This is a genomic window from Psychromonas algicola (assembly GCF_004378355.1).
Classification (GTDB): Bacteria; Pseudomonadota; Gammaproteobacteria; order Enterobacterales; family Psychromonadaceae; genus Psychromonas.
Map to the genome: position 1 here is coordinate 57,672 of NZ_SNUB01000005.1, position 93,124 is coordinate 150,795.

General features: G+C 37.8%; 87 protein-coding genes and 1 rRNA gene (1 of these 88 running past the window's edge). 62 read left to right on the plus strand and 26 right to left on the minus strand.

Translation table 11 applies throughout. The annotated features are described in order from the left end of the window. From E2R67_RS16820 to hsdR, 3 genes are all read left to right on the plus strand, one after another. On the plus strand, window positions 1-1,191 hold the 3' portion of the coding sequence (locus tag E2R67_RS16820) for an RNA/DNA-binding domain-containing protein (protein ID WP_243836947.1). It extends 39 nt beyond the left edge of the window; the window shows 1,191 of its 1,230 coding nt (coding positions 40-1,230); its start codon lies beyond the left edge, outside the window; the stop codon is at window positions 1,189-1,191. A gap of 25 nt (window positions 1,192-1,216) precedes the next feature. Next, the gene (locus E2R67_RS16825) at window positions 1,217-1,966 is read left to right on the plus strand and encodes a Fic family protein (protein WP_243836948.1); all 750 of its coding nucleotides are present in this window, start codon (window positions 1,217-1,219) and stop codon (window positions 1,964-1,966) included. Window positions 1,967-2,040: 74 nt separating this feature from the next. Next, on the plus strand, window positions 2,041-4,689 hold the full coding sequence (gene hsdR / locus E2R67_RS03840) for an EcoAI/FtnUII family type I restriction enzme subunit R (protein ID WP_134289621.1): 2,649 nt from the start codon (window positions 2,041-2,043) through the stop codon (window positions 4,687-4,689). 402 nt (window positions 4,690-5,091) lie between these two features. Here hsdR and E2R67_RS03845 read toward each other — a convergent pair whose 3' ends face one another. Both E2R67_RS03845 and E2R67_RS03850 read right to left on the minus strand, forming a co-directional pair. Then, window positions 5,092-5,709, minus strand: a complete 618-nt coding sequence (locus tag E2R67_RS03845) for a helix-turn-helix transcriptional regulator (protein WP_134289622.1) — start codon at window positions 5,707-5,709, stop codon at window positions 5,092-5,094. Beyond that, window positions 5,706-7,079 carry a type II toxin-antitoxin system HipA family toxin gene (locus E2R67_RS03850; RefSeq protein WP_134289623.1) on the minus strand — a complete coding sequence of 458 codons (1,374 nt, stop codon included), beginning with the start codon at window positions 7,077-7,079 and terminating at the stop codon, window positions 5,706-5,708. The genes E2R67_RS03845 and E2R67_RS03850 overlap by 4 nt, the downstream gene beginning before the upstream one ends. Before the next feature lie 272 nt (window positions 7,080-7,351). Between E2R67_RS03850 and msrA the strand changes: the two genes are divergently transcribed. After that, window positions 7,352-7,942, plus strand: a complete 591-nt coding sequence (gene msrA / locus E2R67_RS03855) for a peptide-methionine (S)-S-oxide reductase MsrA (protein ID WP_134289624.1) — start codon at window positions 7,352-7,354, stop codon at window positions 7,940-7,942. A 592-nt stretch (window positions 7,943-8,534) separates the two neighbouring features. Here the strand turns inward: msrA and E2R67_RS03860 are convergent. Further along, on the minus strand, window positions 8,535-10,868 hold the full coding sequence (locus E2R67_RS03860) for a hypothetical protein (RefSeq protein WP_208379457.1): 2,334 nt from the start codon (window positions 10,866-10,868) through the stop codon (window positions 8,535-8,537). A gap of 559 nt (window positions 10,869-11,427) precedes the next feature. Further along, window positions 11,428-11,598 (minus strand): hypothetical protein, encoded by a 171-nt coding sequence (locus E2R67_RS16585; RefSeq protein WP_166739307.1) that lies wholly within the window; start codon window positions 11,596-11,598, stop codon window positions 11,428-11,430. Between the two features lie 125 nt (window positions 11,599-11,723). On the opposite strand from E2R67_RS16585, the gene E2R67_RS03865 reads away from it, so the two are divergent. Further along, complete coding sequence (locus tag E2R67_RS03865) at window positions 11,724-12,605, plus strand: DMT family transporter (protein WP_134289625.1); 882 nt, start codon at window positions 11,724-11,726, stop codon at window positions 12,603-12,605. Between the two features lie 118 nt (window positions 12,606-12,723). Here the strand turns inward: E2R67_RS03865 and E2R67_RS03870 are convergent, their stop codons facing one another. Continuing rightward, window positions 12,724-13,494 carry a fumarylacetoacetate hydrolase family protein gene (locus E2R67_RS03870; protein ID WP_134289626.1) on the minus strand — a complete coding sequence of 257 codons (771 nt, stop codon included), beginning with the start codon at window positions 13,492-13,494 and terminating at the stop codon, window positions 12,724-12,726. 201 nt (window positions 13,495-13,695) lie between these two features. Between E2R67_RS03870 and E2R67_RS03875 the strand changes: the two genes are divergently transcribed. From E2R67_RS03875 to E2R67_RS03900, 6 genes are all read left to right on the plus strand, one after another. Beyond that, window positions 13,696-14,289 carry a hypothetical protein gene (locus E2R67_RS03875; RefSeq protein ID WP_208379458.1) on the plus strand — a complete coding sequence of 198 codons (594 nt, stop codon included), beginning with the start codon at window positions 13,696-13,698 and terminating at the stop codon, window positions 14,287-14,289. Between the two features lie 415 nt (window positions 14,290-14,704). Continuing rightward, window positions 14,705-15,211: a pyridoxamine 5'-phosphate oxidase family protein gene (locus E2R67_RS03880; protein ID WP_134289627.1), complete on the plus strand. Its 507-nt coding sequence runs from the start codon at window positions 14,705-14,707 to the stop codon at window positions 15,209-15,211. Window positions 15,212-15,355: 144 nt separating this feature from the next. Then, on the plus strand, window positions 15,356-16,021 hold the full coding sequence (locus tag E2R67_RS03885; RefSeq protein ID WP_134289628.1) for a TetR/AcrR family transcriptional regulator: 666 nt from the start codon (window positions 15,356-15,358) through the stop codon (window positions 16,019-16,021). Then, window positions 16,005-17,330 (plus strand): efflux RND transporter periplasmic adaptor subunit, encoded by a 1,326-nt coding sequence (locus E2R67_RS03890; protein WP_243836949.1) that lies wholly within the window; start codon window positions 16,005-16,007, stop codon window positions 17,328-17,330. The genes E2R67_RS03885 and E2R67_RS03890 overlap by 17 nt, the downstream gene beginning before the upstream one ends. Next, window positions 17,327-20,446 carry an efflux RND transporter permease subunit gene (locus E2R67_RS03895; protein WP_134289629.1) on the plus strand — a complete coding sequence of 1,040 codons (3,120 nt, stop codon included), beginning with the start codon at window positions 17,327-17,329 and terminating at the stop codon, window positions 20,444-20,446. Before E2R67_RS03890 ends, E2R67_RS03895 begins: the two co-directional genes overlap by 4 nt. Window positions 20,447-20,555: 109 nt before the next feature. Further along, window positions 20,556-21,755, plus strand: a complete 1,200-nt coding sequence (locus E2R67_RS03900) for a class I SAM-dependent methyltransferase (protein WP_134289630.1) — start codon at window positions 20,556-20,558, stop codon at window positions 21,753-21,755. A 60-nt stretch (window positions 21,756-21,815) separates the two neighbouring features. On the opposite strand, the gene E2R67_RS03905 is transcribed toward E2R67_RS03900, so the two are convergent. The 3 genes from E2R67_RS03905 to E2R67_RS03915 are packed head-to-tail and all read right to left on the minus strand — an operon-like array spanning window position 21,816 to window position 24,867. After that, the gene (locus E2R67_RS03905; RefSeq protein ID WP_134289631.1) at window positions 21,816-22,130 is read right to left on the minus strand and encodes an MGMT family protein; all 315 of its coding nucleotides are present in this window, start codon (window positions 22,128-22,130) and stop codon (window positions 21,816-21,818) included. Beyond that, window positions 22,117-22,809 (minus strand): pseudouridine synthase, encoded by a 693-nt coding sequence (locus tag E2R67_RS03910; RefSeq protein WP_134289632.1) that lies wholly within the window; start codon window positions 22,807-22,809, stop codon window positions 22,117-22,119. Before E2R67_RS03910 ends, E2R67_RS03905 begins: the two co-directional genes overlap by 14 nt. A gap of 39 nt (window positions 22,810-22,848) precedes the next feature. Further along, complete coding sequence (locus E2R67_RS03915; protein ID WP_243836950.1) at window positions 22,849-24,867, minus strand: GNAT family N-acetyltransferase; 2,019 nt, start codon at window positions 24,865-24,867, stop codon at window positions 22,849-22,851. Between the two features lie 367 nt (window positions 24,868-25,234). Here E2R67_RS03915 and rpsJ point away from each other — a divergent pair, with 367 nt between their 5' ends. From rpsJ to rplQ, 28 genes are all read left to right on the plus strand, one after another. Next, on the plus strand, window positions 25,235-25,546 hold the full coding sequence (gene rpsJ, locus E2R67_RS03920; protein WP_025563085.1) for a 30S ribosomal protein S10: 312 nt from the start codon (window positions 25,235-25,237) through the stop codon (window positions 25,544-25,546). Between the two features lie 15 nt (window positions 25,547-25,561). Then, window positions 25,562-26,200 carry a 50S ribosomal protein L3 gene (rplC, locus tag E2R67_RS03925; protein ID WP_028869308.1) on the plus strand — a complete coding sequence of 213 codons (639 nt, stop codon included), beginning with the start codon at window positions 25,562-25,564 and terminating at the stop codon, window positions 26,198-26,200. Between the two features lie 14 nt (window positions 26,201-26,214). Continuing rightward, window positions 26,215-26,820, plus strand: coding sequence for a 50S ribosomal protein L4 (gene rplD, locus E2R67_RS03930; RefSeq protein WP_025563083.1), 606 nt, complete (start codon window positions 26,215-26,217; stop codon window positions 26,818-26,820). Beyond that, the gene (gene rplW / locus E2R67_RS03935) at window positions 26,817-27,116 is read left to right on the plus strand and encodes a 50S ribosomal protein L23 (protein ID WP_134277535.1); all 300 of its coding nucleotides are present in this window, start codon (window positions 26,817-26,819) and stop codon (window positions 27,114-27,116) included. Before rplD ends, rplW begins: the two co-directional genes overlap by 4 nt. 11 nt (window positions 27,117-27,127) lie before the next feature. Further along, window positions 27,128-27,955 carry a 50S ribosomal protein L2 gene (gene rplB, locus E2R67_RS03940; protein WP_134277536.1) on the plus strand — a complete coding sequence of 276 codons (828 nt, stop codon included), beginning with the start codon at window positions 27,128-27,130 and terminating at the stop codon, window positions 27,953-27,955. A 14-nt stretch (window positions 27,956-27,969) separates the two neighbouring features. Continuing rightward, a complete protein-coding gene (gene rpsS / locus E2R67_RS03945; RefSeq protein ID WP_025563080.1) occupies window positions 27,970-28,245 on the plus strand; it encodes a 30S ribosomal protein S19 in 276 nt (91 codons plus the stop codon). Between the two features lie 8 nt (window positions 28,246-28,253). After that, window positions 28,254-28,589 (plus strand): 50S ribosomal protein L22, encoded by a 336-nt coding sequence (rplV, locus tag E2R67_RS03950; protein ID WP_025563079.1) that lies wholly within the window; start codon window positions 28,254-28,256, stop codon window positions 28,587-28,589. A gap of 3 nt (window positions 28,590-28,592) precedes the next feature. Further along, on the plus strand, window positions 28,593-29,282 hold the full coding sequence (gene rpsC / locus E2R67_RS03955; protein WP_134289634.1) for a 30S ribosomal protein S3: 690 nt from the start codon (window positions 28,593-28,595) through the stop codon (window positions 29,280-29,282). A gap of 12 nt (window positions 29,283-29,294) precedes the next feature. Next, window positions 29,295-29,705, plus strand: a complete 411-nt coding sequence (rplP, locus tag E2R67_RS03960) for a 50S ribosomal protein L16 (protein WP_134289635.1) — start codon at window positions 29,295-29,297, stop codon at window positions 29,703-29,705. Next, complete coding sequence (gene rpmC, locus E2R67_RS03965) at window positions 29,705-29,896, plus strand: 50S ribosomal protein L29 (protein WP_028869303.1); 192 nt, start codon at window positions 29,705-29,707, stop codon at window positions 29,894-29,896. The genes rplP and rpmC overlap by 1 nt, the downstream gene beginning before the upstream one ends. Beyond that, window positions 29,896-30,147 (plus strand): 30S ribosomal protein S17, encoded by a 252-nt coding sequence (rpsQ, locus tag E2R67_RS03970; RefSeq protein WP_134289636.1) that lies wholly within the window; start codon window positions 29,896-29,898, stop codon window positions 30,145-30,147. The genes rpmC and rpsQ overlap by 1 nt, the downstream gene beginning before the upstream one ends. Window positions 30,148-30,320: 173 nt before the next feature. Next, complete coding sequence (rplN, locus tag E2R67_RS03975; RefSeq protein ID WP_025563074.1) at window positions 30,321-30,689, plus strand: 50S ribosomal protein L14; 369 nt, start codon at window positions 30,321-30,323, stop codon at window positions 30,687-30,689. Between the two features lie 10 nt (window positions 30,690-30,699). Further along, window positions 30,700-31,014: a 50S ribosomal protein L24 gene (rplX, locus tag E2R67_RS03980; protein WP_134289637.1), complete on the plus strand. Its 315-nt coding sequence runs from the start codon at window positions 30,700-30,702 to the stop codon at window positions 31,012-31,014. Window positions 31,015-31,026: 12 nt separating this feature from the next. Further along, on the plus strand, window positions 31,027-31,566 hold the full coding sequence (rplE, locus tag E2R67_RS03985) for a 50S ribosomal protein L5 (protein WP_134289638.1): 540 nt from the start codon (window positions 31,027-31,029) through the stop codon (window positions 31,564-31,566). A gap of 11 nt (window positions 31,567-31,577) precedes the next feature. Continuing rightward, window positions 31,578-31,883: a 30S ribosomal protein S14 gene (gene rpsN, locus E2R67_RS03990; protein WP_134289639.1), complete on the plus strand. Its 306-nt coding sequence runs from the start codon at window positions 31,578-31,580 to the stop codon at window positions 31,881-31,883. 25 nt (window positions 31,884-31,908) lie between these two features. Continuing rightward, complete coding sequence (rpsH, locus tag E2R67_RS03995) at window positions 31,909-32,301, plus strand: 30S ribosomal protein S8 (protein WP_134289640.1); 393 nt, start codon at window positions 31,909-31,911, stop codon at window positions 32,299-32,301. Between the two features lie 10 nt (window positions 32,302-32,311). Then, the gene (rplF, locus tag E2R67_RS04000; RefSeq protein ID WP_134289641.1) at window positions 32,312-32,845 is read left to right on the plus strand and encodes a 50S ribosomal protein L6; all 534 of its coding nucleotides are present in this window, start codon (window positions 32,312-32,314) and stop codon (window positions 32,843-32,845) included. 11 nt (window positions 32,846-32,856) lie between these two features. Then, complete coding sequence (rplR, locus tag E2R67_RS04005; RefSeq protein ID WP_134289642.1) at window positions 32,857-33,207, plus strand: 50S ribosomal protein L18; 351 nt, start codon at window positions 32,857-32,859, stop codon at window positions 33,205-33,207. An 11-nt stretch (window positions 33,208-33,218) separates the two neighbouring features. Continuing rightward, entirely contained in the window at window positions 33,219-33,719 is a 501-nt protein-coding gene (rpsE, locus tag E2R67_RS04010; protein ID WP_134289643.1) for a 30S ribosomal protein S5, read from the plus strand. A gap of 6 nt (window positions 33,720-33,725) precedes the next feature. Then, on the plus strand, window positions 33,726-33,908 hold the full coding sequence (rpmD, locus tag E2R67_RS04015; RefSeq protein WP_019613693.1) for a 50S ribosomal protein L30: 183 nt from the start codon (window positions 33,726-33,728) through the stop codon (window positions 33,906-33,908). Between the two features lie 2 nt (window positions 33,909-33,910). Beyond that, on the plus strand, window positions 33,911-34,345 hold the full coding sequence (gene rplO, locus E2R67_RS04020) for a 50S ribosomal protein L15 (protein ID WP_134289644.1): 435 nt from the start codon (window positions 33,911-33,913) through the stop codon (window positions 34,343-34,345). A 6-nt stretch (window positions 34,346-34,351) separates the two neighbouring features. Next, window positions 34,352-35,680 carry a preprotein translocase subunit SecY gene (gene secY, locus E2R67_RS04025; protein ID WP_134289645.1) on the plus strand — a complete coding sequence of 443 codons (1,329 nt, stop codon included), beginning with the start codon at window positions 34,352-34,354 and terminating at the stop codon, window positions 35,678-35,680. Window positions 35,681-35,714: 34 nt separating this feature from the next. Next, on the plus strand, window positions 35,715-35,828 hold the full coding sequence (rpmJ, locus tag E2R67_RS04030) for a 50S ribosomal protein L36 (protein WP_011770886.1): 114 nt from the start codon (window positions 35,715-35,717) through the stop codon (window positions 35,826-35,828). Between the two features lie 138 nt (window positions 35,829-35,966). Further along, window positions 35,967-36,323, plus strand: coding sequence for a 30S ribosomal protein S13 (rpsM, locus tag E2R67_RS04035; protein ID WP_134289646.1), 357 nt, complete (start codon window positions 35,967-35,969; stop codon window positions 36,321-36,323). 11 nt (window positions 36,324-36,334) lie between these two features. Then, on the plus strand, window positions 36,335-36,724 hold the full coding sequence (gene rpsK, locus E2R67_RS04040; RefSeq protein ID WP_019613697.1) for a 30S ribosomal protein S11: 390 nt from the start codon (window positions 36,335-36,337) through the stop codon (window positions 36,722-36,724). Window positions 36,725-36,757: 33 nt separating this feature from the next. Continuing rightward, window positions 36,758-37,378: a 30S ribosomal protein S4 gene (gene rpsD / locus E2R67_RS04045; protein ID WP_134289647.1), complete on the plus strand. Its 621-nt coding sequence runs from the start codon at window positions 36,758-36,760 to the stop codon at window positions 37,376-37,378. 25 nt (window positions 37,379-37,403) lie between these two features. Continuing rightward, entirely contained in the window at window positions 37,404-38,390 is a 987-nt protein-coding gene (locus E2R67_RS04050) for a DNA-directed RNA polymerase subunit alpha (protein WP_134289648.1), read from the plus strand. A gap of 35 nt (window positions 38,391-38,425) precedes the next feature. Beyond that, window positions 38,426-38,806, plus strand: coding sequence for a 50S ribosomal protein L17 (rplQ, locus tag E2R67_RS04055; protein WP_028869287.1), 381 nt, complete (start codon window positions 38,426-38,428; stop codon window positions 38,804-38,806). An 89-nt stretch (window positions 38,807-38,895) separates the two neighbouring features. On the opposite strand, the gene oxyR is transcribed toward rplQ, so the two are convergent. Then, window positions 38,896-39,798 carry a DNA-binding transcriptional regulator OxyR gene (gene oxyR, locus E2R67_RS04060; protein ID WP_134289649.1) on the minus strand — a complete coding sequence of 301 codons (903 nt, stop codon included), beginning with the start codon at window positions 39,796-39,798 and terminating at the stop codon, window positions 38,896-38,898. A 211-nt stretch (window positions 39,799-40,009) separates the two neighbouring features. Here oxyR and E2R67_RS04065 point away from each other — a divergent pair, with 211 nt between their 5' ends. From E2R67_RS04065 to E2R67_RS04080, 4 genes are all read left to right on the plus strand, one after another. Continuing rightward, the gene (locus E2R67_RS04065) at window positions 40,010-40,597 is read left to right on the plus strand and encodes a superinfection exclusion B family protein (protein WP_134289650.1); all 588 of its coding nucleotides are present in this window, start codon (window positions 40,010-40,012) and stop codon (window positions 40,595-40,597) included. A 105-nt stretch (window positions 40,598-40,702) separates the two neighbouring features. Continuing rightward, window positions 40,703-41,389, plus strand: a complete 687-nt coding sequence (gene trmH, locus E2R67_RS04070) for a tRNA (guanosine(18)-2'-O)-methyltransferase TrmH (RefSeq protein WP_134289651.1) — start codon at window positions 40,703-40,705, stop codon at window positions 41,387-41,389. Window positions 41,390-41,406: 17 nt separating this feature from the next. Then, window positions 41,407-42,876 carry a DUF2868 domain-containing protein gene (locus E2R67_RS04075; protein ID WP_134289652.1) on the plus strand — a complete coding sequence of 490 codons (1,470 nt, stop codon included), beginning with the start codon at window positions 41,407-41,409 and terminating at the stop codon, window positions 42,874-42,876. Continuing rightward, window positions 42,869-44,272 (plus strand): GTPase/DUF3482 domain-containing protein, encoded by a 1,404-nt coding sequence (locus E2R67_RS04080; protein WP_134289653.1) that lies wholly within the window; start codon window positions 42,869-42,871, stop codon window positions 44,270-44,272. The genes E2R67_RS04075 and E2R67_RS04080 overlap by 8 nt, the downstream gene beginning before the upstream one ends. Window positions 44,273-44,279: 7 nt before the next feature. Here the strand turns inward: E2R67_RS04080 and E2R67_RS04085 are convergent, their stop codons facing one another. Beyond that, the gene (locus E2R67_RS04085; RefSeq protein WP_134289654.1) at window positions 44,280-45,149 is read right to left on the minus strand and encodes a phospholipase A; all 870 of its coding nucleotides are present in this window, start codon (window positions 45,147-45,149) and stop codon (window positions 44,280-44,282) included. 236 nt (window positions 45,150-45,385) lie between these two features. Here E2R67_RS04085 and recG point away from each other — a divergent pair, with 236 nt between their 5' ends. After that, a complete protein-coding gene (recG, locus tag E2R67_RS04090) occupies window positions 45,386-47,458 on the plus strand; it encodes an ATP-dependent DNA helicase RecG (protein WP_134289655.1) in 2,073 nt (690 codons plus the stop codon). A gap of 30 nt (window positions 47,459-47,488) precedes the next feature. On the opposite strand, the gene E2R67_RS04095 is transcribed toward recG, so the two are convergent. The 5 genes from E2R67_RS04095 to glnA form a co-directional block, all read right to left on the minus strand. Next, window positions 47,489-48,004, minus strand: a complete 516-nt coding sequence (locus E2R67_RS04095) for an aggregation factor core (protein ID WP_134289656.1) — start codon at window positions 48,002-48,004, stop codon at window positions 47,489-47,491. A gap of 252 nt (window positions 48,005-48,256) precedes the next feature. Then, on the minus strand, window positions 48,257-49,660 hold the full coding sequence (gene glnG / locus E2R67_RS04100) for a nitrogen regulation protein NR(I) (RefSeq protein ID WP_134289657.1): 1,404 nt from the start codon (window positions 49,658-49,660) through the stop codon (window positions 48,257-48,259). A gap of 55 nt (window positions 49,661-49,715) precedes the next feature. Further along, window positions 49,716-50,777: a nitrogen regulation protein NR(II) gene (glnL, locus tag E2R67_RS04105; RefSeq protein ID WP_134289658.1), complete on the minus strand. Its 1,062-nt coding sequence runs from the start codon at window positions 50,775-50,777 to the stop codon at window positions 49,716-49,718. 298 nt (window positions 50,778-51,075) lie between these two features. Next, the gene (locus E2R67_RS04110) at window positions 51,076-53,247 is read right to left on the minus strand and encodes a glutamine synthetase III family protein (protein ID WP_134289659.1); all 2,172 of its coding nucleotides are present in this window, start codon (window positions 53,245-53,247) and stop codon (window positions 51,076-51,078) included. A 250-nt stretch (window positions 53,248-53,497) separates the two neighbouring features. Then, window positions 53,498-54,916 carry a glutamate--ammonia ligase gene (glnA, locus tag E2R67_RS04115; RefSeq protein ID WP_134289660.1) on the minus strand — a complete coding sequence of 473 codons (1,419 nt, stop codon included), beginning with the start codon at window positions 54,914-54,916 and terminating at the stop codon, window positions 53,498-53,500. Between the two features lie 454 nt (window positions 54,917-55,370). Here glnA and typA point away from each other — a divergent pair, with 454 nt between their 5' ends. The 7 genes from typA to E2R67_RS04150 all read left to right on the plus strand — a co-directional run bounded on the left by typA (window position 55,371) and on the right by E2R67_RS04150 (window position 65,725). Beyond that, a complete protein-coding gene (gene typA / locus E2R67_RS04120; protein ID WP_134289661.1) occupies window positions 55,371-57,194 on the plus strand; it encodes a translational GTPase TypA in 1,824 nt (607 codons plus the stop codon). 109 nt (window positions 57,195-57,303) lie between these two features. Beyond that, window positions 57,304-58,164, plus strand: a complete 861-nt coding sequence (locus tag E2R67_RS04125) for a virulence factor BrkB family protein (protein WP_134289662.1) — start codon at window positions 57,304-57,306, stop codon at window positions 58,162-58,164. Next, window positions 58,161-58,598, plus strand: coding sequence for a D-aminoacyl-tRNA deacylase (gene dtd / locus E2R67_RS04130; protein ID WP_134289663.1), 438 nt, complete (start codon window positions 58,161-58,163; stop codon window positions 58,596-58,598). The genes E2R67_RS04125 and dtd overlap by 4 nt, the downstream gene beginning before the upstream one ends. A gap of 82 nt (window positions 58,599-58,680) precedes the next feature. Further along, window positions 58,681-61,569 (plus strand): insulinase family protein, encoded by a 2,889-nt coding sequence (locus tag E2R67_RS04135; protein ID WP_134289664.1) that lies wholly within the window; start codon window positions 58,681-58,683, stop codon window positions 61,567-61,569. 165 nt (window positions 61,570-61,734) lie between these two features. Continuing rightward, complete coding sequence (locus E2R67_RS04140; protein WP_134289665.1) at window positions 61,735-63,948, plus strand: transporter substrate-binding domain-containing diguanylate cyclase; 2,214 nt, start codon at window positions 61,735-61,737, stop codon at window positions 63,946-63,948. A 201-nt stretch (window positions 63,949-64,149) separates the two neighbouring features. Then, window positions 64,150-64,791 carry an orotate phosphoribosyltransferase gene (gene pyrE, locus E2R67_RS04145; protein WP_134289666.1) on the plus strand — a complete coding sequence of 214 codons (642 nt, stop codon included), beginning with the start codon at window positions 64,150-64,152 and terminating at the stop codon, window positions 64,789-64,791. Between the two features lie 151 nt (window positions 64,792-64,942). Beyond that, window positions 64,943-65,725, plus strand: a complete 783-nt coding sequence (locus E2R67_RS04150; RefSeq protein WP_134289667.1) for a DUF2189 domain-containing protein — start codon at window positions 64,943-64,945, stop codon at window positions 65,723-65,725. A gap of 230 nt (window positions 65,726-65,955) precedes the next feature. Here E2R67_RS04150 and E2R67_RS04155 read toward each other — a convergent pair whose 3' ends face one another. The 4 genes from E2R67_RS04155 to E2R67_RS04170 form a co-directional block, all read right to left on the minus strand. Then, a complete protein-coding gene (locus E2R67_RS04155) occupies window positions 65,956-67,950 on the minus strand; it encodes a methyl-accepting chemotaxis protein (protein ID WP_134289668.1) in 1,995 nt (664 codons plus the stop codon). Between the two features lie 178 nt (window positions 67,951-68,128). Next, window positions 68,129-71,224: a multidrug efflux RND transporter permease subunit gene (locus E2R67_RS04160; protein WP_134289669.1), complete on the minus strand. Its 3,096-nt coding sequence runs from the start codon at window positions 71,222-71,224 to the stop codon at window positions 68,129-68,131. 9 nt (window positions 71,225-71,233) lie between these two features. Next, window positions 71,234-72,355 (minus strand): efflux RND transporter periplasmic adaptor subunit, encoded by a 1,122-nt coding sequence (locus tag E2R67_RS04165; protein ID WP_134289670.1) that lies wholly within the window; start codon window positions 72,353-72,355, stop codon window positions 71,234-71,236. A gap of 3 nt (window positions 72,356-72,358) precedes the next feature. Continuing rightward, a complete protein-coding gene (locus tag E2R67_RS04170; RefSeq protein WP_134289671.1) occupies window positions 72,359-72,970 on the minus strand; it encodes a TetR/AcrR family transcriptional regulator in 612 nt (203 codons plus the stop codon). Window positions 72,971-73,169: 199 nt separating this feature from the next. Here E2R67_RS04170 and rep point away from each other — a divergent pair, with 199 nt between their 5' ends. The 3 genes from rep to E2R67_RS04185 all read left to right on the plus strand — a co-directional run bounded on the left by rep (window position 73,170) and on the right by E2R67_RS04185 (window position 77,673). Further along, window positions 73,170-75,179 (plus strand): DNA helicase Rep, encoded by a 2,010-nt coding sequence (gene rep / locus E2R67_RS04175; RefSeq protein WP_134289672.1) that lies wholly within the window; start codon window positions 73,170-73,172, stop codon window positions 75,177-75,179. Between the two features lie 189 nt (window positions 75,180-75,368). Then, entirely contained in the window at window positions 75,369-76,100 is a 732-nt protein-coding gene (locus tag E2R67_RS04180) for a glutathione peroxidase (protein ID WP_134289673.1), read from the plus strand. 106 nt (window positions 76,101-76,206) lie between these two features. Beyond that, entirely contained in the window at window positions 76,207-77,673 is a 1,467-nt protein-coding gene (locus tag E2R67_RS04185) for a dihydrolipoyl dehydrogenase (protein WP_134289674.1), read from the plus strand. A gap of 71 nt (window positions 77,674-77,744) precedes the next feature. Here E2R67_RS04185 and ubiA read toward each other — a convergent pair whose 3' ends face one another. Next, the gene (gene ubiA, locus E2R67_RS04190) at window positions 77,745-78,608 is read right to left on the minus strand and encodes a 4-hydroxybenzoate octaprenyltransferase (protein ID WP_134289675.1); all 864 of its coding nucleotides are present in this window, start codon (window positions 78,606-78,608) and stop codon (window positions 77,745-77,747) included. Continuing rightward, a complete protein-coding gene (locus E2R67_RS04195) occupies window positions 78,608-79,165 on the minus strand; it encodes a chorismate--pyruvate lyase family protein (RefSeq protein WP_134289676.1) in 558 nt (185 codons plus the stop codon). Before E2R67_RS04195 ends, ubiA begins: the two co-directional genes overlap by 1 nt. A gap of 116 nt (window positions 79,166-79,281) precedes the next feature. Here E2R67_RS04195 and E2R67_RS04200 point away from each other — a divergent pair, with 116 nt between their 5' ends. Beyond that, a complete protein-coding gene (locus tag E2R67_RS04200; RefSeq protein WP_134289677.1) occupies window positions 79,282-79,698 on the plus strand; it encodes a flagellar basal body-associated FliL family protein in 417 nt (138 codons plus the stop codon). A gap of 17 nt (window positions 79,699-79,715) precedes the next feature. Here the strand turns inward: E2R67_RS04200 and glpG are convergent, their stop codons facing one another. Continuing rightward, the gene (gene glpG / locus E2R67_RS04205; RefSeq protein ID WP_134289678.1) at window positions 79,716-80,552 is read right to left on the minus strand and encodes a rhomboid family intramembrane serine protease GlpG; all 837 of its coding nucleotides are present in this window, start codon (window positions 80,550-80,552) and stop codon (window positions 79,716-79,718) included. A 166-nt stretch (window positions 80,553-80,718) separates the two neighbouring features. On the opposite strand from glpG, the gene E2R67_RS04210 reads away from it, so the two are divergent. Further along, entirely contained in the window at window positions 80,719-81,024 is a 306-nt protein-coding gene (locus E2R67_RS04210) for a ComEA family DNA-binding protein (protein ID WP_134289679.1), read from the plus strand. A gap of 121 nt (window positions 81,025-81,145) precedes the next feature. On the opposite strand, the gene tusA is transcribed toward E2R67_RS04210, so the two are convergent. The 3 genes from tusA to argE form a co-directional block, all read right to left on the minus strand. Beyond that, complete coding sequence (gene tusA, locus E2R67_RS04215; protein WP_134289680.1) at window positions 81,146-81,388, minus strand: sulfurtransferase TusA; 243 nt, start codon at window positions 81,386-81,388, stop codon at window positions 81,146-81,148. Window positions 81,389-81,568: 180 nt separating this feature from the next. Next, window positions 81,569-84,199 (minus strand): phosphoenolpyruvate carboxylase, encoded by a 2,631-nt coding sequence (gene ppc / locus E2R67_RS04220; RefSeq protein ID WP_134289681.1) that lies wholly within the window; start codon window positions 84,197-84,199, stop codon window positions 81,569-81,571. Between the two features lie 162 nt (window positions 84,200-84,361). Further along, on the minus strand, window positions 84,362-85,507 hold the full coding sequence (argE, locus tag E2R67_RS04225) for an acetylornithine deacetylase (protein ID WP_134289682.1): 1,146 nt from the start codon (window positions 85,505-85,507) through the stop codon (window positions 84,362-84,364). Window positions 85,508-85,788: 281 nt separating this feature from the next. Between argE and argC the strand changes: the two genes are divergently transcribed. The 5 genes from argC (at window position 85,789) to argH (ending at window position 91,810) form a co-directional block, all read left to right on the plus strand. Then, complete coding sequence (gene argC / locus E2R67_RS04230; protein ID WP_134289683.1) at window positions 85,789-86,799, plus strand: N-acetyl-gamma-glutamyl-phosphate reductase; 1,011 nt, start codon at window positions 85,789-85,791, stop codon at window positions 86,797-86,799. 12 nt (window positions 86,800-86,811) lie between these two features. Beyond that, window positions 86,812-87,597, plus strand: coding sequence for an acetylglutamate kinase (argB, locus tag E2R67_RS04235; protein WP_134289684.1), 786 nt, complete (start codon window positions 86,812-86,814; stop codon window positions 87,595-87,597). Between the two features lie 19 nt (window positions 87,598-87,616). Next, window positions 87,617-88,525, plus strand: coding sequence for an ornithine carbamoyltransferase (locus tag E2R67_RS04240; protein WP_134289685.1), 909 nt, complete (start codon window positions 87,617-87,619; stop codon window positions 88,523-88,525). Window positions 88,526-88,548: 23 nt separating this feature from the next. After that, entirely contained in the window at window positions 88,549-89,757 is a 1,209-nt protein-coding gene (locus E2R67_RS04245) for an argininosuccinate synthase (protein WP_134289686.1), read from the plus strand. Window positions 89,758-89,929: 172 nt separating this feature from the next. After that, window positions 89,930-91,810, plus strand: coding sequence for an argininosuccinate lyase (gene argH / locus E2R67_RS04250; protein ID WP_134289687.1), 1,881 nt, complete (start codon window positions 89,930-89,932; stop codon window positions 91,808-91,810). Between the two features lie 77 nt (window positions 91,811-91,887). On the opposite strand, the gene E2R67_RS04255 is transcribed toward argH, so the two are convergent. Further along, window positions 91,888-92,430 (minus strand): gamma carbonic anhydrase family protein, encoded by a 543-nt coding sequence (locus E2R67_RS04255; protein WP_134289688.1) that lies wholly within the window; start codon window positions 92,428-92,430, stop codon window positions 91,888-91,890. A gap of 586 nt (window positions 92,431-93,016) precedes the next feature. Here E2R67_RS04255 and E2R67_RS04260 point away from each other — a divergent pair. Then, window positions 93,017-93,124 (plus strand): 16S ribosomal RNA (locus tag E2R67_RS04260); the annotation flags it as partial.

The window sequence follows — 93,124 nt, forward strand, 5'->3', positions numbered from 1 at the left end:
TCTGAGTCTGCTGAATTAGAGTTTAAATTAGCTGAAGGCCAAGATGGCAAGGGAAAGCTACCTAATGATTTCTGGCCCACTTATAGCGCAATGGCGAATTGTCGGGGTGGTTATGTGGTGCTAGGTGTACGTGAAAGAAAAGGAAACTTGACACTTGCTGGTATTAAAGAGATTGAAACGGTTCAAAAACAACTGTTTGATATTGCCGACAATGCTGGCAAGGTAAATATCAACCTACTTAACAATGATAACGTGAAAGTCGTTATCATTGAGAAAAAGCAATTATTGGTTATTAAGATTCCTGCTGCACGACGAGAACAAAAGCCTGTTTACTTAAAAAATCAACCGATGAAAGAAACCTTTATCCGTTTGCATGAAGGTGATCACCGTTGTAGTGAAGAACAAGTTAAGCGTATGTTCGCGGAGCAAGTAGAAAGTAGCCGTGACGATAAGATATTGATAGGCTTTAATTTTGCTGATATTGATATTGGCAGTTTAAGTGCTTATAAAAATTTATTTGCAGCGGCTAAGCCGCAACATCCTTGGTTAGAACTTGAGCTTTTTGAGATGTTTAAGCAATTAGGTGGGTGGAGAAAAAATCGTCAAACTGGTGAAGAAGGGATAACATTTGCAGGTGTAATGATGTTTGGTACATGGGACGCTATTCAAGAGGCTGCACCTAATTACTTTGTCGATTATAGAGAACGTGATGAAGCTAATACCCAACGTTGGATTGATCGCATTTATCCTGATGGGTCTTGGTCCGGAAATATATTCGATTTTTATCGACGAACCTATCGAAAATTAATTACCGATCTAAAAGTACCATTCGAGTTACAACAAGGCAGGCGCATAGATGAATCTAAAACCCATGAAGCAATTCGTGAAGCCTTAGTTAATACTTTAGTTCACGCTGATTACACAGGTAGAAGCTCAATATTAATCATTAAGCGGCCCGATTTATTTGGTTTTCGTAATCCAGGTTTAATGAGAGTTCCTCCTGAAATTGCCGTAAAAGGTGGTGAAAGTGATTGTCGTAACCGAAAAATGCATCAAATGTTTTTGATGATTGGTGCTGGTGAACGAGCAGGTTCAGGTATTCCGAAAATATACAGCGGTTGGGAATGGGCAAAATGGAGGAAACCAAAACTATATGAAAAACAAAACTATATGAAAAACAAAACTATATGAAAAACAAATCCCTTCTGAGCAAACATTGTTAGAGCTTTCTACTGTCAGTTTAATTCCTAAGGAAGTCACCGATCTATTAAGTAATTTATTTGGTATTCGTTTTTATGACCTGAATGAACTAGAGCAAATGATAGTAACCACAGCAGCTATTGAGGGTTGGGTTAATCATGAACGAGCATGTCAGTTAACGAGTAAGCATTCTCGAGATGTGACTTTAGCTTTACCTAGGCTTGTAGACAAAGGTTTTTTGGTTGCTGATGGTATAAAAAAAGATAAATCTTATAGCTTACCTGGTATGGAACCTCTTTCACCTGAAGATATATTTACCAATACGTTAACCACTTTAGATAACTTAACGCATAGTGATACAAGCTTAACGCATAGCGAACTAAACTTAACGCATAGTGGCTTAAACTCTAAAGCGGAAACATGTGATGAACGCGACGTAGAAGGTCGTTTTATCAGTGATAAGCTTAATAAACCATTTGTTGATGAACTTGATGCATTAACTGAAAAGTTTAGAATTGAACTTAACGCATTAGGTGCTCAAGCTAGAGAGCATAAACGATTAGATGTTGATACGATGAAACAGTTAATTAATGAGCTATGTAAAGGCCATTATATTTCAGTATCGGTACTTGAAGTTTTACTTGATAGAAGAGCTCAAAGTCTTCGTCAGTACTATTTAAAACCAATGATTTCTGATGGTGTGTTGCAGATGGCTTTTCCGCATAAACCGAATTCACCATTACAAGGCTATAGCACTGTTGATTAGCGTGTTTGAGTGATTTTTTTTACCATCAATATGGTCTCAGAATAATAAGTGATTGTTAAACGCAGGTAAGTGTAATGACTAGAAACGAATCAGAAACACGTGCAGAGTTAATCTCGCCTAAATTAGCCTTAGATGGTTGGGGCGTGATCGAGCACAGCATTATTCGCCGTGAAGTGAGCATTACCGCTGGGCGCATTTTAGGTGGTGGTAAACGCGCTTCAGTTCTGAGTAGTGATTATGTTTTAGAATTTCAGGGGCGAAAATTAGCGGCCATTGAAGCTAAAAGAGAAAGCTTAAGTTATACCGAAGGTGTGCGCCAAGCTAAAGACTATGCGCAGCGTTTACAATGTCGTTTTGCCTATGCGACTAACGGCCACGATATTTATCAAATAGATATGGTGACAGGTGTTGAAGAGTTGGTTGACCATTATTTAGCACCCACTGAAATGTGGCAACTTACCTTTGCTGATAGCGCCCTTTCTGATGCTGATTCTTCTAACAATAATGGCGTTGTTATTACTGGTAAAACGGAACCTCATTACACATCAACATGGCGTACTCGTTTTTCAAAAATCCCCTTTGAATGTAAAGGCGATTGGCAACCTCGTTATTATCAAGAAAATGCGATTAACCAAGCGCTAGAAGCAATCGCTTTAGGTAACAATCGTATATTACTTACACTTGCAACAGGGACGGGTAAAACTTGCATTGCATTTCAGACTGCATGGAAGTTATTTCACAGCCGTTGGAGCCTACAAGCGGCAAAAAATCCAAGTCATGCTAAAAAGCGCCCACGCATTTTATTTTTGGCTGATCGTAATGTGTTAACCAAACAGGCGTTTAATGATTTTGGGGCGTTTGGTGAAGATGCTGTAGTGCGCATTACGCCGAGTGAAATTAAAAAAGCCAAGGGTGTGCCTAAAAATGCCAGTATCTTTATGGCCATTTTTCAAACACTAATGACAGACTCTGCGACTAATGCTTCAAATAGTACTTCAACTAATACAAGCGGAGAAACATTAGAAGAACTTGAAGACGAAGATTATGAGTTACCGATTTTAGCGGATACAAGTAATTGTCATTTCAGACAATATCCCGAAGATTTTTTCGACTTTATTATTATCGATGAATGTCACCGTGGGGGCGCAAATGATGAAAGTTCATGGCGCGATATTCTTGATTATTTTGCACCCGCGGTACAGTTAGGATTAACTGCAACACCAAAGCGTACAGACAATGCCGATAGTTATAAATACTTTGGCGATCCCGTTTATAGCTACACGTTGAAACAAGGTATTAACGATGGTTTTTTAACGCCCTTTAAAGTTTATCCGATTATCGGCACGATGGATGAGTACATTTATACGCCGGGTGATGCGGTTACTTTTAAAGGCGAGCCTGAAGCGGGCAAGTTATATAAAGAAGGTGACTTTAACCGTATTATCAGCATGCCACAGCGTGAACAAAAGCGTGTGCAATATTGGATGGATCATATTAATCCTAATGATAAAACCATTGTGTTTTGCGCTACCCAAGAACACGCAGGGCAAGTGCGCGACACTATCAATCAATACGCGGTGAAAAAAGGGTGGACAACCAACCCAAGCTATTGTGTTCGTATTACTGCTAATGATGGTGCGGCAGGTGAAAATGACTTGCGCACATTCTGTGATAATGAAAAAACTATCCCAACTATATTAACTACTTCGCGTAAGTTATCGACAGGTGTGGATGCACGTAACGTCAGAAATATTGTATTAATGCGTGAATGTAAAAACATGATTGAGTTTAAGCAAATCATTGGCCGCGGCACACGCATGTATGATGGGAAATCATTTTTTACTGTGTATGACTTCGTTAAAGCACATCATAATTTTGCCGATCCTGAATGGGATGGTGAGCCTTTACCGCCTAAAGACAATCCAGAAGAAGCTTGCGATATTTGCAACGTCAGTCCTTGTGCTTGCCTCTGTGAAGTTTGTGGCTTCAATCCATGTAATTGTCAGGATGAGGACATAGATGAACCCTGTGGAGAATGCAATCAATCACCTTGTGAATGTGTTGTTCAGCCAACAGAGCCTTGCAATCAGTGTGGGAATACACCATGCAGTTGTGATTTAGGTGATGACGAGAAAACAGGAAGACCAGAAAAAATATTCATTACCTTAACAGATGGTAAAGCTCGCCAAATTCAGCACATGAAAAGTGTTTTATTTATGGGGGCCGATGGCGAGATGTTAACTGCTAAGCAATTTTTAGAGCAAATGTTTGATGATTTACCGCGTTTTTTTGGTAATGAAGATGAGTTGCGTGACATTTGGGGAAACCCAAGTACACGCCAAAAACTATTAGAGGCATTACACGACGCAGGTTATGACGATGAAAAACTCGATAGCATGAAAACCATTATTGATGCGAAAGACAGTGATGTTTATGACTTGTTGGCTAATGTGGCTTATGCGAGGGAAACACACACGCGTAAAGAGCGTGTTGAAACAGCTAGAGCAAGCATTGTGAGAGAGTTTACTTACAAACAAATCGAGTTTATTGAATTTATATTAGATAAATACATAGAAGATGGCGAACAAGAATTAGCCGCTAAAAAAATGCGTAGTTTAGTTGAGCTGAAATACAATACGATTAATGAAGCGACTGCTGAGTTTGGTTCACCGTCTGCGATCAGAGAAACCTTTATCGGATTTCAAAAATATTTATATGAGTAATGTCATAAATAGCTGTTTTAGCATTATATTTGCTTTGTAGATTGGGCCATCGATTGTTTGATAGATAATAGTTCTTGAAGTGAAGTAACCTTTTGAGCTGCCTTTTACATGCACACGTTTTTTGATTATGTTGTGCACATAAAAATGACGTAAACATGTTATCTGCTTTATTTGTGATTGAAGATAATCGAAGGTGTCTTGTTTTTTGCCATTATCAAGTGAAGCCATATCGTTTTACTGCGAAGCAGAATACATATTCTAAGATCGATATAAACTATCAATCTACGACCCATTATATTTAGCCACAACAAGCTATCAGTTTCACAAGCAACCTAATTACCTTTCAAATTTGAGCTTAATAGTTAATAAAAAACACGCTTATTTGATTATTTTTGTTTGGCCTTACTCGGGAAAATGCCTAGCAAATTCATCACCATTATCATCTAGAACGCTTTTCAATACAGTGGGGGAGATTGGGATCAAACCTACATTTAAACCAAAAGGCTTGAACACTTTATTCAAAACCTCAACGCTTGGGTTACTTCTGTTGTTTTCTATATCAGAAAGTTTTTTACGAGAAACGTTAACTAATTTCGCATATTTTTCCTGGTTAAAGCCTAGTACCTGTATGCGCAACTGAATTAAGGCATCTCCTTGTGTGATGTCTGAAAATAGCAATTTAGTCATAACACTATTAATAATTGCTTTACGTAACTTTGTGTCCTTAATCGCTGTGTTCGTAGACGAACGTTGCCTAGTTTGAGTTCCATCACTCTTTGTTGTATTACTTCCAAGTACTTTACGCCTAGGTAAAGTAGCCTTCTGAGCAAGAGTTGCTTCTTCGACTTTTTCAGCTGCCATATGGAGAACGGATTCATCAACTCGATTCGTTTCAATTTGACTGTGTGCAGTCTCGTTCCTAGACTCGATACGCTCACCTTTATTGTTAAATTTTAGGTTCTTATCTGCATTATTTTTTTTAAGAAAATTGACCGTATTAGTTAAGCTTTTCTTGCTCATAATAATTCCCATCGTTGTAATTTTTGATCTAAAAAATCAAACCCAAATATTGGCATATTAATTATTTGCTCAGGAACACCACGGTCTATTAACCTTTGCTTTAAGCCCACTAGTTGGCGTGCTGTTACCTTTAATTCATTCATTAATACTTCTGGGTCAATCAAATCACTTAAAGAGTGTGCAATATTGATAAAGTTAAAGTCGCCACCCAACTCTAAATCTGGCGCTGCCCACTTGGTTGTTCTTGGTATGCCTTCTGGATCCGCTTTCATAGGAGCAAAGTCATAAATGGGGGTTAATCGGATCCCTTTTTCATCTCTATAAAATGAGGTGTTTCGACCGTGGTTATCGCTATTACCAAAGGCAATGTTTAATAAATCACGGCGAACCCATTCAATGATAAATGCCTCAACATCAAAGAGGAGGTCTTTCTCTTTGACCGTGTTACTTTCGGTGATCAGAGCAATCAACTCACGTATAGTCTCGCCATGATCTAAAATAGTTCCAGGCGGTTTCTTTAGCATTGAATACACAGACTCCATTGCATAACGCTTGGTCGTTCCATCTGCTTGGGTTGTTATATCGAACCTTGGTAACCAAAGTGAATGATGGTTATCACCTTCTTCTAGTTTCATGTCTGCGACAGGTATAGTACTAAAACCCATATCAGTTAATTCATGATAATAATGATACTCTGCAACTAACACTGCATCATCAATGCCGCTTCTGTTTCCTCTTGGGAATTTAACAAGGTAATACATATCATTGATATTTGTATTTTCTTGGTAGGTATCTATCCACACAGCATCATTTTTACTGCGTCTTAGTAGTAATTTGGGGGCTTCTCCTCCGGCTCCAGTTGCACCGCCAGCTGCAGCTCCCCGAGTTTGTGCGTAACTTAAAAAGTCTGCGCCTCTATTTGCTACCTCTGAAACTTCAAAGTATTGAGTTGGCACTTTAGTAACCGCTTCGATAGATTCTTTGATGCGTAAATTTCCAATGGGAGAAATAGCGCCATATGCTAACAACACGAATTTTTGTTGGTTCGCTGACATCCCCTCTGTATCTATTTGTGTTAGCCAGTATTTACGGCTTGAACCACTAGGGATGATGTCGTCAATGAACTTCAACCAACCTTGTTGCCCACCGTCATCAAAAAATAATTGAACAGGGTGATTGATAGATACTGCATGATGATCATCTGCAAAAAGATTCTGAGTCGCATAGTCCGATTCATAATGAACTTCAGTAGCGTCAAATGTGTAGTCAGTATTTTTGGGGAATATTATCTTCGCGATATCTTTCCATGCATTATCAATGAAAGCTTGTACAGTGAGCTCATTTAAATTTTCAAAATTAATCGCTTCCATTGAATATTCTCCCTAGACTCAATGAGCATTATGTTACTCAAAAAACCAATAAAAATCAAATAAAGTGTTTTATAGTACTCAGAGTTTGTTGTTATTTGTTTTTTTGAGTTTTATAGTGCTCAATGTTTTTAGGCGATACATTTTTGGGTGTTATAAAATTCAATTAATCTACTGAGCAATGAAATTATTATTGCTCATGTCGGGTCTACTACTATGATATGACTTCGTCCGTCTATCACAAAGCTAGAAATAAGATGTTAAAAGAGAGTGTTATGAAAAAATTAATAGGGTTAATGTTATCTGCTTCGATGCTTTTTTATGTGTCATTGGCTAGTGCTGAAAAAACAGTATTAGCGGGTGGATGTTTTTGGTGTATAGAATCTGATTTTGAAAAGCTACCGGGTGTGACTGATGTTGTTTCAGGATTTACTGGTGGTGAAGTTAAGAATCCAACTTACCAAGGCAATCACAAAGGGCATTATGAAGCGGTTGAAATCACTTACGATGCTAAACAAGTGAGTTATCAACAGATATTAGATCACTACTGGGTGAACATTGACCCTTTTGATTCAAGAGGTCAGTTTTGCGATAAAGGCCATGCTTATTTAAGTGCCGTTTTTGTTGCCAATGAAGAAGAGCGTGCGTTAGCTGAGAAATCTAAGCAAGCTGTGATTGATGAGTTCTCTGATCAAACCGTAGTGACGCCTATATTAACGGCAAGTACTTTTTACCCTATTAAAGGTAATGAAAGTTACCATCAAGATTATTACAAGAACTATCCGTACCGCTATAAAGCTTATCGCTGGAATTGTGGCCGTGACCAACGCTTGAAAGAAATCTGGGGTGATAGAGTGACGCATTAATTAATGCTTAACCACTGTTACTAAATAAAATTCTTAATATAAAAAAGCCAGCTTGAAGCTTAATCCCGAGCAGTTAAGAAAAATTAGCTTATTTTTAGCGCAAGAAGATCAAAATCCTATGCCTCAAAAGGTCATGGGATTTTTTATGGAACATTCAGAGAGCACTTGCTCGCTCGTCAATTAATACCAATTTCGTTAAATATGTTACCTAAATTTTGCGAAGAAGTGGGCTGTTTTAGCCAGAAAAATAGATAAGCTATTTATCGTGATTAGTATAACCGTCTTACCGAATTTTCTTCTTTGTCTGATATCTTAGAGCTGGATATTATTGAATCTTGCCTGCAATCTAACGGCATCGCTATGTTAAGAAAACGAAAACTCTCTATTGATACCGATATACTCACCAGGCAATGTCCCGAAAATAGTGGTTCATATAGAAAGAAATGCGGCAAAATTTGAGTTGGAGGGAAAGCGCGAACGAAGTTATCCGAGGTGTTTAAAAGCGTCTAAAAACAGATATCCAGTGGCTAAAAGTAAATATGCCGTTCACCTTAAGTGAACGGCATTAAGCTTAACGCTGGCTTAATTTATTCTATTTCTTTGGCTTTTCAGCTTTTGCTGCTGGTTTAGCTCTTGCTCTAGTGCGTGGTTTTGGTTTTTCCTCTACCACTGGTTTTTTCTCTTCTATCACTGGAGCTGGAATTGGCTCTGGTGCTTGCACTTTTGCTTTTTGCGGATTTAAACTTATACGCGTTGGGCTGTTTAGTGAAACAAGTTTTGTTTTACTAATGCGGTAACGGTAAATTTCACGTAGGTATTTGATAGCACGTTTAACATGATCTGATGTTAAGCGAATATCATTGATTGATACAAAGCTATCTTGATCATCACCTAAAATCTCACGGTATTTTTTCTCGTACATTGGCTTGATTGCATGCCAGTTTGTATCAAGAATTTTCGCTGGATTTTCAAACTGTTCAATCATTACGTCTAATTTGTCTTCGTCAAACTCTTCATCTTTGATTAGTTGTAAGAAGTTGCTATCGAAGTCTGCATCAAAACAAGCATCACCGCGTGCAAAACAACGTTTAACGTAAGATACGATTAATGTTAAGAAGTCATCACTTAAACAAGGGCTCTTAGCAATTAATGTTGTTAATGAAATATTTTCAGACGAACCAATAACTAGCGCGTAACGCTTAAGTGTTGTATTCGGGAACAAGTTATTCAAATGAGATTTAAGTTTGTTTAAATCCATGTATGAAAGTTTGTAGTCTTTTGGTAATGAAATAATCGATACAATAGAAGAACATTTTTCAAAGAATAGAATTTCTTTTAGTTTGCTTGTATCAAAGTTATTTGCACGACATTCAGCTAATAACTCTCGGTAAGCTTCAGCTTCCATTGGTAATAGACTGACACCTTCAATCGCTTTTGTTTCTTTATTGAAGTGTGGTAAATCGATTGAACGGAAGAATAAATCATCGATATCTAACTCAACTAATTCTCTATTAGTTGCTTGTTTACCATCGATAATAGGTGCTGTTTTGTTAACTGTTGATTCTGCGTAAGCAATCGTTACAGGACCCGCTAAACTCATGAATAAGTCGTTCGCATCTAATCGAATGGTTTCACTAATATCCACACCTGCACGACGGAAGTAATCTTGGTCGTAATCTTTAGTCACTGCTTGTGCTGTTAAGATGTTGAATATTTGTTGTGAAATGTATTGGTTTGCGTATTTTTCCATGGTGCTAACGTCAACATTTTGCATGCTGCCGCCATTGGCTTCTTCAGCATAACGCATGATGTCATTCGAAATTAACATCATTGAGTTCCATGGACGTAAACGACGAGCAGCACTTGTGCTTTCGCCATTACGATCTAAGTTGTATGAGAAATCCCACTCTTCAGATAGGTATTTACATAATAAACGACCCGAGTTGATATGTAGAGCTTCTGAAATTTCTACTTCTTGGCAAGCAATATTTGGTAAAACACAAATACCACTACTAAAGATTGGTTCGAAAACAAATGAATGATCACCTGATTGTTGTTTCTCTTCATCGAACTCTTGTTTTTGTAGGTCTAATGTTTTGCTCATGTAAGCATACTGTTGTGCTAAACCAATTTCTGATGCCATACCAGAACCAGTACCACCACCTGCACTGAAGATATAGAAGAATAGGCGAGATTGGTTGGCTTTCATGCCACAAGAGTCAACAATGTAAGAATGGATTGGATTCCAGTCTTTACTTGCGAATGCTTCTGGTTCTTTATTTAATACGATTTTAGCTAGGTATTGACCTAATACTGGTGCATTACCAGCACCACCAGCATGAACTTCAGATAGGTTCATTATTTTCATTTTTGAATAGTTATCAAGTAGGCTATTTTTGCCACTCATATAAGAAGAACGAACACGTCCTTCTATATCTTGGTCTAAATCACCAAGGATAATGAAAGGTTCAATCAAAAATGCGGCACGTTTATCGATGCCTTTTGGTAAACCTAGGCTGCCTCTAATCCAAGTCGAAAGAGGAGAGTTTTTCGCAATTTTGTCTTGCTCGATATCTTTAAATTCATTTAAGTAGAATGTACGCGCACTGTGTACAAGGCTTGCAAGGTCTAATGAAACATTAGAACCACAACGACCTATACCTACTAAACAAACAGAAGGGAAATTAGCTTCTTCTAAATCTTCTTCAGTAAATGAATCTGTGATAGGGAAAATTTGTTGTTTGAGGATATCTAGGTTGTCTAAGATACGATCTGTATCATGCTCAATAAAGTAGCTTTGTTTAGGAGTTGAACTTGCATTTAAACTAGATCTAGATTCAAAACTATTAGCCGCTTTAAATAGTGGGCTGTGATCTAATTCATTATCAATTTCTGTTGTTTCGTTTGTATCTGTATGCTTTTCCATAACGTCCCTTATATTGACATCATTAAACCGATCTTAAATGTGCGCTTTATTATGACTTGGAGATCAAGTGTATATTAGGGGTGACTCATTGAAATTGGTATTTGATCAAAACGGGCAATTTAGATGTTTTTTTGTGAACTAGATCATCTTTTAATTTATTTATTTTTGAACTTTTAATGAAATTCACTAGTTCAAATTCGTTAAGTTGGACAAAAAATGTCCATTTCAAATTAGTTTTCATTCATATTTACACATTTCTTATGTTTCTAATGTGAAAATTGATCAATCTATAAAGTAATTAATAGGTTAGGTAAACCCTATTTTGATTAAAAATCTAAATCTGAGCAATTTACTAGGTTATTTATCCCTAAAATATGATTAATTATTATTCGTTTTGCTTTAGATTATTGAGGAATTAGTTTTTATTTTGGAAAAATCAAGCCGCTGAGCACTTGAAAAAACCTACGCACTGACTTTATTGCTTAATCTTCACTTTGATCGCTTTGATTTAATCAGTATTTTTAAAATGATCTCATTTATAAATGTGTAAAGTGTTCGACTATTGTTCCAGTTTTTCAATGCATTCTTGAATTTTAATGCCTTTTAAAAAGCATTGCTTGATTGTTTGCTCTTGCGCTTTAGATAGAACGAAGGGGCTTGCTTGCTCTGTGTGTGTTGAAAAGTGGCGGATAATACGACGACGATAAATCGCTAAACGGTTGAATTGCATTATTAATCCTGAGATTGCAAACACTAGGCAACCGCAAATAATATAAAAAACTAGCATCATCTTTTCTCCTATCAATTTATACTCTTGGCTCACTCTATCACCTTCTTGATTATTTAGGGACTTATATGCCTTTAGCAAGTGTTTTACGGTTAATATTATTAGCTTCAATATGGGGTGGTTCATTCTTGTTTATGCGACTTACTGCTAATAGTTTGGGGCCTGCTTTTTTGATTGAAGGAAGAGTTTTGTCGGCAGCATTATGCTTGCTGCTAATCAGCCTTTATTTACGTCGACAATTGTTGTTTGTCTCTCACCTAAAACATTTCTTTATTATTGGTGCGTTAAATACGGCTTTACCTTTTTTGTTATTTGCTTACGCTGCGCAAACATTAAATGCATCAACATTGGCTATTTTAAATTCAACGGCGCCATTGTTTGGTGCTGTTATCGCAAGTCTTTGGCAAAAAGAACCCTTAAAGTTTAAGGCTGGTGTTGGTTTATTAGTGGGAATGGTGGGAGTGTCTGTATTGGTTGGACATCAAGCTTTAGCTTTGGGTGAGCAAGGTTTATGGGCGATTTTGGCTTGTTTACTGGCTGCGTTAATGTACGGTTTTTCTGCTAATTATACCAAGGTTGCTCCGGTTGTTGCTCCTTTTGAAAATGCTCACGGTAGTATGTGGGCTGCAGTGATTGTGGTATTACCTTTTCTTGCTTTTATGCCAATTCGTGATCCTGTGACTTTACCTATTAGTTTATCCGTTTTGGCTTTAGGTATTGCGTGTACTGGTTTTGCTTATTTGTTGTATTTTAGATTAGTAAAAGATGATGGGCCTGCATCAGCATTATCAGTGACTTTCTTAGTGCCTTTGTTTGGTATTTTATGGGGAAGTTTATTTTTAAATGAAGAAATAGGGCTTAATACATTATTAGGTGCGCTGTTAGTTATCACCGGAACTATTCTTGTTACTGGCTTTTCAATTAAGAAATTGTTTAATAAGAAAAAATGATAAGTTAACTTTAAAGCGACGTACAGAGTAGAGCATAATATTTAAATAGCGGATAAAGAAAAGGGAGCTTGTTAGCAATAACAGACTCCCTTTTTATTTGTCGTTAAGTGACGACGAATTATGCTTCTTTAAAAGTAACTTGGTATTGCCCAAAGCCTTCATAAGCAATGTCAGTTGTTTTTACTGGTACTTCAATTGCGCCCGCGTAAGAACCGGTAATGATTGCTTGGCCTTTTTCAAGATTAATGCCGCGCTCAGACATGAAGTTCACGAACCAGTAAATTGGTGCTTGTGCAGATAAGTTAGGATGCTTGCCATCGTAATTATTTTCATCAATTGATAGTTTGATTTCAGCTGCATCGTAAGCTTGTGCTTTAGTGATTTCAGGACCCACGAAGATACCTTCGTTTAATAAACAATCTGCTTGTCTGTCTGCAAAAATCAGTTCATCGTTTGCGCTTGCAGCGTAACGACGTTGTAATAATTCTAATGCCATGTGGTATGAACCGATAGCATTGTCTACTTCTGCTTCAGTATATCCTGATTCACGAGCAGGTAAGTCAGCACCTAATACAAATGCGATTTCTGGTTCAATTAACGTTTTACCTGGTTCTGTACATTTAACTAAACACTCTGCACCTTGTTGTACTGTCCCTTCTAATACAGGACCGACAATGATTTGCTCTGGGTTAAGTGGAACTAAACATTTCCAGCCAGCTATTTTTTTACCGCTTGCTTCAACTGTTGCAGCTTGGATTGCTAATGCATCTTCTAGGTTAGCTGGACGGCAGTCTTCTGGTAAACGATCACCGCGGTGGTTTGCACTACGACGAGCTAAAAGTTCTTGAGCTGCTTTTAAACAAGCTTCTTTGCTTAATGTTTGTGTCATCTTATTTCTCTTTTTAAAGTAAATGTTTGAATAGGATAAGAGGGTAAAACTGGCGCTAATATTACTCTTAAATTGATGAAAAAGTTAGTGCTTGTTGTATTTTACGGTTTGTTTGTTATTAAAAATGTTGAATTCCTCGACATTGAGAAGATTGCTTTTATACTCAGCTTTACTTTATTAGTATGGATTTAATGATTGATTATGGTTTTTTTTCGTTTAAATGTTTTATTGATGTTATGCGGTAGCTTTTTTGCTGTGCTTGTTAAAGCGGATTCTTTAGAAGTTGAATCATCACCAGCAGAAACAATTGAAGTTGAAAATATAATACCTACAGAAAGTGAAAATAATACACTGGATCTATTTTCAATTAATACAGGTTCTTTTTTATATCACGCTTTTCCTAAAAATGATGATTCTAATCAGTATTTTGATAATCGCCTATTTTTCATTGAACGAAAATTTAGTGTTGATTCTGACTATAGTTTAGTGGCGGGTACATTTCTAAACAGTCAAAAAAATCGCTGTGTTTTATTAGGCATGCGTAATGATTTATATCGCTTTGATGATAATTTGGTGATTAAAGGTGTTTACGCCTACGCGGGTGAGTTTTTTATTAGCGCCTTTGAGCGCTGTGGTGATGATGGTTTTTATGAAACGATGAGAGAGCATACTGGTGTTGCATTTGCCCCTTATATCTATCATGCTGCACAGTATAATTTTACTGATTATTGGGGAGTTGAAGCTGGATTGATGTTGCCCGGTATTGTAGTCATGAGTATGCAATGGAGTTTTTAAATCTTTAGTGCTCGCTTTCACTGCTAGCGTCTAGTTTTGGATGCTAGTTTAACCTGTCTTTTCTAATCCCTCTTTTCTAAATTTATTTTTTTATTAATATATCTTTTACTTCAATTTATTTACAGATGATTTGTGGCGAGTCTGTTTGTGCATTTTCTCGTGAACACAGTTGCTATTACTTAAATAATCATTGAGTTCATTGTTTATTGAATGCGAGTAAACAACTGTTTTTCAATGCTTGATCACGAAGTGTTGAGAGTTAATAACAGTTATGCGAAGTCGCTACTGACTGATTTATCAACTTGGAGTACAGTGATGCAACTGTTCAAGTTTTAGACAGTGTATTAATGAAGGTAAAGCAGTATTTATTGCTCAATTTGAAGAATTTATACAATTAAAAAAAATGGAGTTATTAATGGAAAAGTCATCGTTGGGTCAAGCCGGTGTGAAAGGTAAGTTAATCGCTGAAATTAAAAAGTTGGTAGAAAGCAAAAACACATTACAACTAGCAACGGTAGATGAAAATGGTAAACCTAACGCAAGTTATGCGCCTTTTGTTTCCTGCGACGATGGCTATTATATTTTAATTTCAGAGATGGCAAGGCACGCACAAAATATTTTAATCAATCCTACTGTTTCATTAATGGTCATAGAAGATGAATCACAAGCCGACTGTTTACATTCTCGTAAAAGATTAACTTTAGATGCTACCGCTATACTTATATCAACAGAGACAGAACGATGGTCTGAAGTGACTAAAGTGATGATCGAGAAGTTGGGTGAAACAGTGAAAACACTTGTGCAGTTATCCGATTTCCATTTGATTCATTTACAACCTGAGCAAGGTTTATATGTAAAAGGTTTCGGTAAAGCTCACCATGTGGCATTTAATGAATTATTTAATCCTGTCGTTGTTGATTAGGAAATGCTTCCTCTTATTTTTGGTAAAGTGGTTTTTATTCATCAAAAATAATATTTTAAAGAATTTTATAGTTAACCTACAAATTTTAACTGTTTTATTATATTCATCACGTGATGGATATATTGTGATGAATTAAAGGTATTAATGAATAAAATTAACCAAGTTGGTCGCCCTACTGAAAACAAAGGTCATCGAGATAAGTTACTTATTGCAGCTAGAAAGTTATTTGTAGAATACGATTATGATAAAGTTTCATTACGTATGATTGCTAAAAAAGCGCAGGTTGATAGCGCACTTATTGGCTACTATTTTCAGTCTAAATTTGGCTTATTTATGGAGATGTTGAAAGAAACAGCTGCACCAGTTAGCGTTCAGTTGGAAAAAGCTGAAAGAAATATTACTATTGATAGTCCTGAAATATTGATGAGAACTTACTATCAGGTAATGAGTGATAACCCTGATTTCCCCAAGTTGATGTTTAAAATTGCATCCATGCCAAATACCGATAAAAATGCTAGTTTTAAAGATATATTAGCCCAAACTCTACGGTTCAAAAATACCAATATATTTTCTTCAATGTACGAGCAGGGATTATTAAAAGAAGGTACTGACCCGCTTTGTGCGCAGATGAGTTTTTTTAGCATGATGATTTTTCCCTTCCTCATGCCTGAAAGTATTAAAAGTGCAATGGGAATTGAATTCAATTCAGACTTTATCACTAAGCTTGCAGAGCAAAATTCAAAATTATTATTACATGGATGTTTATTGGATTCATCTACAGGAGAAAATAATAATGATCAACATAAATAATAAAAAAAGATTTTTAGGATTTGGTATTGTTGTTGGTGTTGCTATTTTAGTGTTATCTATCTTGCTTAAACCTTCTCCTACTCTTGAACCTAGCTTTGATAATGCTCGTTTAGTTTCTGTTGAACCACTTATTTTAAAGCAAACTGCTCCGAATATTATTGGTTTTGGTCGAATTGCTCCTAAACATAGTTGGCAAGCTATTTCTGAAGTGACTGGCAAAGTGCTATATCGGCACCCTGAGTTGGAATCAGGCGGCTTATTATCTGCGGGGACTTTAGTATTAGAGATCGAACCACTTCAATATGAATTAAAACAAGCACAAGCATTAGCTAATGTTAACTCTACCTACGCACAATTAACTAGATTAGAACAAGAGCAAAAGAATCTTAATGCAAGTTTAGAGATTGAAAATGAAAAGTTAAAATTAGTAAATCAAGAGTACCAGCGCAAATTATCTTTAAAGCAAAAAAGCTTAATCTCTAGCTCTGATATAGAAGGGCAAAAACAAAATTTATTAGCCCAGAAAAAACTAGTGCAAGATTTGACCAGTGCTCTGAAGTTGCTTCCGGATGATAAAAAGGTTGCCCAAGCACAGTTACAGGTTAATCAATCGTTATTAAAAGATGCACAACGACAATTAAAAAATACCCGCTTAATATTGCCATTTGATGCGCGTATTTCAGAAGTTAATATTGAACAAGCTCAAGCAGTTTCAGTTGGTAGTGTTTTATTTGAAGCTTATCAACTTGGCACCGTTGAGGTAAAGGCTGAGTTGTCATTGCAAGATGCAGAGACACTTATGTTAACGATTCATGACCTCCCTAAAAAAAATGATTTGCCTGATATTGAGTCTTTAGGTTTAACTGCGAATATTGAGTTACAAATGGGAGAAAAAGTACACAAGTGGCCAGCAAAGCTAATGCGTATTTCTGGCAGTATTAATACAGAGCAAGCTACGATTGGATTTTATTTGGAAGTTGCCCAAAACATTAAACAGCCAGATCTACAAAGTCGGCCTCCATTAACAAAAGGTATGTTTGTAAGCGCCAACATACAGGGCTTTCATTCCAGTGAGTTTGTTATTCCAGAAAAGGCGCTTCATGGAAAGCAGGTGTATATTATGGATGAAAATAAACAACTCAGCCTTCGTAATGTTCAGGTTAAATTTCGAAGTAAACAAGGTGTTGCTATCACTGGAGATATTAAAGAAAAGGAGTTACTGATATTAAATGATTTAATTCCTGCTATTCCTGGTATGTCTTTGAAAGTATCGAAGTCATTACTTAATACTCAGGATCTTAACTTGTGATCAAGCTATTCACTCGACATCCGACTGTTGCCAATTTATTGATGCTTGGTTTTTTTGTTTTAGGCTTGAGTAGCATGAGTTCTATTAAGCGAGAAACTTTTCCTGATTTTGCATCTCCTTATATTATCGCTAATGTTGTCTATCCTGGAGCATCCCCTGCGGAAGTAGAAGATAGTTTATGTTTAAGAATGGAAGATGCAGTCGATGGTTTAAGTGGCATAGAGGAAACTAAGTGTGATGCCCAAGAAGGTTTTGCGTCATTGGTTGTTAAAATGGGAGATGAGATTGATATTGGGCGAGCATTGGTGGATATTCAGACAGAAATCAATGCTATTAAAGATTTTCCAACACAGATTGAACCACCAACAGTAAAAGAACTTGATTGGGCTGAACCCGTTGTTGATGTTGCTGTTTCTGGAAATGCGACTTTACCTCATTTAAAAGCCTATGCGGAAAGGCTAAAAAAGCGCTTAAAGATAGATTATGACGTTAGTTTAGTGAGTATCGCTGGTTTTTCTGACCACCAGTTTAGGGTGGAGTTAAACCAGAATAATATTAGAAACTTAGGGTTGACTGTATCGCAAGTTGCAGAAAAAATTGGCCGCCAAAATGTGAAACTACCTGCGGGTAATATAGAGCTTAATGATAAGAATTTATTGATTCGTTTTGATGAACGTAAGGTTACACCTGAGGCCTTAGGTAATACTATTATCGCTTCCGTTGTTGAAGGGGGTGTGGTGCGTTTAAAGGATATTGCTAAAATAGAAGATGTATTTGAATTGGATGAAGAGCAGATATTCTTTAATGGTAAACCTGCTGCAATATTGAAAATTAAAAAAAATAAAACTGACGATGCATTGCGTATAAAAGAGCGGGTGTCTGCCTTTGTTGAAAATGAACAAAAAGTTGCGCCAGAAGGCATTACTTTAACGTTAACTAATGATATGTCATCGTTATTAGCTGATCGCTTAAGCATGATGTTAAATAATGGTTTGCAGGGGATTATTTTAGTTTTTTTCGCTATGTGGTTATTCTTTTCATTCCGTTATTCTTTATGGGTTTCTGCTGGTTTGCCGGTTGCTTTTTTAGGTGGTTTGTTTCTAATGGGCCTATTTGATATCTCAATCAATGTGATGAGTTTAGTGGGGTTGTTAATGGCGATAGGCATTATGATGGATGATGCTATTGTGATCGCTGAATCTGTTGCCGCTCATGTCGAAAAGAAGATGCCAATTAATGACGCAGTTGTTGCTGGAGTTAAAAAAGTTGCTCCGGGAGTTGTTTCTTCGTTTCTCACAACTATTTTCATTTTTGGTAGTTTGTTATGGCTTGATGGGCAGATGGGGAAGGTTTTATCTGCAGTCCCTATGGTGTTAATCATGGTCTTGAGCATTAGCCTTATTGAAGCTTTTTTGATTTTACCTAATCACCTCTCTCATTCGTTATCGAAACCTGAAAAAGCAGATACAACATTAAAGTTTAAACGTGAATTTTTAATTAAATTTGAATATTTTAGAAATGTCATATTAATTGAAAAAGTAGCTTTTGTGGTCAAATGGCGTTATATCAGTATTGGTTTGATTGTTGGTTTATTTATTGCCTCCTTTGCCTTAGTTACTGGTGGTGCTTTAAAATTCCTACCTTTTCCAGAGCTTGATGGTGATATAGCGGAAGCGCGTATTATTTTGCCTCCAGGCTCTACTTTGCATCAAACGGAGCAAATTGTAGACAAAATTATTCTTAGTGCAAAACTTGTTGGTCAACGAGCAACTAAAGAAAATAAAGAAACGACTTCTTTAATAGAAGATATTACGGTGCAGTATAATTTTAATGCTGACGCTGGTGAAAGTGGTCCTCATGTCGCAACTGTCCGCTTGGATTTATTATCAGCGGAAATTCGTAATACTTTAATTGAATCTTTTATAGACTCATGGAGGATAGAAGCAGGTGAATTAGTCGACCCAATTTCTTTAGTTTTTAAACAACCCGCAATAGGTCCTGCTGGGCGAGATATAGAAGTGCGCTTACAACATGAAAACTTAACTTATTTGAAGCAAGCCTCTGTTGAGCTACAAACTTATTTAACTCAATTTTCGGGGGTTAATGGCGTGTTGGATGATATGCGTCCAGGTAAAGAAGAGGTATTGATTAAATTGAAGCCCGGAGCTGCGAGTTATAATGTTGATGGACAAATGATTGCCAGCCAGTTACGGGCTGCTTATTTTGGGGAAACGGCCGATGAAGTCCAAGTTGGTCCAGAAAGTATAGAAATAAAAGTAGTACTTAATAAATTACAAGCAGGTGATTTACAGGTGCTATCTAACTTTCCAATTATTTTATCAGGAGGGCAACAGGTCCCATTAAGTGCAGTAGCATTTTTACAGAGTGAGCGTTCTTATGTACGTATTCAACGTGTAGATAGCCAACGAACAGTAACTGTGATGGCTGATGTAGATAATAGCAAAGCTAATGGTAATGAGATCGTGAGTAATATGCGTCGTTATTTTATTCCTCAGTTACAAAACCAGTTTTCAGGTTTAAAAGTAGATTTTGAAGGAGCTGCAAAAGAGTCGGCTAAAACAGGTAGCTCTTTAATAAAAGGGTTTGGGATAGGTTTGTTTGGTTTGTTTGCCATATTAAGCTTTCAATTTCGTAGTTACTTAGAACCTTTTGTGGTGATGTTAGCGATACCTTTGGCATTAATTGGAGTGTTATGGGGGCATTGGTTAATTGGGCATAGTTTATCGATGCCATCTATTCTTGGGTTTATTTCGTTAGCGGGAATTGTGGTTAACGACTCAATATTATTGGTGCAATATATTCGGCATCATATCGATGATGGTGATAATGTTTATGATGCGGTAGTTAAAGCGAGTCGAGATCGCTTTAGAGCGGTATTTTTAACATCATTAACAACGGCAGCAGGTTTATTACCTCTATTGTTGGAAACAAGTTTGCAAGCTCAAGTGGTGAAACCGATTGTTATTTCTATCGTGTTTGGTATTTTCACTTCTACATTATTAGTGCTATTTATTATTCCAAGCGCCTATGCCGTTCTTGCTGATTTTGGTTTAGTGCATAAACACAAAGACTTGAGTGAAGAGCATTCAATATGAAAAATTTGTTGTTATTCATTATGTTCACTATTAATTGCTTGTTTATTAAAGCTTAGTAACTGCTAGAATGCACGCTTATATTTTACCTTAGCATGATTCGGAAATTACTATGTCAGTGACGCTTAATACCCTTGAAGATTTTTATATGTTGTTATCAACAGGTTTTGATAATAATAAGGTAGTGAAGCTGCTGTTAAGTAAATATCGAGGTGAAGATAAGACCTTAAATAGAGTGGCGATCCGCCCTATTACCTTACAAGGTGAAACGGTACTAAGTTTTGTTTACGAATACCAAACCAATCACATCACTAAAAACCACAGAATTGATCTAGCCATTACTGAAATTAAAAGTTTATTAGGTGACGATTTTAAAAGCGCTTATTTAACCTTAAGAGATATCGAAGTTCAGCTGGAATTTAGTAAAAAGGGTAAACTTAAAATATCTCAACATAAAGCTAAGCAAATACAAGCCGCGCCAGAAGCCCACAATCGAGAGAAGAATCGTTTTGTCGATATTCAACGTCCATTTTTAACCGCGTTAAAAGTGACAGATAAACAGCGTAAATTAATTCCAGCGATGTCCAATAAATGGAAACAAATCAATAAGTTTATTGAAGTGTTTAGCCAAGCATTAGAAGTGTCACCACACGATAAAAAAACACCTTTAAATGTTGTCGACTTTGGTTCGGGTAAAGGTTATTTAACTTTTGCTATTCATGACTATTTGCGCCATACATTGAAAAATGAAGCGCAAGTGACTGGGGTGGAGTTACGTCAAGCATTAGCCGATTTATGTAATGAAACTGCATCGACATTAGATCATCAAGGATTAGACTTTGTTTGCGGTGATGTGAAAACGCATGCGCCAAAACAAACTGATGTCATGATTGCCTTACATGCTTGTGATGTTGCTACGGACTACGCAATTCATTATGGCATTCGCGCCAACGCGAGTATTATTATGTGTTCACCTTGCTGTCATAAACAAATTCGTCCACAAATGCAAAGCCCTGAATTATTTCAACCTATGTTGCAATACGGTGTACATTTAGGACAGCAAGCTGAAATGGTGACCGATTCATTACGTGCATTATTATTAGAAGCAAATGGCTATACAACCAAAGTGTTTGAGTTTATTAGCTTAGAGCATACCAATAAGAATAAGATGATTTTGGCGGTCAAGAAGGCAAAAGTGAATGCGAAAGAACAAGCTAAAACATTAACTCAAATCGCGAATATTAAAGAATATTACGGTATTCAAGATCATTGTTTAGAAACGTTACTAAATGAAAGTATGACTGAGGGGTAACCATTACTTATTGGGTGATGATTAAGAGAATTTATAATCACCACTAGTGTAGGCTTTTGTTTAAAAATTATGGCGTTGTTTATCTAAATCCACGACTTTATTATTATCTGCATTTAATAAAATCCCTTCTTCTTTTAATAACGCAATTTTCTTGTCTGTGCCTAGTGCATACTTTCCAATGGCGCCGTTACTATTGACCACTCGGTGACAAGGAACCACGATCACATCTGGATTACTCGCCATGGCGTTACCCACGGCTTGATAGGCTTTGCCACCAAGCTGATGAGCGATATCGGCATAGGTCACGACTTTGCCTTTAGGAATTTGACGCAATAAGTCGTAACATTGTTGGTTGAATGATTTATTTGAATCCATTCACTTCTTGCTCCGTTAAAAAACGTGATTCACCTAAAGCGAGATTAAGATCTAACTCTACATCACCAATTTTTTCTCGATGTAGTTTAGTCACAAAGTTCCCTACTGCAGCAAACATTCGTTTTACTTGATGGTATTTACCTTCACTGATAGTTAATAATACTTCGTTTTCACTGAGTATTTCTAATTTTGCAGGTAAACATGGGTTCGGTTCACTTTTAAGCTGAATACCTTCAGCAAAAAGTGCAATCGCTTCTTCACTGATTGGATCTTGTAATGAGATGCGGTAACGTTTTTCACATTTTTTACGTGGGCTTGTTACTTGATGAGACCATTGTCCATCGTCTGTGATCAGAATTAATCCTGTTGTATCTGCATCTAATCGACCTGCGATAAAGACGTTTTTCTTTTTCTCGATATCAATTAAGTTTAATAAGCTTGGCATTTGTTCATCAACATTTGAACTAATGAAACCAGGCGGTTTATTTAGCATAATGTAACGAAATCCACGCAGTGTTAACACTTGCCCTTTTAGTTCAATAATATCGTCGGCTGTGACTTTGTACGATCCGCTGCGCAATGCGCCTGCTTGATTGCTTATTAATCCTTTGCGGATTGCATTCTTTGCTTCGCTACGGGTTAGTTCTGTCGATTCGCAAATGAATTTATCGAGTCTCATTGTTTTCTTCTTATAAGTTCTTTCAGTTAATTAAGTTAACTAATATTGAGTAAGTAAATCGCAGATACAGTTTTTTAAGAATGCTTGCGCTTGTTTTTGTCCGGTAAAATGATGCTGTTGTACCATTTCTTGCCAGCTATGATTTTGGATTATTTTTTCAATCACGCAACGTTGTTGCTGTTTGTTTAAGGTTTCTAATGAAGAAACCATCAATAATTCAATTAATAAATATTCGACACTCTCATAACCACGATTAGCATTAATATAACCCGATAACGATGAGCGTATCGATTCAAGTGGTCGATTAGATGCTATTTGCGGCCATAAAGCGAGGATCAATGATGCATCTAATTGATTGAGTTGTCGGCTGAGTTGTATTTTAACCTGTTTATTAAACTCAGTCTGTATTTGATGGTGTAATTGTTTCCCTTGTTCAGTTAGAGGGTGATTCACGATAAAAGAATGCTCTCCACTGCTTTTATCTTTTTGTGTACCAATTCGTAATACTTGTAGCTGGTGGCGTAACCAAAAGCGAAGAATGTTGTCACTGGCGGCAAAGCTTGCACAGAGGTGATCAAACTGTTGTTGTTTTGCCCAATTTATTATCCAAGTTAATAATTGACTGCCTAAGGTTTTATTTTGCAGTGTTGGTTGTATCGCAATGCGTTGTAGTCGAGCATAACGTTGTGAGCCTGCTTCAATAAAACCGCTATGGAAAGTTAACGATTGAGCCACTAGATGACCATGAGGTCGACGAGTCCCTTGATAGATTTGTTCGCATAATGCGCTATCAAATCCACCTTCATGATTAATTAATGCGACACCGAGTACGCTGGTGTTTTGTTTTGGCTCCAACTGGCTTTGTTGTATTGCAATAATGGTTAGCTCAGAGTCATTTAATAGAGCCGCTAAATCCGAAGGCTTTGTCTGATAATGTGCGTTAACTAATAATGAAAAGATTTGGTTTAATAATGCAGGTTGCTTTAATAGTGTCTGTTTATTGATTTCGCTAATAACAAGGTTAGACAGTGCGTTAATATTGCTTGGCTCTTGCTCTTTTAAACAGAGTGCTGAAAGTGTAAAAGCTTCAACAGGGTCATGGTTAGACCAACGTATTGCTTGGTTTAAATGGAAAGAGCGAAATTCAGGTGCAATTTCATGAAGCTTTTGTTGAAAGCGTAACGCAAAACCACGGCCAGATCCTTCATAACCGAATTGGGTTGTGGCAAAAACCAATCGAGAATAGCGTTCTGTAAAAAGCGTTAATAACTTAATTGGGATTGCAGCTGCTTCATCGATAAGCAATAAATCGCATTGTGCTTGTTCTTTTGCTAACGCGTCTGGCGCGATAAATTGTAAGCGTTGTAAGTCATCTTTGTTTGTCAGTGTTAATGTTGCATGCTTATATAAGGTAGAAACCGATTGTTTGCTGGGAGCACAAACGAGGATTTTGTTTAAACCTTTATTAATTAAGGTTGCTGCTGCGATACCTAAAGCGGCGGATTTCCCTCTTCCTCTATTAGCCGTTAATACTAAAGGTCTACGTCTATGTCCTGTTACCGTTTTAATAATATGTTGAATAGCTTGTTTTTGTTCTGCTAAGTCTAGTTTGTTACTAACAGCTGGAATAGCGGAACTTTGCACTGCTGGCAATGATTGGTGTTGTTGCCATATCGGGAATTCATGTAATGCTAGCTGTTTTGTTATGTATTGATAAAAGAGGTCAGTAGCTATTACTTTATCTGATAATAAAAGAACAATAATACCTCCACCAGAGACAGATCCTTCAGCGGCTGCAAACTTGTTGGCATCGAAGCCATCTAACATATTTAGAAAGAGTAGCTCTACATCTTGCCCAAGTAGTGATGAGTAGGGAGATGTCGTGATAGTGGTAGGACTTTCGCCGCACCATTGATAATCAGCTCTCTCGTCATCGACAATTACTGTGGCTTGTTCAAAGCACCAACTCTGTTCGCCCTGTAAACAGCATAGTTGTCTATGATTGGATTGTTGAGCTAAGTCTTTAAGTTGTCGATAAAATTCAATCACAGTAGACACGAGAGATCCTAAATAGAAATTTAAAAGCATTATGGGTATTGATAAGGATAAAATGTACCATAAAAATGTTGTCTCATGTGAGTAAGCGTGGACATCTCTTTATAATTAAGCAAGGCAGATCCTTTTGAATGTTTTTTACACAAAACACCATTAAGCACTTGCTTTAGTTAATAGATAATGTAATATACGCCCACTTGCCAATATGGCGGGTGGGTTTTTTAACCCCATAGCCAGATAATTTATTGGTTATCAAAAATGTCTCCCAATTGGGGAGCTACTAGTTTGAATATACACTTGAGATCTATCTAGGATAGGTTGTCAGGTGTTTATTTGTATGTTGTATTTTTAACTATTGGAGTTTTGGTCCATGCAGAACCAAAGAATCCGTATCCGCCTTAAAGCTTTTGATCATAAACTGATCGATCAATCAACGGCGGAGATCGTTGAAACTGCAAAGCGCACAGGTGCTCAGGTACGTGGTCCTATCCCACTACCTACTCGTAAAGAGCGTTTCACAGTACTAACTTCACCGCATGTTAATAAAGATGCGCGTGATCAGTATGAGATTCGTACTCACAAGCGCTTGATTGATATCGTAGAACCAACTGAAAAGACTGTTGACGCACTAATGAAGCTAGATCTAGCTGCTGGCGTTGATGTTCAAATCAGTTTGGGTTAGAGAGGAGTTATCGTAATGACAATCGGTCTAGTAGGTCGTAAAGTTGGTATGACTCGCATCTTCACTGAAGATGGTGTCTCTATTCCAGTTACAGTTCTAGAATGTTCACCAAACCGTGTTACTCAAGTTAAATCACTTGATACTGATGGCTACCAAGCTATTCAAGTAACTGCTGGCTCTAAAAAAGCAAGCCGTGTAAACAAGCCTGAAGCTGGTCACTTTGCGAAAGCAGGTGTAGAAGCAGGTCGTGGTTTATGGGAATTCCGCCTTGGTCAAGACGAAGGTGCAGATATTCAAGTTGGTGCTGAGCTAAGCGTTGAGTTGTTCAACGAAATAAACAAAGTAGATGTTACTGGTCAATCTAAAGGTAAAGGTTTCCAAGGTGCTGTTAAGCGTTGGAATTTCTCTATGCAAGATGCGACTCACGGTAACTCTATTAGCCATCGTGCTCCAGGTTCAATTGGCCAATGTCAAACACCAGGACGCGTATTTAAAGGCAAGAAAATGGCTGGTCATATGGGTGCTGAGCGTGTTACGACTCAAAACCTTGAAGTTGTTCGCGTAGACATTGAACGCAACTTACTGCTCGTTAAAGGTGCAGTAGCTGGTGCGAAAAATGGCGACGTATTCATCAAACCTGCTGTTAAAGCATAGCCGAGGAGTTAGTAATGGAATTGGTATTGAAAGATGCACAAAGTGCTCTTGAAGTTTCTGACACTACCTTTGGACGTGAATACAACGAAGCCCTTGTACATCAGGTAGTCGTTGCATATGCAGCCGGTGCTCGTCAAGGTACTCGTGCTCAGAAAACCCGTAGTGATGTTCGCGGTGGTGGGAAGAAGCCATGGCGTCAAAAGGGTACTGGTCGCGCACGTGCAGGTACAATCCGAAGCCCTATTTGGGTAGGTGGTGGTGTAACTTTTGCAGCTCGTCCTCAGGACCACAGCCAAAAAGTTAACAAAAAAATGTATCGCGGTGCTGTAAGAAGTATTCTGTCTGAGTTAGTTCGCCAGGATCGTCTAATCGTAGTCGAGAAATTTACTGTTGAGGCTCCTAAAACTAAAGAGCTTGCAGCTAAATTAAAAGACATGGATCTTAAAGATGTTTTAATCATCACTGAAGAATTAGATGAGAATCTATTCTTAGCAGCGCGTAACTTATACAAAGTTGACGTTCGTGATGTTCAAGGTATTGATCCAGTTAGCCTAATCGCGTTTGATAAAGTTTTAGTAACTGCTGATGCAGTGAAAAAGATTGAGGAGAGCCTAGCATGATCAGTGAAGCACGTTTACTGCAAGTTATCCTAGCTCCGCATGTCTCTGAAAAGGGAACTTTATCTGCTGAAAACCATAACACTATGGTGTTCAAGGTTGCAGGTACTGCGACTAAAGCAGAAGTCAAAGCGGCAGTTCAGAAATTATTTGATGTTGAAGTTACAGGTGTTCGCACACTAAACGTGAAGGGTAAAACCAAGCGTACAGGTCAACGTATGGGTCGCCGTAGCGACTGGAAAAAAGCATACGTTACTCTGGCTGAAGGTGCAGACATTAGTTTCGATGGCGCTGAGTAGAGGAATTATAGATGGCTATTGTAAAATGTAAGCCTACGTCTCCAGGTCGTCGCCACTTAGTTAAAGTGGTAAACAACGATCTGCATAAAGGCAAGCCATACGCTCCACTTTTAGAGTCAAAATCTAAATCTGGTGGTCGTAATAATGGCGGTCGTATTACGGTTCGACACATCGGTGGTGGTCACAAACAACACTATCGTTTAGTTGACTTTAAACGTAATAAAGATGGTATCCCAGCAAAAGTTGAGCGTTTGGAATATGATCCAAACCGTAGTGCAAATATTGCACTAGTACTTTACGCTGATGGTGAACGTCGTTACATCCTTGCCCCTAAAGGCTTGGTTGCTGGTGATGTGATCCAATCTGGTGAAGATGCACCGATCAAAGCGGGTAACTGCTTACCGATGCGTAACATTCCAGTAGGTACAACAGTACACGCTGTAGAAATGAAACCTGCTAAAGGTGCACAAATTGCACGTTCAGCTGGTGCATACAGCCAAATTATAGCTCGTGATGGTGCTTACGTTACTCTACGTTTACGTAGTGGTGAAATGCGTAAAATCCCTGCTGAGTGTCGTGCAACAATCGGTGAAGTTGGTAATGCAGAACATATGCTACGTCAATTAGGTAAAGCTGGTGCTACGCGTTGGCGTGGTGTCCGTCCTACCGTTCGTGGTGTTGTAATGAACCCAGTAGATCACCCACATGGTGGTGGTGAAGGTAAAACAAGTGGTGGTCGTCATCCTGTTTCTCCTTGGGGTGTTCCAACTAAGGGTTACAAAACTCGTAAGAACAAGAAAACTGATCAGTATATTGTTCGTCGTCGTAATAAGAAATAAGCAGAGGTATCGCCATGCCACGTTCTCTCAAGAAGGGTCCTTTCATTGACCTACACTTGCTGAAGAAGGTAGAGAAAGCGGTTGATAGCAACGAGAAAAAGCCTATTAAAACTTGGTCTCGTCGCTCAATGATCATTCCAGATATGATTGGTCTAACTATCGCTGTCCATAACGGGCGTCAACACGTTCCAGTATTCGTAACTGATGAAATGATCGGTCACAAACTGGGTGAATTTGCACCAACTCGCACTTACCGTGGCCATGTCGCGGATAAGAAAGCGAAGAAATAGAGGTAATTATGGAAGCTTTAGCTAAACATTTATACGCTCGTTCTTCGGCTCAGAAAGCGCGTTTGGTGGCGGATCAAGTACGTGGTCTTCCAGTAGAAAAAGCACTAGAACTTTTATCATACAGCCCTAAGAAAGCCGCTGTTTTGATTAAGAAAGTTGTAGATTCTGCAATTGCAAACGCCGAGCATAATGAAGGCGCTGATGTTGATGAGCTAGTTATCACAAAAATTTGTGTTGACGAAGGTCCAACAATGAAGCGAATCATGCCGCGTGCGAAAGGTCGTGCCGATCGCATAATGAAGCGTTCTTGCCATATCACAGTAGTGGTATCAGACAGGGGTTAAACAATGGGACAGAAAGTTCATCCTAACGGTATTCGCCTAGGTATCACTAAAGCATTTAGCTCTACTTGGTATGCAGGCAAAAAAGAATTTGCAGATAACTTATACAGTGATTTTCAAATCCGTAAATTCTTAACAGAGAAATTGAAAAATGCTTCTTTGTCTAAAATTACTATTGAACGTCCAGCGAAAAGCGTACGTGTGACTATTCACACAGCTCGTCCTGGTGTTGTAATTGGTAAAAAAGGTGAAGATGTTGAGTTACTACGTACAGCTATTGCTAAAATGGCCGGCGTTCCAGCTCAAATCAATATCTCAGAAGTTCGTAAACCTGAACTTGACGCAAAACTAGTTGCAGATTCTATCTCTTCTCAGTTAGAGCGTCGTGTTATGTTCCGTCGTGCTATGAAGCGTGCGGTACAAAATGCTATGCGTCTAGGCGCTAAAGGTATTAAAGTTCAAGTTAGTGGTCGTCTTGGTGGTGCAGAAATCGCTCGTGACGAATGGTATCGTGAAGGCCGTGTGCCGCTACATACTCTTCGTGCCGATATTGATTACTCAACATCAGAAGCATTGACTGTTTACGGTATCATTGGTGTTAAGGTTTGGATATTTAAAGGCGAAATTCTTGGTGGTTTACCACTTCAACAAGAAGAGCAGCCAGCTAAACCAAAACGCAAAGGCCGCGGTAAGTAGGAGAAATACGCTATGATGCAACCAAAACGTATGAAGTTCCGCAAAATGATGAAGGGCCGCAACCGTGGTCTTTCTAAAGGTGCGGAAGTAAGCTTTGGCGAATTTGGACTAAAAGCTGTCGGTCGTGGTCGAATTACTGCTCGTCAAATTGAAGCAGCACGTCGTGCAATGACTCGTCATGTTAAACGTCAAGGTAAAATCTGGATCCGTGTGTTTCCTGATAAGCCGATTACCAGCAAGCCTTTAGAGGTTCGTCAAGGTAAAGGTAAAGGTAACGTGGAATATTGGGTTGCTCAAACTCAACCAGGTAAAGTTCTTTATGAAATGGAAGGTGTTCCAGAAGCATTAGCTCGTGAAGCATTTGCTCTTGCAGCAGCTAAATTGCCAGTGGCAACAACTTTCGTAACTCGTAAGGTGATGTAATGAAAGCTAACGAACTTAAAGAAAAAAGCGTTGAAGAGCTTAATGCTGAACTTCTAAACTTATTACGTGAGCAATTTAACTTACGTATGCAGTTAAACACAGGTCAGTTAGAAAAGCCGCACTCAATTAAACAAGTGCGTCGTGACATCGCCCGTGTTAAGACAGTATTAAATCAGAAGGCAGGTGCGTAATGAGCGAAACTAATACTCGTACTCTTCAAGGTAAAGTTATCAGTGCAAAAATGGAGAAATCTATTGTTGTAGCGATTGAACGTAAAGTGAAGCACCCGTTATACGGTAAATTCATGAAGCGTACTACTAAGCTACATGCACATGATGAAACTAACCAATGTAGTGAAGGTGACATTGTACTAATTAGTGAATGTCGTCCTCTATCTAAGAAAAAATCTTGGACATTGGATAAAATCGTAACCAAAGCATAATTAACTTTTTAAGTTAATTTAGTTTGATTACATAAGCGAAACGGTACTCATTTTATGGGTGCCGTTTTTTTAGACTATCTTTCTATAAAAGTTGGTGGTATGATGCCGCTCCCTGAATTTAAGGGAACACGACTCAATTAGAGAGTATCAATAGTAAATAGCGGAGCACTATAATGATCCAAATGCAAAGTGTGCTAGATGTCGCCGACAATAGTGGCGCTCGACGCGTAATGTGTATTAAGGTCCTTGGTGGCTCGCATCGCCGTTATGCAGCAATCGGTGACATCATCAAAGTTTCTGTGAAGGAAGCAATTCCTCGTGGGAAAATTAAAAAAGGTGATGTTCATTCAGCTGTGGTAGTGCGTACCAGAAAAGGTGTACGTCGTCCCGATGGTTCTGTTATTCGATTTGATCGCAACGCTGCGGTTATCTTGAATGCAAACAACCAGCCAGTCGGTACACGTATCTTTGGCCCTGTAACCCGTGAGCTACGAAATGAAAATTTCATGAAGATAGTTTCACTGGCGCCAGAAGTACTGTAAGGAACCGAAAATGGCAGCAAAAATAAAACGTGACGATGAAGTAATTGTTATTGCCGGTAAAGATAAAGGTAAAACTGGGAAAGTTTCTCAAGTTTTAGCTAACGGTAAAGTAATTATTGAAGGTGTAAATGTTCAAAAGAAACACCAAAAGCCAAACCCTCAAGCGGGTGTGACTGGCGGAATCATTGAACAAAACGCACCGATCGAAGTATCAAATGTTGCGATCTACAACTCGGCAACGAGTAAAGCAGATCGTGTTGGTTTTAGAATTGAAGACGGACAAAAAGTACGTTTCTTCAAGTCTAATAATGAACTTGTGAAGTAACTGGAGTTTACGATGGCGAAACTGCATGATTTCTATAAAGACAACGTGGTGTCTGATTTGCAAAAGCAATTCGACTATACGTCTGTCATGCAAGTCCCTCGAATAGAGAAAATCACCCTTAATATGGGTGTTGGTGAAGCACTGGCTGATAAAAAAGTCCTAGAGCACGCTGCGTCAGATATGGCAGCAATCTCAGGTCAAAAGCCAATGATCACTAAAGCACGCCGCTCTGTGGCAGGCTTCAAAATTCGTGAAGGCTACCCGATTGGTTGTAAAGTAACACTACGTGGAGCACGTATGTGGGATTTCTTTGAGCGTTTGGTAACAATCGCTATCCCTCGTACTCGTGATTTCCGTGGCCTGAATGCTAAGTCATTCGATGGTCGTGGTAACTACTCTATGGGTGTTCGTGAGCAAATCATTTTCCCTGAAATCGATTACGATAAAGTTGATAAAGTACGTGGTTTAGATATCACAATTACTACTTCAGCTAAATCTGATGAAGAAGCTCGCGCGTTGTTAACAGCGTTCAACTTCCCATTCCGTAAGTAAGGAGTTAGAAAATGGCTAAGCAATCAATGAAAGCGCGTGAAGTAAAACGTGAGAAGCTAGTTGCAAAGTTCGCTGAAAAGCGTGCAGCATTAAAAGCAACTATCAGCAATGTGAATACTTCTGACGAAGATCGTTGGAACGCAGTGTTAGAGCTTCAATCGCTACCTCGTGATTCAAGTTCAGTACGTCAACGTAACCGTTGTAACGTAACTGGTCGTCCACATGGTTATCTTCGTAAATTTGGCATGAGCCGTATTAAGGTTCGTGAACATATGATGCGCGGAGAAATCCCTGGCCTGAAAAAAGCCAGCTGGTAATCAATTAATCACGGAGTAAATAGTTATGAGCATGCAAGATCCTATTTCGGATATGCTAACGCGTATTCGTAACGGTCAAGCAGCAAGCAAAGTATCTGTTAAGATGCCTTCTTCTAAGCAAAAAGTTGCAATTGCAGCTGTGCTTAAAGCAGAAGGTTACATTACAGATTTCGCTGTTGCTGGTGACACAAAGCCTGAATTAGAAGTTACTTTAAAGTACTTCGAAGGCAAAAAAGTAATCGATACTATTAAACGAGTAAGCCGCCCAGGTCTTCGTATCTATAAAGGTACAAACGATCTTCCTAAGGTTATGGCTGGTTTAGGTATTGCGATTGTTTCAACTTCTCAAGGTGTAATGACTGACCGAGCTGCGCGTAATGCAAGCATCGGCGGTGAGATCATCTGTTACGTATCTTAAGGAGTAATCTATGTCTCGTATAGCAAAGGCACCGATTACTGTACCTTCTGGCGTTGAAGTAAAAGTAAATGGTCAAGAGATCACTGTAAAAAGTGGTAAAAGCGAATTAGTTCGTACTCTTAATGATGCAGTTGTTGTTAATTTAGAAAACGGCGTATTAACATTCTCACCTGTTGAAGGTGTTTCTGGCGCATGGGCACAAGCAGGTACTGCACGTGCTAACGTTAACAACATGGTTGTAGGTGTAACTGAAGGCTTTAAGAAGACTCTTCTTCTTCAAGGTGTTGGTTACCGTGCACAAGTTAAAGGTCAAGATGTAAACCTAACTTTAGGTTTCTCTCACCCTGTTGTATACACTTTACCTCAAGGTGTTTCTGCGACGGCTCCTAGCCAAACAGAAATCGTTCTTGAAGGTGCAAGTAAAGAACAAGTAGGCCAAGTAGCTGCAGAGATTCGTGCATTCCGTCCACCAGAGCCTTATAAAGGTAAAGGTGTTCGTTACGCTGATGAAAATGTGCGTCGTAAAGAAGCGAAGAAAAAGTAAGGTAAGACACTATGGATAAGAAAGCATCTCGTCTTCGTCGTGCTACTCGCACACGTAAGAAATTGCAAGATCTTGGTGCAACTCGCCTTGTGATCAACCGTACACCTCGCCATACTTACGCGCAGGTAATTACAGCAGACGCACAAGTCGTAGCAAGCGCTTCTACATTAGAAAAAGAAGTGCGTGCACAAGTTAAAAACGGTGGTAATAAAGAAGCAGCTCAACTAATTGGTAAATTAGTTGCAGAGCGTGCGGTAGAGAAAGGAATTTCTAAAATTTCTTTTGACCGTAGCGGTTTCCAATACCATGGTCGTGTTGCTGCACTAGCTGATTCAGCTCGTGAAGCTGGTCTACAGTTCTAAGGGTACAGACTATGTCAAAAGTAGAATCTCAAACCGGTGATCTGAACGAAAAGCTAATCGCAGTAAACCGTGTTTCAAAAGTAGTTAAAGGTGGTCGCATCTTTAGCTTTACAGCACTAACTGTTGTTGGTGATGGTAAAGGTCGTGTTGGTTTCGGCTATGGTAAGGCACGTGAAGTTCCAGCAGCTATTCAAAAAGCTATGGAAAAAGCACGTCGCAATATCAGCGAAATTCAATTAAAAGGTAACACTCTGCAACACCCAGTTAAAGGCCGTCATTCTGGCTCTAAGGTGTACATGCAACCAGCATCGGAAGGTACTGGTATCATCGCAGGTGGTGCAATGCGTGCCGTGTTAGAAGTTGTTGGTGTACAAAACGTACTATCAAAAGCTTACGGCTCAACTAACCCAATTAACGTTGTTCGCGCTACGATGGATGCACTAGAGAGTATGAACTCTCCTGAGCAAATCGCAGCTAAGCGTGGCTTAAACGTTAGTGATATTCTGGGGTAATTCAGCATGGCTACTAAAACGATTAAAGTAACTCAAACCAAAAGTGCAATTGGCCGTTTACCAAAGCACCGTGCAACAATCACAGGTCTAGGCCTGCGTCGCATCGGTCATACTGTTGAGTTGGAAGATACTCCAGCAGTACGTGGTATGGTTAATAAAGTTTACTATATGGTTAAGGTTGAGGGGTAATTATGAAACTAAATACTCTATCTCCAGCTGCTGGTTCTAAACCAGCACGTAAACGTGTCGGTCGTGGTATCGGTTCTGGACTAGGTAAGACAGGTGGCCGCGGTCACAAAGGTCAAAAATCTCGTTCAGGCGGTACTGTACGTCCTGGTTTTGAAGGCGGTCAAATGCCATTAAAACAACGTTTACCAAAATTCGGTTTTACGTCTCGTAAATCTCTAGTTAGCGGTGAAGTTCGTTTGAACGAAATTGCTAAAGTAGAAGGCGATATCGTAACTCTAGAAACGTTGAAACAGGCAGGTCTACTAACAAACAATACTAAGTTTGCTAAAGTAGTTCTATCTGGTGAAATCTCTCGCTCAGTAACAGTACAAGGCCTTGGTGTAACTAAAGGTGCTCGTGCTGCAATTGAAGCGGCAGGCGGAAAAATCGAGGAATAATAGGCAATGGCTAAGAAACCAGGGTTAGATCCAAAAGCGGCACAAGGAAGCAATTTAAGCGAACTTAAAACTCGTTTACTATTTGTTTTAGGCGCTATATTAGTGTTCCGTGCAGGTTCTTTTGTACCAATTCCTGGTATTGACGCCGCTGTCCTAGCTGATTTATTCGAACAGCAAAAGGGTACCATCATAGAAATGTTTAACATGTTCTCTGGTGGTGCGCTTGAGCGTGCTTCTATCTTTGCATTGGGTATTATGCCGTACATTTCGGCATCTATTATTATCCAACTGTTAACGGTAGTTCATCCTCCTTTAGCTGAGCTAAAAAAAGAGGGTGAGTCTGGTCGTCGTAAGATAAACCAGTACACACGTTACGGTACTTTGGTATTAGGTACATTCCAAGCAATTGGTATTGCGACAGGTTTGCCAACGATGGTGCCTGGACTTGTTGAAAATCCAAGTCTAAGCTTCTACATCACGGCAGTTGTAAGTCTAGTAACAGGAACTATGTTCCTTATGTGGCTAGGTGAACAAATAACTGAACGCGGTATTGGTAATGGTATTTCTATCATTATTTTTGTAGGTATTATTGCTGGGTTGCCATCGGCAATCGGGCAAACTGCTGAGCAAGCACGTCAAGGTGAAATTCATCTTTTAGTGTTACTCGCATTAATTGTTATCGTTTTTGCAACTACTGCTTTTGTAGTATTTGTTGAACGTGGTCAACGACGTATCGTTGTTAACTACGCAAAACGTCAACAAGGCCGTAAGGTTTTTGCAGCTCAAAGCACACATCTTCCATTGAAATTAAATATGGCTGGTGTAATTCCTGCAATTTTTGCCTCGAGTGTTATCTTATTTCCTGGTACTATTGCCCAGTGGTTTGGTCAGACTGAAGGTTTAAGTTGGTTATCGGATGTTTCTTTGGCGTTACAGCCAGGACAACCGTTGCATATGATGTTATATGCAGCCGCTATTATCTTCTTTTGCTTCTTTTATACTGCACTTACGTTTAATCCACGTGAGACAGCAGATAATTTGAAGAAAAGCGGTGCCTTTATCCCAGGAATCCGTCCAGGAGAACAAACATCACGTTACATTGATAAAGTGATGACTCGCCTAACTTTAGCTGGCGCGTTATATATCACCTTTATCTGTTTGATTCCCGAGTTTATGATGGTAGCAATGAATACGCAGTTCTACTTCGGTGGTACATCGTTATTAATTATCGTTGTTGTTATTATGGACTTTATGGCACAGGTGCAGACTCATTTGATGTCTAATCAATATGATTCTGTCTTGAAAAAAGCTAACTTGAAAGACTACGGTAAATAACCAAGTCTGATAGTTATAATCACGGAGTGTTGCAATGAAAGTTCGTGCATCCGTTAAAAAAATCTGTCGTAACTGCAAAGTTATCAAACGCCACGGTGTGGTGCGAGTTATCTGCGTAGAGCCAAAGCATAAACAACGCCAAGGCTAATCTTGCAAAGATTTTGGATATATCAAGCAGCTTAGATGATTAATTTCTTCTAAGCTGTGTTTTGTTTGCTAATTTATCATTTGTCGAGTATCCTACCGGGCTTTTCGCAAATGAATCGTTAACTTTAAGGAGTGCATAGTGGCCCGTATCGCTGGCATTAACGTTCCTGATCATAAGCATGCAGTTATCGCATTAACTGCTATTTTTGGCATCGGCAAAACTCGTTCACAGATTATCTGTGCTGAGTCAGGTGTTGCTGAAACTACTAAGCTTAAAGATCTGGATGAAACACAAATCGAAGCTCTTCGTACAGAAGTAGCTAAATTCGCCGTTGAAGGTGATTTACGTCGTGAAGTATCTATGAGCATCAAGCGTCTAATGGACCTTGGTTGTTACCGTGGACTTCGTCATCGTCGCAGCTTGCCTGTACGTGGACAGCGTTCTAAAACGAATGCTCGTACCCGTAAAGGTCCGCGCAAAGCAATTAAGAAATAGGGTAAGAGATCATGGCTAAAACACCAACTCGTGCTCGCAAGCGCGTTAAAAAGCAAGTTGCAGATGGCATGGCTCATATCCATGCTTCTTTCAACAACACAATCGTAACTATTACAGACCGTCAAGGTAATGCTCTTTCTTGGGCTACTGCAGGTGGTTCTGGTTTCCGTGGTTCTCGTAAATCTACTCCGTTCGCTGCGCAGGTTGCTGCTGAACGTGCTGCTGAAGCAGCTAAAGAGTACGGTCTTAAAAACGTAGAAGTTTTTGTAAATGGACCTGGACCTGGTCGTGAATCTTCGATTCGCGCACTAAACGCGGCGGGTTTCCGTGTAACTAATATTACTGACGTTACGCCGATCCCACACAATGGTTGTCGACCACCAAAGAAACGTCGCGTTTAATCGCAACTTTCTAAGGTAATTGGAGAAAGAACAATGGCAAGATATTTAGGTCCTAAGCTTAAGCTTAGCCGTCGTGAAGGAACTGATTTATTCTTAAAATCAGGTGTCCGCGCGATCGATTCTAAGTGTAAAATCGAAAACGCACCGGGTGTACATGGTGCGCGTAAACCACGTCTATCAGACTACGGTTTACAATTACGTGAAAAGCAAAAAGTACGTCGTATGTACGGTGTACTAGAAAAGCAATTCCGTAACTACTATAAAGAAGCTGCTCGTTTACAGGGCAACACTGGCGAAAACTTACTTCAACTTCTTGAAGGCCGTTTAGACAATGTTGTTTACCGTATGGGTTTCGGTGCTACTCGTGCTGAATCACGTCAACTAGTTAGCCATAAAGCTATCCTAGTAAACGGTAAAGTTGTAAATATCCCATCTTTCAATGTGAAAGCTGGTGATGTTATCGCAATTCGTGAAAAAGCTAAAAAGCAAGCACGTATTGGCGCTGCACTAGAAATTGCTGGTCAACGTGAAGCCCTTGGTTGGGTTACTGTTGATACAACGAAGATGGAAGGCGCATTTGCTCGTCAACCTGAACGTTCAGATTTATCTGCTGAGATTAACGAACAGTTAATCATCGAGCTTTACTCTAAGTAAAGTTAACTGCTAAGAGAGGACACAAATGCAGGGTTCTGTAATTGATTTTCTAAAACCAAGATTAGTTGATATCGAACAAATTTCAACAACTAGAGCTAAAGTGGTTCTTGAGCCACTAGAGCGTGGTTTCGGCCACACTTTAGGTAATGCTCTTCGTCGCATTTTGTTATCATCTATGCCGGGAACGGCGGTAACAGAAGTCGAAATTGATGGTGTACAACATGAGTACAGCACAAAAGAAGGCGTACAAGAAGATATCCTTGAGATACTTCTTAACCTTAAAGGTCTAGCTGTAAAACTTGAAGGTAAAAACGAAGTTTTAGTTAGTTTAACTAAATCTGGCGCTGGTCCTGTTACTGCAGGCGACATCATTCATGATGGTGATGTAGAGATAGTCAACCCAGAACATGTGATCTGTAATTTAACAGGCAATGCTGAAATCAGCATGCGTATTAAAATTGAATCAGGTCGCGGTTATGTTCCAGCTTCAACGCGTATTCATAGCGAAGAAGATGAGCGTCCAATTGGTCGTCTACTAGTAGATGCGACTTTTAGCCCTGTTGAGCGTATTGCTTACAGTGTTGAATCAGCTCGTGTTGAACAGCGTACCGATTTAGACAAGCTTGTTATCGATATGGAAACAGATGGTACTTTAGAGCCTGAAGAAGCAATTCGTCGCGCAGCTACAATTTTAGCTGAGCAATTAGACGCATTTGTTGATTTACGCACGACTTATGAAGCACCTGTTGTTGATGCGAAACCTGAGTTTGATCCAATTCTTTTACGCCCAGTAGATGATTTAGAACTAACTGTTCGTTCTGCTAATTGTTTAAAAGCAGAGTCGATTCACTATATCGGTGATCTAGTACAACGTACTGAAGTTGAGTTACTTAAAACACCTAACTTAGGTAAGAAGTCTCTAACTGAAATCAAAGATGTTCTTGCATCACGTGGACTGTCTCTAGGCATGCGCTTAGAAAACTGGCCACCAGCAAGTTTAATCGAAGATTAGTCTAAAACCGATTTACGAATAATAAGGATTAGGTTATGCGCCATCGTCAAAGTGGACGTCAACTTAACCGAAACAGCAGCCACCGTCAGGCTATGTTTCGTAATATGGCAATCTCTATTGCTACGCATGAAGTTATTAAAACTACCGTGCCTAAAGCAAAAGAATTGCGCCGTGTAATTGAGCCATTAATTACATTAGCTAAAACGGATAGCGTTGCTAACCGTCGTTTAGCATTTGCTCGTCTTCGTGATGATGCAGTAGTAGCAAAATTATTTAATGAACTAGGTCCTCGCTACGCGACTCGTCCTGGTGGATACACTAGTATCATTAAATGTGGTTTCCGTACTGGTGATAAAGCTCCTATGGCTTACATCCAGTTCGTTGACCGTCCAGTTGTGGCTGACGAAGAAGCGTAAGCTTTTTCATAGTTGCATAAAAAAAGCCGAACTTATGTTCGGCTTTTTTGTTTCTGCTTGTTTATTTTTGTTTTAAGCGCCCTCTTTCTCTAATATTCAGCCAGTCTTTCAGCAACGGCTGTATGTATTAGTTGTGCTAATTGATCAAAACAAACCTGACGTGCGCTGTTATTTCTGCTCAATAAAGTAATGGTACGAACTGGGCTTGGAGATTGAAAAGGTACGTACTTAACCCCTGATTGATGACGATTTAATGGTATCGACAATTGTGGTAATAAAGTTAATCCGTTTTCAGCACTGATCATATGACGCAAAGTTTCTAAACTTGTCGCTTTAAAACTGTTGTCTTCAATGGCGCCAGCTGTAAAACAAAATCCTAATGCTTGATCTCGTAAACAGTGACCATCCGCTAGCATAAGCACATGTTCTCCGCTTAATTCATTAAGATCTATCATTTCCTTTTCTGACCATGGATGTTTATCTGATAAAGCGAGCTCTAAAGGTTCATCATATAAGTCTAGTTTATTAAACGTTTCCATCCCCGGTAATAAAGCCAGTAATAAGCAGTCTAATTCACCTTCTTCTAATTGCTTAAGTAACACGTGAGTTTGATTTTCATGCAGGTAAAGCTCTAAATCAGGAAACGTCTGTTTAATGATTGGTATTATAACGGGTAGTAAATAAGGGGCCACCGTTGGTATTAATCCAATGTGTAAAGTTCCACGCATTGGCTCATTATGGCTTTTTGCAATCTCTTTTAAGGATTTAGCTTCTAGTAATATAGTTTTGGCCTTGGCAACGATGTCTAAGCCCGCTGGTGTAAAAATAACTTTACGAGACGAACGCTCCATTAGCTGTACATTCAATTCGTCTTCTAGTTTTTTAATTTGTCCGCTTAGGGTGGGCTGACTTACAAAACATTTATCTGCAGCTTTTCTAAAATGCTTTAATTCTTCTAATGCAATTAAGTACTCAAGATCTCTGAAGTTCATACACTATCCTATTTAAACTTGTTATTTTTAATAGCTTTACTCTATCATAATTTTGTAAAAGTGGTTTTATTGTTAATCAAACTTGCTATTAAATTGAGGTCTATACCTGCCATGATAAATAGCTTATCTATTTAATCTACTTTAGTGATTGTTTTGGCATAGTTCATGCTTTATTAGGTATGTGTGACAAACTATTGGCGAGGAATAGATTATGAAAGAATTTTTACACCGAGTAAGTGAACGACAAGGCATTACAGCAACCATGTTGTGGATGTGTTTCAGCTGTGCTGTGTTATTGGTGATGCCAAGCTCTTTGTTTTCGCTGAATAACTCAGATCTTCTACCAAATACTTATTCTCCTTATTTGTGGATCTTAGCTTTATTGACGGGTTCGTATTTGTTAACTCGTTTGTTTACTTTCTTATTTGCACGTCTTACTAAGCATTATGATGACCAATATTTATCTGCTCGTCGTAATAAGATGATCCGCCAGCTTGATTTTGAAGAAAAAGCCTTACTACGTGAATTTATCATTCAACGTAAAACCGTGTTAGCGTTACCGCTGAATGAACCTGCTGTTAATAACCTATTAGCATCGGGTGTATTGGCTCCTGCTTATGAAACGCAAGAGATCAAAGGTGCTACACGTATTATTAAGTTGTCTATTGCCATTGAAGCACGTGAGCAACTTACCCATAAAGTCATTGGCTTACCTGTCGGAAAATTGACTGAAGCTGAAGCAGAATTGCTTAAGGCTGCTCGCCCAGAATATGCACGTAGTAATTACATTGCTTTATAACTTTATTTTTAGTGTCAGAAAATAAGTTTGTTTTTTGACACACCTTTAGCCCCTGCCAATAATTCTATATAATCACCTCTTTTACCGTTTACTGTGTGAGAGAGTATGACTCCTGAGCGTTTTGCCCGAATAACTTCAATGTTAAATCGTCGCCAACCAGATTTAACCGTTTTTATGGAACAAGTTCATATGCAGCATAATTTAGCTGCGATTGTGCGTACAGCTGATGCTATTGGCATTAATAATGTACATGCAACTTGGGACATAGATTCAACGCGAATTTCTCGTAACGTCGCTTCTGGAAGCCAAAAATGGGTTAATGTTCATTCTCATGATAATGTACAAGATGCTGTGGCAGTAATGCGTGAACAAGGTATGCAAATTATTGCCACTAACTTATCTGATACTGCAATAGATTTTAGAGAAGTGGATTATACTAAACCTACTGCCATTATTATGGGACAAGAAAAATTTGGGATCAGTCAAGAAGCGCTTGCCTTAGCCGATCAAGATGTGATTATTCCAATGGTTGGTATGTGCCAATCATTAAATGTGTCGGTAGCTTCTGCGTTGATTATGTATGAAGCACAGCGTCAACGAGAAATCGCAGGACTGTATGATCTAGATTGTCGTTTGCCTAAAGAAGAGCAGCATCGAATTTTATTCGAAGGTGGTCACCCTATATACCGTCAGCTTTGCCGAGAGAAAAATTTACCTTATCCTCCTCTTGATGACGAGGGGCAAATTGATGCATCGGAAGATTGGTGGAATGCTATTCGTGGTCGCAAATAAATAATGGAGAATACTTGATGGACTTATACCAACGCCATTTATTAACGGAAGGTATTCGTGTCATTGAAAAAACAGCTCCTTCTGACAAATTTAAAGCGCCATATCAGAACTTAAAGTTTGAGGATGCCGTCTTAAAGCGTACTGATCTTGCTGAATTACGTTACCAAACAGCACCTATTTTTAATCACTTCAAATACTTAATTAATTTATTAAGTGGATTAATGTGTTTTGTCTTTTTAATTTTAGGGGCAACAAGTATTTCACAGTTGTTAGTGAATGAGAACAATAGCCAGATTAACTTTTTTTGGGCACTTTTATTATTCATTGTGCCTAACTTTCTCTCTCTTTTACTTTGGTTTTTTCTATACTTTAAATCTAAAGTGGTTAATTTTACTTGGGTGGCCAGTTTCAGTTTGTCACTGATAAGTTTGCTAGATAAATTACAACATAAAATAACAACTCAACATTTATATTATCCTGCTCTTTTTCAATATTACTTCGATCATCGCTTTGGTAGTTATTTAGGACGTTCTCAATTCTCCTTTATGAGTCACTTTTGGTGGTGTAGTTATTTGCTAGGAGCGACATTCTCGTTATTGCTTGTATTGGCAACACATCAAGTTGATTTTATTTGGCAAACGACAATACTAAACGAAGATGCTTTTTTATGGTTAACACAATTACTTACCTATTTACCTGAGCTGCTTAATATTTCAGTACCTAGTGTTAAGGAAGTCGCTTATGCGAGTATCAATGCAGTAAATTCAGTGGACATGGCTCAATATAATCGTGTTAACTGGTCTAATTTATTAATTTTTAGCTTAGTTATTTATGCGTTAATGCCACGTTTAATTTTAACTTTCATTTTTTATCGTCGAATTAAATATAAGCAGAAAAATTTTAAACCTGATTTTACTTTGCCTTACTATTTGCAATTAAAAAATATAATCCATCCGATTATGAATGCTCGATTTATTAAGGATGCAGATAGGCAGATTTCTGAGAATACCAACAAAAGGATTCCAGCGGCTGATTTTAATCACAATATGAGTATGCCATTAGATGCTTTTCCGATTGCGATTGAGTTAACACAACAGGCTTATCAAGATGCTTTAAAGATTGTTAACGCGCATTACTCTGTGAAATTGTTGAATATAATTGATAGAGAAAGCGAAGAAAAAGTGTTATCTGCTTTAGCGTCTTCACATCTTTCTGGTCTTATTGTGTTTGTTGATATCGCTCGTTTACCCGATCGAGGGTGGTTAACATTAATCAAAAAATGTAGTGATAAAATAAGCGGTGAAATGTATCTGGTCATATTAGGGCAGGAAACAGTGGATAAAAATCCTCGGTTATTTGCTCGTTTGCAAAATTGGATTGAAATCGCGGTTAAAGCCAATATTAGTGAAAAAAATATGACTTATATTATCGGTGAGCAGCATGAAGATAATCCAAAGGGCACTCATGAAGGAACTGAATATGAATAAACATTTATTGTCAGTTGCGGTAGTTGGGCATGCTAACACAGGTAAAACTTCATTAATCCGCACATTATTGCGCGATGCCAGTTTTGGGGATATTGCTGATAAAGCTGGAACAACGCGCCATGTTGAGGGCGCTGAAATCCGTATCGATGATAATCATAACTTGGTTATTTACGATACTCCTGGGTTAGAGGATTCTATTCATCTATTAAGTCTACTTGATTCAGATTTTGCTAAATTATCATCTGCAGGTTATGAGGATGGTATTGATCGCTTGTTAGCTTTTATTCAACGTGAGCATGAATTTCCAGAACTAGATCAAGAGATCAAAGTACTGAAAGCTTTGTTGAGTAACGATTTGATTTTTTATGTTATCGATGTAAGAGAGCCCATTTTAGGCAAATACAGAGATGAGTTAAAAATTCTAAGTTATGCTGCGAAACCTATTATACCTGTACTTAATTTTATTGAAGCTGGAGAAGCAAATATTAGTGTATGGCAGGCGCAACTTGCACGATTGAATTTACATGCTTTTGTAAGCTTTGATAGTGTTGTATTTCGATTTTCAGATGAAATGAAGATCTATCAAAAAATGCAAAGTTTACTCGCAGATTATGACCTGCAACTTGAAGCGTTAATTCAACAGCGTCAACTACAATGGTTACAACGCGAAAAAGCTGCGCAACAATTGATAGCAAGTCTGCTGGTAGAAGTGGCCGCTTGTCGTTTTAAAGCTGTTAATAACGAAGAGAGTATTCAACAAGTCAGTGAGCAATTACAAGCTAATGTACGTCTGTTAGAAAGCCAAACTTTAACTCAATTATTAACCTTATATCAGTTTAAACAACATGATATTGATCTCTATGAATTACCGATCCAAGAAGGGCAATGGAAGTTAGATCTTTTTTCTGCTGATAACTTACAAGAGTTTGGTATTAAGGCAACTAGTAACTTTGTAAAAGGTGCCGGTGTTGGAGTTGCTGTTGATTTAGTTGCCGCAGGCATGACATTAGGTGCTGCTGCTGTCGTTGGCGGTGTGGCAGGCGTTCTGTGGGGGGTAAAACAACGTTATTATGATGAGTTACAGGCTAAACTAAAAGGGCATCGTTACTTATGTGCTGATGATATTACCCTACAAGTGTTATGGAAACGACAGTTACATTTATTATCAGTGTTACAGCAACGAGGACATGCGAGCGTTAATAAAATGTCTATTGATGGTAGTGCTTTAAATGAAACTGGCTTACCTAAAGCATGGGCTAAGTGGTTAAAATCAGCGCGACAACACCCTCAATGGGCTAGCTTAAATGAGAGTGATCAACCTTTGTTTACAAATAAAAAAAGCGCTTTAATCAAAGAGATTACAGAGCATTTAATTCAAATTGTTAAATTGAAGTAGTTAGGCTTTATAGGAAGTCGATAACGGAGATACCAATACCTATCGTATTAGTATGCACGTTATACTCAATCAGACTGTTTCCATATCCAGAAAAAGCTTGTATATAACCCTTAAAACTACCAAGAACAGGAAAGCTCCAAGATAACGACACCGAACCTTTAGTGAATCGGCTTTGTATATTGTTTCGACTTGTTATGGAGAAGGTATGACCATCTTTTGAATAAGCGAATGATATAGTTCCATTTCCATAGTAATCTAATATATCTGGGTTATTATCTTCCGAGTCATCTAATCGACGCCAATATTTTCCTGCAATATAGAAATTATTATTCTCAAATACAGCGCCTGCATAAGATCGATTCCAGCTGCGAGAATCAGGTAAAGAAAGGCCATTAGATTGATGAACTAAACCTAAACTAAAGCGTTTAATTATCCAGTCTGTACCAAGAAAAGAATATTCATTATAAGGTTGCCAATATAAAAAGGTTTCTGGTTCATAGTTTGTTTCGCGAAAAGGGGATGAAAAGTCACTGTTATAAGCCTGCCAAAAAGACACTTGAGTGTAAGCAATATAAGCTGACAGAGGGAAGTCACCAATACGGCTAAACATAGGTACTTTAAAACTAACTTGATACTTTATTTCGGTGCTTTGAGCTGGCGTAATGCCATTTTCATCTTGATAAACTAAATAATCTTGGATCTTTTCGTTAAAATTAAATGGTAATAAGTAGGTTGGCTTATGAGGAAGCATAGGAAATTGAGCCGTAGACTCGCCGCTTGAGAATTGATCAAAAGCACTAATTTCAGAAAATGCAGTGGGACTGAAAAAAAGAATAGTCCAAAAAATAAAATGTATTTTTTTAATTTTAAAAAACATTAATTATTGTCCTTTACCTATGTAAAAAATATACTCACGAATATTTTAATTGTAAGCGTGTTTACATTATTTTTGAGCCGCTATATGTTTACTTACTATTAAGATTCAATAAACTAAGTAAATTTTTCAAAATTAAGACTGTAGGCTTTTGTATTATATAGTTAACCTGTAAAAGAAGTCTAAAATAATTGTAAACACTTATAATTTATTAAATTCATCAACTGCTAGGATAAAAAATGAAATTAAATAAGATACCTTTATCCGCTTTAAAAGGAGTTGGTGCCAAAGTTGCCGAAAGACTTAGTAAAATAGGCCTGAACTCAGTAGAAGATATACTGTTTCACTTGCCATTACATTATCAAGATCGTACTCGACTTTACCCAATAAAAGATATTAAAGATGGAATGCAAGTTTCGATCCAAGGTGAAATTGTGAGTTGCCAAGTACAATTTGGAAAGCGTCGTATATTAAAATGCAAAATTAGTGATGGAGAAGGGATGGCTACTCTGAACTTTTTCCATTTTAATGCTGGCCAAAAAAATAGTTTTAAAGAAGGGCAATGGATAAAGTGCTTTGGTGAATTTAGACGAGGTTATCAAGGTTTAGAAGTCACACATCCTGATTACTCTTTAGTAAATGACAATATAACAACGCAAGTAGAGGAAGTGCTCACACCTATTTACCCTACGACAGAAGGCTTGAAACAAAATAGCCTGCGTCAATTAACAGAGCAAGCTCTCCAGCACCTTCAACAAAATAGTGTAGAAGAACTGATCCCAACTGCCCTTTTATCACACCCTATTAGCTTATTTGATGCATTAATGACAGTCCATAGGCCGTCACCAGAAACCGATATTAGCCAGCTAGAAGATCGAACACATCCAGCGCAACAACGTTTAATTATTGAAGAATTATTAGCACAGCAAATTAGTATGTTAGCGTTAAGGGAGCAGGCACAACAATATAAGTCTCCTTGTTTAAAAGGAACAGGTGAGTTATCTAAAAAACTATTAGATCAATTACCCTTTTCTCCAACCGGTGCACAGCAACGTGTTAATCTTGAAATTCAACAAGACTTAGCACTCAATTTACCTATGATGCGTTTAGTGCAAGGTGATGTGGGATCAGGTAAAACCTTGGTTGCTGCTTTAGCTGCATTAGCGGCCATTGAAGCAGGGTATCAAGTTGCGTTAATGGCACCGACGGAATTACTAGCAGAACAACACTTATTAAACTTTCAAAATTGGTTTGAGCCTTTAGGCATTCGTGTTGGAATGCTTTCAGGCAAAATGAAAGTAAAAGAAAAACGTGACCAATCTGAGAATATTGCGCTAGGTCTATCGAAAATGGTGGTGGGAACCCATGCTTTATTTTCTGATAATGTTCAATTTCAAAACCTCGCTCTAATTATTGTTGATGAGCAACATCGTTTTGGCGTACATCAACGTTTATCTTTACGTGAAAAGGGCATTAATAACGGATTAGTACCACATCAATTAACTATGACTGCAACGCCTATTCCGCGTACGTTAGCAATGACTGCGTATGCAGATTTAAGTGTTTCTGTCATTGATGAATTGCCACCAGGTCGAACCCCTATCACGACGGTCGCATTAGCAGATACTCGAAGAGATGAAATTATTCAACGAGTATATCAAGCTTGTAAAAATGAAGACAGACAAGCGTATTGGGTGTGTACCCTAATTGAAGAATCAGAAGCATTGGAGTGCCAAGCCGCAGAGGATACAGCTAATAGTTTGCAACTCGCATTAACTGATTTACGAATTGGGTTAGTTCACGGCAGAATGAAGGCGGCAGAAAAACAATATGTTATGGATGCGTTTAAAGCAGGTGAATTAGATTTATTAGTGGCAACCACTGTGATTGAAGTAGGAGTAGATGTTCCTAATTCAAGTTTGATGGTGATTGAAAATCCAGAGCGCTTAGGCTTAGCACAATTACATCAATTACGTGGCCGTGTTGGCCGAGGTAATATCACGAGTCATTGTGTTTTATTATATAAATATCCGTTATCCAAAACGGCGTTAAAACGACTTAATGTATTACGTGAAAGTAATGATGGATTTTATATTGCGGAACAAGATCTTGCTATTCGTGGACCAGGTGAAGTATTGGGAACCAAACAAACTGGGATTGCTGATATGAAAATCGCTGATTTATTACGAGATCAAGCTCTTATTCCACAAGTTCAGCAGTTAGCGTTAACCTTAATAAAATCAAATCCAGAATATATTAAACCGTTAGTTGAAAGGTGGTTAGGCGATAAACCTGTTTATGCACAGGTTTAGTATGCTTACTTTGCTATTTTTTGCATCTAGTTAACAAGGTGGAAGTAATGCTAGAGCTTCGCCTTTATTATTAAATGAGGCTGCAGATATTTGTTTGTTTTCAGTTGTGATTTGAATGTTTGCATTGGTGATTTCAGATCCAGAAACTCGAATATTTCCCAGTTCGCTACGTACCAGCGTATCGTCTACATCAATGGTGAAACTGACGTGATCCTTTGCATTTAGGGTTGTAATGCTTAAGGAGAGTAATGAGTCACCGTCTTTTACATCGGTAGAGGTGAGTTTCAAATTTCCCCTTGTGATCTGAAAAGGTTGGAACACTTCCACTCCTGCGCCAGTTGCTGTCGTATCAAATATAAGCTTTCCAACGCTGTTTGATAGATCAATATTAACCGTTAAATCCTTCAACATACATTGACCGGTGTTGGTTAATACGAATTTATCTTTGGGTGCGCTTTCAAAAAAAGTGACTTCAATATTGGCATGAGCGAACTGACTTACAAATAAATATGTAAAAGAGAGGATAGATAAGCGAATATTAAACATAGTACTTTTCCTTGATCGTTAATTATTGATCCATCATTGATTATATTAACGTTTGAGATGGCTATAGGGATCACTTTATAGGGGAAAGACTAACGGGATTATTTTATTCGAGAAAGGCTTTTGTAATAAAAGATGTAAGTAAGGTTACAAGCTAATTGAAGTGAGTGTTTAACAGTCAATATGTTTAGTTCATCATTATAGTGGATTTGAACATCTACAAACTCCAATGTTCAAATCCTTGCTGTGAGCTCGCTATTCAGTAAGGTTTAATTCCTTTAACTTACGTGTCAGGGTATTACGCCCCCAACCTAATAACTTAGCGGCTTCATGTTTTTTACCTTGAGTATGCTTAAGAGCACTCTGTAACATTATTTTTTCAACTTCAGGCAATAGCTCGCCTAAAATATTGGTTTCACCATTTCTTAATTGCGCATCGGCCCATTGTTTTAGGCTTTCTTGCCATAACAAAGGTTCGCCTGCTTGTTGTGGTGCTTCCTGTTCACTAAGCTCTGGAGGTAAGTCACTTATATGCACTTCTTGTCCACTGGCCATTACTGTTAACCAACGACAAATATTTTCTAATTGGCGTACATTACCCGGCCAAGGCAAGTTGCTTAGATATTCTAGAGTTGGTTTAGTTAATTGTTTGCTTTCAACATTCAGTTCGCTAGCAATTTGATTTAAAAAGTAATTTGCTAATAACGGTATATCTTCACGTCGCTCTCGTAATGCAGGAAGTTGTAAACGAATAACATTTAAACGATGAAATAAATCTTCTCGAAAATCGCCACTTTTTACTTTTTCTTCTAAATTTTGATGAGTTGCTGCAATGATACGTACATCAACTTTAATCGCTTGGTGTCCACCTACACGATAGAATTGACCATCGGCTAAGACTCGTAATAGACGTGTCTGTACATCTAACGGCATATCACCAATTTCATCTAAAAATAGTGTTCCACCATCGGCTTGCTCGAAGCGTCCTTGCCGATTCGATGCCGCACCGGTAAACGCTCCTTTTTCATGGCCAAATAATTCCGCTTCAATTAATTCTTTAGGGATTGCTGCCATATTGAGTGCGATGAAAGTTTCTTCTTTACGTGGGCTGTGTTTGTGTAAAGCTTGTGCAACTAATTCTTTACCTGTTCCCGATTGGCCGTTAATTAATACACTCATACTCGAACGAGATAAACGCCCTATGACTCTAAATACTTCTTGCATTGAAGGCGCTTCACCAATGATTTCAGGTGTCGCTAACAGAGATTGTTCATTAGGTTTTTTCTGCTGTTTTAATTCTTTACTATGATTTAAAGCGCGTTTGATTAGCGCTGTCGCTTCATGGATATCAAAAGGCTTAGGTAAATATTCAAAGGCACCACTTTGATAAGCATTAACTGCGCTATCTAAGTCAGAATGCGCGGTCATTATAATAATTGGGATAAGTGGGTAGCGCTGATGAATCTTTTGCATTAGCTCTAAACCATCAATCCCTGGCATACGAACATCTGAAATAATAATCTCAGGTTGCTCTATTAATAATTGTTGCCATAAGCATTCAGCATCAGGAAAGCTAGCATATTCAATGTTTTCTGCTTTTAATGTGCGTTCTAATACCCAACGAATGGCGTGGTCATCATCTACAATCCAAGCGGCCATTTTGATTCCTTATTTTTATTATTTTACTTTATTTTTTTAAAGACAAATTGAACTCTTACATCGGTAAATAAATAGCAAATTCCGTAAGACCTTTAGCGCTGTTAAATTCAATTCGACCATGATGTTGTTTTATTAATTCTTGTGCGATTGATAATCCTAATCCTGTACCGTCTTTACGCCCTGTTACCATTGGATAGAAAAGAGTGTTTCTTAGATGCTCTGGTATACCAGGGCCCGTATCAATAATTTTAACTTCAGTTGCTAAGCGCTGCGGTAAACCGTTAATTGTTATTTGATGCGCTGTACGTGTTCGTAAGGTAACAGTATGCTCTCCTTGTTCATTTTGCAAAGCTTGTACAGCATTTTGTACTATATTGAGAAAAGCTTGTTGCAAGAGATCTGTTTGCATTTCGAAATCAGGAATACTTGGGTCATAATCCATTTGAATAGTGACGTTGTTAGGCAAATCTAAATTAACCAGCTTACGTACTTTTTCTAATACAGAGTGAATATTATGTATGCTTTTTGTACCTATTTTTTGTGGTCCTAAAAGTCGGTTCACTAATGCGCTTAAACGGTCTGCTTGTTCAATAATAATCTGTGTAAATTCTTTTAATTCAGGGTTTGGCAACTCTGATTCTAGTAATTGTGCTGCACCACGTAAACCGCCTAAAGGGTTTTTAATTTCATGGGCTAAACCGCGTACAAGTTCTTGTGCGGCTTTTTGTTGATGTTCTTGATAATGAACTTGGCTAATGCGTTTTTGCTGATCGATTCCACGCATTTCTATGATCACATACTCTTCGGTTTTAAGTCCTAAGTAACTTGCACTTAAATTGATTAAAAGTGGATGACCGTCTACAAGTAATGTGATTTCATTTTCAGTAAAAGAAGATTTTTCACCTAATAAGTTTTCAATAGAATCCGTTGAAAAATGAAATTGTTCTGCAAGTGTTTTTAAATTTTGTTGATATAAACGTTGTTTACTTTGCGAAAGTAGCTGCTCACTGGCTGGATTTGCATAAATTAAGTTCAGAGAGGCATCTAAGGCTACAAAAGCGGTTTTAGCTTCTTCAAGAAAAATAAATGTAAGGTTTGTGCTGGGTTCATTAAACATATTTTTAAAATCTAATTAATTAAAGGTGCACTGGAAAACTTCATTATATAAAACCTTAATAGCGTTAGAGATTGCCAGTCATATAAAGAGCTTGGGTAATAAAGAGTCATACTATAAACACAACTTAAATTAGGTTGTTAGTATTTAATGTAATATATGATCATTTATTAAGGAAAGTATTGATTGAAACCTTTTATTTAAATCAATATTGATGCGTTTTTAAATGAATAAAAGAGCAAGAAGTGAGAGATGCTCACTTCTTGCTTGGCCTTAGTACTTAAATTATTGAGTACTGCTATTACTTAATAAATAACATTTCTTGATATTTAGGTAATGGCCATAGTTCATCTGCAACTAATAATTCAAGTGCATCTGCGTGAGTACGTACTTCTACCATTAATGGAATAAGTGTATCTGCACTATGACGCATATGTGCTTCAGCATCAGCGAAGTCATGTTTAGTTACTTCAGCTTCAAGCTTAGTGACTGCTGCTAATAAACCATTTGTGTGCTCAGCAACTTCTTTAGTGATTGTTGTATCTAATTCAATCCCTAAGTCTGCAACTGATACAGATGCATGAGTTAGCTCTGATAAGTAAGCAATTGCTGCTGGGTAAATTTTAGTTTTTGCAATGTCAGCAACTAATTTTGATTCAACTTCAATTGTTAAGTTGTACTGTTCTGCATAAACTTCGTAACGGCTTTCTAGTTCAACTGGTGATAAAACACCTGTTCTTTCGAATAAACCAACAATATTTTCAGACATGAAGTGTGGAAGTGCATCCGCTGTTGTAGGGATGTTTAATAAACCACGCTCTTCAACTGCAGCTTTATGCCATTCTGAAGAATAACCGTCACCGCCAAATACTGCATTACCGTGCTCTTCCATTAACTCTTTTAATACAGAGATAACAGCAGCAGTTTGATCTTGTTTAGCTAATGCTACTTCTAACTTATCAGCAATCCAGTTTAGTGAATCAGCAAGCATAGTGTTCATTGCGACTAATGGACCAGAAACTGATTGTGATGAACCAACTGCACGGAACTCAAAACGGTTACCAGTGAAAGCAAATGGTGAAGTACGGTTACGGTCACCTGGATCACGGTCAAAGTTAAGAATTTGAGCAAGACCTAGGTCCATTTCGCCGCCATCTGTAGAGCCAGTTAATTTACCTGCTTTGATGTCTTCGAATACTTTCTCTAATTGGTCACCTAAGTAAACTGACATAATTGCTGGTGGAGCTTCATTTGCACCTAAACGATGATCATTTGACGCCGTTGCAATAACTGCACGCAATAAAGGACCGTATTTATGTACACCACGAATAACCGCACCACAGAATAATAAGAATTGTAAGTTGCTGTGAGGCGTTTTACCTGGATCAAGTAAGTTACCTTGTGTGCTGTTACCAACAGACCAGTTAACGTGTTTACCTGAACCATTAATGCCGGCAAATGGTTTTTCATGTAATAGACATAGGAAGCCGTGCTCTTTCGCAGTTTGCTTCATTGTTGTCATTAATAATTGCTGTTGGTCAGCACCTACGTTTGCTGCGCCGTAGTAAGGAGCAATTTCAAATTGACCTGGTGCAACTTCGTTATGGTGAGTTTTAGCTGGGATACCTAACTTGTATAGTTTGTCTTCAAAGTCTTGCATGAACACTTGAACACGAGCTGGGATTGCACCGAAGTAATGGTCATCAAATTGTTGACCTTTAGCTGGTGAAGCACCAAATAAAGTACGGCCTGCTAATAGTAGATCAGGACGTGCATTAGCAAAGTTTTCATCTACTAAAAAGTATTCTTGCTCTGGACCACAGCTTGAGTTTAAGTCTGCAATCTCAGTCTCACCCATTAATGAAAGTACTTTTTGAGCAGCTTCATTCATTGCTGAATTAGAGCGTAAAAGTGGGATTTTTTTATCTAGCGCTTCACCAGTCCAAGACATGAATACACTTGGGATCATTAATGTTGCACCATTCGCTGTTTGCTGAATGTATGCAGGGCTTGTTGGATCCCATGCAGTATAACCACGTGCAGCGTTAGTCATACGTAGGCTACCATTAGGGAAAGAAGAACCATCTGGTTCGCCTTTAATTAATAATGTGCCTGTGAATTCGTTAATTGCAGCGCCATCTGAATTGGTTAGAATAAATGCATCATGTTTTTCAGCTGTTGCATTCGTCATTGGGTAGAAAACGTGAGAGAAAAATTTAGCACCTTTAGATAAAGCCCAATCTTTCATTGCAGCAGCAACAATATCTGCAGTCGCAGCGTCTAATGCTTTACCTGTTTGAACTGTCTTTTTAATCGCTTTAAAAGCGCTTTTAGACAATGCTTCTTCCATTTTTTGGAAGTTAAAAACGTCTGTTGCCCAAATTTTACTTAGTGGCTCAGTTAGAGCGACCTCTTTTGGTGCACGATTAGTAATTTGCTCAATTGCTTGAAGGCGGACTTGATTTCCACTCATGTAAGGCTCCTGCTTGTTATACATAGCGTTGTTGCTAACAACGTAGTGATTGAAAAAGGTTTAAACGTAAAAATTACTATAAATAAAGCAAGAAATAGACCATGTTGGTTAAAATTTGAGTGCAACTGATAAATAATGCCCAGTTGAAAAGAATTATGCGCATTAGGTTGAATGTAATAGTTTGTTTTTAAAATAAAAAAGGACTACCGAAGTAGTCCTTTGAATTTATTATAAGCTCAACGGCTTTAGATTATACGCTGTAGTATAAGTCAAACTCTTTTGGATGTGTTGCTTGAGAAACTGCTTCACATTCTTTCGTTTTAAGCTCAATAAATGCATCGATAGCTTCATTTGAGAAAACGCCGCCTTCAAGAAGGAAATCACGATCCGCATCCAGTGCTGCTAGTGCTTCTTCGAAAGAAACAGCAACTTGTGGGATTGCATCAGCTTCTTCTTTAGGAAGATCATATAAGTCTTTATCTAAAGATTCACCTGGGTGAATTTTATTTTTGATACCATCAAGACCCGCCATCAACATTGCAGAGAAACCTAGGTAAGGGTTCATTGTTGGGTCAGGGAAACGTACTTCAATACGCGCTGCACGGGCCGTTGGTACAATTGGAATACGAATCGATGCTGAACGGTTACCCGCTGAGTAAGCAAGCATTACAGGAGCTTCAAAGCCTGGAATAAGGCGTTTGTACGAATTTGTTGATGCATTAGTAAATGCATTGATTGCTTTCGCATGTTTGATGATACCGCCAATGTAATAAAGCGCCATTTCAGAAAGGCCGCCGTATTGATCACCAGAGAACAAGTTAACGCCATCTTTACCTAAAGATTGGTGACAATGGTTACCAGAGCCGTTATCGCCAACTAATGGTTTAGGCATGAAAGTCGCTGTCTGACCGTATGCGTGAGCCACGTTATGAACGACATATTTGTAGATTTGAATTTCATCTGCTTTTTCAACCATCGTATTGAAACGACAAGCAATTTCATTTTGACCGGCAGTCGCAACTTCATGGTGATGTGCTTCAACAACTAAGCCCATTTCTTCCATGATTAAACACATTGCAGAACGGATGTTTTGAGCGGAATCAACAGGCGCGACAGGGAAATAACCCCCTTTGATACCAGGACGGTGACCTGTATTACCTTCTTCATATGAAGTACCTGAATTCCATGCAGCTTCTTTTGCATCGATTGAATAGAATGCACCTGCGATACTGTTACCGTATTTAACATCGTCAAATAAGAAAAACTCTGGTTCAGGACCAAATAGAACGGTATCTGCAATCCCTGTTGAACGCATGTAAGCTTCAGCACGTTTAGCAACAGAGCGAGGGTCTCGATCGTAACCTAGCATTGTTTTTGGCTCTAATACGTCACAACGCAAGTTGAGTGTCGCATCGTCTGTAAATGGGTCAAGTACAGCGGTAGAAGGTACAGGCATTAATACCATGTCTGAATCTTGGATACCTTTCCAGCCTGCAATTGAAGAACCATCGAACATTTTACCTTCTTCAAAGAAATCTTCAGTGACTTGGTGGTGTGGAATTGATACGTGTTGCTCTTTACCATGTGTATCAGTAAAGCGTAAATCAACGAACTTTACGTCTTGCTCTTCAATTAGAGTAAGAACGTCCTGGATTGTTTGTACAGACATGTTGTAAAACCTCATTTGACATTAAAAATGTTGAAGGAATAAAGCGTTTTTCATAATAAAAAAACACTTTATCGTAATTCTGAACTTACATTGCAGCCAAGAAACAAAAGTGAAATTCACTTGACGAATTTCATTATACCTAGGTTTCCATTTTCCGATATGCGCAATTATTACTATTTTAGCACCATGTTGGTGCGATCGCGATCCATATTGGTGCTTTTTGTCTTGTGGCTGAATACCTGTCTACTTTTTTAACCTTTTTCAGCATTTAAGCTAACTGTGATCGACTTAAAACTTTCTATTTTTGAAATTATGTTTACAATGTGCGCACATTTGGCTATGTCACTTTTATGCTGTCATAGTCCATTTCTTTTTATACCAATTAAATAAAAGTGGGAAATGCTGTTTTTATTTAATTGGTATTTTTAATTAGTAGTTATTTTTGAGGCGCATCATGTCGTTAGATAAATTAAGAAATATTGCCATTATTGCTCACGTTGACCATGGTAAAACAACATTGGTTGATAAACTGTTAGAGCAGTCTGGTACATTAGATTCACGCGGTGGTTCTGAAGAACGTGTAATGGACTCTAACGATCTTGAAAAAGAACGTGGTATTACCATCCTTGCAAAAAACACGGCAATCGTATGGAACGATTACCATATCAATATCGTAGATACACCTGGACATGCCGATTTCGGTGGTGAAGTAGAGCGTATTCTATCTATGGTTGATAGTGTTTGTCTTATTGTTGATGCGGTTGATGGTCCAATGCCACAAACGCGTTTCGTAACACAAAAAGCATTCGCACATGGCCTTAAGCCAATTGTTGTTATTAACAAAATTGACAAACCAGGCGCACGTCCTGAGTGGGTAATGGATCAAGTATTTGATTTGTTCGATAACCTAGGTGCAACTGATGACCAATTAGACTTCCAAGTTGTTTATGCTTCTGCATTAAACGGCTGGGCAAGTATTGATATGGACGAGAAAAAAGATGACATGGAAGATTTATTCCAGACTATCGTTGATACTGTTGCGCCACCAGAAGCGGATCGCGAAGGCGATTTCCAAATGCAAATTTCTCAACTTGATTACAACTCTTATGTTGGTGTAATCGGTGTTGGCCGTATTACACGTGGTAACGTTAAAGTTAATCAACAAGTTACTATTGTGGGTGCTGACGGTAAAGAACGTAAAGGTAAAGTTGGCCAAGTATTAGGTTATTTAGGTCTTGAGCGTCATGATGTTGAAGTCGCAGAAGCGGGTGACATCATCGCAATCAGTGGTTTAGGCGAGCTTAAAATCTCTGACACTATCTGTGCTCAAACCAATGTTGAAGCATTACCACCGTTAACAGTTGATGAACCAACGGTAACAATGACATTCCAAGTAAATACTTCTCCATTCTGTGGTAAAGAAGGTAAATACGTTACTTCACGTAATATCTTAGATCGTCTACACAAAGAGCTAGTACATAACGTTGCACTTAAAGTAGAAGAAACAGAAGATCCTGATAAATTTAAAGTATCAGGTCGTGGTGAATTACACTTAGGTATCTTAATCGAGAACATGCGTCGTGAAGGTTACGAATTAGCAGTATCTCGTCCTGAAGTAATTGAGAAGATAATTGACGGCCAACTACATGAGCCAATGGAAACATTGACTGTTGACTGTGAAGAAGAGCATCAAGGCTCTATCATGGAGCAATTAGGTATCCGTAAAGCGGAACTAACTAATATGATCCCTGATGGTAAAGGACGTGTTCGTTTAGACTTTATGATTCCAAGTCGTGGTTTAATCGGTTTCCAAACTGAATTTATGACAATCACTTCTGGTTCTGGTCTTTTATACCATAGCTTTGATCATTACGGTCCTCATAAAGGCGGTACTATTGGTCAACGCCAAAATGGTGTATTGGTTTCAAACCAAGCGGGTAAAGCGGTTACTTACTCTTTATTCTTCTTACAAGATCGTGGTCGCCTATTCTTAGGTCATGGTACAGAAGTATATGAAGGTCAAATTATCGGTATTCATAACCGTGCTAATGATTTAACAGTAAACTGTGTGAAAGGTAAGCAACTTACTAACGTACGTGCATCTGGTACAGATGAAGCACAAACATTGTCACCAGAAATTAAACTAACACTTGAGCAAGCGTTAGAGTTTATTGATGTTGATGAGTTGGTAGAAGTAACACCTGAAAGCATTCGTATTCGTAAGAAATTACTGACTGAAAACGAACGTAAACGTGCTGCACGTCCAAGTAAGGGTTAATTCGGTTATTATTAAGCGAAAAATACTCTAATATTAAGGTCTTACTTCGGTAGGACCTTTTTTTTGTTTATAATTTATAAATGATTCTTTCACGGTTAGGGATATTATTTTGCAATTGAGTAAGCACTTGTTATTACAGAAAGTTAAATTAGCCTATCATTATTGCTTTTTCCTATGGAAACGAAGCCAAGAAGATAATATTAAAGTACCAGCAGGACATCTTGCTTATGTGACTTTATTGTCCGTTGTACCTTTCCTTGCGGTTATTTTTTATATGTTATCCGCATTTCCTATGTTTTCCGAATTGCATAAAATTATAGAGAATTTGATTTACAATAACTTTGTCCCAACAGCCGGAGAAGCGGTTAAAGTTCACATGACAGGGTTTATTGCGAACACTAAAAAGATGAGCATGATGGGAATTGCTTCTTTGATTGTGATTGCATTGTTATTGATTTCAAGTATCGACCAAACCATTAATCGCATATGGCGGTGTACAAATAAGCGCTCAATGGTACAGGCATTTACTATTTATTGGACGATTCTAAGTCTAGGCCCAATTATTATTGGTGGTAGTATTGCCTTGAGTTCTTATATTTTTTCAACCGTAAAAGCGGATGGTTTTTTATCTGTAGGTCAGCATTTTTTAAGTTTCATGCCATTTGCGTTCTCATGGTTAGCTTTTGCGGGGGTATATACTTTAGTCCCAAATCAACGAGTTAGTTTCCGCTATGCTTTAATTGGTGGTTTTGTTGCAGCATTTTTATTTAATTTTGCAACCGACTTATTTACTTTATATATTACTAATTTCCCTTCACAACAAATCATTTATGGTGCTCTTGCGGTTATTCCCATTATGTTTGTTTGGATATATTTTAGTTGGTTAATTGTATTGATTGGCGCAGAAGTGACTTCAACACTAGAAGACTTTTTACAAAAACACGACCACCCTATTGAGGATGAACAATGATTGCTATGATTCAACGCGTAACCAATGCTTCGGTTAGCGTAGAAAATGAAATTGTAGGCTCTATTAAAAGTGGGTTGTTAGTCCTATTAGGTGTAGAGAAAGGTGACACAGATAAACAATGCCAACGATTAGCTGAAAAAGTATTAGCATATCGAATCTTTGCCGATGACAATGGAAAAATGAACCTAAACGTACAACAAGCAGGTGGGGATTTACTCGTTATTTCTCAATTTACCCTTGCGGCCGAAACCAAGAAAGGTAATCGTCCAGGGTTTACTAATGGTGCTGAGCCAGATGAGGCTAGGCGTTTATACGAACTGTTTAGTCAGCAGTGTATTGAGTTAGGTTGCCATGTTGAAAATGGTATTTTTGCTGCTGATATGCAAGTCACCTCGACCAATGATGGACCCACGACTTTCTGGTTGCAGATATAAGCAAGAGGCCTCCGCGCAACTATTTTAATTTTACCATGTCTATAGGAATAACTATTTCACATGGTTATAAAGAGATCACTTAATGTTTCCTAAGAATTTTGTTCGAAGTATTGGTTTAATTACACTTACTTTTTTAAGCTCCCTTTCAGCACAAGCCACCGAGAATAATATGCAGCCATTTGAAATTATCGATAAACCTATTGTTACTAGCCCTAATGACACACGCGATTATCAAGTGATCCGTCTTGCTAATGATTTACAGGTATTATTGGTTTCCGATCCTGATTTAAAAAATAGTGCTGCCTCTTTATCTGTTCCTATTGGCAGCATGCATAATCCTGACTCGCAACTCGGTTTAGCACATTATTTAGAGCATATGCTGTTTCTCGGCTCAGAAAAATACCCAATCATCAATGCTTACAGTAAGTTTATGAGTCAAAATGGCGGGTATACCAATGCTTACACTGCGCAAGATGAAACTGTGTATGGATTTGAAGTAAATGACAACGTATTTGCAGAAGCCTTAGATAGATTGGCTGATGTAATGAGAGCGCCTTTATTAGATGAAAAATACGCAGAAAAAGAGCGTCATACCGTTAATGCTGAGCATAAAACGAACTATGATAATGATATGCGCAAGCTTTATGCTTTACAGCGTTATTCATTAAATCCCGAGCATCCAATGTCGCGTTTTAGCACTGGTGACTTAAGTACTTTAGTTGATAAACCCAATAGTAACTTGCAACAAGCATTAGAACGTTTTTTCAAACAGTATTACTCAGCTAATATCATGAAAGTTGCTTTAACAAGTCCGCGTTCCATTGAAGAGATGCAAAAAATTGCGGTTAAATATCTAACACAGATCCCAAATAATAACGTCACAAAGCCAGTGATTATCACCCCTTTGATCACCGAACAGCAGTTGGCTGTTGAAGTGAAAATGAAACCAACGGCGGATCTGAAATTTCTACAAGTTAACTTCCTTGTTCCAAGTCTTAAAGACGAATATATGTATCAACCAGGTGGCTATATTAGTCGCTTATTAGGCTCAGATCATAAGGGAGGATTGTCTGATTATTTAAAAAATAAAGGACTAACAGAATCGGTTGGGGCAAGTTTTTATAGCACACAAAGTGATGAATATTCTCAATTCAGTATGACCTTTAAGTTAACCCAAAAAGGATTACTTGAACAAGACACAGTGATCGCAAGTCTATTTGCTTATATTAATTTAATAAAAGAAAAAGGCGTTAATCAATTACAATATTCGCAGCAGAAAAAAAGCTTAGATAATTATTTTCAATTTCTGCCTAAAAATTCAGGCTTTAACTATGTAATGTCTTTATCGTCAACGATGCAAAAATATCCCTTGGCTGATATCTTGTCTTATTCCTTCCGTTTAGATGGTTTTAAAGTTGACTTTATTCAGCAAGTATTAAATTATTTAACACCTGAAAATAGTCGTTTATTCTTAATGTCACCAGATGCCGTTGTTGATACCGATATTCCTTTTTATCACGGCCAATACTCAAAGGCTAAAATTCCTGATCTGCGTTTACAAGCTTGGCTGCAAGATGCACAAAGTATTGAGTCCGCTATGACACTGCCTGTGAGTAACGAATGGTTGCCTGAAGATTTAACTTTGGTGAATGAAGGCAAAAATAAAGAAGCATTACATCTAGTTGAACAACCTGGATTATCGGTTTGGATGAAACAAAGTCAACTTAACGAACCTAAAGGGATCTATAAATTACAGTTAAATAATAGCCTTAATGATCGAAGCCCGAAAGATAGAGTTAAAATGAGTTTGCTATTGGATATTATCCAAAAACAATTATCTGACTTAAGCTTTATTACTCAGGAGGCAGGGTTAGGTTTCTCTGTGAGTAACAGTAATGGTTTGTTTATTAATACGCGTGGTTATAGCGATAAACAAAGTCAGTTATTATTCATTTTACTTGATCATATTCATCAACTGAGGGTGGATGAACAAACACTTAATCTATCAAAACAAGAGTTAAAACGACGTTTAAAAAACAGAGCCAAAAGTAAACCAATGGATTTAGCATTGGATGGTTTTAGAAAAGTAATACGCCAACCTGCGTGGTCAGATAAAACCTTACTAGCGCAAATTGAACACGTTACACCAGCCGACTTATTATCATTGGTTGATGAGATCTTTTCACAATCTAGTGTACGTTTATTGGCTTTAGGTAACTTTTCAACTGTGGATGTATTGAGTGTTACCGATCAACTGAAAAAGAAAATTCAAATACAGGAAAATGCTTTTTATAAAATTAAACGCTTAAATGCCGAGCCTAAACAAGGTCCTTTAAACTTCTCTCGTCATTCAGATAAAGAAGATGACGCATTAGTGAGCGTTTATTTAGCTAAAAGTGAAGGGGCGATCTCATTTGCTAAAGCTGAATTACTTAATAAATTACTTAAGCCTGCTTTTTACAATCAAATCCGTACACAAGAACAACTTACTTACTCGCCTTTTACGGCTAGTTTTGAAGTAGAAGACAGTATTGCTTTTGGGTTATTTACGCAAAGCCCAGCGATCGGAAGTGCTGCTCTATATGGGCGCTTTAAAGTATTTTTAGAGAACTTTAAAGTGACTTTAATGCAGACTAAAGAAGATGATTTTGAAGAAATTAAACATGCTCATATCGCCAATTATTTAACTAAACCCAATAGCTTAGGTGGTGAGTTTTCATATCTAACTAATGAGTGGATGGATAATAAAAAAGAGATAGATACAAAACTTGATTATGTGCATGTATTAGAAGCAATAACCCTAAAACAAGTTCAAGATTATTATTCATCGTTATTCTTTGATGACAAAAATACGCAGCAAATTATAGTGCAAGTGAAAGGGAAAAACTTTGTTAAAGAGGCGCCTTTAACTTTGCCTCAGCAAATGACTATTTTAGATATTGATAGATTATCAAAGGGAGAATTGAAGTAATCAGCTTGTTAGTAAAATGATAATGAAAGCGGTTTTATGTTAAATGTAACAGTCACATGTTAACCGCGTCACAGCTTATCGCTTACAACTTGTTTTTTGTTCACAATTTCAGCATTTACTGTCAGTGTCTGATAAAATCCCTCGGTCTTAATAATAGGGTTTTGTATGTCTCGCTTGTTATCTCATTTTTCATTATTGATTGGCTTTTGCCTTGCTGCGATATCTAGCGTAGAAGTGGCAGTGGCAAATACTTTGTTGAGAACTGCTGATCTTACCCATGAAGAGCAAGCATACCTACAAAAAAATCCTTCTATTAGAGTGCACGCAGAAAGTGCTTGGTATCCATTTAACTTTATCGATAAAGGCCGAGCATCTGGATATAGTAATGATTTAATCCGCTTAGTTGCTAAGAAAGTAGGCTTAGAAATTGAATTTGTTGCTGGTTATCAGTGGAGTGAATACTTAGCAAAATTAAAAAATAAAGAAATTGATGTTATTACTAACATCAAGATAACGCCCTCCCGCGAAGAATATGCGATCTACACTCGTTACCACTCGTTAACTGCATTGGATGGTTTGTTATTAAATGATAATAAAAAACTAAAGCCAGACTTTAGTAACATTGATTCATTAGCTGTTGTGGAAGGCTTTTCCTATCAAGAGTCCATTCAAAATAAATATCCTCGTATTCGACTGACAACTACTAAAGATACAGCACAGGCCATTGAGCAGTTAAGATTAGGGCATGTTGATGGTGTATTAGATACTTTTGATACGATTAATTTTTATCTACAAGGATCAGCAATTAAAGGCGTTAAGAACATTCCTCTGTATGACCATCAAATAGTCAGTTATTCACCACAATTTATGGCAGTGCCCAAAGATAAGCCGATACTGCGCAATATTTTAGATAAAGGCTTATTAGCGATCACGCGAACAGAATTAAGAGATCTACATAAAAAATGGTCATTGTTAAGTACATCGGCAGCATTAAGGCATAAAAATAGCTTTCAAGAGCAGCGTGTTACTTTCTCAACTCGTCAAAATCAATACCTTGAAGATCATAAGCAATTTAAAATGTGCGTGGATCCAGATTGGCTGCCTATTGAAGCGATAGAAGAAGGGCAATATGTTGGTATCGGTGCTGATTTTATTAAAACATTTAGTAAAAATATCACCAATGAGATTACGTTAGTAGAAACTGAAACATGGCAACAATCTTTAGATTTTTTTGCCGAAGGCAAGTGTGATTTCATTCCAGTGATCAGTAAAACGCCACAACGACGAAAGACAATGTCTTTTACATTCCCCTATTTGCGCTTTCCCTCTGTACTCGTTACTCATCAAAATAATCCTCCTTATAAATTACAACAGGTGCTGCATAAACCTCTCGGAATTGTAAAAGGGTATGCATATAAAGAAACATTTGAAAATTTATATGAAGGTGTAAAACTCAAAGAATATGATTCAATAGCAGCAGGTTTTAAAGCTATCAGACAAGGTGAAATTTATGGGTTTATTGATGCTTTGCCTGTTATAGCTAAAAAAATTCAAAATACTTATCCTGAATTTAAAGTGGTAGAGAAGTTTGAAAGTGAGTTTTCATTTTCTTTGGCAGTAGCAAAAAATAATATTGTTTTGTTAGATATCTTTAATAAGTTACTGGCCTCTATTGAGCTGCAGGAGCAGGAATATATTCTTAATCGTTGGTCTCCGGTTTTGTATGAAAAAGACGAAGATGTTTCTGGTTATATCGTTTTGATTGCTTTTTTTACCATATTTATTTTGTTTTTATTGTTTGGTTTATATTATTCCAAGGTTTCAAATAAAAAATTAGCGATAATGAAAGCTAAATTGGAAGCATTGGCAATACACGATTATTTAACAGAATTGCCTAATCGAACCTATTTTAAAGCACAACTTAAAAAAGAGTGGAGCCGTGGGCAACGTTCTAAAGAGATGCTTTCATTAATCATTGTTGATATCGATAATTTTAAAGATGTTAATGAACGTTTTGGGCGATTGGAAGGTGATAATTGTTTAATTGAACTATCACGCCGATTGCAAAACATTGTTAAGCGACCTGCTGATATTTTAGCGCGTTGGGAAGGTGAAGAGTTTATTATTCTTTTACCGGATACCAATGAAGAGGGCATCAAAGCAATCACTGCTGAGATCTACTATATGTTAAATGGTTGGACACCTGAATGTATGAATTCAGGCAAGAGTAATACATTATCTGTGAGTATTGGTGCTGCTTGTATGTTAGTTAGCCCAACTTATACAGAGAAAGAGTTAACGCGACGTGCAGCTCGAGCTTTATATCGAGCACAAGATGCAGGTTATAATCAAATGATGATTTATAAACCAGGTATTTAATCTGCATTAAGTAATTAAAAATACAAGTAGAGCATAGTTATTCGATTCTTTGCTTTATAATGAGCCTTCATTTATTAGAAGGCTTTTTTATGCGCTTTAATTTAGCGTAGTGATAGCGAGTATTAGCAAGATAGTTGAATATGAAATCAGTATCTGAAAACAAATCGTAGAATAAAAATAGTGACAAGGGTGGAGTAAAGCATGAAAGATTATCAAAAAGAATTCATTGAATTTGCAATTGAAAAGCAAGTTCTAAAGTTCGGAGAATTTACATTAAAGTCAGGGCGTATCAGCCCGTATTTTTTTAATGCTGGATTGTTTAATACTGGGCGTGATTTAGCGCGTCTAGGGCGTTTCTATGCCGCTGCATTAAAAGACTCTGGCATTGCTTATGATTTGTTGTTTGGCCCTGCTTATAAAGGTATTCCTATTGCAACAACGACGGCTGTTGCTTTGTCTAACGATTATAATATTGATGTGCCTTATTGCTTTAATCGTAAAGAAGCAAAAACACATGGTGAAGGTGGTAGTTTAGTAGGCTCTGAATTGTTAGGTAAAATTATGCTGGTGGATGATGTGATCACTGCTGGTACCGCGATCCGTGAATCCATGGATATTATTAATGCCCATAACGCAGAACTTGCGGGTGTATTGATTGCATTAGACCGTCAGGAAAAAGGTAAAGCTGAGTTATCTGCAATTCAGGAAGTCGAACGAGATTATGATGCAACAGTTATTGCCATTGTTCAATTGAGTGATGTTGTGGAATATTTGCAAGATAAACCTGAAATGGAAGCACACTTGAAAGCAGTGAAGGCTTATCGCGAAACATACGGTGTTTAAACTAGATTAATCTCAGCACTTATAAAGCCATCTAGCGATGGCTTTTTTGTTTTGAGATTGTCGTTAATAAAAATTTTGGTTAAAAAATGAACTGTTTTTAGTTTTCCTGCGTATTGTGTTAAACCACCCATCATGCTTCTTGGAGAATAATATGCCAACTACACAAGCGCTACAGCATCAGCAGTCCAAATACGCTAGAACAATCGAATGTAATCAATTAACAATTGGTGCGCCCTTTCATTGGTTATCATTGGCCTTTAAAGACTTTTTGAGTAGCCCATTAATTAGTCTTGTTTATGGGATTGTATTTAGCATTATTCCTTACTTCACACTTCAGTTGCTTTCTGTTGAAGCCAGTCCATTATTTATTATCCCTATGGTTGTTGCATTTACTCTTATTGGGCCTGTGTTCGCTTCTGCATTATATGATGTGGCTTGGGAAATGGAAAAAGGTCATAAGCCTTCCTTTAAGCATAGTGTTAAAGCGTTATTAAGAAATCAAATCAGCCTTTGGGCATTCGCATTTATATTACTGTTGATCATGATTGCATGGGTGCGGTTAGCTAGCTTAGTTTTTGTTATCTTTCCTACTACTTCAAATGCTTCATTAATGGATATGGCTGTATTCTTGGGGATCGGGTCGTTAATTGGTGGCTTTCTATCGATCGCAGTATTAGTTATTTCTGCATTTACTCCTCAAATCATTATGGAACGTCGTATTGATATTATGACGGCCGTATTTACTTCGGCGAATGCAGTAAAACGTAATTTACTAGTAATGTGTATTTGGGGAAGTCTCATTATTGCAGCTGTTGCTATTGGTTTTTTAACATCGGCGGTAGCTTTTGTGGTGATCATGCCATTACTTAGTTTTGCCAGCTGGCATGCTTATATCCAAACCATCAAAACTAAAAAACAGCGTGCATTTGAGTAATACCAATTGTATTAAATAACTGATCTAAATTTTGCGCTGGAAAAATAGCTTAGTTTGAGGCGTAAGTTGATGTAAATGGTTGTTCCCTTTACGAAACTTACAACGAAAAAATAAGCCATTTTAACAAGTAAAATAGATCAGTTACTTACTATGATTGGTATAAGTATAGATAGAATGATTAAAGTGCAGAATAAAGCCCTTACTTCATTATATAAGGGCTTCTTTATGTTTTATTCTTTAATCTTAAACGCGCCAACACTGTTATCTAATTCATTGGCTAGCTCATCAACTAATTGACAACCTTCTTCCAAACTTCGGTAGCTTGCTTGCATTTCAGTGTATCCATCTTGAATATTAATCATGTTACGGTTAATTTCTTCCGTTACACTGCTTTGCTCTTCAGCGGCCGTTGCTATCTGTTCGTTCATTTGATTGATATGTTGAATACTATTGGTAATTTCTGAAATATCTTTACCTGTTTGGGTTGCGTCATCGACACTCTTTTCAACCATATTAATGCCATTTTCCATGGCAAGTTGCGCTGAACTGGCATCTGATTGTAATTTTTTAATCATCACCTCTATTTCATCGGTTGATGTTTTAGTTTGCATAGAAAGGCTACGGACTTCATCAGCAACAACGGCAAATCCTCGACCAGATTCACCTGCTCGTGCAGCTTCAATCGCCGCATTTAACGCTAATAAATTTGTTTGGTCTGAAATATCCTTAACTGCATTTAAAAATTTTCCAATATTTAATGCCGACTCATTGAGCGTTTTTACAATAGTTGATGCATTATTTAATTCACTTGAAAGGCGATTAATATTTTCAATGGTTCCTTCTACTTCTGCATTACCGTGCTGCCCTTTCGCATTAGCGGTTTCAGTCTCCGTTGAAGCCTCCATTGCGTTGCGTGCAATGTCTGCAACTGTTGATGTCATCTCTGTGGTCGCAGTCACTACTTGGCTAACTTGCTCAATACCACTATTTACCTTGCCTTCAATCACATGATTACTTTCGATGTTTTCGGCTAAATTGGTTTTGAGTATGGTAGAGGTCTCTTGTATTTTACTAACCAAACCTTGTAAGTGTTGCACTAGCTTATTAATTGTATTGCTTATATCTCCCAATTCATCTTTGCTTTGTACTTCTACGCGTAAAGTTAAGTCATTGTCGTTATTAATATTAATAAGTTTAGAGGTGATTTCATGGATGCCTCTTTGTAATTGTTTTGTGATAATCCAAGATAGGAATAAAACAAAAAATAATGGGAATAAGATAAGTATTGCTAATGTTGTTAAGCTACTTGTACGCTCAGAAATAAGTAGTAGATTCTTTTCATGCATTTCCATTAATAATGAAACTTCTACATCTTTTAGCTTATTAATCTTTTCTGTGATGGTGTTAAACCAAGCTGTTGCATCAGTATTAAATCCACCTTCTAGCATTTTGTTTAAAGCAATATCTCGGTAGTCTTGTACTGGCTTTAATACGTTATCTGTCATATTCACCGAATATATGTCGAGTTGGGCTAGGGTTGCATGTGCTTTGAAGGTTTCAATATAAGATTGTTGCTCTGCTAATAGGCGAATAAACTTTTCTAAGAAAGCAGGTGTAAAGCGATCAATTGAGAAAACATTGCTCATTACTGCTCTTTCAATACCTGCACGTTCTTTATGTTGCAAAAAACTTCCGACAGTAACAGCTGAAATTGATAATTCTGGATCGGTACTGTCATTGGCTGTGATATCAATAATAGAAAGTAATTGAGCATTTAATCCAGTATAAAAAGCGACCTCTTCGGCGGCAGTAATAGAGAAGTTATCAATTTGTTGGCGTACTGTTTGGAGTTTATCAAGTTCTTGGTTTATCTCTGAAAAAATAGAGACTAGATGAGGTGTTAAAGGAGTCGTTTTGATGAAATCTTGTAGTTCTTTATTTTTTTGATCTGTCAGTAATCGCTGCTTGAGCATAATATCTTTAAACTTTGTTCCCTTGGAAGATAGATAACCTGCTGATGCTCCTCGCTCTTTTTGTAATTCATGTACTAAAAAAGAACCTGTCGCGGCTGAATTACAGAATATAAGCATATTCTCAAGCTCAACTTTTTCTTTATAGGTTCGTATAAAATCATGCCCTGCAAAACAAATAAAACCAATAAGAGGAAGAGTAACTAAAGTTAATAGCTTACCGCGTATTGATAAATTATTAATAAAATTGAGCATGTCATCACCTATGTTTGATAATTTACAAAAATTTAAATATAGGTGGGATTGTTTATTATTCAAACAAAATGAGTGACAAATTACTTAATAGTTTAAAAATATGAAGCAGGTTAAGTTTATTAACCTGCTCTCTATGTTATGAGTGGAAAAGGTGTTAATCGATAAAAGTTTCTATTGCTTATTCACCTTTATATTCGATTGCATTCACTTTAGGTTTCAGTGTTTCATCAAACTCTTTTGATTTTTGATGATTACTTCCTAGGAATGAATAAATAACAGGTAATATAAATAGGGTAAACAAAGTACCAATAGATAAACCTGCCACAATTACAATACCAATACCAAAGCGACTTACTGCACCAGCGCCTGTTGCGAATAATAGAGGAATAAGACCTGCTACCATCGCTGCGGTTGTCATTAATATCGGGCGTAAACGAACGGCTGCTGCTTTTTTCACGGCTGCTATTTTGTTTAATCCATGATGCAGCTGCTCTTCTTTCGCCACTTCAGCAATCAAGATACCGTGTTTAGTAATAAGACCTACTAAGGTGATCAATCCCACTTGCGTATAGATATTCATGGTTGCAAATCCCCAAGCAAGTGCGACAAGTGCACCACTAATTGCTAATGGAACTGTCATTAATATCACTAATGGATCTCGAACACTTTCAAACTGACTCGCTAAGACTAAGAAAATAATCAATATCGCGAGAATGAAAGTGAAATATAGCGCATCACCTTCCGTGACAAATTGACGAGATTCACCTAAGTAGTCATGGCTATAACCTTGAGGAAGTTTAGTTGCTGCCATTTCTTCAAAGAAGTCGATCGCCGTACCCATTGTTACACCTGGTGATAATACAGCCCCAATAGTTGCACTATTAAGCTGATTAAAGTGAGGTAAAGAGCGTGGCTCTGCGACTACATCAATAGAAATTAACTCACTAAGCGGCACCATATCGTTATTCTTAGCACGCACGTAAAAGTCGCCTAGTTTATCTGGAGATAAACGGTATTTACGTTCAACCTGAGCAATCACTTCATAACTACGTCCACCTAAGTCAATGCGATTTAAATAACCATCACTTAATAAAGTACCTAAAGTAATGCCTATATCTTGCATTGTGATGCCGTAAGCGCCTGCTTTATCTCGATCTATATTGATATTCATCGTCGCAGAATCAAAAGCTAAATCTAATGTTGAGTAGACAAAAGTAGGGTTGGCTTGTGTTGACGCTAAAATATCAGACGCAATACTCACTAAACTTTCAAATGAATTCGAAGTTGTGATCACGAACTGTACAGGTAACCCACCAGAGGCTCCTGGAAGCTCTGGCATTTGGAATGCCGTTGTAGAAACTGACGGAATATTATTAAATGCAGGTGCAAGTGTCTGTGACAGTGCCTTCGGGCTCTTCTCGCGTTGACTCCAAGGTTTCATGATTGCAATACCAAACGCTTGATTGGCATTGGGTATACCTGACATCGCTAACGTTCCAACTACTTCTGGTTGTTTTGCCAGTTCATCAGTCACTAAGCGCATACTATTTTCAATAAAATCTAAGTTAGCATTTGCAGGTGCTTTAGACATCATCATCAATGCGCCTTTATCTTCTTGAGGTGCTAGCTCTGAAGGAATGAACTTGAAAAGCAACGGTAATGAAGCAAAAACTAACAGTGCAAAAATAATGACTGCGGGGCGACGTTGCATTACAACATCTAAAACGCGGCTATAAGCATTGGTTAAACCTGTTAGCGTATTATCAACTCCTTGCTCGAAGCGATTTGGCTCATGATTCATTGTTAACATTTTACTACACATCATCGGTGATAATGTTAGCGCGAGAACACCTGATACAAATACAGCTCCGGCTAGTGTTAATGCAAATTCTGCAAATAATGAACCGGTAATGCCACCCATTAGAGCAATAGGCGCATATACTGCAGCTAATGTAACCGTCATGGAGATAACTGGAATTGCGATTTCACGTGTACCAATAATCGCCGCTCGGAATGGGTCTTCTCCAGCTTTGATATGCCTATCTATATTTTCTACAACAACAATGGCATCATCAACTACCAAACCAATCGCCAGTACCATAGCTAACAGCGTCATCAAGTTAATGGTAAAACCAAACAATTGCATGATCGCTACTACACCAATGATGGATAGTGGAATGGTAATAATAGGAATAATAACGGCACGCCATGAACCTAAAAATAGGATCATAACAATAATAACAATGAGCGAGGCCTCAGTAACTGTTTTGATTACTTCGTTAATAGATTCTTCAATAGCGATAGTTGAGTCATAGAGCACTCGCATCTCAATTGAACTTGGGTTATTCGCTTCTAGATTAGGTAATAGTTTTCTCACCCCTTCAGTAATATCAAGCGGGTTAGCTGTTGGAGCTGCATCGATCGCAACCACAACGGCATCATTACCATTTGCCATTGCTCGGTAACTGTCGTGGCTTTTTTCAAGTGATACACGCGCAATATCTTGTAATCGAATAGTTTTACCATCGTCACGAGTGGCTACGATAAGATTTTCTAATTCGCTCGCATTTTCTACTTGGGTCTTAGAGTTACCATTAAATAAAGTGTAATACCCCATCGCTTGGCCAGAAGCTGACTGAATATTGTTAGCTTGTAAAATTTGTACAACATCAGCAGTATTTAATCCAAATCCAGCCATACGTTCAGGATCTAACCAAATACGTAGTGCAAATTTAGTCCCACCATATAGGTTAACTTTAGCAACACCATTAACACTAAATAGTTGTGGCTTAATCACGCGTTCTAAATAGTCGGTGATCTCGCTTGAGTTTAATTTTTCACTGGAAAAAGCGATATAAATAACAGACGTTGACGATCCAGTACTTACATCTACAGTAGGGTTTTCTGACTCACTTGGTAATTGCGAACTAACACTATTTAGTTTTGCTAATACATCAGCAACGGCACCATTTGGGTCGGTATTTAATTTCATGTTTACAGTGATAACGGAACGACCCATAAAACTCTGTGAACTAATAAAATCAATATTATCAACTTGTGCAATAGCTTGCTCAATTGGCTGGGTAATAAACCCTTGGATGAGATCCGAGTTTGCACCGTAATAACCCGTCGTTATGGTGATCACGGTATTGGTCATATTCGGGTACTCACGTACCTGCATTTTTGATAAAGCTTGTAACCCTAATAAAACAATCAACAAGCTCAATGAGATTGCTAAAACGGGGCGCTTTATAAAGATATCAGTAAATTTCATGATGGCTCCTTATAGAGCTGGAAGAACAGATGGGATATCCAGCGCGTTTGACTCAACAATTTTTACATGAGAGCCATTACTCAATCGAACTTGTCCGCTTGTTACAACAACATCGCCTTCATTCAGGCCAGATAAAACATGAATTTCACCGTCTTTACTTTTGCCTAAATTAACTATTTTCTGTTTTACTTGTAAGATTGATTTGCCGTCATTGGTTTTTTGTTCGTTGACCACATAAACGGTTTTACCATACAAAGTAAAGTTAACTGCTGTCTCTGGAATGATGACCTGTTTTTCTAATGTTGGTAAAATAATATTGGCTTTGGCAAACATACCTGAACGTAAAACTTGGTCATCATTTGGAATCGAGGCTTGTACTTGAACAACACCACTTTGGTAGTTCACTGCCGGTTCAATCGCAGAAATTACACCGGTAAAAGTCGTATCAGGTTGCGCATCAACAAATACATCCATTGCTTGACCAATAGAGATCTTATTTAAATCATTTTGTGCAATAGTAAAACGCATTTGCATACGACTTATATTCTCTAAACGCACAATCTCTGAACCACTTGTAAGGTATTCACCTAAGAACACGTTTCTTAACCCAGCAATACCAGAAAATGGCGCTCGGATAGTACGCAAGCGAATCGTTGCTTCATAGCTTTCTATTTGGCCCTGTAAAGCCAAAAAATCAGCTTCTGCTTGATCCATATCGCCTTGAGAAACCGAGCCTGTTTTAAATAGCGAATTGATACGTTTAAAGTTACGCTCTACAGCTGGTAATCGAGCTTTAGCTGATTTTAAATTGGCTTGTTCTACTTCACTATCAAGGTAGATGATTGGGTCACCTTTACTTAAATTTTGACCTGAAGCGAAATTCACTCGAACCACTTTACCTGCTACCTCATTGGCAATGGTTACGCCTTGAATGGGCTCAATAAAACCAATGGCACGTAGATGTGGTGTCCAATCTTCAAGTTTCACTGTGGTTGTGGTCACTGGAAATTCAGGAATAGGGCGAGCAGCCAAATATTCTTTAATTTTTTGTGCTTTGATCATGTTAAAGCCAATAACACTACCAAATACCAGTATTGCTATGATGATTGCCGAAGCTATCCATTTTTTCATGATTTAATCCTGTAACTTAAAATGTGGGTTTTGAATAGTTGCCCATGAGGCATCGCGAACTTGGTTTAATTGTTTTTGTTCGGGCTTAACTCGCCCTCTAATTACTTGTTTTGCTAAAGAAATTGAAGTATCAAGACTGACAGCAATTAATGCGAATAATTGCCAGTCTAAAAATACTTTGTTATCTATTCCTTGTTGATAAAAATCAAGAAGAGGTTTAAAAGCGACATCTTCAAACAAGGTTATTTCTGTTTTATCGATAGAAGGCGTGCAATGTAACATCTCAATAACGGTCAACCTTTTAGGGTTCGCGAGTACGCAATCAAAGGTATTCTGCCAAATCAAATGGTATTTTTGTTCTGGCGTATCGCTATCTTGCCAATTTGTAAAAATGTCTTTTGCAGCTTCTACGCGAATGAATTTCTGCAATTCATGCATTAGCTCTTCTTTGCTTGCGAAATAACGGTAGATAGTGCCGGCAGCCACTCCCGCGGTATCAGCTAAATTCTGCATTGAGAATCCATGGAAACCATGTTCAGCTAAAATCGCTTCAGCTGAGGTTAATATTTGTGTGCGCTTGGTCATATTATTACTTGAAAATGAATGAACGTTCATTATCGTTTAATCATTTTCAATTGCAATATTAAAATGCAAATAGATCTAAATTTTTCATTTATTCTTAATTTACTCCCATGTTTCATCGCTTTACTTGATTATTTTTCAGAGGCTAAAGTAGAAGAAAAGATCTGTTACTAGCTTTCACTTGTAAGATGGGTAAAATCAAATTGCTTTTTTTATTTTTTTAGGACATCTCATGAAATTAAATCCTGGACAAGACGCCGCAGTAAAAATGATCTCCGGACCTTGTTTAGTACTTGCTGGTGCTGGTAGTGGCAAAACGCGAGTGATCACTAACAAAATCGCTTATCTAGTACAAAAGTGTGACTATCAGGCAAAGAATATTGTTGCTGTTACCTTTACTAATAAAGCTGCTCGAGAAATGAAAGAGCGAGTTAGTGAAACATTAGGACGAAAAGAGTCTCGAGGATTAATGGTCTCTACCTTTCACTCTCTGGGTTTGGATATTATTAAACGAGAAGTAAAAACGCTGGGAATGAAAGCGGGATTTACGCTATTTGACGATCAAGACACCATGGCGTTATTAAAAGAACTCACAGAGAAGCAACTCAAAGAAGATACGGATCTATTAAAAGCCTTAGTGACTCAAATTTCTAATTGGAAAAATGCACTAATATTACCACCGCAAGCGATTAAACAAGCGAAAGGTGAACGCGATGTTATTTTTGCACATTGTTATGATTTATATCAGCGTCAACTTAAGGCTTATAACGCCTTAGATTTTGATGATTTGATTGTATTACCTACGTTATTACTTAAGTTTAAAGAAGAAGTACGTTTACGTTGGCAGAAAAAAATTCGTTATCTGCTGGTGGATGAATACCAAGATACTAATACCAGTCAATATGAGCTAATTAAAGCATTAGTGGGTGAACGAGCGCGTTTTACTGTGGTAGGTGACGATGACCAATCTATTTACTCTTGGCGTGGTGCTCGCCCAGAGAATCTAGTCCTATTACAAAACGATTTTCCTCAGTTGAAAGTCATTAAATTAGAGCAAAATTATCGTTCTAGTCAGCGAGTACTTAAAGCCGCCAATATATTAATTGCAAACAACCCTCACGATTTTGATAAACGCCTATTTAGTGAATTAGCTTATGGGGAACCGATCAAGGTTTTATTTGCTAAAAATGAGCAACATGAAGCAGAACGAGTTGTTATGGAGTTGTCTGGGCATAAATTTATGAATGGAACGCGTTTTCAAGACTATGCTGTGTTATATCGAGGCAATCATCAAAGTCGTTTATTAGAAAAAATGATGATGGAAAACCGTATTCCTTACAAAATCAGTGGCGGCACTTCATTCTTTGCTCGTAGCGAAGTTAAAGACATCATGGCTTATTTAAAACTATTGGTTAACCATGATGATGAGAATGCTTTTATTCGTGTCGTTAATAAACCACCTCGAGGCATTGGTGCAGTGAGCCGTGAGAAATTGGGTAATTATGCGAATTTACGAAATATAAGTATGTTTGCCGCGAGTTTTGAAATGGGGTTAGAGCAAACCTTAAATGGGAAAGGCTTACAGTCTATACAAGCCTTTACACGTTGGTTAGTTGAATTAAACGATAGGTTGAAGCGTGAAGACCATATCGATGTGGTACGTGATCTCATTCGTGATATTGGTTACGAAGATTGGTTGTATGAAAGTAGCCCAAGTCCTAAAGCAGCAGAAATGCAGATGAAAAATGTATCTACTCTGTTTAAGTGGATTACCGAAATGTTAAAAGGTGATGACTTAGATGAAGAAATGACATTGGAGCAAGTGGTTGCCCGCTTAACGTTACGTGACATGTTATCGCGCAATGAAGGTGAAGAAGAATTAGATCAAGTACAATTAATGACGTTACATGCATCAAAGGGATTAGAGTTTCCCTATGTGTATATGATCGGTATGGAAGAAGGTTTATTACCACATCAAGTCAGTATTGATGAAGATAATGTGGAAGAAGAGCGAAGATTGGCCTATGTTGGTATCACTCGTGCACAAAAAGAACTGACATTTACTTTAGCAAAGGAACGAAGTCAGTATGGTGAGGTCATTAAACCAACGCCAAGTCGCTTTTTGAATGAGTTGCCACAGGAAGACGTAGAATGGGAAAGTGGCCCTAAGAAACGTACTGAAGATCAGAAAAAACAATTGGCAGATAAAGGTATTGCTAGTTTGAAAGCATTATTCGATTAATAGCCAAAACAACTTAATAAATTAATAAGTATAGCTAAAAACTATCATTGATAGCTTTTTGCTATCAATTTGAGAATAACAAACGATTTTAACTATTTATGTTTTTTTTGCATAATAACTCCATCGCAGCAAGCAAGAGCTTGTTAGCAACTTTAAACACTAAAAATTGATTAATATTAGGAGCAACACATGTTAGATAATATCGAAGGCCAAAACGTACCAAATGTTACTTTTCCAACTCGCCAAGGTGATGAATGGGTTAACGTCACAACTGATGAATTATTCAAAGGCAAAACAGTGGTCGTATTTGCATTACCAGGTGCCTTCACTCCAACTTGTTCTTCTACACATTTACCTCGTTATAATGAACTAGCGGGTGTATTGAAAAAGAATGGCGTTGATGAAATTGTTTGTTTAAGTGTTAATGACACATTCGTAATGAACGCATGGCTAGCTGACCAAGAAGCTGAAAATATTACCGTTGTACCAGATGGTAGCGGTGAGTTCTCTGCAGGCATGGGTATGTTAGTAGACAAAAGTGAAATTGGTTTCGGTAAGCGTAGCTGGCGTTACAGTATGTTGGTTAAAGATGGCGTGATTGAAAAAATGTTCATCGAGCCAAACCAACCAGGCGACCCGTTTGAAGTATCAGATGCGGACACTATGTTGAACTACATCAATCCAAACGCTAAAAAACCAGCTGCTGTGACTTTATTCACTAAACCTGGCTGCCCTTTCTGTGCAAAAGCAAAAGCAGCATTGAAGGATAATGGCATTGGTTTTGAAGAAGTTGTATTAGGTACTGACGCAACAAGCGTAACGTTAAAAGCGGTATCAGGACAAACAACTGTGCCACAAATCTTTGTAGATGGTAAACATCTTGGTGATAGCGAAGCGGCGATTGCTTACGCAAATAGCTAATTAGTTATTAACCTATAAGTTCAAGGTTTAGGCGTATGTTCACAAAATGGAGCATGCGCTTTTTTTAAACCTAAAATCTATCAATTAAGCAAAAATGGGGAACAAGATGAAGCAGATTAATATAGAAGTTGCAGTTATCGGTGGTGGAACAGCTGGATTAGCTGCTTACCGAGCAGCCAAAGAAAAAACAGATTCAGTGGTATTAATTGAAGGTGGTAAATTTGGTACTACTTGTGCTCGTGTTGGATGTATGCCAAGCAAGCTATTAATTGCAGCTGCCGAAGCTGCACATAGCGCTGCGCATACTGAACCCTTTGGCGTTTTTGTTGATGGCGATGTGCGTGTTGACGGCAAAAAAGTGATGCAACGTGTACGTGATGAACGTGATCGTTTTGTTGGCTTTGTGGTTGAAGCGGTAGATGAAATTAAAGCTGAAGATAAGTTAATTGGTAAAGCGACATTTATTTCTGAAACACAATTACAAATAGATGATCACACTATTATTAATGCTGAACGTATCGTTATTGCTACAGGATCTCGACCAAGTTACCCACCCGTTTGGAATGATTTAGGTGATAAATTAGTGGTTAATGATGATGTCTTTGATTGGACTGACTTACCAAAATCAGTGGCTGTCTTTGGCCCTGGTGTTATTGGTTTAGAACTAGGTCAATCTTTACATCGTTTAGGTGTTGAAGTGCTGATGTTTGGTATGGGTGGGCAGGTAGGGCCTTTTACCGACCCAGAAGTGATGGCTTATGCAGAAAAAGCATTCAGTGATGAATTTTACTTAGATGCGGATGCTAATGTTAAAAATATGCAACGTAAAGGCGATCTAGTAGAAATCACTTATATTGATAAGCAAGGTAATGAGCAAGTTAAAAACGTTGAGTTTGTTTTAGCTGCCACAGGACGTCGCGCTAATGTGGATAATCTCGGTTTAGAAAACCTTAATGCAAGTGAAGTAAAACTAGAACTTGATGGTCGTGGTGTTCCGGTTGCTGACCCTTACACAATGCAAACGTCTATTCCTTCAATCTTTATTGCTGGTGATGCAAGTAATCAGATCCCACTATTACATGAAGCGGCGGATCAAGGGAAAATCGCAGGTAGCAATGCGGGTGTTTATCCTAATATTCGTGTTGGATTACGTCGTTCATCAATTGCAGCTGTCTTTACCGATCCGCAATTAGCCATGGTTGGATTCAGTTACAAGCAAGTAACTGAAAAATTTTCAGGTTGTGGTTGTTTCGAAACGGGCACTGTGTCTTTTGAAGGTCAGGGTCGTAGCCGCGTGATGTTAAAAAATAAAGGATTATTAAACCTTTATGGTGAGCAAGGAACAGGTCGTTTCTTAGGTGCTGAAATAATTGGCCCACAAGCTGAACATCTTGCGCATTTATTAGCTTGGGCACATCAAAATAGAATGACTATTTCACAAATGCTGGATATGCCTTTCTATCACCCAGTAATTGAAGAAGGGGTAAGAACGGCATTACGAGATCTTAATGCGAAGCTAAAATTAGGCTCAGCAATGATCAGTGAATGCATGGAATGTGGTCCTGGTTGTTAATTGTCGCAGGAAGCATTAAATAGAAAAGAAGGCTGTTGGTGAATAACCTGCAGCCTTTTTATTAATAAACGCTAAAAGTAAGTTAAAAATAGACCAGAGAAAACCATTAATCCCACATAGTTATTATCTAAAAAGGCTTTAAAACAAGCATCGGTATTACGGTCTTTGATCTGCTTTTGTTGTTTTAAGAATAATAAACCTGCAACCACTAAAGATAAATAATAAAACCAAGTTAAATGCTCAATCAGCCCCACTGCAATTAGAAGGCCTAAGGTGGTGAATTGTAATAAACCAATAATGACCTTGTCGTATTGACCAAATAGAATCGCTGTTGATTTAATGCCAATCTTTAAATCATCTTCTTTATCAACCATGCCATACATAGTATCGTAAGCGACAGTCCAAGTGACGTTTGCCATAAATAAAAGCCATACACTTAACGAAAGCGTATTAGCTTGAGCTGCATAAGCCATTGGAATAGACCAACTGAAAGCGAGGCCTAATACAAATTGTGGTAAATGTGTAAAGCGCTTCATGAAAGGGTACATAAACGCGAGTAATAACCCAATAAAAGAAAGTTGAATGGTCAACATATTTTGGGTTAACACTAATAAAAAAGCGCTTAATGCTAATCCTAAAAATAGATAAATAGCTTCTTTGCTGGTGGCTCTACCTGATGGTAAAGGACGGTTTTTTGTACGAGTGACAAATCCATCAACTTTTCTATCTGCAAAGTCATTAATGACACAACCTGCACTACGCATTAAAAATACACCAAGACAAAATACAATGAACACGTCAATATGAGGTAGCCCTTTTGCTGCAATCCATAACGCCCATAACGTTGGCCATAATAATAAAAGGGTGCCAATAGGTTTATCTACGCGCATCAGTTGCAATAAGGCTTGGCGTTTAGCTGAGGTAAAATAGACCATTAATTATAAATTCCTGAAGAAGGTAAAAAGACTTCACTCACTAATAAAGGTTTTTCTCCAATATAAAAAAGTGAACGTCTTGCCCATAATGAGTGCGTACAAGTTTGCTCTAAAGACGCTATAAAATCATGGACTGGAGAGCCGACAGTAAATTCTGCGACTTCAAATTTTCCACGTTGTAATGTTTTATCTTGAAATAAAACCTTTCCCAATGACTCAGAACCGAGATTTGTTAATTTTTCTTGGGAGCTAGAAAGGGTACTATGAGGTATCTCTGTTTGTGCAAATACAGTCGCAATATTGTCGCAGTGAAGAATCACTTCTCTAACGAGAAGTTTTTCAGAATCAATAAAGTAAGGAGAGAGTGCGAATTGTTCAGTATCGGTATTAATTTGTTGCTTTACCTGTACACTGAATTGATTGCATTGTTGTTCTAGTTTTTTAGTTAATGAGGTTTCATCTAATAACCAAGAAAGTACTTTATTAGAACATCTATTAGCGGGAATATCTTCTTGCCATTGAGTGGATGTTGCAATGTTAAGTAGTTGATTAAGCATGTGAACCTTTGATCAAAAAAATGAAATTATTTTATTTGTTTCTAACAAGCAAACAATACACTATTACGTTATTATATCAGTTAAAAATATCAAGACTTTCGTTGAAGGAATTAATTATGCTTAAAAAAGTACTAATATGCGTCTTTTATTTTACCCTATTCTCGCCGATTTCTGCCATGGCAGCAGAAGGTACGCCTAGCAATACAGGGGTAGATTATCAATATTACCCACTAGAGCCTGATATTATTACCAACTACGTTAAAGTGGGAAAGACCATTGGGTATGTAAGAATCAGTGCTGAGTTATTAGTTAATTCAAGTGCTAATTTTGCTACCGTAGAAAAACATTCTCCATTAATACGCGATCGCATTATTACAATATTGGGCGAGCAGAATGAGAAAGAGATCAAGTCTGCTGCTGAAAGAGAATCTATTCGCTTACGTTGTTTACTTGAAATCAACGATGTTGTTGCTGCTGTCGCTGGCGTAAGACCAATACAAGATTTGTTTTTTACTAAATTCTTATACCAGTAATTAAGTTATAGTAAAATTTACCATTTTAATTTACTGCAAATACTGGCGAACAATAAACCTGCTAACAAACCAACTAAATGCGCATAATTGGCGATATTAGCAGGTAGTACATCTACAAAACCTAATACTAACCAAGCTAACAAGAAAAGAAACATGTTGTTAGGTAATTGAATGCGATTGTTTTTATTTAATCTTCCGTAAAGCCAACAATAACCAACCAGTGCGTAAACCACACCACTTAATCCGCCAAAATAAGGCCCTACTAAAAAGAATTGGGCTAAGTTTGAAGCGACGGCTGAGAATAAAAATAAGAGTATTAAACGCTGTTTTCCCTGTTCAGATTCTATTAGCCCACCTAATTGCCACCACCATAATAAGTTAAAGGCAATATGTAACACACTGAAATGTAAAAAAGCTGGGGTGATAAATCGCCAGCTCTGCGAGTAATCAAAAGGCTGCTGAATAAAGAAAAATAACTCAGAAGTGAGTGACTTAAATAGACCAAGTGTGGAGAGGCAATAAACGAGTAAACAAACAGCCAAAATGCTATGCGTGATCAACCCACCGTGTTTTTTAAAATTACTTAATAAATTTGCATTTGCGTAAGCTAATTGTGAGGAATTCTTTTCAATATGCCCGGATTCCCAACTCGCTGAAAGGTATTTATTGTGAGTTGGATTTTCCAAAAACTGAGTTAGTTCTGATTGCGCTTGGATGAACTTACTTGGATCGGTAATGATTATCTGATGATAAAACTCATTTTTTTCAACAATGTTAGCAATTGCTAAACTTGTTAAATAATCTGAAAATGCTTGAGCAAGTCGTAAATGTTCAAAGCGATGTAATACTTTCATGAAAATACCTCTAAAATTCAACCCTTTAAATTAAAGGGGAATTGTTGTTGAAGCCAGTAATATAGACGTTTTTAGCTATGTCCCTTCTTTTTTTGTTGTTAATTTATTGACTTAATAACAACTGCTACTAAAGTAAAAATTCGATCTAATAAAAAAGGAGAGTTTTATGTTTAATAAATTAACACGTCGTCTAATCATCATCGCGTCATTATTTTTATTACCTATTAGTTTTCAACCTTTATTAGCATTAGATGTTGGAACTGCAACCATCCCTGGTATTGAAAAAGTGAATATTAATAGTGCCGATATTAGCCAATTATCAATGATAAAAGGAATAGGCAGTAAAAAAGCACAGGCTATTATTGATTATCGTACCGCAAACGGTGACTTTACTGCGCTTGAAGATCTGACTAAAGTTAAAGGCATTGGTCAAAGTACATTGAAAAAGATTTTGCCTTTCTTAACTTTATAAATATCACCTAATCTATTAAAAATCACTGCAACATTGCGGTGATTTTTCTTATATTAATCAGTCGTCTTATTCGTTAAAAAGTTCAGTGTCGTTAAAATCAGAAAGCGACGATAATTAAAAACTATTTAATGCCTTTTTGGATCACATAACGATAGGGAATCGTTTCTGTTTGCGCTTCAATTAATTGGTGCTCCATAAAACGGCAAAAACTAGGAATATCACGCGTGGTCGCAGGATCGTCAGCAATGATTTCTAATACATCACCCACTTCTAATTTACGAACCGTTTTCCTAATGACCATAACAGGCTCAGGGCAGCGTAAACCAAGGGCGTCAAGTTGTTGAATAGGTGTTTTGTTTGTCATTGTTGTTACCATGGAACGATTAAACTCTGATTCTAACATACCCAAGGTTTCTTAAACCATAGATTAACTATTGAAATATCTGATGAGATGTTGTGAATTGAAAATGAAATTGGGCGGTTTTAAATAAAAAACGCTAACAACTTTTTAATAAAAAGCGGTTAGCGTTATTAGAGGTGCTAATTAGCCCGTATTGCGTAAGCCTGCTGCAATACCTGCAATGGTTACCATCAATGCTTGGTCAATATCTGGATTATTTTCACATGAACGAGAGCGTGATAACAATTCAGCTTGTAGCATATTCAATGGATCAACATAAGGATTACGCAATGTAATCGATTCTTTAATCCACGGGTTTTCTTGCATTAACTGGTGATCTGGGATCGTTTCCAATACGGTTTCACGTGTTAATTTAAGGCTATCACGAAGACGCTCACCTAATGGCCATAATGATTCAGGCACTAAACGCTCTTCATAGAATTTAGTCAGTTCTTCATCCGCTTTCATGAATACCATTTCAAACATTTCTAAACGAGTATGGAAGAAAGGCCAACTTACGTACATTTCTTGTAATAGGTCTTTTTTGCCTTCGTCTAATAATGTTTTTAATGATGAGCCTGCACCTAACCAAGCTGGAAGCATTAAACGGTTTTGACTCCATGCAAATATCCATGGGATCGCACGTAAACTTTCAACGCCACCATTAGGCTTACGTTTAGCTGGGCGACTACCTAAGGCTAATTTTCCTAGTTCTAATTCCGGTGTTACGCTACGGAAGTAAGGAACAAAATCAGGCTCTTCACGAATAAAGTGACGATATTCTTTACAAGATTGATCGGCAAATTGGTCCATCACATCACGCCATTCTTGTTTTGGCGCTGGAGGTGGTAGTAAGTTTGCTTCTAAAATGGCAGCGGTATAAATATTTAAACTTTGCACTGCGACTTTAGGTAAGCCAAATTTAAAGCGGATCATTTCGCCCTGCTCTGTTACACGTAAACCACCTTTTAATGAACCTGGAGGTTGTGATAGCAGTGCTTGTTGTGCAGGAGCACCACCACGGCCGATTGTGCCGCCACGCCCATGGAATAAAACTAATTGAATATCGTTTTCTTCACTGATTCTAATTAATGCTTCTTGAGATGTGTATTGTGCCCAGTTAGCGGCCATTACGCCGGCATCTTTAGCTGAATCAGAGTAACCAATCATGACGTGTTGTTCACCGTTAATATAACCACGGTACCAATCTACAGCGTATAAACGCTCCATCACTTCTGCTGCATTATTCAAATCATCTAATGTTTCGAATAATGGTGCGACTGGAATACGGAATGGACAGCCAACTTCTCTTAATAAAAGTTGTACAGCAAGTACATCAGAAGCTTGGCGAGCCATCGAGATAATATAAATCCCTAATGCTTCTGGATCTGTTTGTGCAACCACTTCACAAGTATCTAATACTTCTTGAACCGCTTCAGAGGGTTCCCAGTTATTTGGAATAAGAGGGCGTTTACTGTTTAATTCTTGTAACAAGAAGGCCTGTTTGTCTTCTTCATTCCAAGCATTGTAATCGCCAATACCTAGGTAACGTGTTAATTCAGCTAATACATCACCATGACGTTCACCATCTTGGCGAATATCTAATTTCACTAAGTTAACACCGAAACAATTTACACGACGGATAATGTCCAGCAATAAACCGTTAGCGATAGATTTCATACCCATATTGATTAATGAGTTATAACAAAGCTGTAAAGGTTCTTTAAGTTGTTTGGTTGTTGTGATGATATCTTTCGCAGTGCTTTCATGGTTTTGTAATGTTGCACTTAGTGATGTTAATGTTTCTTTTAACTCTGCACGTAGTTTACGTAAAATCACACGATAGGGTTCATCTGCTTCTTCACCAACAATTTCGCGTAGTGTTGCATCACAGTTACCCATTGATAATTCTTTGGTTAGTTGCTGAATATCTTCTAAATATAAGCTAACGGCAACCCAACGGCTTGTTGTTAATACTTCTTTAGTTACTTTTGCAGTGACAAATGGATTACCGTCTCGGTCTCCACCCATCCACGATGTAAACTTGATTGGAGAAGCATCGATTGGAAGAGAAAAGCCTAATCCATCCTCAAGCGTTTTATCTAATTCTCGTACATATTGAGGCACGGCTTCCCATAAACTATTTTCAATAACCGCAAATCCCCATTTTGCTTCATCAACAGGTGTTGGGCGATTTTTACGGATATCGTTGGTATGCCATGCTTGAGTAATTAGTTGCTCAAGACGTGCTAGTAGTTGATCGCGCTCTTTATCTGACACATCTGTTAATTCAAGAAGACTTAAACATTCATTGATCGCAGTATGTTTATGGATCAGTGTTCTACGCGTAATTTCAGTTGGATGTGCTGTTAGCACCATATCCATTTTTAATTCAGCAATTGCTTTTTGCATTTCTTCTTCAGATACATCTGAGTTCTTTAATTTTGCAATTAATTGAACCATTGGATCTGGCGCACAAACACCACTGTCACAGTGACGAGAAATGCCATGGAACTGTTCTGCGATATTAGCAAGGTTTAAGAAGTGTGTGAATGCACGTGCAACAGGCAGTAACTCATGGTCGCTTAGGTTTGAGAGCACTTCAATTAAACGCTCTCCGTCTTTACTATTACCTGAGCGAGATGATTTAGAAAGCTGGCGAATATTTTCTATCTTTTCAAGGAAAGGTTCACCTAAGTGGTCACTAATGCTCTTACCAAGTAGTTGGCCTAATAAACTAACATTGCCACGTAAGTTTGCATATTGTTCTGTCATCGTACTTCCTTATTCGTGTAATTAAATTACATTTTTCTTATGCGGAGCTAAATAAAATAGCATAATGCAGGGCCTAGTCAATCTAGAGCCGAGTTAATATGTCTATTTTAGTAGCCATTTTTATCTTTTTGTAATTAAATTACAAAAAGATAAAGTCTCTGTTTATGAGCAATAATGTTGAATCAGTTTCTCTAGTACTGCTTTTGTTGGTTTTACAAATGAAAGGTCCAAATATTCATTTGGTTGGTGTGCTTGTGCAATATGCCCAGGCCCCAATACAATAGTGTCGCAGCCTAATTCTTGAATAAATGGAGCTTCGGTACAGTAGTTTACGCTTTCTGCTTTATTTCCTGTATAAATTTCTGCATGTTCAATCAAATCCGAATGAATTGGGCATTGATAAGAAGGGATTGGTTCATGTAAATGAAAAATTTCTATGCTATTTGGATATTTTTTCTCAATTTCTGTTAATGCTTGTTTCACAGTAATGAATAATTCACTGGTGCTGATACCCGGAATAGGGCGCATATCAATATGCAATTCACAACATCCACAAATTCGATTTGGGCTATCTCCCCCATTAATCGCACCAAAATTAAGTGTTGGGTAAGGCACTTCAAAGTGCGGGTTATGGTATTTTTCTTTAAAGGTTTGCTGTACTTTTTTAAGCTCAGATAAAACTAAATGCATAATATCAATGGCATTTAACCCTTTATCTGGATCTGAGCTGTGACCGCTTCTTCCTGTGATGCGAATACCTTCTGACATATGGCCTTTGTGCATAATAACAGGAACCATACCTGTTGGCTCACCAATCACAGCATAATCTGGTTTGAATTGTTTTTGTTCTGCTATTTGTTGCGCACCGGACATAGTCGTTTCTTCATCTGCGGTCGCTAAAATTCGTAACGGTTTATTCAGTTTGTCGCGATCGATTGTTTTTAAGGCTTCAATTACAAAAGCAAAGAAACCTTTCATATCAATAGTACCTAAGCCATATAGACGATTGTCCTTTTCAACGACTTTGAATGGGTCCGTTTGCCATTGACCTTCATCATAAGGAACGGTATCTGTATGGCCTGCTAATAGTAAGCCACCCTCGCCTTCACCTAACGTTGCTACTAGGTTAAATTTTCCTGGTGCAGCTTTAACCTCGGTGATTTCTGTTTTGAAACCTAAATCTGATAACCATTCCGCTAGTTGATTAATTACTGCTGAGTTTGTTTGATCCCATGCACTATCAGTTGAGCTAATAGACGGTAATTTTATTAGGCCTTTATATAAGTCCATGAATGCAGGTAATGACATAGGTTTCCTTAATAGAGTTTGTTAATCGATCGCCAACCGTTATCACTTTATCTGCGATGCTGTATTGTAGTGTTAAAAGATATCATAGATTAATTTTACAACAATTGATTTTAATTATTATAGTACTAAGTTTAATATTGGAAATATATTTATTCACTTTAATTGCATAAATAAGCACTTTGATTTAAAGTGCTACTTTATATGTAACGATGCTATCTCTATAATGTCGTTTTCAATTATTTGAAGCAGATTAAGTCAGTAATGAAACAGGAATTTTCTTTATGTTAAAAGCGATTGTAGTAGGGGCAAGTGGTTACACTGGTGCAGAATTAGCCCTATTTTTAACACGCCACCCGAGTATAGAATTATCAGGTTTATATGTATCAGAAGGTAGTTTAGATAAAGGTAAGAAAATTTCTGATTTATACGGTAATTTACGTGGTCGTGTTGATCTATTATTACAACCTTTAGGTACTGATGGTATTGAAGCTGCTTGTAAGCATGTTGACATCGTTATTTTGGCGACTGCACATGAGGTGAGTCATAACTTAGCACCGTTATTTTTAGCTCAAAACACAGTGGTATTTGATTTATCTGGTGCCTTTAGAGTTCAGTCAGAAGGCTTTTATGAAAAATATTACGGTTTTACGCATCAACATCCTGAATTATTAGCAAAAGCAGTTTATGGTTTAGCTGAATGGAATGCAGAACAAGTAAAAGAAACGGATTTAATTGCAGTACCAGGTTGTTATACAACAGCGTCTTTAACTGCATTAAAACCATTGTTTGATGAAGGCTTTATTAAGTCAGGTATTAAACCAACAATTAATGCAACAAGTGGTGTGAGTGGCGCGGGACGTAAAGCTAACGTTGCGAGTAGTTTTTGTGAAGTGAGTTTACAACCTTATGGTGTATTTACACATCGTCACAAACCAGAGATTGATCAGCATTTAGGCACTGAAGTGGTATTTACTCCACACTTAGGGAGTTTTAAGCGTGGCATATTAGCAAGTATTAATGTGGTCTTAAATGAAGGTGTAACGGCAGAGCAGGTAAATCAAGCTTATCAAACGGCTTACGCTGATAAGCCAATAGTGCGTTTAATGGAAGATTCATTACCCGCATTGAAAAATGTCGTTGATACTCCGTTCTGTGATTTAGGTTGGGCGTTAGATGGGCAAGATTTAGTGGTGTTTAGTGCTATTGATAATTTACTTAAAGGCGCGTCTTCTCAAGCAATGCAGTGCATTAACCTACGTTTTGGTTTTGATATCACGACTTCTATTTTATAAAACGGATTTTCAATGACACAAGTACAACAAAAACCGCTATTAATTAAATTAGGTGGGGCAGTATTAGAAAGTAAGGAAGCATTGAGTAACTTATTTTCTGCACTGACTGAATATTTAGCAACACAACAGCGCCCATTATTAATTGTGCATGGCGGCGGTGTTATTGTTGAAGATGTTCTTAATAAAATGAACATTAAAAGCGAGAAAAAGAATGGATTACGTATTACACCATTCGATCAAATTCCTTATGTCGCGGGCGCATTAGCGGGAACATCAAATAAACTATTAATGGCCAAAGCATTACAAGCAGGTTTATCTGCTGTGGGTTTATCATTGGCTGATGGTTTTAGTTGTTCAGTAAAGCAGATGGATCCTGACTTAGGTGCTGTTGGTATTTCAAGCCCTAATAATCCTGCCTTAATTAATCATTTATTAGCGGGTGGCTTTTTACCTGTAATTTCTTCAATCGCAATTGGAGAAGATGGTAATCTTTATAATGTAAATGCAGATCAAGCGGCCATTACCATTTGTGAGCTGGTGGGGGCTGAGCTAGTCTTCTTATCCGATGTTGATGGTGTATGGAATGCTCAAAAAGAGGTTATTCCTGAGTTAAATACACAACTAGCTGATACACTGATTGCAGATAATGTTATTCAAGATGGAATGGCTGTCAAAGTGAAAGCAGCACTACAAGCAGCAGAGCAATTAGGTTATGTCATGTTAGCGAGTTGGAAGAATCCAGAGAATTTAGTGTCATTGCTTGCAGGTAAAGCAGTGGGAACCAAAGTAATTAAATAAAGATAAATAGAGAGTGACAATGGAAAATTTATTAACCGGTATGGAAATGACTCAACAACAGGCATTAGACCTGATTGCATTGGGTAAAGATCTTAAAGCTAATCCAAGTAAATATGCACAGGCATTAGCCGGTAAAAGCGTTGTAACTTTATTTGAAAAACAATCATTACGTACACGCGTTACCTTTGATATTGGTGTGAATAAATTAGGTGGCCATGCTGTTTATTTAGATCAAACTAATGGTGCAATGGGAAGTCGCGAAGATGTAAAAGATTTTGCTGCTAATATTTCTCGTTGGGCTGATTGTATTGTTGCCCGTGTTTTTGACCATAATACCTTGGTTGAAATGCAAGAATATTCAAGTGTTCCAGTGATCAACTCGTTATGTGATTTATACCATCCATGCCAAGGGATGGCTGACTTTTTAACCATTTCGCAAAACTATGATGATTTAACAAAAGTGAAATTGGCTTATATCGGCGACGGCAATAATGTAACCCATTCATTATTTATTGCAGGTGCGATATTAGGTGCAACGGTCACTGCAGTTTGCCCATTAGGCCATAGCCCTGACGCTCAAATTCTTAAGAAAGCGGAAGACATTGCAGAAAAAACAGGTGCAACTATTACTGTAACGAATAATATTGAAGATATTAAAGGTTATGATGTTGTTTATGGCGACACTTGGTTATCAATGGGTGATGATACGCCACTAGAACAAATTAAATCTAAATTTATGCCATACCAAATTAACCAAGCACTACTTGATGAAACTGGTATTAAACATATTTTACACTGTCAACCAGCACATCGAGGTTTAGATATTACTTCTGACGTAATGGATGGCCCAGCTTCATTGATTTTTGATCAAGCTGAAAATAGAATGCACATACAAAACGCTATTATGCTTACCCTAATTAATAAATAGATGTAGACGAAAGGAAATTATCAATGAGTAAAGTTAAAAAAGTGGTTCTCGCTTATTCAGGCGGTCTAGATACATCAGCAATCATTCCGTGGTTAAAAGAAACTTATGATGATTGTGAAATTGTAGCGTTTTGTGCCGATGTAGGCCAAGGCGAAGAAGAATTAATTGGTCTACATGAGAAAGCAATTGCTTCTGGCGCTTCTGAATGTCACATCGTTGACTTAAAAGAAGAGTTTGTTAAAGACTACATCTACCCAACTATTGCTTCTGGCGCAGTGTATGAAGGAACTTATTTATTAGGTACTTCTATGGCTCGTCCAATTATTGCAAAAGCACAAGTTGAAGTGGCATTAAAAGTAGGTGCAGACGCAGTTTGTCATGGTTGTACTGGTAAAGGTAATGACCAAATTCGTTTTGAAAGCTGCTTTGCTGCTTTAGCTCCTGAGTTGCGCGTTATCGCTCCTTGGCGTGAGTGGGACATGGTTTCTCGTGAAGATCTATTAGATTACCTTGCTGAGCGTAATATCGAAACAACAGCAAGCGCAACTAAAATCTACAGCCGTGATGCAAATGCATGGCATATTTCGCACGAAGGTGGCGAATTAGAAGACCCATACAACGAACCAAGTAAAGGAGTTTGGACATTAACGGTTGATCCACTTGATGCACCAAATGAACCTGAATATGTCACATTAACCGTTGAAAATGCACGTGTAACAGCGGTAGATGGTGTTGAACTTTCTCCATATGCTGCATTAATGTTATTGAATGAGAAAGCTGCCGCACATGGTGTTGGCCGTATCGATATTACAGAAAACCGTACTGTTGGTATGAAATCTCGTGGTTGTTACGAAACGCCAGGAGGTACTGTAATGGTAACTGCACTTCGTGGTATTGATGAATTAGTCCATGATAAACCATCTCGTCGCTGGCGTGATCAAGTGGGTCAAGAATTTGCTCACTTAGTGTATGATGGTCGTTGGTTTACACCACTTTGTGGCTCTTTACTTGCAGCATCTGAATCATTAGCAAAAGATGCAAATGGTGAAGTTGTTGTTCGTCTTTACAAAGGTCAAGCGACTGCTGTTAAGAAAAAATCACCAAATAGCCTTTACTCTGAAGAGTTTGCTACATTTGGTGATGACAATGTTTATGACCAAAAACATGCTGAAGGTTTCATCCGTTTGTACTCACTGTCTAGCCGTATTCGTAAGCTAAACAGCAACAAATAAGCTGTAAAATTATTTAAAATTCCTGCTTCGATTTGTCGTGGCAGGAATTTCTATTTATAAGCGTTTTAAAAATGAAGTTACTGATAAAGCTTTTATAAATAGAACAAACAAGTAATATTCATCCCTCAATAAATGGATTTGGCGTAATGACCAAATCAGAATGGAGTAACAAATGGCACTATGGGGCGGACGTTTCAGCCAAGCGGCAGACGTAAAATTTAAATTATTTAATGATTCATTGAAGTTCGATTACCGTCTTGCTGAACAAGATATTATTGGTTCAATTGCTTGGTCAAAAGCATTATTAGCAGTTAACGTTTTAACAACTGATGAGCAAGTAAGCATTGAGAATAGTTTGAATGAGCTGTTACTTTCAGTACAAGCAAATCCGCAGCAAGTATTACAGTCAGATGCTGAAGATATTCATTCTTGGGTTGAAGGTCAGTTAATTAATAAAGTGGGTGATTTAGGTAAAAAATTACACACAGGTCGTAGTCGTAATGACCAAGTGGCAACAGATTTAAAATTATGGTGTAAAAAAACAGCAAAAGAACTAATTGTTCATCTTGATACGTTAGAAGCAAAACTAATCGAATTAGCACGCATTCACCAAGCTGTTGTATTACCGGGATATACTCATCTACAGCGTGCTCAACCAGTTACCTTTTCTCACTGGTGTTTAGCTTATTTAGAAATGTTAGAGCGTGATCATAGCCGTTTAGAAGGTTGTTTAGATCGTATGGATACATGTCCATTAGGTAGTGGAGCACTTGCAGGTACAGGTTATCCAATGGATCGTACTGCTTTAGCACATTCTTTAGGTTTTAAACGTGCAACACGTAACAGCTTAGATTCAGTATCAGATCGAGACCATGTTGTTGAGTTAATGAGTTGTGCCACATTATCAATGGTACATTTATCACGTATGGCAGAAGATTTAATCTTCTATAACAGTGGTGAATCAGCATTTATTGAAATGTCTGACCTTGTTACTTCAGGCTCGTCTTTAATGCCTCAGAAAAAAAATCCAGATGCAATGGAATTAATCCGTGGTAAATCGGGTCGAGTATTCGGTTCATTAGCTGGTATGTTAATGACATTAAAAGCATTACCGTTGGCTTACAACAAAGATATGCAAGAAGATAAAGAAGGTCTATTTGATGCGTTAGACACATGGGGCGATTGTTTAGAAATGGCTGCAATGGCATTAACCGATCTTAAAGTAAATGAAGAGCGTACAAAAGAAGCTGCACAAGGTGGCTATTCAAATGCAACTGAATTGGCTGACTACCTAGTAGCAAAAGGTATTCCTTTCCGTGAAGCGCACCATATTGTGGGCGTAGCCGTTGTTGCTGCTATTGAAAAAGGGGTGCCACTTGAAGATTTAAGTGTTGCAGAATTTAAACAATTCTCAGATGTGATCGAAGAAGATGTTTATCCAACACTGACATTAGGAGCAACTTTAGCTGCTCGAACAGCATTGGGCGGAGTTTCTCCTCAGCAAGTTGAATTTGCATTAACTGCTGCTGAAGAGCGTTTAGCAAAGAGAGATACATCAGGAGTAACGATCAGGCCTGCAAGTTCAGCAGATCTTGAAAGTATTGAGTTCATCGTAAATCACTGGGCAAAGGAAGGTGAAAACCTACCGCGTGATAAATCTGACCTAGAACAATCAATGAGTGAATTTGTTGTTTCTGAGCTAGATGGAAAAATTACAGGTTGTGGCTCTGTACATGTTTACGATACAGGATTAGCTGAAATTCGTTCTTTAGGTGTTGCACCTGGCTTTGAAGGGCGTGGTCAAGGTAGTGCGATCGTTGAATTGTTGGTTAAGCGTGCAGAAAAAATGGAAATTAAACGTCTATTTGTATTAACGCGTATGCCTGACTTCTTTATGAACTTAGGGTTTAGCCCAGAAAGCAAAACAACCATGCCGGAAAAAGTATTAAAAGATTGTGCAATGTTCGTGAGTCAGCATGCAAGTGATGAAAGAGCATTAGAGCTAAATTATAAAACAAGTATGTTACTACACAAAGCAATGAGCAAAGGCTAACATGCAGATAAAAGAGCTTCTATTTAATAGGAGCTCTTCTTTTATAAGAGGGATTATTCTGTTTTATAATCTTTCTACTATTCTGCTTCTGCAATGTACTCATTTTTCAATTTCACATAATGGCTTGCAGAACGCTTCAAAAAAGCGAATTCAGATTCCGTTAATGGACGAGCTGCTTTAGCTGGCGCACCTACATATAAGAAGCCAGAAGCTAATACTTTATTCGGTGGGACTAATGCCCCAGCTGCTAAAATAACATCATCTTCAATACGCGCATTATCTAAAACAATTGCACCCATTCCAATTAAAACGCGATCTCCAATCTGACAAGCATGCAACATTGCTTTATGGCCAACGGTAACATCTTCACCAATATCTAAAGAATAGCCATCAATAGTTGCTTCTCCTTTTCTAGCAACATGTAAAACAGAACCATCTTGAATATTAGTTCTTGCACCAATGGAGATATAGTTAACATCACCACGTAAAACACACATAGGCCAAATGTTCACATCATCAGCCAGTCGAACATCACCAATAATGCTCGAAAAAGGATCGATATAAACGCTATTGCCAATAGTCGGATGAATGTTTTTATAAGAACGTAAAGTAGGAAGCATAATAAACCTTCGTGTTAATCATAATAAAAAAGCACTATACGACACTAAAGTGTGGATAACAAAGTCAAAATTGTGGATAACTTGTGTTAAAACAAGGTATAAAAATTAATTACAATTAATCGTCACAAAAGACTTGCCAATGTTTTGAGGATCCCTATAATGCGCATCCACAGACAGGGGATGAAGCGAAAGCAACTAACTTGAACTGAGAATAAAAAAAGCATAATTAAGTCATCAAACTAAGGTTTGAAATTAAATTTGCTGAAGGCCATTTCATATTTTATAAAGATGTTTAATCTTTTATAAAATATCAAAAATAAGACCTTGACATTATTCGAAAGGCGCGTAGTATACGCCGCCTAGCCGAAAGGCACGCTCTTTAACAATTTAATCAAACAATCTGTGTGAGCACTTATTGTTGATGTGATTTCAAAAAAATCAAAGTCCTACTTGTTAGGCAACATCAATAGAAGTGACACACGAATTAATTCATTAATTCAGAATAACAGCTTGTTAACTATTTATAGTTGGCGAGAAGTTTTAGTCAGTAATATTGAGTCGCAACTTAGGTTGCAAATTAAACTTTAAATTGAAGAGTTTGATCATGGCTCAGATTGAACGCTGGCGGCAGGCTTAACACATGCAAGTCGAACGGTAACATTTCTAGCTTGCTAGAAGATGACGAGTGGCGGAC

Bases quoted from the DNA above. Each gene is read 5' to 3' on its own strand.
- hsdR (WP_134289621.1), top strand. From the start codon at position 2,041: ATGACTAGAAACGAATCAGAAACACGTGCAGAGTTAATCTCGCCTAAA.
- E2R67_RS03845 (WP_134289622.1), bottom strand. From the start codon at position 5,709: ATGAGCAAGAAAAGCTTAACTAATACGGTCAATTTTCTTAAAAAAAAT.
- E2R67_RS03850 (WP_134289623.1), bottom strand. From the start codon at position 7,079: ATGGAAGCGATTAATTTTGAAAATTTAAATGAGCTCACTGTACAAGCT.
- msrA (WP_134289624.1), top strand. From the start codon at position 7,352: ATGAAAAAATTAATAGGGTTAATGTTATCTGCTTCGATGCTTTTTTAT.
- E2R67_RS03860 (WP_208379457.1), bottom strand. From the start codon at position 10,868: ATGGAAAAGCATACAGATACAAACGAAACAACAGAAATTGATAATGAA.
- E2R67_RS16585 (WP_166739307.1), bottom strand. From the start codon at position 11,598: ATGCAATTCAACCGTTTAGCGATTTATCGTCGTCGTATTATCCGCCAC.
- E2R67_RS03865 (WP_134289625.1), top strand. From the start codon at position 11,724: ATGCCTTTAGCAAGTGTTTTACGGTTAATATTATTAGCTTCAATATGG.
- E2R67_RS03870 (WP_134289626.1), bottom strand. From the start codon at position 13,494: ATGACACAAACATTAAGCAAAGAAGCTTGTTTAAAAGCAGCTCAAGAA.
- E2R67_RS03875 (WP_208379458.1), top strand. From the start codon at position 13,696: ATGGTTTTTTTTCGTTTAAATGTTTTATTGATGTTATGCGGTAGCTTT.
- E2R67_RS03880 (WP_134289627.1), top strand. From the start codon at position 14,705: ATGGAAAAGTCATCGTTGGGTCAAGCCGGTGTGAAAGGTAAGTTAATC.
- E2R67_RS03885 (WP_134289628.1), top strand. From the start codon at position 15,356: ATGAATAAAATTAACCAAGTTGGTCGCCCTACTGAAAACAAAGGTCAT.
- E2R67_RS03890 (WP_243836949.1), top strand. From the start codon at position 16,005: ATGATCAACATAAATAATAAAAAAAGATTTTTAGGATTTGGTATTGTT.
- E2R67_RS03900 (WP_134289630.1), top strand. From the start codon at position 20,556: ATGTCAGTGACGCTTAATACCCTTGAAGATTTTTATATGTTGTTATCA.
- E2R67_RS03905 (WP_134289631.1), bottom strand. From the start codon at position 22,130: ATGGATTCAAATAAATCATTCAACCAACAATGTTACGACTTATTGCGT.
- E2R67_RS03910 (WP_134289632.1), bottom strand. From the start codon at position 22,809: ATGAGACTCGATAAATTCATTTGCGAATCGACAGAACTAACCCGTAGC.
- rpsJ (WP_025563085.1), top strand. From the start codon at position 25,235: ATGCAGAACCAAAGAATCCGTATCCGCCTTAAAGCTTTTGATCATAAA.
- rplC (WP_028869308.1), top strand. From the start codon at position 25,562: ATGACAATCGGTCTAGTAGGTCGTAAAGTTGGTATGACTCGCATCTTC.
- rplD (WP_025563083.1), top strand. From the start codon at position 26,215: ATGGAATTGGTATTGAAAGATGCACAAAGTGCTCTTGAAGTTTCTGAC.
- rplW (WP_134277535.1), top strand. From the start codon at position 26,817: ATGATCAGTGAAGCACGTTTACTGCAAGTTATCCTAGCTCCGCATGTC.
- rplB (WP_134277536.1), top strand. From the start codon at position 27,128: ATGGCTATTGTAAAATGTAAGCCTACGTCTCCAGGTCGTCGCCACTTA.
- rpsS (WP_025563080.1), top strand. From the start codon at position 27,970: ATGCCACGTTCTCTCAAGAAGGGTCCTTTCATTGACCTACACTTGCTG.
- rplV (WP_025563079.1), top strand. From the start codon at position 28,254: ATGGAAGCTTTAGCTAAACATTTATACGCTCGTTCTTCGGCTCAGAAA.
- rpsC (WP_134289634.1), top strand. From the start codon at position 28,593: ATGGGACAGAAAGTTCATCCTAACGGTATTCGCCTAGGTATCACTAAA.
- rplP (WP_134289635.1), top strand. From the start codon at position 29,295: ATGATGCAACCAAAACGTATGAAGTTCCGCAAAATGATGAAGGGCCGC.
- rpmC (WP_028869303.1), top strand. From the start codon at position 29,705: ATGAAAGCTAACGAACTTAAAGAAAAAAGCGTTGAAGAGCTTAATGCT.
- rpsQ (WP_134289636.1), top strand. From the start codon at position 29,896: ATGAGCGAAACTAATACTCGTACTCTTCAAGGTAAAGTTATCAGTGCA.
- rplN (WP_025563074.1), top strand. From the start codon at position 30,321: ATGATCCAAATGCAAAGTGTGCTAGATGTCGCCGACAATAGTGGCGCT.
- rplX (WP_134289637.1), top strand. From the start codon at position 30,700: ATGGCAGCAAAAATAAAACGTGACGATGAAGTAATTGTTATTGCCGGT.
- rplE (WP_134289638.1), top strand. From the start codon at position 31,027: ATGGCGAAACTGCATGATTTCTATAAAGACAACGTGGTGTCTGATTTG.
- rpsN (WP_134289639.1), top strand. From the start codon at position 31,578: ATGGCTAAGCAATCAATGAAAGCGCGTGAAGTAAAACGTGAGAAGCTA.
- rpsH (WP_134289640.1), top strand. From the start codon at position 31,909: ATGAGCATGCAAGATCCTATTTCGGATATGCTAACGCGTATTCGTAAC.
- rplF (WP_134289641.1), top strand. From the start codon at position 32,312: ATGTCTCGTATAGCAAAGGCACCGATTACTGTACCTTCTGGCGTTGAA.
- rplR (WP_134289642.1), top strand. From the start codon at position 32,857: ATGGATAAGAAAGCATCTCGTCTTCGTCGTGCTACTCGCACACGTAAG.
- rpsE (WP_134289643.1), top strand. From the start codon at position 33,219: ATGTCAAAAGTAGAATCTCAAACCGGTGATCTGAACGAAAAGCTAATC.
- rpmD (WP_019613693.1), top strand. From the start codon at position 33,726: ATGGCTACTAAAACGATTAAAGTAACTCAAACCAAAAGTGCAATTGGC.
- rplO (WP_134289644.1), top strand. From the start codon at position 33,911: ATGAAACTAAATACTCTATCTCCAGCTGCTGGTTCTAAACCAGCACGT.
- secY (WP_134289645.1), top strand. From the start codon at position 34,352: ATGGCTAAGAAACCAGGGTTAGATCCAAAAGCGGCACAAGGAAGCAAT.
- rpmJ (WP_011770886.1), top strand. From the start codon at position 35,715: ATGAAAGTTCGTGCATCCGTTAAAAAAATCTGTCGTAACTGCAAAGTT.
- rpsK (WP_019613697.1), top strand. From the start codon at position 36,335: ATGGCTAAAACACCAACTCGTGCTCGCAAGCGCGTTAAAAAGCAAGTT.
- rpsD (WP_134289647.1), top strand. From the start codon at position 36,758: ATGGCAAGATATTTAGGTCCTAAGCTTAAGCTTAGCCGTCGTGAAGGA.
- E2R67_RS04050 (WP_134289648.1), top strand. From the start codon at position 37,404: ATGCAGGGTTCTGTAATTGATTTTCTAAAACCAAGATTAGTTGATATC.
- rplQ (WP_028869287.1), top strand. From the start codon at position 38,426: ATGCGCCATCGTCAAAGTGGACGTCAACTTAACCGAAACAGCAGCCAC.
- oxyR (WP_134289649.1), bottom strand. From the start codon at position 39,798: ATGAACTTCAGAGATCTTGAGTACTTAATTGCATTAGAAGAATTAAAG.
- E2R67_RS04065 (WP_134289650.1), top strand. From the start codon at position 40,010: ATGAAAGAATTTTTACACCGAGTAAGTGAACGACAAGGCATTACAGCA.
- trmH (WP_134289651.1), top strand. From the start codon at position 40,703: ATGACTCCTGAGCGTTTTGCCCGAATAACTTCAATGTTAAATCGTCGC.
- E2R67_RS04075 (WP_134289652.1), top strand. From the start codon at position 41,407: ATGGACTTATACCAACGCCATTTATTAACGGAAGGTATTCGTGTCATT.
- E2R67_RS04080 (WP_134289653.1), top strand. From the start codon at position 42,869: ATGAATAAACATTTATTGTCAGTTGCGGTAGTTGGGCATGCTAACACA.
- E2R67_RS04085 (WP_134289654.1), bottom strand. From the start codon at position 45,149: ATGTTTTTTAAAATTAAAAAAATACATTTTATTTTTTGGACTATTCTT.
- recG (WP_134289655.1), top strand. From the start codon at position 45,386: ATGAAATTAAATAAGATACCTTTATCCGCTTTAAAAGGAGTTGGTGCC.
- E2R67_RS04095 (WP_134289656.1), bottom strand. From the start codon at position 48,004: ATGTTTAATATTCGCTTATCTATCCTCTCTTTTACATATTTATTTGTA.
- glnG (WP_134289657.1), bottom strand. From the start codon at position 49,660: ATGGCCGCTTGGATTGTAGATGATGACCACGCCATTCGTTGGGTATTA.
- glnL (WP_134289658.1), bottom strand. From the start codon at position 50,777: ATGTTTAATGAACCCAGCACAAACCTTACATTTATTTTTCTTGAAGAA.
- E2R67_RS04110 (WP_134289659.1), bottom strand. From the start codon at position 53,247: ATGAGTGGAAATCAAGTCCGCCTTCAAGCAATTGAGCAAATTACTAAT.
- glnA (WP_134289660.1), bottom strand. From the start codon at position 54,916: ATGTCTGTACAAACAATCCAGGACGTTCTTACTCTAATTGAAGAGCAA.
- typA (WP_134289661.1), top strand. From the start codon at position 55,371: ATGTCGTTAGATAAATTAAGAAATATTGCCATTATTGCTCACGTTGAC.
- dtd (WP_134289663.1), top strand. From the start codon at position 58,161: ATGATTGCTATGATTCAACGCGTAACCAATGCTTCGGTTAGCGTAGAA.
- E2R67_RS04135 (WP_134289664.1), top strand. From the start codon at position 58,681: ATGTTTCCTAAGAATTTTGTTCGAAGTATTGGTTTAATTACACTTACT.
- E2R67_RS04140 (WP_134289665.1), top strand. From the start codon at position 61,735: ATGTCTCGCTTGTTATCTCATTTTTCATTATTGATTGGCTTTTGCCTT.
- pyrE (WP_134289666.1), top strand. From the start codon at position 64,150: ATGAAAGATTATCAAAAAGAATTCATTGAATTTGCAATTGAAAAGCAA.
- E2R67_RS04150 (WP_134289667.1), top strand. From the start codon at position 64,943: ATGCCAACTACACAAGCGCTACAGCATCAGCAGTCCAAATACGCTAGA.
- E2R67_RS04155 (WP_134289668.1), bottom strand. From the start codon at position 67,950: ATGCTCAATTTTATTAATAATTTATCAATACGCGGTAAGCTATTAACT.
- E2R67_RS04160 (WP_134289669.1), bottom strand. From the start codon at position 71,224: ATGAAATTTACTGATATCTTTATAAAGCGCCCCGTTTTAGCAATCTCA.
- E2R67_RS04165 (WP_134289670.1), bottom strand. From the start codon at position 72,355: ATGAAAAAATGGATAGCTTCGGCAATCATCATAGCAATACTGGTATTT.
- E2R67_RS04170 (WP_134289671.1), bottom strand. From the start codon at position 72,970: ATGAACGTTCATTCATTTTCAAGTAATAATATGACCAAGCGCACACAA.
- rep (WP_134289672.1), top strand. From the start codon at position 73,170: ATGAAATTAAATCCTGGACAAGACGCCGCAGTAAAAATGATCTCCGGA.
- E2R67_RS04180 (WP_134289673.1), top strand. From the start codon at position 75,369: ATGTTAGATAATATCGAAGGCCAAAACGTACCAAATGTTACTTTTCCA.
- E2R67_RS04185 (WP_134289674.1), top strand. From the start codon at position 76,207: ATGAAGCAGATTAATATAGAAGTTGCAGTTATCGGTGGTGGAACAGCT.
- ubiA (WP_134289675.1), bottom strand. From the start codon at position 78,608: ATGGTCTATTTTACCTCAGCTAAACGCCAAGCCTTATTGCAACTGATG.
- E2R67_RS04195 (WP_134289676.1), bottom strand. From the start codon at position 79,165: ATGCTTAATCAACTACTTAACATTGCAACATCCACTCAATGGCAAGAA.
- E2R67_RS04200 (WP_134289677.1), top strand. From the start codon at position 79,282: ATGCTTAAAAAAGTACTAATATGCGTCTTTTATTTTACCCTATTCTCG.
- glpG (WP_134289678.1), bottom strand. From the start codon at position 80,552: ATGAAAGTATTACATCGCTTTGAACATTTACGACTTGCTCAAGCATTT.
- E2R67_RS04210 (WP_134289679.1), top strand. From the start codon at position 80,719: ATGTTTAATAAATTAACACGTCGTCTAATCATCATCGCGTCATTATTT.
- tusA (WP_134289680.1), bottom strand. From the start codon at position 81,388: ATGACAAACAAAACACCTATTCAACAACTTGACGCCCTTGGTTTACGC.
- ppc (WP_134289681.1), bottom strand. From the start codon at position 84,199: ATGACAGAACAATATGCAAACTTACGTGGCAATGTTAGTTTATTAGGC.
- argE (WP_134289682.1), bottom strand. From the start codon at position 85,507: ATGTCATTACCTGCATTCATGGACTTATATAAAGGCCTAATAAAATTA.
- argC (WP_134289683.1), top strand. From the start codon at position 85,789: ATGTTAAAAGCGATTGTAGTAGGGGCAAGTGGTTACACTGGTGCAGAA.
- argB (WP_134289684.1), top strand. From the start codon at position 86,812: ATGACACAAGTACAACAAAAACCGCTATTAATTAAATTAGGTGGGGCA.
- E2R67_RS04240 (WP_134289685.1), top strand. From the start codon at position 87,617: ATGGAAAATTTATTAACCGGTATGGAAATGACTCAACAACAGGCATTA.
- E2R67_RS04245 (WP_134289686.1), top strand. From the start codon at position 88,549: ATGAGTAAAGTTAAAAAAGTGGTTCTCGCTTATTCAGGCGGTCTAGAT.
- argH (WP_134289687.1), top strand. From the start codon at position 89,930: ATGGCACTATGGGGCGGACGTTTCAGCCAAGCGGCAGACGTAAAATTT.
- E2R67_RS04255 (WP_134289688.1), bottom strand. From the start codon at position 92,430: ATGCTTCCTACTTTACGTTCTTATAAAAACATTCATCCGACTATTGGC.